104 protein-coding genes, 1 other RNA gene and 1 other annotated feature (2 of these 106 only partly in view) are annotated in these 115,343 nt (G+C 47.0%); of the genes, 92 read left to right on the top strand and 13 right to left on the bottom strand.

Features of this window, described 5'->3' with window-relative positions; translation table 11 throughout:
* From spoVAC to leuS, 17 genes are all read left to right on the top strand, one after another.
* On the top strand, nt 1–379 hold the 3' portion of the coding sequence (spoVAC, locus tag NKT06_RS22645; RefSeq protein WP_442032469.1) for a stage V sporulation protein AC. Its footprint begins 125 nt before the window's first position; the window shows 379 of its 504 coding nt (coding positions 126–504); its start codon lies beyond the left edge, outside the window; the stop codon is at nt 377–379.
* The gene (gene spoVAD / locus NKT06_RS22640) at nt 376–1,392 is read left to right on the top strand and encodes a stage V sporulation protein AD (RefSeq protein ID WP_253439476.1); all 1,017 of its coding nucleotides are present in this window, start codon (nt 376–378) and stop codon (nt 1,390–1,392) included. Before spoVAC ends, spoVAD begins: the two co-directional genes overlap by 4 nt.
* Nucleotides 1,393–1,397: 5 nt before the next feature.
* Nucleotides 1,398–1,748, top strand: coding sequence for a stage V sporulation protein AE (gene spoVAE, locus NKT06_RS22635; RefSeq protein WP_253439474.1), 351 nt, complete (start codon nt 1,398–1,400; stop codon nt 1,746–1,748).
* A 209-nt stretch (nt 1,749–1,957) separates the two neighbouring features.
* Entirely contained in the window at nt 1,958–2,914 is a 957-nt protein-coding gene (locus NKT06_RS22630) for an AAA family ATPase (protein WP_253439472.1), read from the top strand.
* Nucleotides 2,915–2,917: 3 nt separating this feature from the next.
* The gene (locus NKT06_RS22625; protein WP_253439470.1) at nt 2,918–4,165 is read left to right on the top strand and encodes a DUF58 domain-containing protein; all 1,248 of its coding nucleotides are present in this window, start codon (nt 2,918–2,920) and stop codon (nt 4,163–4,165) included.
* On the top strand, nt 4,162–6,375 hold the full coding sequence (locus NKT06_RS22620; RefSeq protein ID WP_253439468.1) for a DUF4129 domain-containing transglutaminase family protein: 2,214 nt from the start codon (nt 4,162–4,164) through the stop codon (nt 6,373–6,375). Before NKT06_RS22625 ends, NKT06_RS22620 begins: the two co-directional genes overlap by 4 nt.
* A gap of 110 nt (nt 6,376–6,485) precedes the next feature.
* Nucleotides 6,486–7,013 carry a YqeG family HAD IIIA-type phosphatase gene (locus NKT06_RS22615; protein WP_036615148.1) on the top strand — a complete coding sequence of 176 codons (528 nt, stop codon included), beginning with the start codon at nt 6,486–6,488 and terminating at the stop codon, nt 7,011–7,013.
* On the top strand, nt 7,010–8,137 hold the full coding sequence (yqeH, locus tag NKT06_RS22610; protein ID WP_017687184.1) for a ribosome biogenesis GTPase YqeH: 1,128 nt from the start codon (nt 7,010–7,012) through the stop codon (nt 8,135–8,137). Before NKT06_RS22615 ends, yqeH begins: the two co-directional genes overlap by 4 nt.
* A 42-nt stretch (nt 8,138–8,179) precedes the next feature.
* On the top strand, nt 8,180–9,049 hold the full coding sequence (gene aroE / locus NKT06_RS22605; protein ID WP_253439466.1) for a shikimate dehydrogenase: 870 nt from the start codon (nt 8,180–8,182) through the stop codon (nt 9,047–9,049).
* Between the two features lie 80 nt (nt 9,050–9,129).
* Complete coding sequence (gene yhbY / locus NKT06_RS22600; protein WP_017687186.1) at nt 9,130–9,423, top strand: ribosome assembly RNA-binding protein YhbY; 294 nt, start codon at nt 9,130–9,132, stop codon at nt 9,421–9,423.
* 15 nt (nt 9,424–9,438) lie between these two features.
* Entirely contained in the window at nt 9,439–10,029 is a 591-nt protein-coding gene (locus NKT06_RS22595) for a nicotinate-nucleotide adenylyltransferase (protein WP_074095918.1), read from the top strand.
* A complete protein-coding gene (yqeK, locus tag NKT06_RS22590; RefSeq protein WP_253439464.1) occupies nt 10,013–10,579 on the top strand; it encodes a bis(5'-nucleosyl)-tetraphosphatase (symmetrical) YqeK in 567 nt (188 codons plus the stop codon). The genes NKT06_RS22595 and yqeK overlap by 17 nt, the downstream gene beginning before the upstream one ends.
* Before the next feature lie 200 nt (nt 10,580–10,779).
* Nucleotides 10,780–11,127 (top strand): ribosome silencing factor, encoded by a 348-nt coding sequence (rsfS, locus tag NKT06_RS22585; RefSeq protein ID WP_253439462.1) that lies wholly within the window; start codon nt 10,780–10,782, stop codon nt 11,125–11,127.
* Nucleotides 11,124–12,029, top strand: a complete 906-nt coding sequence (locus NKT06_RS22580) for a CvfB family protein (protein WP_253439460.1) — start codon at nt 11,124–11,126, stop codon at nt 12,027–12,029. Before rsfS ends, NKT06_RS22580 begins: the two co-directional genes overlap by 4 nt.
* A gap of 130 nt (nt 12,030–12,159) precedes the next feature.
* Nucleotides 12,160–12,930 carry a class I SAM-dependent DNA methyltransferase gene (locus NKT06_RS22575; RefSeq protein WP_253439458.1) on the top strand — a complete coding sequence of 257 codons (771 nt, stop codon included), beginning with the start codon at nt 12,160–12,162 and terminating at the stop codon, nt 12,928–12,930.
* 220 nt (nt 12,931–13,150) lie between these two features.
* Nucleotides 13,151–14,107 carry a phosphotransferase family protein gene (locus NKT06_RS22570; protein ID WP_253439456.1) on the top strand — a complete coding sequence of 319 codons (957 nt, stop codon included), beginning with the start codon at nt 13,151–13,153 and terminating at the stop codon, nt 14,105–14,107.
* 112 nt (nt 14,108–14,219) lie between these two features.
* Nucleotides 14,220–14,490: a binding site (T-box leader), on the top strand.
* Between the two features lie 77 nt (nt 14,491–14,567).
* Nucleotides 14,568–17,012 (top strand): leucine--tRNA ligase, encoded by a 2,445-nt coding sequence (gene leuS / locus NKT06_RS22565; RefSeq protein WP_253439454.1) that lies wholly within the window; start codon nt 14,568–14,570, stop codon nt 17,010–17,012.
* Here the strand turns inward: leuS and comER are convergent.
* Nucleotides 16,993–17,838, bottom strand: a complete 846-nt coding sequence (comER, locus tag NKT06_RS22560; protein ID WP_253439452.1) for a late competence protein ComER — start codon at nt 17,836–17,838, stop codon at nt 16,993–16,995. The two genes, leuS and comER, sit on opposite strands and share 20 nt — an antisense overlap.
* A gap of 186 nt (nt 17,839–18,024) precedes the next feature.
* Here comER and NKT06_RS22555 point away from each other — a divergent pair, with 186 nt between their 5' ends.
* The 3 genes from NKT06_RS22555 to NKT06_RS22545 all read left to right on the top strand — a co-directional run bounded on the left by NKT06_RS22555 (nt 18,025) and on the right by NKT06_RS22545 (nt 22,191).
* Nucleotides 18,025–18,660 carry a ComEA family DNA-binding protein gene (locus NKT06_RS22555; protein WP_253439450.1) on the top strand — a complete coding sequence of 212 codons (636 nt, stop codon included), beginning with the start codon at nt 18,025–18,027 and terminating at the stop codon, nt 18,658–18,660.
* 38 nt (nt 18,661–18,698) lie between these two features.
* On the top strand, nt 18,699–19,220 hold the full coding sequence (locus NKT06_RS22550; RefSeq protein WP_253439448.1) for a deoxycytidylate deaminase: 522 nt from the start codon (nt 18,699–18,701) through the stop codon (nt 19,218–19,220).
* A 100-nt stretch (nt 19,221–19,320) separates the two neighbouring features.
* Nucleotides 19,321–22,191 carry a ComEC/Rec2 family competence protein gene (locus tag NKT06_RS22545; RefSeq protein ID WP_253439446.1) on the top strand — a complete coding sequence of 957 codons (2,871 nt, stop codon included), beginning with the start codon at nt 19,321–19,323 and terminating at the stop codon, nt 22,189–22,191.
* A gap of 11 nt (nt 22,192–22,202) precedes the next feature.
* Here the strand turns inward: NKT06_RS22545 and NKT06_RS22540 are convergent, their stop codons facing one another.
* Nucleotides 22,203–22,658: a hypothetical protein gene (locus tag NKT06_RS22540; RefSeq protein WP_253439444.1), complete on the bottom strand. Its 456-nt coding sequence runs from the start codon at nt 22,656–22,658 to the stop codon at nt 22,203–22,205.
* A gap of 246 nt (nt 22,659–22,904) precedes the next feature.
* Entirely contained in the window at nt 22,905–23,207 is a 303-nt protein-coding gene (locus NKT06_RS22535) for a hypothetical protein (RefSeq protein ID WP_017687204.1), read from the bottom strand.
* Nucleotides 23,208–23,557: 350 nt separating this feature from the next.
* Between NKT06_RS22535 and NKT06_RS22530 the strand changes: the two genes are divergently transcribed.
* From NKT06_RS22530 to holA, 3 genes are all read left to right on the top strand, one after another.
* The gene (locus NKT06_RS22530; protein ID WP_253439442.1) at nt 23,558–24,106 is read left to right on the top strand and encodes an RNA polymerase sigma factor; all 549 of its coding nucleotides are present in this window, start codon (nt 23,558–23,560) and stop codon (nt 24,104–24,106) included.
* A complete protein-coding gene (locus NKT06_RS22525) occupies nt 24,103–25,374 on the top strand; it encodes an anti-sigma factor family protein (RefSeq protein ID WP_253439440.1) in 1,272 nt (423 codons plus the stop codon). Before NKT06_RS22530 ends, NKT06_RS22525 begins: the two co-directional genes overlap by 4 nt.
* 258 nt (nt 25,375–25,632) lie before the next feature.
* Entirely contained in the window at nt 25,633–26,649 is a 1,017-nt protein-coding gene (gene holA, locus NKT06_RS22520; protein ID WP_253439438.1) for a DNA polymerase III subunit delta, read from the top strand.
* A 187-nt stretch (nt 26,650–26,836) separates the two neighbouring features.
* Here the strand turns inward: holA and rpsT are convergent, their stop codons facing one another.
* Nucleotides 26,837–27,109 (bottom strand): 30S ribosomal protein S20, encoded by a 273-nt coding sequence (gene rpsT / locus NKT06_RS22515; protein ID WP_024628504.1) that lies wholly within the window; start codon nt 27,107–27,109, stop codon nt 26,837–26,839.
* Nucleotides 27,110–27,284: 175 nt separating this feature from the next.
* Here rpsT and gpr point away from each other — a divergent pair, with 175 nt between their 5' ends.
* The 18 genes from gpr to NKT06_RS22425 all read left to right on the top strand — a co-directional run bounded on the left by gpr (nt 27,285) and on the right by NKT06_RS22425 (nt 45,332).
* Nucleotides 27,285–28,286 (top strand): GPR endopeptidase, encoded by a 1,002-nt coding sequence (gpr, locus tag NKT06_RS22510; RefSeq protein ID WP_253439436.1) that lies wholly within the window; start codon nt 27,285–27,287, stop codon nt 28,284–28,286.
* Between the two features lie 144 nt (nt 28,287–28,430).
* Nucleotides 28,431–29,726, top strand: a complete 1,296-nt coding sequence (locus tag NKT06_RS22505; protein ID WP_253439434.1) for a stage II sporulation protein P — start codon at nt 28,431–28,433, stop codon at nt 29,724–29,726.
* A 54-nt stretch (nt 29,727–29,780) separates the two neighbouring features.
* Complete coding sequence (locus tag NKT06_RS22500) at nt 29,781–30,140, top strand: hypothetical protein (RefSeq protein ID WP_253439432.1); 360 nt, start codon at nt 29,781–29,783, stop codon at nt 30,138–30,140.
* Nucleotides 30,141–30,285: 145 nt separating this feature from the next.
* On the top strand, nt 30,286–32,100 hold the full coding sequence (gene lepA / locus NKT06_RS22495) for a translation elongation factor 4 (RefSeq protein WP_076332291.1): 1,815 nt from the start codon (nt 30,286–30,288) through the stop codon (nt 32,098–32,100).
* Nucleotides 32,101–32,365: 265 nt separating this feature from the next.
* Complete coding sequence (hemW, locus tag NKT06_RS22490; protein WP_253439430.1) at nt 32,366–33,550, top strand: radical SAM family heme chaperone HemW; 1,185 nt, start codon at nt 32,366–32,368, stop codon at nt 33,548–33,550.
* A 118-nt stretch (nt 33,551–33,668) separates the two neighbouring features.
* Nucleotides 33,669–34,139, top strand: a complete 471-nt coding sequence (locus tag NKT06_RS22485) for an N-acetyltransferase (protein ID WP_017687214.1) — start codon at nt 33,669–33,671, stop codon at nt 34,137–34,139.
* A gap of 256 nt (nt 34,140–34,395) precedes the next feature.
* A complete protein-coding gene (hrcA, locus tag NKT06_RS22480; protein ID WP_036615092.1) occupies nt 34,396–35,427 on the top strand; it encodes a heat-inducible transcriptional repressor HrcA in 1,032 nt (343 codons plus the stop codon).
* Nucleotides 35,428–35,471: 44 nt separating this feature from the next.
* Nucleotides 35,472–36,035, top strand: coding sequence for a nucleotide exchange factor GrpE (gene grpE, locus NKT06_RS22475; protein WP_124115966.1), 564 nt, complete (start codon nt 35,472–35,474; stop codon nt 36,033–36,035).
* Nucleotides 36,036–36,196: 161 nt separating this feature from the next.
* Nucleotides 36,197–38,041 carry a molecular chaperone DnaK gene (dnaK, locus tag NKT06_RS22470; protein WP_253439428.1) on the top strand — a complete coding sequence of 615 codons (1,845 nt, stop codon included), beginning with the start codon at nt 36,197–36,199 and terminating at the stop codon, nt 38,039–38,041.
* Between the two features lie 129 nt (nt 38,042–38,170).
* The gene (gene dnaJ / locus NKT06_RS22465) at nt 38,171–39,295 is read left to right on the top strand and encodes a molecular chaperone DnaJ (protein ID WP_062835521.1); all 1,125 of its coding nucleotides are present in this window, start codon (nt 38,171–38,173) and stop codon (nt 39,293–39,295) included.
* 241 nt (nt 39,296–39,536) lie between these two features.
* A complete protein-coding gene (locus NKT06_RS22460; protein WP_017687219.1) occupies nt 39,537–39,905 on the top strand; it encodes a hypothetical protein in 369 nt (122 codons plus the stop codon).
* A gap of 222 nt (nt 39,906–40,127) precedes the next feature.
* Nucleotides 40,128–40,307 carry a YfhD family protein gene (locus NKT06_RS22455; RefSeq protein ID WP_017687220.1) on the top strand — a complete coding sequence of 60 codons (180 nt, stop codon included), beginning with the start codon at nt 40,128–40,130 and terminating at the stop codon, nt 40,305–40,307.
* Nucleotides 40,300–40,692, top strand: a complete 393-nt coding sequence (locus NKT06_RS22450) for a hypothetical protein (RefSeq protein ID WP_253439426.1) — start codon at nt 40,300–40,302, stop codon at nt 40,690–40,692. Before NKT06_RS22455 ends, NKT06_RS22450 begins: the two co-directional genes overlap by 8 nt.
* Before the next feature lie 190 nt (nt 40,693–40,882).
* Nucleotides 40,883–41,848 (top strand): 50S ribosomal protein L11 methyltransferase, encoded by a 966-nt coding sequence (prmA, locus tag NKT06_RS22445; RefSeq protein ID WP_253439424.1) that lies wholly within the window; start codon nt 40,883–40,885, stop codon nt 41,846–41,848.
* Between the two features lie 3 nt (nt 41,849–41,851).
* Nucleotides 41,852–42,532 (top strand): site-2 protease family protein, encoded by a 681-nt coding sequence (locus tag NKT06_RS22440; RefSeq protein ID WP_253439422.1) that lies wholly within the window; start codon nt 41,852–41,854, stop codon nt 42,530–42,532.
* Between the two features lie 138 nt (nt 42,533–42,670).
* Complete coding sequence (locus NKT06_RS22435) at nt 42,671–43,435, top strand: 16S rRNA (uracil(1498)-N(3))-methyltransferase (protein ID WP_124115969.1); 765 nt, start codon at nt 42,671–42,673, stop codon at nt 43,433–43,435.
* Nucleotides 43,436–43,437: 2 nt separating this feature from the next.
* A complete protein-coding gene (gene mtaB / locus NKT06_RS22430) occupies nt 43,438–44,784 on the top strand; it encodes a tRNA (N(6)-L-threonylcarbamoyladenosine(37)-C(2))-methylthiotransferase MtaB (protein WP_253439420.1) in 1,347 nt (448 codons plus the stop codon).
* Between the two features lie 113 nt (nt 44,785–44,897).
* The gene (locus tag NKT06_RS22425) at nt 44,898–45,332 is read left to right on the top strand and encodes an NUDIX hydrolase (RefSeq protein WP_062835514.1); all 435 of its coding nucleotides are present in this window, start codon (nt 44,898–44,900) and stop codon (nt 45,330–45,332) included.
* Between the two features lie 61 nt (nt 45,333–45,393).
* Here the strand turns inward: NKT06_RS22425 and NKT06_RS22420 are convergent, their stop codons facing one another.
* Nucleotides 45,394–46,395 (bottom strand): Na/Pi cotransporter family protein, encoded by a 1,002-nt coding sequence (locus NKT06_RS22420; protein WP_253439418.1) that lies wholly within the window; start codon nt 46,393–46,395, stop codon nt 45,394–45,396.
* 694 nt (nt 46,396–47,089) lie between these two features.
* Between NKT06_RS22420 and NKT06_RS22415 the strand changes: the two genes are divergently transcribed.
* The 6 genes from NKT06_RS22415 (at nt 47,090) to NKT06_RS22390 (ending at nt 62,041) form a co-directional block, all read left to right on the top strand.
* Nucleotides 47,090–48,466 carry a class I SAM-dependent rRNA methyltransferase gene (locus NKT06_RS22415; RefSeq protein WP_253439416.1) on the top strand — a complete coding sequence of 459 codons (1,377 nt, stop codon included), beginning with the start codon at nt 47,090–47,092 and terminating at the stop codon, nt 48,464–48,466.
* Nucleotides 48,467–48,691: 225 nt separating this feature from the next.
* Nucleotides 48,692–52,195 (top strand): helicase-exonuclease AddAB subunit AddB, encoded by a 3,504-nt coding sequence (addB, locus tag NKT06_RS22410; protein ID WP_253439414.1) that lies wholly within the window; start codon nt 48,692–48,694, stop codon nt 52,193–52,195.
* Nucleotides 52,192–56,607 carry a helicase-exonuclease AddAB subunit AddA gene (gene addA / locus NKT06_RS22405; RefSeq protein ID WP_253439412.1) on the top strand — a complete coding sequence of 1,472 codons (4,416 nt, stop codon included), beginning with the start codon at nt 52,192–52,194 and terminating at the stop codon, nt 56,605–56,607. Before addB ends, addA begins: the two co-directional genes overlap by 4 nt.
* Nucleotides 56,608–56,665: 58 nt before the next feature.
* Nucleotides 56,666–57,850, top strand: coding sequence for an exonuclease SbcCD subunit D (locus NKT06_RS22400; RefSeq protein ID WP_253439410.1), 1,185 nt, complete (start codon nt 56,666–56,668; stop codon nt 57,848–57,850).
* Nucleotides 57,847–61,266, top strand: coding sequence for an AAA family ATPase (locus NKT06_RS22395; protein ID WP_253439409.1), 3,420 nt, complete (start codon nt 57,847–57,849; stop codon nt 61,264–61,266). Before NKT06_RS22400 ends, NKT06_RS22395 begins: the two co-directional genes overlap by 4 nt.
* A gap of 430 nt (nt 61,267–61,696) precedes the next feature.
* Complete coding sequence (locus tag NKT06_RS22390) at nt 61,697–62,041, top strand: hypothetical protein (RefSeq protein WP_442032381.1); 345 nt, start codon at nt 61,697–61,699, stop codon at nt 62,039–62,041.
* Between the two features lie 702 nt (nt 62,042–62,743).
* On the opposite strand, the gene NKT06_RS22385 is transcribed toward NKT06_RS22390, so the two are convergent.
* Together NKT06_RS22385 and NKT06_RS22380 are read right to left on the bottom strand one after the other, a co-directional pair.
* Entirely contained in the window at nt 62,744–63,877 is a 1,134-nt protein-coding gene (locus tag NKT06_RS22385; protein ID WP_367399873.1) for a bifunctional cystathionine gamma-lyase/homocysteine desulfhydrase, read from the bottom strand.
* A 1-nt stretch (nt 63,878) separates the two neighbouring features.
* Nucleotides 63,879–64,802, bottom strand: a complete 924-nt coding sequence (locus NKT06_RS22380) for a PLP-dependent cysteine synthase family protein (protein WP_253439405.1) — start codon at nt 64,800–64,802, stop codon at nt 63,879–63,881.
* Nucleotides 64,803–65,104: 302 nt separating this feature from the next.
* Here NKT06_RS22380 and NKT06_RS22375 point away from each other — a divergent pair, with 302 nt between their 5' ends.
* The 24 genes from NKT06_RS22375 (at nt 65,105) to rnpB (ending at nt 87,819) form a co-directional block, all read left to right on the top strand.
* Complete coding sequence (locus NKT06_RS22375) at nt 65,105–65,464, top strand: histidine triad nucleotide-binding protein (protein WP_017687236.1); 360 nt, start codon at nt 65,105–65,107, stop codon at nt 65,462–65,464.
* A 188-nt stretch (nt 65,465–65,652) separates the two neighbouring features.
* The gene (gene rpsU / locus NKT06_RS22370; RefSeq protein ID WP_005547957.1) at nt 65,653–65,826 is read left to right on the top strand and encodes a 30S ribosomal protein S21; all 174 of its coding nucleotides are present in this window, start codon (nt 65,653–65,655) and stop codon (nt 65,824–65,826) included.
* 15 nt (nt 65,827–65,841) lie between these two features.
* Entirely contained in the window at nt 65,842–66,285 is a 444-nt protein-coding gene (locus NKT06_RS22365; RefSeq protein ID WP_062835503.1) for a GatB/YqeY domain-containing protein, read from the top strand.
* Nucleotides 66,286–66,568: 283 nt separating this feature from the next.
* Nucleotides 66,569–67,891 (top strand): NfeD family protein, encoded by a 1,323-nt coding sequence (locus NKT06_RS22360; RefSeq protein WP_253442714.1) that lies wholly within the window; start codon nt 66,569–66,571, stop codon nt 67,889–67,891.
* 163 nt (nt 67,892–68,054) lie between these two features.
* Nucleotides 68,055–69,065, top strand: a complete 1,011-nt coding sequence (gene floA, locus NKT06_RS22355) for a flotillin-like protein FloA (protein WP_076332307.1) — start codon at nt 68,055–68,057, stop codon at nt 69,063–69,065.
* Between the two features lie 13 nt (nt 69,066–69,078).
* Entirely contained in the window at nt 69,079–69,678 is a 600-nt protein-coding gene (locus tag NKT06_RS22350; RefSeq protein WP_253439403.1) for a hypothetical protein, read from the top strand.
* Nucleotides 69,679–69,858: 180 nt separating this feature from the next.
* Nucleotides 69,859–70,152, top strand: coding sequence for a sporulation protein YqfC (yqfC, locus tag NKT06_RS22345; RefSeq protein ID WP_253439401.1), 294 nt, complete (start codon nt 69,859–69,861; stop codon nt 70,150–70,152).
* Nucleotides 70,149–71,342 carry a sporulation protein YqfD gene (gene yqfD / locus NKT06_RS22340; protein WP_253439399.1) on the top strand — a complete coding sequence of 398 codons (1,194 nt, stop codon included), beginning with the start codon at nt 70,149–70,151 and terminating at the stop codon, nt 71,340–71,342. Before yqfC ends, yqfD begins: the two co-directional genes overlap by 4 nt.
* 6 nt (nt 71,343–71,348) lie before the next feature.
* Complete coding sequence (locus NKT06_RS22335) at nt 71,349–72,320, top strand: PhoH family protein (RefSeq protein WP_215077563.1); 972 nt, start codon at nt 71,349–71,351, stop codon at nt 72,318–72,320.
* A gap of 16 nt (nt 72,321–72,336) precedes the next feature.
* Nucleotides 72,337–74,586 (top strand): HD family phosphohydrolase, encoded by a 2,250-nt coding sequence (locus NKT06_RS22330; RefSeq protein ID WP_253439397.1) that lies wholly within the window; start codon nt 72,337–72,339, stop codon nt 74,584–74,586.
* A gap of 51 nt (nt 74,587–74,637) precedes the next feature.
* A complete protein-coding gene (gene ybeY / locus NKT06_RS22325) occupies nt 74,638–75,135 on the top strand; it encodes an rRNA maturation RNase YbeY (RefSeq protein WP_253439395.1) in 498 nt (165 codons plus the stop codon).
* A complete protein-coding gene (locus NKT06_RS22320) occupies nt 75,135–75,506 on the top strand; it encodes a diacylglycerol kinase family protein (RefSeq protein ID WP_253439393.1) in 372 nt (123 codons plus the stop codon). Before ybeY ends, NKT06_RS22320 begins: the two co-directional genes overlap by 1 nt.
* Nucleotides 75,507–75,797: 291 nt before the next feature.
* Nucleotides 75,798–76,211 carry a cytidine deaminase gene (locus tag NKT06_RS22315; protein ID WP_076211616.1) on the top strand — a complete coding sequence of 138 codons (414 nt, stop codon included), beginning with the start codon at nt 75,798–75,800 and terminating at the stop codon, nt 76,209–76,211.
* A 37-nt stretch (nt 76,212–76,248) separates the two neighbouring features.
* Nucleotides 76,249–77,148, top strand: a complete 900-nt coding sequence (gene era / locus NKT06_RS22310; protein WP_145151051.1) for a GTPase Era — start codon at nt 76,249–76,251, stop codon at nt 77,146–77,148.
* Between the two features lie 104 nt (nt 77,149–77,252).
* Nucleotides 77,253–77,393 (top strand): YqzL family protein, encoded by a 141-nt coding sequence (locus NKT06_RS22305; protein WP_091013993.1) that lies wholly within the window; start codon nt 77,253–77,255, stop codon nt 77,391–77,393.
* Between the two features lie 33 nt (nt 77,394–77,426).
* On the top strand, nt 77,427–78,179 hold the full coding sequence (recO, locus tag NKT06_RS22300; protein WP_253439391.1) for a DNA repair protein RecO: 753 nt from the start codon (nt 77,427–77,429) through the stop codon (nt 78,177–78,179).
* Between the two features lie 410 nt (nt 78,180–78,589).
* Nucleotides 78,590–79,477, top strand: a complete 888-nt coding sequence (gene glyQ, locus NKT06_RS22295) for a glycine--tRNA ligase subunit alpha (protein ID WP_145323243.1) — start codon at nt 78,590–78,592, stop codon at nt 79,475–79,477.
* Nucleotides 79,470–81,545 carry a glycine--tRNA ligase subunit beta gene (gene glyS / locus NKT06_RS22290; RefSeq protein ID WP_253439389.1) on the top strand — a complete coding sequence of 692 codons (2,076 nt, stop codon included), beginning with the start codon at nt 79,470–79,472 and terminating at the stop codon, nt 81,543–81,545. Before glyQ ends, glyS begins: the two co-directional genes overlap by 8 nt.
* A 229-nt stretch (nt 81,546–81,774) precedes the next feature.
* Entirely contained in the window at nt 81,775–82,242 is a 468-nt protein-coding gene (locus tag NKT06_RS22285) for a YaiI/YqxD family protein (RefSeq protein WP_483311586.1), read from the top strand.
* A 47-nt stretch (nt 82,243–82,289) separates the two neighbouring features.
* A complete protein-coding gene (gene dnaG, locus NKT06_RS22280; RefSeq protein WP_253439384.1) occupies nt 82,290–84,110 on the top strand; it encodes a DNA primase in 1,821 nt (606 codons plus the stop codon).
* A 43-nt stretch (nt 84,111–84,153) separates the two neighbouring features.
* Complete coding sequence (gene rpoD / locus NKT06_RS22275) at nt 84,154–85,293, top strand: RNA polymerase sigma factor RpoD (RefSeq protein WP_062835490.1); 1,140 nt, start codon at nt 84,154–84,156, stop codon at nt 85,291–85,293.
* Between the two features lie 184 nt (nt 85,294–85,477).
* Entirely contained in the window at nt 85,478–86,236 is a 759-nt protein-coding gene (locus NKT06_RS22270) for a tRNA (adenine(22)-N(1))-methyltransferase (protein WP_253439382.1), read from the top strand.
* Nucleotides 86,212–87,327 carry a Nif3-like dinuclear metal center hexameric protein gene (locus NKT06_RS22265; protein WP_253439380.1) on the top strand — a complete coding sequence of 372 codons (1,116 nt, stop codon included), beginning with the start codon at nt 86,212–86,214 and terminating at the stop codon, nt 87,325–87,327. The genes NKT06_RS22270 and NKT06_RS22265 overlap by 25 nt, the downstream gene beginning before the upstream one ends.
* A gap of 82 nt (nt 87,328–87,409) precedes the next feature.
* Nucleotides 87,410–87,819: RNase P RNA component class A (rnpB, locus tag NKT06_RS22260), an RNA gene on the top strand.
* 264 nt (nt 87,820–88,083) lie between these two features.
* Here rnpB and NKT06_RS22255 read toward each other — a convergent pair.
* Nucleotides 88,084–89,313, bottom strand: a complete 1,230-nt coding sequence (locus NKT06_RS22255) for an aminotransferase-like domain-containing protein (protein WP_253439378.1) — start codon at nt 89,311–89,313, stop codon at nt 88,084–88,086.
* 107 nt (nt 89,314–89,420) lie between these two features.
* Here NKT06_RS22255 and pdxR point away from each other — a divergent pair, with 107 nt between their 5' ends.
* Both pdxR and NKT06_RS22245 read left to right on the top strand, forming a co-directional pair.
* Nucleotides 89,421–90,941 carry a MocR-like pyridoxine biosynthesis transcription factor PdxR gene (gene pdxR, locus NKT06_RS22250; RefSeq protein WP_253439376.1) on the top strand — a complete coding sequence of 507 codons (1,521 nt, stop codon included), beginning with the start codon at nt 89,421–89,423 and terminating at the stop codon, nt 90,939–90,941.
* Between the two features lie 86 nt (nt 90,942–91,027).
* Nucleotides 91,028–91,285 carry a hypothetical protein gene (locus NKT06_RS22245; RefSeq protein WP_076211601.1) on the top strand — a complete coding sequence of 86 codons (258 nt, stop codon included), beginning with the start codon at nt 91,028–91,030 and terminating at the stop codon, nt 91,283–91,285.
* A gap of 100 nt (nt 91,286–91,385) precedes the next feature.
* Here the strand turns inward: NKT06_RS22245 and NKT06_RS22240 are convergent, their stop codons facing one another.
* The gene (locus NKT06_RS22240; protein WP_253439374.1) at nt 91,386–93,260 is read right to left on the bottom strand and encodes a S8 family peptidase; all 1,875 of its coding nucleotides are present in this window, start codon (nt 93,258–93,260) and stop codon (nt 91,386–91,388) included.
* Between the two features lie 283 nt (nt 93,261–93,543).
* Here NKT06_RS22240 and NKT06_RS22235 point away from each other — a divergent pair, with 283 nt between their 5' ends.
* From NKT06_RS22235 to thiI, 6 genes are all read left to right on the top strand, one after another.
* The gene (locus tag NKT06_RS22235; RefSeq protein ID WP_253439372.1) at nt 93,544–94,050 is read left to right on the top strand and encodes a YpuI family protein; all 507 of its coding nucleotides are present in this window, start codon (nt 93,544–93,546) and stop codon (nt 94,048–94,050) included.
* 166 nt (nt 94,051–94,216) lie between these two features.
* Nucleotides 94,217–94,435: a DUF1540 domain-containing protein gene (locus NKT06_RS22230; protein ID WP_076211597.1), complete on the top strand. Its 219-nt coding sequence runs from the start codon at nt 94,217–94,219 to the stop codon at nt 94,433–94,435.
* A 34-nt stretch (nt 94,436–94,469) separates the two neighbouring features.
* On the top strand, nt 94,470–94,883 hold the full coding sequence (locus NKT06_RS22225) for a hypothetical protein (protein WP_253439370.1): 414 nt from the start codon (nt 94,470–94,472) through the stop codon (nt 94,881–94,883).
* Between the two features lie 189 nt (nt 94,884–95,072).
* A complete protein-coding gene (locus tag NKT06_RS22220) occupies nt 95,073–95,831 on the top strand; it encodes a lytic transglycosylase domain-containing protein (RefSeq protein WP_253439368.1) in 759 nt (252 codons plus the stop codon).
* Nucleotides 95,832–96,002: 171 nt separating this feature from the next.
* Nucleotides 96,003–97,151 (top strand): cysteine desulfurase family protein, encoded by a 1,149-nt coding sequence (locus tag NKT06_RS22215; RefSeq protein ID WP_253439366.1) that lies wholly within the window; start codon nt 96,003–96,005, stop codon nt 97,149–97,151.
* Nucleotides 97,152–97,157: 6 nt separating this feature from the next.
* On the top strand, nt 97,158–98,399 hold the full coding sequence (gene thiI, locus NKT06_RS22210) for a tRNA uracil 4-sulfurtransferase ThiI (RefSeq protein WP_253442711.1): 1,242 nt from the start codon (nt 97,158–97,160) through the stop codon (nt 98,397–98,399).
* Nucleotides 98,400–98,521: 122 nt separating this feature from the next.
* Here thiI and NKT06_RS22205 read toward each other — a convergent pair whose 3' ends face one another.
* Nucleotides 98,522–99,232: a TerC family protein gene (locus NKT06_RS22205; RefSeq protein WP_047843768.1), complete on the bottom strand. Its 711-nt coding sequence runs from the start codon at nt 99,230–99,232 to the stop codon at nt 98,522–98,524.
* Nucleotides 99,233–99,319: 87 nt separating this feature from the next.
* Between NKT06_RS22205 and NKT06_RS22200 the strand changes: the two genes are divergently transcribed.
* The 6 genes from NKT06_RS22200 to NKT06_RS22175 all read left to right on the top strand — a co-directional run bounded on the left by NKT06_RS22200 (nt 99,320) and on the right by NKT06_RS22175 (nt 105,095).
* A complete protein-coding gene (locus NKT06_RS22200) occupies nt 99,320–99,979 on the top strand; it encodes a TerC family protein (protein WP_253439364.1) in 660 nt (219 codons plus the stop codon).
* A 296-nt stretch (nt 99,980–100,275) separates the two neighbouring features.
* Complete coding sequence (locus NKT06_RS22195; protein ID WP_253439362.1) at nt 100,276–100,770, top strand: hypothetical protein; 495 nt, start codon at nt 100,276–100,278, stop codon at nt 100,768–100,770.
* Nucleotides 100,771–100,946: 176 nt separating this feature from the next.
* Nucleotides 100,947–102,791 carry a translational GTPase TypA gene (gene typA / locus NKT06_RS22190; protein WP_253439360.1) on the top strand — a complete coding sequence of 615 codons (1,845 nt, stop codon included), beginning with the start codon at nt 100,947–100,949 and terminating at the stop codon, nt 102,789–102,791.
* A 304-nt stretch (nt 102,792–103,095) separates the two neighbouring features.
* Entirely contained in the window at nt 103,096–103,392 is a 297-nt protein-coding gene (locus NKT06_RS22185; RefSeq protein ID WP_036614990.1) for a YlaH-like family protein, read from the top strand.
* A gap of 90 nt (nt 103,393–103,482) precedes the next feature.
* A complete protein-coding gene (locus tag NKT06_RS22180) occupies nt 103,483–104,544 on the top strand; it encodes an LCP family protein (RefSeq protein ID WP_253439358.1) in 1,062 nt (353 codons plus the stop codon).
* 98 nt (nt 104,545–104,642) lie between these two features.
* Nucleotides 104,643–105,095, top strand: a complete 453-nt coding sequence (locus tag NKT06_RS22175; RefSeq protein WP_253439356.1) for a pyridoxamine 5'-phosphate oxidase family protein — start codon at nt 104,643–104,645, stop codon at nt 105,093–105,095.
* Nucleotides 105,096–105,102: 7 nt separating this feature from the next.
* Here the strand turns inward: NKT06_RS22175 and NKT06_RS22170 are convergent, their stop codons facing one another.
* Entirely contained in the window at nt 105,103–105,798 is a 696-nt protein-coding gene (locus NKT06_RS22170; RefSeq protein WP_253439354.1) for a YhcN/YlaJ family sporulation lipoprotein, read from the bottom strand.
* Between the two features lie 152 nt (nt 105,799–105,950).
* On the opposite strand from NKT06_RS22170, the gene NKT06_RS22165 reads away from it, so the two are divergent.
* The gene (locus tag NKT06_RS22165; protein ID WP_024628438.1) at nt 105,951–107,285 is read left to right on the top strand and encodes a PhoH family protein; all 1,335 of its coding nucleotides are present in this window, start codon (nt 105,951–105,953) and stop codon (nt 107,283–107,285) included.
* Nucleotides 107,286–107,507: 222 nt separating this feature from the next.
* A complete protein-coding gene (locus tag NKT06_RS22160; protein ID WP_253439352.1) occupies nt 107,508–108,779 on the top strand; it encodes an ABC transporter substrate-binding protein in 1,272 nt (423 codons plus the stop codon).
* A gap of 101 nt (nt 108,780–108,880) precedes the next feature.
* Here the strand turns inward: NKT06_RS22160 and NKT06_RS22155 are convergent, their stop codons facing one another.
* Both NKT06_RS22155 and NKT06_RS22150 read right to left on the bottom strand, forming a co-directional pair.
* Nucleotides 108,881–109,960, bottom strand: coding sequence for a hypothetical protein (locus NKT06_RS22155; RefSeq protein WP_253439350.1), 1,080 nt, complete (start codon nt 109,958–109,960; stop codon nt 108,881–108,883).
* A gap of 183 nt (nt 109,961–110,143) precedes the next feature.
* Nucleotides 110,144–110,380, bottom strand: coding sequence for a DUF2626 domain-containing protein (locus NKT06_RS22150; RefSeq protein ID WP_076332330.1), 237 nt, complete (start codon nt 110,378–110,380; stop codon nt 110,144–110,146).
* Between the two features lie 315 nt (nt 110,381–110,695).
* Here NKT06_RS22150 and NKT06_RS22145 point away from each other — a divergent pair, with 315 nt between their 5' ends.
* The 5 genes from NKT06_RS22145 to NKT06_RS22125 form a co-directional block, all read left to right on the top strand.
* On the top strand, nt 110,696–111,346 hold the full coding sequence (locus NKT06_RS22145; RefSeq protein ID WP_215077527.1) for an RsfA family transcriptional regulator: 651 nt from the start codon (nt 110,696–110,698) through the stop codon (nt 111,344–111,346).
* 150 nt (nt 111,347–111,496) lie between these two features.
* Entirely contained in the window at nt 111,497–112,456 is a 960-nt protein-coding gene (locus NKT06_RS22140) for a ketopantoate reductase family protein (RefSeq protein WP_253439348.1), read from the top strand.
* Nucleotides 112,456–112,830, top strand: coding sequence for a DUF3397 domain-containing protein (locus tag NKT06_RS22135; RefSeq protein ID WP_253439346.1), 375 nt, complete (start codon nt 112,456–112,458; stop codon nt 112,828–112,830). The genes NKT06_RS22140 and NKT06_RS22135 overlap by 1 nt, the downstream gene beginning before the upstream one ends.
* Before the next feature lie 153 nt (nt 112,831–112,983).
* Nucleotides 112,984–114,681 (top strand): peptide ABC transporter substrate-binding protein, encoded by a 1,698-nt coding sequence (locus NKT06_RS22130; protein ID WP_253439344.1) that lies wholly within the window; start codon nt 112,984–112,986, stop codon nt 114,679–114,681.
* 190 nt (nt 114,682–114,871) lie between these two features.
* On the top strand, nt 114,872–115,343 hold the 5' portion of the coding sequence (locus NKT06_RS22125; protein ID WP_100527052.1) for an ABC transporter permease. Its footprint extends 461 nt past the window's final position; the window shows 472 of its 933 coding nt (coding positions 1–472); its start codon is at nt 114,872–114,874; its stop codon lies beyond the right edge, outside the window.

Genomic DNA, 115,343 nt, shown 5'->3' with positions numbered 1-115,343 from the left:
GGCATTTTTGGTAGGAGGTACCGTCTGCTTGATTGGACAGGCCATTCAAGAGGCTTTCATGGCCGGTTTCGACATGACATCGAAGGAAGCTTCCAATCCTACGGTGGCGGTCTTGATTCTCATATCGGTTATTCTGACTTGTCTTGGCGTATACGATAAAATGGCTCAATGGGCAGGAGCAGGAACGGCTGTGCCGGTAACCGGATTTGCCAATTCCATGTGCTCTGCTGCACTTGAACATCGTGCTGAAGGGCTGGTACTTGGTGTTGGGGCCAACATGTTTAAACTTGCTGGTTCCGTTATCGTATTCGGTGTCGTGGCAGCCTTTATTGTAGGCATCGTGTACGCCTTTTTGGGATTTGGAGGTGGGCACCTGTGAAGCGATTGGGTCGCCAAACGTGGCAATTTGAGAATCGTCCGCGAATTATCGGCAGGGCGGCAGTTGTAGGACCTGATGAGGGCAAGGGTCCCTTGTCATCTGATTTTGATTACATCTATGACAACCTTGAGATCGGCGAGAAGACGTGGGAGAAGGCAGAACGCAAACTGCTCGAACAGGCCTCCCAGCTAGCTTTGATTAATGCAAATATTACCAAGGAAGAGCTTCACTTTTTTGTGGGTGGAGACCTGATGAATCAGATTATCAGCAGTTCCTTCTCCGCGAGAAAATTGGGTGTGCCTTACCTTGGTGTCTTTGGAGCCTGTTCAACTTCTATGGAAACGTTGGCGCTGGCGTCCATGATTGTAGACTCGGGAGCTGGCGATTATGTCCTTGCAGGTACGGTTAGTCACAACTGCACGGTTGAGAAACAATTTCGTTATCCGACGGAGTATGGCTCTCAGAAGCCGCCTTATGCGCAATATACCGTTACGGGTTCAGGGTGTGGTGTGGTGTCCCGTACAGGTGATGGTCCAGTAGTTACCAAGGCCACCATTGGACGAATCATGGATTTGGGAATCAAAGATCCCTTCAACATGGGTTCAGCGATGGCACCGGCAGCAGCCGACACCCTGATCTCTCATTTCAGGGATACGGGGCTGGAGCCTGGCTATTACGATCTCATTGTGACCGGGGATCTGGCTTCCGTCGGTTTGCCAATTACGAAAGAACTTCTGCAAAAAGAAGGCCTTCCCATGGAACAGACGGTATTCAATGATTGCGGCCTGATGATCTATGATCGGGAGAAACAGCCTTATGTGGTTGCCGGGGGAAGTGGCTGCGGGTGTTCTGCCACGGTAACCTACGGTCACATTTTAAATCGGATGCAGAAGGGTGAACTCAAACGGGTGCTCGTTGTTGCTACTGGAGCGCTCTTGTCTCCGCTCTCGTACCAGCAGGGTGAAACTATTCCCTGTATCGCACATGCCGTAGCTATAGAAAAGGAGGGATAAATGAGATGCAATTCTTGTGGGCATTTATCGTTGGTGGTTTGATCTGTGTTGTAGGACAGCTTCTAATGGATAGTGTCAAGCTTACACCGGCACATACCATGAGTACACTTGTTGTGGCAGGGGCGGTTGCGGATGCACTCGGTCTCTATGATCCATTGGTCAAGTTTGCAGGTGCAGGTGCTTCCGTGCCCATCACAAGTTTCGGTAACTCTTTGGTGCATGGAGCATTGACTGAACTTGAGAAAGAGGGATGGATTGGAGTTATAACCGGGATCTTTGATCTGACAGCGGCGGGAATATCGTCAGCGATCATCTTTTCTTTTCTCGCGGCATTGGTGGTTCGTCCAAAAGGCTAACATCATATGGCAAATTCATTTGAACATAATTTTGATTCAAAAAAGGCTTCGGATTACTTCTATCCGGGCCTTTTTTGTCGTATTCATGCGTGAACTGCGGTGAATCTGACGGGTTGGAAACAAATTGTGAGTTCCTTCGAGTGTACTCACGCCCGTGGATCATGTACAATAAAAGGAAATCTGTATGCTTTTTTAGGAGGTTAGACCACATGCCTGTGCGCAAAGAGTCGATCCAAATCATATCCGCAGTTCGTTCGAATCTGGAATCCTGCATTATGGGGAAATCCTTTGAAATTCAACTTTTACTTACAGCTTTGCTTGCAGGCGGGCACGTTCTGATTGAAGACGTACCAGGAACTGGCAAAACGCAGTTGATCAAGGCATTATCGAAATCCATGCGCGGAGAGTACCGACGCATTCAATGTAATCCTGATATTTTACCCAGTGATATTACGGGCGTATCCGTGTTCCACCCGAAGGATGAACGTTTTTATTTCCGTCCAGGTCCCGTGATGACCAACATCTTGCTGGCTGATGAGATTAACCGGGCCACAACGAAAACTCAGTCGGCATTGCTTGAAGTCATGGAGGAGCGCAGTGTAACCGTTGATGGCGATACGTATGATCTGCCACATCCGTTCATGCTCTGTGCAACTCAGAATCCGATTGATTTTGAAGGCACATACACATTGCCGGAAGCGCAATTAGACCGGTTTATGTTGAAAATAAGCCTTGGTTATCCGGATAAAGAGATTGAGAAAACCCTGCTGAAAACGCATCAGTCGGGTCAACCTGTGGATCGTCTCGAATCCGTAACCCATATGGACCAGATCTCGGCAATCCAGCAGGAGATCAAGGAAGTCTTTATCGGTGATCCGGTCATGGACTATCTGTTGGATGTTGTTCGCCAAACCCGCTCCCACCCATCTGTATTGCTGGGTGCCAGCCCACGGGCAGCCATATCCTTCATGATGGCGGTAAAAGCCTTTGCTTTCTTACAGGAACGTGATTATGTGCTCCCGGATGATGTGAAGACGATGGCCCCTTATGTGATCTCTCATCGTATTGTGCTTCGTCCCGAATCGAGACTGGACAGTATGAGTTCCGAAGCTGTTCTGAATGCCGTACTGCAGCAAGTGCGCGTGCCCGTCTCCATGGGGCAATAGTTCATGAAGCCGCTTTTGAGTACAGTCAATAAAGGGCTGCGCCACCCACGCGTATGGAGCATCGCAATGGTGTGGATGTGCTGCCTGGCTTATGTTTTGTTTCAGGGCGGGAAGACATCTCTTATGTTACTTTCGATGGTGACCCTGCTCTGTGTGTATCTTGCTATTGCTGGATTCAGCGGAGTACGACGTGCTCAGGGAGTGCGTAGGCTATCTTCTGGTCCGGACCATGAAGAACTGCTTCATGCAGGTGATCAGGTTCAAGTACAGTTGAGTCTGACCATTCCGGGATTCCTCCCGCTTCCCTATGTTGTTGTACGTGAAATGCTGCATCGGCATAATGGAGAATCGTGGTCGTTCAAGGAAAGTTTGATTCCCAATATGCGAGGTAATGGCGAGTTGTCATTTCAGACACCGCCACTTGAGCGGGGAAAGTATGTTTTTTCAGAAACGGAATGTGCGAGCGAGGACATATTTGGGCTGATTGAACATCGAGGAAAGTTTAAGGCCAAAGGTGAGTTTCGCGTACTGCCAAGAACGGTATTTATTCCCTATTGGCAGCTCTACGATCGCAAATCACGGTTATCCGGTCCTCAGACGGCGTTAACCCGTTCACGGAGAGAGACCACTCAGATCAATGGTGTGCGTGACTACGTTTACGGAGATCGACTTTCCCGCATTCACTGGAATGCAACGGCAAAGACAGGGAACTGGAAGTCCAAGGAGTTTGAACATGAGTCTGTGCCCAAAACCATTCTGGTTCTGGATGCGCTGGCATCAAGTTATGAACATGGGGATGCATTTGAAATTGCCGTGTCCACGGCTGCCTCTCTGCTCGAGTATGGTGCCAGGGAACGAATGGGAATGGGATTGTTGACATTGTCAGACGAAACCTCCTACATGGCCCCCAGTGAAAGTCAGCTGGAACGACAGAAGATGATGCATCATTTGGTAGACATTCAATACAACGGTCAGGATACTCATCTGCTGCCTGGCGTGGAAAAAATCGCACGTCAATTGCCTCAGGGAGCTTACTTTGTTGTGATTTCTCCCCAAAAGGATGAAAAAATATTGGAACTGTTGCGCTGGGCCGATACGCGGGGCATGACGCCATGCCATATTCTGATGGATACCAGTGAATCCCGCCGGAGTGCGGAGTGGAATGCCATGTTGCGTGGAAGAGGCACGAGGTCATTCACTGTTTCTCACTTGCAGGAACTTCCAACAGTGATGGGGGGAGGTTCTGTATGAGTACAAGAGGAAATGAAAGTGTTGCAGGCAAACGATCCTGGTATCATGCAGCATCATTGCTCTGGATTTTCCTAATTGGAATGCAGTGGATTTCATTTACGCAGGAATCGTGGTACACGGAGACCACTTCTCTGGTGTTATGGACACTTGCAGCGGTCAGTGTGCTTGAGGTCATTCTGCCCTTCAAAACGATGTATCGCGCGATGATCAAGGCGGTCGTCGTTGGTTACATTTTGCATAAAACGCTGATCGATTATACGGTGTACATCCCTTACGGTTCATTAACGGACCGAGCGGAGCAATTCATATTGCATATGACGCCCTATATCTGGTTCTCCCTGTGTGCATGGGTGATGCTTGAAGCTGCGCTTCGACTCGTGAACACAACACGTCGCATTCTTGTTTTTCTGGGTGTCAACATCATTTCGATGGGGATTCTCGATTCTTTCACCCAGATTCCACTCTGGATTGAAATCGCGTGGGTGATGTTTGCGGGGATGGGATGGCTCGTATGCCAACATTTCCGTAACTATCAGCTACAGTATCCACAAGGTTGGAAACGAATCATCCGATATCCTTATAAAGTCCTGGCCAATATTGCCATTATCTTTTCTTTGATTATTGTAGCCAGCGTCAATATGCCGGAGATTCCACCCACCTTGACGGACCCGTATACGGCGTGGCGTAATTATACCGGAACTTCCACAAGTCAGGCTGGTAACGGAAACCTTGATATTCCGTCCGCTACCGAATCGGGATACAGCAGGGAAGACAATCAGCTTGGTGGAGGATTCAACTTCGACTATACCCCTGTCATGTCTGTCACGACCAATGAGCGTAGTTACTGGCGTGGTGAGACACGTGCAGAGTATACAGGCACAGGCTGGGATGATCGTGGACGGGGTGCAACAGAGAATGTTGCAGCCGGACAGCCTCTGGAGAACGTTGAATCCGGAAATGTGAACACCAAACAAGTGACTCAGAACGTAACGATGCTGAATGACAATGTCTATCCGATTCTCTTTGGTGCTTATTCGATCTCGGAAGTGAGCTCGATTAATGGTGAGGACAGAACAGAACGGATGTTGTGGAATGCAGAACAGGCTGAACTACATGTGGTGACAGACCGTCAGCAACCGCAGTATCCGAAGACGTACACCATCGTCTCTGAAGCACCTGTGATTGTGGAAGATGAGCTTCGTACAAAGTCTTTTGAAGATCTGTATAACAGTAACCCCGCAGATGATATGTACTTGCAGTTACCCTCCCGTTTCCCTGACCGGGTTTCGAATCTGGCAGCCGAGATAACGGCTTCTGCTAATACTCCGTATGAAAAAGTGGCATTACTGCAAAACTATCTACAAACTAATTTTGAATACACGAACAATCCGGATTTATCTCGAAAAGTAAGCAGTGACTTTGTGGAAGGCTTCCTGTTTGATATTATGGAAGGCTACTGTGACTACTTCTCTACTGCACTGGTGATGATGGCGCGCTCGGAAGGCATTCCTGCAAGGTGGGTTAAAGGGTATGCGCCTGGACAACTGTCCCTGAATTCGGACATGCAGGCTCCGCGTCAACCTGGCGCGGAGATTGAGACGACCTACACCGTTACCAATGCAGATGCACACTCCTGGGCTGAGGTCTACTTCGGTGAATATGGCTGGATTCCTGTTGAAGCAACACCGGGCTTTGATATGCCGCTGCTTACGGAACAGCCTGATGTACAGCCAGTAGATGAGCCTGAAGAACAGCCAGAAGAGGAGCCGGTACAAGAGGAAGAGCAGACCCCTGCACCTGAGCAGACATCGTCTGCCATCCCGACTTTTGTCATCTGGGCTGCAGGAGCCATCATCGTATTGTGGGTAGCATACATGTTCTGGCGTAATCGCTTCTCCATGCGATTCTTCCTGCTTCGTCTACGGACAGGTGGACCGCTCACCCCTGAACAGAAGGTAGTGGCCGAGACCGAGCGTTGGATTCATTATGTGAAACGCAAAGGACTGACCCGGAGCGGAGACGAGACACTTCGTGAATCGGTAGCCCGCTGGAGCCAGGCCAAACCTGCTGCAGAAGCTACATTGCATGAGCTTCTCACGAAGTTTGAACAGACTCGCTATAGTCCGGCGTCCGTAAAAGCCGACGACTGGAAGGCCGTCTATCAGACTGCCTTGAAGCTGCGAAAAGAACTGAAAGCGGAACGGGCATAGTTGTTGCCCGTCCCGTTTTTCCTTTTTTCCTATGCCATCAGGCGCTGTATGCATTTTCAGGAAAGACGGATTTGTGATATAGTGTGTCGTATGAAACTGAGGTGACTTCTTTGTTTAAAATGTTAATGCCCAAGCTGCGTGTAGACACGGTTTTTGACATTAATCTGGAAGAGCTGTACGCTCAAGGCTACCGTGGAATTATAACTGATCTGGATAACACACTCGTTGGAGCCAAAGCCCCTGACGCTACGCCCGAACTGATTGAATGGTTTGCACGTGTGAAAGAGGCAGGTTTCAAGCTGATGATTGTGTCCAATAACAATTTGAATCGTGTATCCCTGTTTGCGACCCCGCTGGATATCCAGTTTGTGCATAGTGCACGCAAACCATCGAATGTACCGTTTCGTAGAGCAATGAAAATGATGGAGTTATCTCCTGAAAACACGATTGTAGTAGGCGATCAGATGCTTACGGACGTCTATGGAGGGAACCGAATGGGGTTATATACCGTTCTGGTACTGCCAATCTCCATTGGTGACGAAGGATTTATGACCCGCTTCAATCGGCGCGTGGAACGGATTGCTCTAACGAGTTTACGCAGGAAAGGCTTATGGCTTGAGGAGGAAAAGAAGAAATGACAGAACCGCATAACGGCAATCTTGCTGTAAGGTGCAGCGGATGCGGCGTGCATCTGCAAACAGAAAATTCGGAATTACCAGGGTTTATCCCCGAGAAGGCACTGGATCGTGAACCGGTTATATGCCAGCGCTGTTTCCGCATCAAAAACTACAATGAGTCATCATCCGTTACGGTGGATCAGGACGAATTCCTGGCGCTGCTTAGCAAAATCGGGGATAAGGATGCACTTGTCATCCATATCGTTGATTTGTTTGACTTTGATGGCAGTATTATCTCCGGTCTGCAACGTTTTGTAGGCAACAATCCGGTATTGCTTGCTGTGAACAAAACGGACTTGCTTCCGAAAGTAACCAACTGGAACAAGGTTCGCAACTGGGTACAGAAGCAAGCCAAAGAACAGGGTTTGCGTACCGTGGATGTCGTCTTGTGCAGTGCAAAGCAAAATCAGGGCTTCGACCGACTGCTTGAGCTTGTAGGAACGTATCGCGAAGATCGTGACGTGTACGTGGTTGGCGGTACCAATGTGGGTAAATCCACACTGATTAACCGTCTGATCCGTGATTACAGCGATCTGGAGCAGGAACTGACCACATCCCGTTATCCGGGAACAACGCTGGATATGGTGAACATTCCGTTGGATGATGGAAAATATATTATTGATACGCCTGGAATCGTGTATCCATGGCGTTTCAGCGAGATTGTCTCACGTAAGGATCTCGCCGCCATCATGCCGGAAAAACCGCTTAAACCGGCTGTGTATCAGTTGAATTCCGGTCAGACGCTGTTCTTTGGCGGCATGGCTCGATTTGACTTTGTGGAAGGTGATCGCCAGTCGTTCACTTGTTTTATCAGCACTGCGCTTGATATTCACCGGACGAAGCTGGAGCGTGCAGATGACCTGTACCGCGACCATCTGGGAGAATTGTTGTCTCCGCCAACCCGTGAGGATGCGGCAGAGATGGCTGAATGGACCAGACATGAATTCCGCATCAAACGCGGCAGTCAATCGGATGTATTCATCTCGGGTCTGGGCTGGATTAAGGTTAATGGCGATATTGGGGCGCTGGTTGCTGTTCATGCTCCAAAAGGCATTCGTGTACAGATCCGCCCATCCTTGATCTAGTAATCTCAGAACCTGTACATCAGATGGATCGGAGGCGGACCTATGTCTGGGCGGAACAAATTCAACTCTTCACTTCCCGTGTTGCTTGGCGTTATGGGTGATCCGATTGCTCACTCCAAGTCTCCGGCAATGCACAATGCGGCTCTGCAGGCTGCAGAAGTGAATGGAATGTATATGCCACTGCATGTTCATCCGGATCAACTGGAAGCAGCAGTTCGCGGAATTGTGGCACTTGGCTATCGTGGTGTCAATGTCACCATCCCGCACAAAGAGCAGGTCATGCAGTATCTGGATGTGATCGATGAAAGTGCTCGCCTGATTGGTGCGGTGAATACCATCGTCAATGAAGGTGGAACACTGACAGGGTACAATACGGATGGTATTGGCTATGTCCGATCCCTGAAGGAAGAAGCTGTAACTGAGCTTGCGGGCAAACGTATTGCTGTACTGGGAGCAGGTGGAGCAGCAAGAGGTGTCATATACGCACTTGCACTGGAGAAGCCTGAGCAGATCCACATTCTGAACCGTACCGCCGACAGGGCTATTGCACTTGCTTCGGATTTACGGGGCCATGGTCTGGGAGAAATCTCGGGCAGTGGCATGGAAGACGCTGCAAGGGTACTGGCTACGGCTGATATCGTTATTAATACAACGTCTGCCGGAATGCATCCGTATATTGATGACGTACCGGTCGACTCTTCATTGATTCGTGAAGGTGCAGCGGTAAGTGATCTGATCTACAATCCGCTGGAGACCCGTCTGCTTCGGGAGTCACGGATGCGTGGATGTACGGTGCACGGTGGTCTGGGTATGTTTGTATACCAGGGCGCAGTGGCCTTTGAACATTGGCTCGGCATTCCGGCTCCAGTGGAGACGATGAGACGTGCTGTACTAAACAGTTTTGAAGTGTGAAAATAATAATTGAATGGTCAGGTCCGGACAGTCCTTGAGCTGTCGAAGGGCCTGCTCAACATAAGGAGTATGGAGTATTCATGTTAAACGGTAAACAAAAGCGCTTTTTGCGGTCACAGGCACATCACCTGACCCCTGTATTTCAGATTGGTAAAGGTGGAACGAATGAACACCTGTTCCGTCACATCGAAGATGCGATTGAGAAGCGCGAATTGATGAAAGTGCAAGTGCTCAACAACAATGACGAGGACAGAAAAGAGATGGCCGAAGAAGTTGCCCGTGAAACGGGAAGTGAGCTTGTACAACTCATCGGTAACACAATCATCCTGTACAAAGAATCGCGTGATAACAAACAAATCGAACTACCTAGATAAGGGAGCGTGACGCGGGTGAAGATCGGCATCATGGGTGGTACGTTTGATCCGATCCACATGGGACACCTCCTGGCAGCTGAAGCGGCAAGGGATTCGCATGCACTGGATGAGATCTGGTTCATGCCTTCCCATGTTCCACCTCACAAACGCGGCGCCGGAGCTTCGGGACAGCAACGTCTCGATATGACGGAAGCGGCTGTGAAGGGTGTGCAGCAATATGAGGTGCTGGGCATCGAGATGGAACTTGGCGGAGTGTCTTATACCATTGATACGATGAAGGAACTGTGGCGTCGCCATCCTGAACATGAATTTTATTTCATTATCGGGGCGGATATGGTGAACTATCTTCCCAAATGGGAGCAGATTGAAGAACTTGCAGAACGCCTAACCTTTATCGGGGTTGGTCGGCCAGGCTTCCAGTTACATCTGGATGATCTACCAGACGAGTTACAGGACCGGGTCCTGCTGGCCGAGATGCCCTTGGTGGATATTTCATCGACAGCCGTACGCAGACGTCTTGCCAAAGGTCATTCGGTACGTTTCATGATTCCTGATGAGGTGCACCAATACATTGTAAGGAGCGGTTTATATGGGACTAAGCCGTGAGAAACTAATTCAAGCCGTATCCGGGCAAATGCCGGAGAAACGCTGGAAACATACACTTGGCGTGATGGAGTCGGCCGTGATGTTGGCTGAAAAATACGGTGCGGATCCTGTAAAAGCGGATCTGGCAGCGATATTGCATGATGTGGCGAAGTACTGGCCCGTAGCGGAGATGGAAGCGGTCATCCGCGATAACGGATTAAACCAGGAACTTCTGCAGCATGACAAACAGCTCTGGCATTCCGAAGTCGGTGCTTTTGTAGCCGAGCGCGATTACGGTGTAGAGGATTCCGAAGTTATTAATGCCATCCGGTGGCATACCTCGGGTCGGGTAGGCATGAGCCTGCTGGACAAAGTGGTATGTCTTGCCGATTACATTGAACCGGGACGAGATTTCCCGGGAGTGGATCACATTCGCGAACAGGCTGAACATAGTCTGGAGGAAGGGTTAATTGCCGGATTCGATTCGACGATCAGCTTGCTGATTTCGCAGCGACGTGTCATTTATCCTTTGACTATGCTGTCGCGGAATGACTTAATTGCACAATTATAGAGGTTGTTCAAAAAGTCCACTTTTGATTACGAAGGATGCCTAGCGGCATCATCAGCATCGAAGATGAAATTCAGCTGAAATGTCCGTTGCTCACGTAGTTTGCCTACGCTCCGCTACTCCATTTCTAGCTTTATTCCATCTTCTCGGTACTGAAAACTGATCTTTTTGAACACACAATTATAGATTATGGAGGTTGGTTCATGACAGTATCATCGAAAGAACTTATGAATATGGCGGTTGCTGCCGCTGACGACAAAAAGGCATCCAATATTGTAGCGTTGGATCTGATTAATGTTTCTCTGGTGGCAGATTATTTTGTTATTTGTCACGGGAATTCCGATACACAGGTACAGGCCATTGCCACTGAGATTCGCAAACAGGCTCATGCTGCCGGAGCGACGATCAAAGGTATCGAAGGTATGGATTCCGCACGTTGGGTACTGATGGACATGGGCGACGTTGTTGTTCATATCTTCCACCGCGACGAGCGTGAATACTACAACATTGAGCGTCTATGGTCTGATGCCAAAGTGGTGGAAATGGTATGAGTTTGATTGCTGGAACAGTCGTCTCTTTGCCGGTTTCACGTGAAGTGTCTCCGTTTGGTTTCTTTTTGACGACAGGATCGGAAGATGTACTGCTTCACTACACCGAGTTAACGCGGGATATTAAGATTGGCGAGACGCTTGAAGTATTTGTATTCTTTGATACGGAAGATCGTCTGGCCGTAACGATGAAGAAGCCTTATCTCATGCTTGGCGAAATGGCGCGACTGGTTGTGGCTGATGTTCACCCACGACTGGGCTGTTTCCTGGAAATGGGACTTGGACGGCAATTGCTGCTTCCTATTCGTGAATTGCCTGAACTGGAAGAACTGCGTCCTCAAGTGGGGGACGAAGTCTTTGTAATCATGGAACATGATAAGCAGGGACGTCTGCGTGCCAAATTGGCCGGGGAACGTGAACTTTCACCCTTGGCTTTCCATGCGCCAACTTCTTGGTTGAACGAATGGGTTGAGGCTCTGGTGTACAAGCCACTGCAGATGGGTACTTTTGTACTTGTAGAGGGCGGTGTACTTGGCTTTGGCGCGATTGGCATGATTCATTCATCTGAACGCAGTCACATGTTGCGTCTTGGCGAAAAAGTGAAATGTCGGGTGACACTGGTACGTGAAGATGGACGTGTGAATCTGGCCATGACTCAACTTAAACAAGTTGGACGTAACGAAGATGCAGACAAGCTTCTCGCCTTTATGAAAGAGCGTCCTATGGGCGGCATGCCTTACTCGGATGCAACTCCGCCGGATATCATCAAGCAGCGCTTTGGCATCAGTAAGTCTGCGTTCAAGCGTGCCTTGGGCAAATTGATGAAGGACGGATTGGTGGTCCAAAAGGAAAGCTGGACGTATCTGTCCGAATCTGCTCCTGCGGATCAAAGTGAAAACAAGTAATCTTCTTGATTAAATAGTTGTGATATGGAACTCGGATAAGGCAGGGATAGGCTGGGTAAACACCGGATGCCCTGCTTTTTCTTTTGTTAGCTCAGGATTGGAAAATGAAATTGAAAGTGCGGTGCCTGACATGTCTTACCGGAAATTTGCCTATGTGTATGATGAATTAATGGAAGATATGCCTTATCCGGACTGGATAAGGTTTGCAAGAACAGCATGGGAAAAACATGGAATGCCCAAAAGTGTCGCTGAACTTGGCTGTGGAACGGGCTCTATTACAATCCCGCTCGTGAACTCCGGTTTCGAAGTTACGGGCATTGACCTGTCAGCAGATATGCTGTCGGTTGCACGCAGCAAGATGGAGGCAACGCCTCAGGGTCATCGCTTGTATCGGGAAGGCAGCGTACGTTGGGTGCAGCAGGATATGCGAGACTGGCGAGTTCCGGAACCTGTGGATTCGGTGATATCATTCTGTGATTGCGTCAATTATCTGCTCGAACAAGAAGATGTTGTTCGAACCTTCCAGCGGACATATGAGATGCTGAAGCCTGATGGAACGTTTTTGTTTGATGTGCATCATCCCAATACGCTTATCCGTTATGATGAGGAGCAGCCTTTTGTGCTGGATGAGCGCTCCGTATCTTATATTTGGACTTGTGATTTGGACCAGGATCGCTGTGAGATTGAACATCATCTCAGTATTTTTTCGCGTGTGGATGATGGCAGCAAGGATATGTACCAGCGCTTTGAAGAAGTTCATGTCCAGCGTGCATATAACCCAGACTGGATGAAGCTGGAGTTATCCAAGGCAGGCTTTAGAGATGTGAAGGTATATGCGGATTTTGAATGGAAAGAGGCCGGAGACAGCGCACAGCGCTTGTTCTACGTTGCTGTGAAATAAGAGCGAATCACGAGAACTGTCCTTATGTTTGGTACATAAGGGCGGTTTTTTTGTTTAATTTTCCATAAAATGATGGACATGTTTCTGTAACCTGGCAAAGAAATGCTAGGAAAGACTCAATAGCGTGACAAAAAGTATTGCCAGCTGAAGTAGAGGAGGCGATAATAGTCGGATAGAAAGCGTTTTCTATGGAAACCAATAGTCGAGGTGAGGTGTAGAAGTGGAAAGTACATATAAAACAAGACTTACGTCAGAACAACTAAATGCCATAATAGAGCAGAATCTCTCTGCAAAAATACAGGGCTACAAGGAAATGGTGGATGGCTGGGCCAATCATGCATATCTCATTACACTCAGTGACGCACAGCGAGTGGTACTCAAAATTGCCCCTTCAGCTTCGACAAATCTGATGCGCTGTGAACAGGACCTGATGATTGCCGAGGTTGAGGCACTGCGTCTCATAAGCGAGCTGCAGGATGTTCCCGTACCCAAAGTTCTGGTTTATGATGATTCGTTAACCATGGCTTCAGCGCGGTATTTTATCATGGAGTACATGTCTGGAACACCCTACAATCAGGTCAAGGATCAGTATTCTGCGGAAGAGCAGGAAGCCGTTGAACAACAACTGGGGCGTTACAATCGTCGAATTAATGAAATCAAGGGTGAGAAGTTCGGATATTTCTCGGAGCAAAAACAGCGTTATTCCACTTGGAAAGAAGCATTTATGAATCTGATGGATGACATTCTTGCCGATGGGGAAGAAGCCGGGATTACATTTTCGATGGATTATCCTGAATTGAGACGCTTGATTGAGGAGAAATCGGATGTGCTGGACGATGTAAAAGAACCTGTGCTTGTAAGTTGGGATCTGTGGGATGGCAATGTTCTAGTAGACAAAGGTCGCATCACAGCGATTATTGATTTTGAACGTTCACTGTGGGCAGACCCTCTGATGGAGCACTATTTCAGTCATTTTAACTATACACCCGGTTTTGTGAAAGGGTATGGGCATGCGATTACAACTGAAAGTGAGCTAAAAAGAAGAAGTCTGTATGACTTGTACTTTGATCTGGTGCTGCGCATTGAGTGCGCTTATCGTCAATATGATCATCAGGAACATGTGAATTGGACCATTCATAACCTGGAGGAAGGCATTGAGCGTTTTCGGTTATCCTGAACAGCAACCAGCGTTATGAAGGGTACCAACCCGTGAGCTTTAAGATGGCGAGTATAACATGTAATATTGACTTTGGGCTTGCTTTTTTATATAATGGTCCCGATATTGTATACATATTTCGATGATAAGGATTAGTAGTAATTTCTGTACATCACAGAGAGCCGGCGGTTGGTGCAAGCCGGTTGACAGTAAATTGTGAACTCGCCTTGGAGAAATGCGGTGATTACACCATTTTTGTTTAACCTGCTGAGTAGAAGCTGGAATTCAGGAATGGAAATCCGCATCGGTTAACCGCCGTTACAGGTCCAAAGGGAGTGGATGACGAAGCACGTTCGTCCGCTAACTAGGGTGGTACCACGGGAATTCAACCTCTCGTCCCTAGCGCTGCAAACGCTACGGGATGCTGAGGTTTTTTTGTTGCAATTAAAGCTAAGCGAGTAACCTGAAGGAGGAACAATAGATGAGTGAGAATAACCAGCCGAAACACGGCTATCAGCCACAAGTCATGGAAAAAAGTTGGCAGCAATACTGGGATACAAATAAAACGTTTAAAACGGGTGAGGACCCTGCTAAACCGAAATTTTATGCACTGGATATGTTCCCTTATCCATCCGGTTCAGGTCTGCACGTAGGTCACCCGGAAGGATATACGGCAACGGATATCGTTTCCCGTTACAAACGTATGCGCGGTTACAATGTATTGCATCCGATGGGTTGGGATGCTTTCGGTCTGCCTGCTGAGCAGCATGCATTGGATACTGGTGAGCATCCACGGCATATTACATTCCGTAATATTGACAATTTCCGTCGCCAGATCAAGTCGCTTGGTTTCTCCTATGACTGGGATCGTGAGATCAGCACAACGGACCCTGAGTACTATAAATGGACACAATGGATCTTTATCCAGTTGTACAATAAGGGCCTCGCTTATGTGGATGAAGTCGCAGTTAACTGGTGCGAAGCACTTGGAACGGTACTGGCTAATGAAGAGGTTATTGATGGCAAGAGTGAACGTGGTGGACATCCGGTTGTACGTAAACCGATGCGTCAGTGGGTCCTGAGAATTACCGAGTATGCAGAGCGTCTGTTGGAAGACCTGGAAGAGCTGGATTGGTCTGAAAGCATCAAGGATATGCAGCGTAACTGGATCGGTAAATCGACAGGTGCAGAAGTTGTTTTTGCCATTGAAGGTCGCGAGGAAGTAATTAAGGTGTTCACTACCCGTGCGGACACATTGTTCGGAGCAAGCTTTGCAGTACTTGCTCCGGAACATGAATTGGTAGAAGCAATCACAACGGATGACCAACGTGAAGCGATTCAGGCTTATCAGGAGCAGGCTTCTCGTAAGAGTGATCTGGAACGTACGGATTTGGCCAAAGACAAAACAGGTGTATTCACTGGCGCTTATGCAATCAATCCCGTTAATGGTGCAAAATTGCCGATCTGGATCGCTGATTACGTTCTTGCAGGTTACGGTACAGGTGCGGTTATGGCTGTTCCGGGTCATGATGCACGTGACTGGGAATTTGCGAAGCAGTTCGGTCTGGATATCATCGAGGTTATTCAGGGTGGCGACGTTACACAAGAGGCGTATTCCGGTGATGGCGCGCATGTGAATTCCGATTTCCTGAACGGACTGAACAATGAAGAAGCCGTTGCCAAGATGATTGCTTGGCTGGAAGAGAACGGTAAAGGACAAGGGAAAGTGACCTATCGTCTGCGTGATTGGCTGTTCAGCCGTCAGCGTTACTGGGGTGAGCCAATTCCGATTCTGCATCTGGAAGACGGAACGATGAAGACCGTACCGGAGGATCAACTTCCACTGCTGCTGCCTGATATCGATCAGATCAAACCTTCGGGTACTGGAGAATCACCACTGGCGAATGTTACGGAGTGGGTGAATACGGTAGATCCGGAAACGGGAATGAAGGCACGTCGTGAGACTAACACCATGCCACAATGGGCGGGTAGCTGCTGGTATTACCTGCGCTTTATCGATCCGCACAATGACAAGGAACTGATCTCCAAGGAGAAACAGCAGCAGTGGCTGCCAGTTGATCTGTACATTGGCGGAGCAGAGCATGCGGTGCTTCACTTGCTGTACGCTCGTTTCTGGCACAAAGTGCTGTATGATCTGGGTGTTGTGGATACAAAAGAGCCGTTCCACAAACTGGTGAACCAAGGTATGATCCTGGGGACGAATAATGAGAAAATGAGTAAATCCCGTGGTAATGTTATTAACCCGGATGAAATCGTGAATGAATTCGGTGCAGATACATTGCGTCTGTACGAGATGTTCATGGGACCATTGGAAGCGACAAAACCGTGGAACGCTAACGGGGTTGAAGGCATGCACCGCTTCCTGTCACGTGTATGGCGTCTCTTCATTAACGAAGACACAGGGGCCATCAATGACAAGATTACGGTGGACGGTGGAACGGATGAGTTCAAGCGAACTGCTCACAAAACGATCAAAAAAGTTACGGAAGATCTGGAACACCTGCGCTTCAACACATCCATCAGCCAGCTGATGATCTTCATCAACGATGCATACAAAGCCGATACATTGCCTCGAGAAGCAATGGAGAACTTTGTGCAACTGTTGTCACCACTGGCACCGCATATGGCAGAGGAGCTGTGGAGCCGTTTGGGTCATGAAGGTGGAATCTCTTACGTGGCTTGGCCTGAATATGATGAGTCCATGACAGTGGATGCAGAAGTAGAAATCGTTGTTCAGGTAAACGGTAAAATCGTAACTCGTGCTACGATCGCGAAGGATCTGGACGCACAGGGGATGCAGGACTTTACGATGGAGCTGGCACCTGTTAAGCAGGCGCTGGAAGGCAAGACCATTCGCAAGGTCATTGCCGTTCCAGGCAAACTCGTTAATATTGTTGCCGGTTAATCTCACCGGCTCGGAATAATTCATCCAGCTTTAATAAATCTTCATCATATTTGTCATGTGTCGTGCGGATCAGGTTGTCGAAAACACCGTCGAGACTAACCTTCAGCAGTGCAAGTGCCTGAGCGGTAATACCGCCAGGTACAGCGACACGAGCTTGAAGCTCTTGCGGCGTGTATCCTCCTTCGGTGAGCAGCTTGCCTGTTCCCAGAAGCATTTCGCCAGCCAGAGCGCAGGCATCTGCCCTTTTGATGCCTGTCAGCTTCACGGCACTTTCGATCCACTGTTCCAAAAAGAACGATATGAATGCAGGTCCGCAACTGGAGAAGTCGGATGTGATTCGTGTACAGGCTTCGTCCACTTGGTACGGCCTGCCTATATGACTAAGCAGACTTTCCAACACAGCGCGGTCTTCACTGGTCATTCGTTCGCCGTGTATACACAGGGACGCGCCGCTGCCAACCTGGTGTGTGACGCTGGGAATAACCTTGGAGACTTTGCAAGGAAGTGAAGATTCCAGATGGCGCAGCTGCACGGGACTGGTGATCGAGACAATTATATGATTGGGATTCACGACAGGCAGGATGTCGTCAATGACATGTTTGAATTCAAGCGGCTTCACGCACAGGAAGATGATATTACTTCGGATCACCGTTTCCCGATTGCTCTGGGATTCATGCAGACCGGGGTAACGGAGGGATAACTGTCGTACTTTGGACGGGGTTCGATTGCTGGCCGCGATCTGACGGGGCTCGAGTGCACCCGATTGAATCAGGGCATAGATCAGCAGACTGCCCATGCTGCCGGTTCCGATAAATCCAACCTTCATTGTTTCAGGCCTCCTTTCATGCTTTACGGTACTGGCGCAGTTCATTCCCTCTATTCTATGCGTGAGGACCTGGTTCACATGACATGAAAAATGCACAACTTGTTTCATCAGGGAAGTTCAACGGTTCGGAAGCACCGCCCGTGTTCGAAATGAATGATTTTGAATTCAGGGAGAGGTGTGGAAGAAATGAGATGGAACAAAGGAATGACCATTGCTGCTGCGGTGGTTGGAAGTATACTCATATTATGGTCGGGCAAAAGTGAACAACCACCTAGTGGCTGGGAACCCTTGCAGCTCGGCACCGAGAAGCCGACAATAGAGCAGGAACTTCCTGTTATACAGTCGGCTACTTCGGTTCAGGGCAATACAGGAACATCTTCGGGAACGGATGCAAATGGGATGCAGACTGGGAATGATGCAAAGGCAGGAGAGTCTAAAGAGATCTTGAGTGGTGCAGTTGAAGGTGATCCAGTAGCCCAAACTCCAAATCAGACGAACGATATTCCATTGGTTACTGCTGCTCCGACTGAACCGGTAGTGCAAGATACGAAATCAAACCCTTCGGTTACCTCCGAGACGGCATCAAGTAGTAATTCATCTATAGTTCGTGAGGAAGCAAGCGATAATGGTAAGATTGATGTGAACACTGCATCTGTCTCCAAGCTTACAGAGCTTCCTGGAATCGGGGAGAAGAAGGCTCAGGCTATTGTAGACTATCGGAATGCACATGGTCCTTTTGCGAAAGTTAGTGATCTGACAAAGGTCAAAGGAATCGGCATGAAGATGCTGGAGAAGATGGCGCCATATGTGCAGATCCGGTAATATGAGAATAAAAATGTGTTGAGCGGGAGGAAAGCAGCATGAGTACAGTAGAGGTACGCAAGGATTGGGATACGTATTTTATGGACATCGCGTATATGGTTTCCACCCGTTCCCGCTGTTCGCGTCGTCACGTAGGTGCCGTTCTTGTTCAAGGAAAAAAACTACTCGGAACAGCGTATAATGGCGCACCCACCGGTGTTCCGGATTGTTCTGAAGCAGGTTGCATGATATCGGAAGAGTATGAGTTGGTCGTGACCGATGGGCAAGAAGACATGGTGAAGAAGCAACGCTGCATTCGCACAATCCATGCGGAGCAAAATTTACTTTTATTCACAGATCGAATCGACCGTGAAGGCTCGTCTGTGTATGTGACTGACGAACCTTGCTGGACATGTGCCAATATGCTGGCGAATAGCGGGATTACAGAAATCGTCTTTCATCGTTCTTATCCTAAAGATACCGGCAAGGTTACGAATATGATGGAACAGAAGGGCATAACATTCCGCAGGCTGGAGAATTACCAACCGCCGCGGGAAACGATGATGACTGTGAGCAATTAATCTGAATATGGTCGAATATGAGAGGGAGAACCTCCGGCAAGCCTGAATTGGCTTCCCGGGGGTTTTTCTGCGTTCCAGGGTGACAGGAAGGAGGGAGCAAATGAAAGGCAGACCGTTGTTAAGTTTTACAATTTGCTGGTTATGCGGTAGCGGTATGGCATGCGCCTTAACAGGATGGACGTTAATATGGGGGATGATTGGGGCGCTGGCGTGTCTGCCACTTCTACTTCGTTTCATAGATGTGCGTGGATGGTCCATTTTGTTTTTGCTCACTGCCTTTATTGGAGGTGCTGTACATTGGGAATGGAATGACGTACGCAATCATAGCAGACTGCCCGAGACCATCCATACTGCTGCTGATGAGATGGACGGTATGGCAGCACAGATTCAGGGTGAGCTTGTATCAGATGTGCGTATTGATGGAGATCGGGCTGACTTTAAGATACAGATTTCTTCCATATTGCCCATATCGGCTTCGTCAGCAGATACAGATCTGGCGGCATCAACTGCATTCCAAATAGATGAACAATTGATGGTACAAGTCAGACTGTTGGAGGAAGAAGAACAACAGGCAGCAGCGGGCTGGAAGAGGGGCGATGCAATCACGCTTCATGGTTCTTTTGCCCTTCCTGGCGAAGCGAGGAACTTTGGCGGGTTTGATTATCGCAGTTATTTGCGAACCCTGCATATCCACTGGTTGTTCAAAGTGAAGGGAGCCGCCTCGGTCACGGTTACGCCTCCGGAGGGGCTTGGACAATTCAACGTTCTACGGTGGACGGATTGGACAAGACATATGTTGGGTTCAGCGGTCGAACAATTATTTCCTGAGCCTCATGCAGGATATATGAAGGGACTAATTATCGGGATGGCTAACGATATCGATCCGGGCACCTATGGTCAGTTTTCACAACTGGGTCTAACACATATCCTGGCAATCTCCGGAACCCATGTGGCTGTATATGTAGCTTCTCTTCTCCTTATTTTATCCTGGTTAAGACTTACCAGAGAGACGGCACTCACGATTGTTCTGATCCTGGTGCCTGCATATGTACTATTATCCGGTGGTTCACCTTCAGTGATTCGAGCAGGCATTATGTCCATGATTGGGTTGTATATGGCACGCCGTGGCCTCGCGAGAGATGGTCTGCAGATGATCAGTGCAGCAGCATTACTGATGATGTGGTGGGACCCGTACTTTTTGCTAAGTGTGAGCTTCCAGTTATCCTTTCTCGTGACTGCAGGTCTGATGATATACATGCCATTGATTAACCGACTGTTCAGCAACTGGCCGAAATCTCTGGCCGCAACAGCATCCGTCACGGTAACCGCTCAGCTGATTTCTTTTCCAGTAACCATTCTGTACTTCAACCAGTTTTCATTACTCTCATTTGTAGCCAACTTTCTGCTGGTTTCTTTGATTAGCGCCATTGTATTACCACTGGGGACGGTCGCCATGCTATTGTCATTCATATGGGTTCCCTTGGCGAGACCTTTCGCATGGATTGCGATTCAACTGAATCAACTGACTTTTGTAAGCGTGGAGTGGATGAACAGTCTGCCGGGTTTTGTGTTGATCTGGGCAACACCTTCCCTGTTGTGGATAGCCGCATATTATGCCGTTTTATATGCCTTGCTCTATCTGCTGCATCGTGGCAATGGTGAGCAGCAAGAAACAGCGTTTATTGAGGAGGATACGGCTCCTCTTGTGAGGAGACTACCTCCAGTTTCCATGGGGAATGTGGGCATTCGCTCTTCGATGTCTAACATGGCACAGGATCAAGGTAAGAAACGTGTAGATGGAAAAGAAACTTCATTAACGACATTAGGAGCCAGTATTGCCTGGCCGGAGTATACGAGTGCATTTGCCGCACGAGGTGCAGGTTATTATGCATATGAACGAATGAGTAAAGTTCAGCGATGGGTGTGCGGTTTGCTCGCGCTCAGCTTTGTTACTGGATTGTGGTGGGCATATCAGACTCCCAAGCCTGCTGGAACCGGCATCGTGCAGTTTTTGGATATTGGACAAGGAGACAGCACATTGATTACAACCCCGGAAGGCAAACATATTTTGGTGGATGGCGGGGGAACAGTTAACTTTGGAAACACCGAGCAATCGTGGAAAACAAGACGTGATCCGTATGAGGTAGGAGCCAAGGTCGTTGTTCCTTTATTGAAAAAGAGAGGTATCCACCAACTGGACGCTGTCATTGTAACGCATGCCGACCAGGATCATGCCGGAGGGCTACAGGCTGTGCTGGAACAGATTCCGGTTAAACGGTTCATGTTTAATGGTACAACCAGTGGTAAGGCTAACTTTGATAAGTTACTGAATACAGCCATGGAACGGAAAATTCCTCTGTACGCCATTCAGCAGGGTATGACTTATAAGGCTGATAAAGAGACAAGTTTACATTTTATAGCTCCAGATCTGGCGCATATGAATGTAAATGCATCAGGCAATATGCCTGTGTCTGAACACCAGAATCATGATTCCGTTGTCTTTTTGCTAGACATGGCTGGGACTTCCATGTTGTTCACCGGGGATATGGATGCTGCGGCCGAGCAGGACCTGCTCTATATGATTCAAGATGGCTCGTTAGCTGCCCAGTTTAAACAGAAAGGTGCAGATATTGAAGTTACAGAGGGAGTTGTACAAAGGTTACTTACACGCCCGTTGCTGGTTAATTCAAATGATGCTTCAGCAGCATTTGTCTCCATTGACGTTCTAAAGGTCGCTCATCATGGGAGTAAAACGTCTTCCACCGAAGCCTGGCTCCAATACTGGAACGCCAAAACCGCTGTGATATCTGCTGGAGTTAACAATACATATGGACATCCCAATCCGGGAGTAATGGAACGTTTGGAGGCTACCGGGTCAGATATTTATCGGACGGATCATATGGGTGAGATTCAGATGAGAGTGAAAGATGGGAAGATTGCTATCCGGTACAAGTTGGTCGGGGTTGAGTGACGGCACGCAACCTATTTATCGGTGTGATGATAAATGAAAAAACGCCGATCTAATACCAATTGGAAAGCTAAAAAGACAAGAGAACATACAACAATGTGGATCGACTGTGCAGGAAAAGTATTGAAGTTGAGTGTAAACATCGAGTAGATGATCCCACCTATGAAGCCTAATAGACCATATGCGGCAATAGCAATGGGCAATCTCATATACGTATTATCTTTTTTTCTGTATAAAAGTAATCCATCCGCCAATATAGAAAGTGGCGTAATTAAGAAAAGTAAAATAGCGAGGTTAATCAATAATCCAACTGCAAATTTATAACCGAATGAATAATAGTAAGTATTCTCTATTCTTTCATCCAAAGGGACATAGTGATAAATCCCCATTGCAAGTGAAATGAAAATTGCAGTTAATACAGCTGCAAGTATTTTTCCGCGCGGCCTATGGATTCTATGGGTGTTTGTCATTTAAATATTGACCTCCATCTTAAATAACTATATTCAACAAGAGATAAACTAAGAAAGTTACTATATTTTAACATACAGAGGTTGAGGAAACAGTTAAACGATTTTATGCTGATTGAGATGATACCAATTAATCACTTTATTTGATTGTAAGTCACAGCGCAAAAAAAGCCCGTTTTCCGTTACACTCCACGAGGGAGAATATCGGAAAGCGGGCCATTTTTTCAAAATGTAGAAGAAATATAAGAACTACTCCACGCCATCCTTAAAGTGTTTGCTCCAGTGTTTGTCGCCCTTGTGCAACAGATCTTCTACCGTTTTCTCAAGAGTCATCAACAGCTGTGCTCTGACATCAAGTACGGTTTCTCTGTACAAGCGTTCTTCCGATCCAACGATTTTATCGCCGTATAATGCCTGTGCAGCTACGTACTTCCGATGTTCCTCGACCAGAGTATCAATGGACTCCAGTGCATGTTCCACAAAGTGGGAAATACTTTGGTATTCTTTGGGCATTTGTTCTTTTAAAGCTTGAATTTTTGCTAGAGCTGGCATGCTCATCACCTCGTGTTTATGAATGTAAATTTACAATACACCATTTTCATGAAAATTGCATTAAAAACAGCTTAAATTTGGACAAATTTCGACTTTTTTTTATTTTCAGAACCAAAAAGTGCTTAGCTATAATGTATGCCATTGCATTTGAATTGAGTCGTGTAAGTAATGGAATCCCTTTTGGATACGTTTGGTGACTCGTTATGCAATTTCTGTTATTCTAAGAGAAGATTTCAGCGGCCCAAATACATACGCCGTTATTTTGTTATGGCAAATTAAAAAATACTTAACTTTGCAACAATTTTATTGATGATCACGTCTGTAAGGTTGCAGGGAGAGGGGGATCCTTTGTGGTAGAGCCGGAACTCATCAGAGCCGCTCAATCGGGCGATCGCGACGCTCTAATTACCCTATTGCGGGAGATTGAACAACACGTCTATCGGACCGCATATTACATTCTAAATAATGAACAGGACGCTTTGGATGCTGCTCAGGAAGCATTGATCCGAATTTACACCAAAATCAACTCATACGAAGAAAAGGCCCAATTCAAAACTTGGGTACAACGCATCGTCACGAACATCTGTATTGATAAATTCAGAAGAACCAAACCGTCCGTCTCCATTGACGAACATGACATGGTTTTTCAGGATGCTCAGGATGTGGAGTACGAGGTCATGTCTACATATGTGGCCCAAGACATTCAGGATGCGATCAACAAGCTTCCCGAGCATCATCGTACCGTTATTGTTCTAAGATATTTGCAGGACTTATCCTACAATGAAATTGCGGATTGTCTCGATCTTCCATTGAATACGGTGAAATCTTATTTATTTAGAGCCAGACAGCAATTGCAGAATCTACTACAGGAATATCAGAAAGGTGGTGTGACAGGATGAAATGCGAAGAGGTGGTGGAATGGATGCACCGCTATCTGGATCATGATCTGGGCGAGGCGGAAACCGCGCAGATGCTACAACATGTGGCGAAGTGTCCGGAGTGTGCCGAGAATTTTAGTTTACTCAGAGCTCTTTCCAGAGAACTGGAAGAATTACCGCAAGTAAGCCCGAGATTCAGTCTGGTTGATGCGATTATGCCACAACTTGATGCCATTGACGAAGCGCGGAAGGAACAAAGTAGCACCATACAGGAAATGAATCCTGTCCCCGCTGCATTTGAGAATTTACAACGTTCAAGTGAGCGGAAAACGAAACAAAAATGGCTTAACTCGATGGCAGGACGTATGTCTATGGGGGCAGCGGCTGCGGCAGTTGTATTGGGATTCGCCATCTGGGGATATCAGCCTGACCAGATTGAGAATGCCGATTCCTTGCTGATGAGCTCAGGGGCTTCTCAAGAGAGTGGCAATGTGGATGAGAATCCTTTAAGCAAAAGTATTGAAAATTCTGATCCTGCCACTTCATCCCAACCAAGCAGCAACGATGTGTTTGTTGATCAATCGAATGTTTCACCGACTGAACCAGACAACCAAGGCGTAGAAACAATACCTGAAGAGAATGGTGGAGATGAGGTACAGAAGCCTGAAGTTCGGACAGATCCGACACCTCAACAACCAGCTACTGGATCAACACCTGCTCCGAACAAAGGAACTCAGGATCATTCGTCCAAAACACCTACGACCGATAATCAAAATAATCAGGTTCAGAACCAAGATGCTGAGCAGCGCAATCAAGAACCAGGAGATGCTACCAAATCTTCTGCAGATGGGGAAGAGAATGGAGTAACAGAAACAGACAACGGAGATTCCTTCACTTCTCAGATGATTGTACCGAATGAAGATGCTCCAGTTGAAAGCAATTCTGCTCTTGATTCCGGTGCAGGTGCAGACGCCTCTGGAGGAAACAAAGGGATCGCAGCAGGACCGGATCAGGGAATGACTACAACAGCAGCACCAAAAGAATGGAAATCACCTGACGGCTCTTACGTAGTTATGCTTCTTGGTGATCAGATCAGCATCTACTCCAAACCTGCAAACGAACCGGATGTTCTGAATTTGGTTGAACAACGCAGTATAGAGGGCACACTGAAGTCAGCGAGTTGGTCCAAGGATGGTACCCTATTTAATTACGAGACGGACAAGGACGGAACAACGGCGAAGAACTCGTTTAATGTACCTGCCGTTCCAAGTGGAGCTCCGGCGAAATAATTAAAAAATGGGGAGTGCGCTCCTCCAAACGAAAGAACATTTTCAGTATGACAAGCATATAGTGGAATTAACAAAACGTCCTATCTCAGTTCAAACAACTGACGTCGTATGACCGCGCACCGGCTTTTTCTAGAACTGCTGGTGTCTGCGTTTATATAGATGTAGGACAGGGGACCTTCATCCGTAAACTGGATGTAAGGTCCCTTTGTTGTCTTGCACTTTTTCTGGTAGGATAAGAGGGATAAGGAGGCACCGTGAATGGATGTAAAAAGTGCAACAAAGGCAATACGTAGTGGGGAAACGGCTCCGATCTATGTGCTGTATGGAACGGAAAAGTACCAGATACAGCAATTTACGGATATGTTAAAAGAACAGGTTATTGAAGAAGAACATCGTGATTTTGCGATTATTCCATATGATTTGTCTGAGACGGCTGTGGAGGTCGTTATTGAAGAAGCAGAGACCGTACCTTTTCTGGTTCCACGCAAATTAATTATTGTAAGGGACGCGAGCCTGTTCACTGCAGGTAAAGAATCGAAGATTGAACATCAGGTTGATCGTCTGCTTACATATATGGAAAATCCGGCAGACTACAGTACGATTGTTTTCCTGGCCCAAGGGGATAAGCTGGATGAGCGTAAGAAACTGGTGAAGGCTGTCAAGAAACAGGCAGTCGTTCTTGCTTTTGCTCCTCTTAGTGGAGATGAACTGTTGAATTGGATCGTGAAACTGGCGAAGCAGCGGGATGTTTCCTTGGAGACAGGAGCGGCGGAAACATTAATCAGCTACGCAGGAACAGGTCTCCAGACCCTTTCTGCTGAAGTGGACAAGTTATGTTTGTTTGCAGGTAATGGGGGAACAATCCGGCGTGCTGATATTGAATCACTGGTTGCCCGCAGCACAGAGCAAAATGTATTTTCACTGGTGGAAGAATTGGCTAATTTGCGACTGGAGAAGGCATTGGCTCTGTTCTATGAGTTGTTGAAGCAGCGGGAAGAACCAATTAAAATTGCGGCTTTGATCGCTCGGCAGTTTCGGATTATGATTCAAGTTAAAGAGTTGGGCCAACAAAGCTACTCCCAACAGCAGATTGCCAGTCAGCTTGGGCTGCATCCATATGCGGTTAAGATCGCGGGAGAACAAGCGCGTAAATTTCAGCCAGAACGTCTGAGAATGATTTTGAGTCACCTCAGTGAATTGGATTACCAGATGAAAACAGGAGCGGTGGATAAAGTCCTTGGTCTGGAGCTATTCTTATTGAGACATGGGGCTTGATGAATACGTAAACGTAATAGATTACTAGTGTAAATAACAAACAAAGCGACCTTTGCTCCATGATGGTTAGATCATCGGAATAAAGGTCGCTTTGTCTGTGTCTTATACTTATCGAATCAGATACTAAAAAATCCTGAAAGCCTATGCTGTTCAGGATTTTTCCATTGGATCGTATAAGTAACGCTTCTTACGCTTGTGCGGAAAGAGCGTTCAGTTTTTTCGCCAAGCGAGACTTTTTGCGTGCTGCAGCATTTTTATGAACCAGACCTTTAGTTACAGCCTTGTCCAGCTTTTTGGAAGCAGCTTGAATCGCAGCTTTTGCAGTATCAACTTCGTTACTTACCAGAGCAGCATCAGCAGCTTTAACAGCTGTACGGAGTGCAGACTTCTGGGAAGCGTTGAGTGCGCGGCGCTTGTCGCTCGTTTTTACGCGTTTAACAGCGGATTTGATGTTTGGCATTACATTCACCTCCTGTAAGGCATTTGCATGAATACAAACGTTTCACAACTTAAAATATTCTATCACGCTAGCATGTAAAATGCAACAGATATTCCTACGATGTTAGACATGCTGCATAAAGAAACTCTTTTTCCCACACAATATGCTCAAATGCGGTAAGGGAGGCAGGGACAGAATGACACTGGATTTGCAAAACTACACAGTTCGTACCGATTTGGCGATCGACTCCAAGGAAATGGCGCAAGGTGGACAGAAACAGACGATTCCCGGATTACGGGAAGATGTAGAGAAAAAAGAGGGCATTACGATTACACGTATTGATGTACTTAATGATGAAGCGGCCACAGCCATTGGCCGGGTGAAAGGCCACTATGTCACGTTGGAAGTACCCTCCCTACGGAATGGGGATACGGATTTACAGGAACGTGTTGCTGCCGAGTTCACACGCGAGATGGAAGATTTTATGATCAAGGCTGGAATCAACAAAACATCCAAAGTCTTAATTGTTGGCCTGGGCAATTTGAATGTTACTCCCGATTCACTCGGTCCACTTGTTGTGGAAAATCTGATGGTAACCCGTCAGTATTTCGAATTGGTGCCCGATCAGGTTGCGCCAGGATATCGGGAGGTCAGCGCAATTGCTCCTGGTGTGTTAGGAACAACGGGCATTGAATCCAGTGACATCGTACAGGGGATTGTAGACCGGACCAAGCCTGATGCCATTATTGCGATTGATGCCCTGGCCTCCCGTTCTCTGGAACGTGTAAATACAACCATTCAGGTAGCCGACATTGGTATCCATCCTGGTTCCGGTATTGGAAACAAAAGGCGTGGCCTGACTCGTGAGATATTAGGTGTACCTTGCATTGCCATCGGAGTACCAACCGTATGTTATGCGTCCACCATTGTGAACAATGTGATTGAGATGATGCGCTCACACTTCCGCCAGGAAACGGATCAGACTAAACAGATCATGGGCATGCTGGACGACATTGGTGAGCAGGATCGCTTGAGTCTGGTCAAAGAGGTACTGGAGCCACTGGGTCATGACCTCATTGTTACTCCGAAGGAAATCGATGAGTTTATTGAAGGAATTGCCAACGTTATCGCTACAGGACTTAACGCCGCACTCCATGATGCAGTGAATCCGGATAACGTAGCCGCTTATACACATTAAAACTTAATCTGCTGAGAAGGAGGTCCGAATCTATCGGACTTTCTTTTTTTGTTTCTGGAATCTTTCATTTTCCTGTTCTATCAGATTGGGCGGGCTCATAGAGTTGAAGTATAAGAGTTGTCCAGCAGGGAAGGAGACAGCAGAATGAACAAGATATTGGCCTGGAATATTGGAAAGTGGAAAAAAAGATGTCTGCACGTGCTGGCCATGGGCCGTACGTTGTTGTTGCTTATGATCATATCTGCCTTGTTTTTTGTCGTACTTGGTCTTGGGGGCATGGCAGAGAAACGCTTGAATAATTCTCCCGTTTCTTCGATGAAAGGATTTGCGAGTGCTGTATCAAGCCGCTTTTTCGTCGATATGCTCGGTATGGAGATGCCCCATCTCACCCAGAAAGAACAGACATCTGCAATATCCGGTGAGAATCTCACTTCATTTGTTTTCCAATTACTGACGAATGTAAACCCTCAAGATCCCAAGAGCCTAATTGCGAGAGAAATGCCGGGCATGGGTTCCAACCAACCTGTTCTGCTCCGTCCTGGATCTGGTAACGAAAAAGCAGAGGCTCCCGAAGATTATCAGCCCGGTCCCGGTCTTACGGATACAGCTTCCGCAGGTGGAGGGAAACCCGGTAGTGAGCTGCATGTTCCACCAGGTCAGGACAATACGGATCCGCCTGATTCGAGCGAGCCTGGAGATGGAGAAGGCAAGGAAGATCCCCCAGCGAAGAATGGAGAGAAAGACAATTCAGGCTCACCGACAACAGGTGAAAAATCAATTCTTATCTATCATTCCCATCCACGGGAAGGATACAATCCATTGCTAGGTACGAAAAGTGATAATCCATCATCAGGCAAATCAACCGGCAATGTGTTTCAAGTGGGAACCTATCTTTCAGACAGTCTGGAGAAGCTGGGAATCGGCGTAGAGCACGCCAAGGATGATTACCCGACTAAAGTAAAGGATTATAACTGGAACTATTCCTATAAATATTCTCGTCAAACGGTAAAAGCGGCACTTGCTCAAAATGACGAACTGACGTATCTCATAGACATTCACCGCGATTCACAGCGTCATGGCAAAACAACAACTACAATTAATGACTTGGGCTACGCCAAAGTGTATTTCATTATTGGACATGAAAATCCAAATTGGCGGCAGAATGAAGCCTTTGCAGCGAAAATTCATAAGAAACTGGAAGCCAAGTATCCTGGGGTATCGCGTGGTGTGTGGGGTAAGGATGGCGGAGGCGCCAACAATGGAGAGTATAACCAAACACTTTCACCCAACAGCATTCTAATTGAGATTGGCGGCATCGACAATACAGGAGCTGAGTTACAACGGACATCGAAGATTCTCGCAGACATGATTGCCCAAGTGTACTGGGAAGATCAGAAGGTGGATAAAGCCAGTGCGGAAACCTCGTCGCAAGGTGGGTAGGGACTATATATGTAAGAAGATGAAAATAGTAGAGAGTGACAGGAGGCTAAGCATATGTCCAGATTCGGTAAAAGATTGTTATCCATGGCTGTATTAATGTTGCTGGGTGTTCTGTTTGGAATGCAGCTGGCTGGCGGCAACTTTCAGATTGGCAATTCATCAGGAGGCACGTCAACCGTGGTAACAACTGAGCCAACTTCCTCGGTTACCGAATCTGTTCCAGCTGCACCTGTGCAAAAGGAAATCAAAGAACCGCCATTTGTACCTGTTCAGTCACCAAGCCAAGTGCTTGGGGCTGATCAGAGTAAGGCTCCGGTCGATGTGTTGGCAGACAAAACGGCTGGACTATTGCAAAATCTCTCACATAGTGGAATCAAGTGGGTGGTCTCTCTTTTTAGCGGCGTTGCTGAATAAAATACCATGGATTAAAGGTACAATATAACCTCTAGGAGTGTATGATCACACTTTATTGTAAAGTTGAGACATCACGGGATTGATGCACTGTGCTTCAACTGTTATAATGAAGTGATTGACACTAGGCTGTTTCTGGGGGTAAGGAATGACTGACATTCGGGCAAGACAACGTAAAATTCGTAACTTTTCTATCATTGCACATATAGATCACGGCAAATCAACACTTGCGGACCGGATCTTGGAGCACACAGGTGCGCTCACGTCACGTGAAATGCAGGAACAGGTTCTGGATAAGATGGACCTTGAACGTGAACGTGGAATAACGATCAAGCTACAAGCAGTAGCCTTGACTTACAAAGCGGATGACGGTGAAGAGTATTTATTGAATTTGATTGATACACCAGGACACGTAGACTTCACGTATGAAGTATCACGCAGTCTTGCTGCATGTGAAGGAGCTCTGCTGGTTGTGGATGCGGCTCAGGGAATTGAAGCCCAAACACTTGCCAATGTGTATCTGGCATTGGATAACAACCTTGAAATTTTACCGGTTATTAACAAAATTGACCTTCCAAGTGCTGATCCTGAACGAGTGAAGCAGGAAGTGGAAGATGTTATTGGTTTGGACACAAGTAATGCGGTTTTGGCTTCGGCCAAATCAGGAATCGGAATCAAAGAAATTTTGGAGCAAGTGGTGCAAAGTGTCCCTGCACCAACCGGTGATCCTGATCAGCCTTTGAAAGCGCTGATTTTTGACTCGCACTATGATCCGTACAAAGGTGTAATCGTCTATGTACGTGTTGTTGACGGCAAAATCAAATCCGGTTCCAAAATCAAAATGATGGCAACAGGTAAATCATTTGAAGTCATTGAAGTTGGTGCGTTCAAACCTCGCATGACCATCGTGGACGAGCTAAACGTGGGTGATGTTGGATTTATCGTTGCAGGTATCCGGCATGTTGGCGATACACAAGTCGGGGATACGGTAACGGATGCCAAAAATCCAACACCGGAACCTTTGCCGGGTTATCGTAAAATTAACCCAATGGTGTATTGTGGTCTCTATCCGATCGAAACATCCGACTATGTTGATCTGCGTGAAGCATTGGAGAAATTGCAGTTGAACGATGCGTCTCTGAGCTTTGAACCGGAAACATCCAGTGCACTCGGTTTTGGATTCCGTTGTGGATTCCTTGGACTGCTTCACATGGACGTTATCCAGGAGCGGATCGAGCGGGAGTTTAACATTCCGTTGATTACAACGGCACCAAGTGTAATCTACCACGTCACTTTAACGAATGGTGAAGTGATGAAAATCGACAACCCATCCAACTATCCTGAGGTGGGACGGATTGATTACGTCGAGGAACCATACGTTAAGGCAGATATTATTGTACCGAATGATTATGTAGGTACCATTATGGAACTGTGTCAGAATAAACGCGGTGAATATGTGAATATGGAATATCTGGACACGACCCGGGTTACCATTACCTATGAGATTCCGTTGTCCGAGATTGTATATGACTTCTTCGACCAGTTGAAATCCGGTACCAAAGGATATGCTTCTCTGGATTATGAACTGTCCGGTTACCGTCAGTCCAATCTGGCGAAAATGGATATTGTCCTCAATGGCGAGCAGGTTGATGCTCTGTCCTTCATCGTTCACCGTGACCGTGCTTATAACCGCGGACGCATTGTCTGTGAGAAACTGCGCGAGTTGATTCCACGGCAAATGTTCGAGGTGCCAATTCAGGCATCTGTAGGTACCAAGGTCGTTGCTCGTGAAACGGTAAAAGCCATGCGTAAAAACGTACTTGCCAAGTGTTATGGTGGTGACATCTCGCGGAAACGGAAACTGCTTGAGAAGCAGAAGGAAGGTAAGAAGCGGATGAAGCAAGTTGGTAACGTTGAGGTGCCGCAAGAGGCATTCATGGCAGTACTGAAAATTGATGACTAAACAATCTATTTTGAGGTACAGCACAGAATGTGTGTATTCAAATTAGATTACGACGTTTGCTTGCAAACGTCACGTGAATCCTTTTGGTACATCAATAATTTGTGTATGAAAGGATAAACGATATTTTGTTTCGGGTACATCACAGAAAGTGTGTATCGAAATTGAATTGTAGGCTTGCAACATGGTTACAACACAGAATATTAAATAACTAAGCTGAAAGGGAAGCCGGATGGCTTTCCTTTTTTCAAATAGAGGGGGACTTGCCATGACATTGGCAGCACACAGCCGGAAGACAGGTGCGCCCCAAGCGGTGTATCTTCACATTCCCTTTTGCACGAATAAGTGTTTTTATTGCGACTTTAACTCCTACGTTCTGAAAGATCAGCCCGTGATGCAATATCTCGAAGCGCTGGAACGGGAGATGGAACATACAGTTAAGGCCAATCCACCGGGTGAGATCAAGACCATATTTGTTGGTGGTGGTACGCCAACAGCTCTGAAACCGGATGAGATGGCCGTATTTCTTCGTTCTGTGAAGACGTATTTCCCCAATTGGGCCGACGATATTGAATTTTCAATGGAAGCGAACCCGGGAACAACAGATGCGGAGAAGCTCGCTGCAATGAAAGAAGGCGGCGTAAACCGTGTCAGCTTTGGCGTGCAGGCTTTTCAGAATGACCTGCTCACAGGCATTGGCCGTATTCATAATACGGATGATGTATATCGGAGTCTGGAGAACGCTCGAAAAGCGGGACTGACTAATCTGTCCATTGACCTGATGTTCGGGTTGCCGAACCAGACTGTAGAGATGTTGAATGAGAGTATCGACAAAGCGCTGGAACTGGATCTACCGCATTACTCCATCTACAGCCTGAAAGTGGAAGAGAATACCCTTTTCCATACACTGTATCAGAAGAACCAACTCCCTCTTCCGCATGAGGATGATGAGCTGGAGATGTATCTTCTATTAATGAAGCGTATGAAAGAAGCGGGCTATGGACAATACGAGATCAGTAACTTTGCCAAGCCGGGCTTCGAGAGTCGTCACAATATTACGTACTGGCGCAATGAGGACTACTACGGTCTGGGTGCAGGTGCACATGGATATGTAGGCCGCGAACGGCATATGAATATTAAAGGTATAAATCCTTATGTTGAAGCTTCACGAGCAGGGCTGCCTCGTCTGGATCATTTTGAGATTGCTCGCCCGGAGGCTATGGAAGATTATCTGATGGTTGGACTGAGAATGTTGGAGGGGGCTTCAGCCTCACGATTTAGCGAACAGTTCGGAGAGTCCATGGAAGAAGTGTTTGCGAAGCCTTTGGGCAAAATGTTGAACGCAGGGTTGCTTGAGCGGACGGCAGACGGCTTCCGACTGAGCGAGCAGGGTATCCTGTTCGGAAATGACGTTTTTGCGGAGTTTATCGGATCCATATCGCTGAATTCGTAGCTTGAAATTCTATACGCTTTGTTGTATATTTATTCATATTGATTTTACAGAGCGTGTTAATTTAACAACTACGAAGTCAGCTTTCCTCTGGAAAGCTTGGTAATAGGAGGAGAGCAGGATGTCGGTAATATGCAGAAAAGCCGTGCCGGAAGATGTTGAACCACTGTATGAAATGATTAAGGGCTATGCAGAGCGTGGGATCATGCTTCCGCGATCACGTGAAATACTGCACCGGCAGCTGGAGCACTTTGTTGTAGCCGAAGTTGATGGTGAAGTGGTGGGTTGCGGATCGCTTTGTCGTCTGGGGAATGATTTGGTAGAAGTCAGATCACTCGGTATCTCGGAAGGGCACAAAGGGCTTGGTATTGGCTCCCGATTGTTGGATCGACTGGTAGAAGAGGCGGAGAAACAACAGATTCCTAAGGTGATGGCGTTGACATATGAAGTATCCTTCTTCCTCAAAAACGGCTTTGCCGTGGTGGAAAAAGAGATTTTCCCCGAGAAAGTATGGACCGACTGTGTTCACTGCAGCAAGCAGGATTGTTGTGATGAGATCGCGGTATTGAAAGAGCTTAACGTTTCAGCCTAACAACTGAATGGACTGCATGGATCGAGCCGAGTCAGCCTCTGCCCTACATGCAGTCCTTTTTTACTTCAAAGTATGTTCAATAAAGTTTGTTAGGACTCGTCAACATTGGTCTATACTATAAATAGATGAGCCCACTCATCAAACTCACTTGACAATGTTCACGTCAGTTTGGTATTTTTGTATTACCGCTTAGCACTCATCTAACCGGAGTGCTAACGACATGGGACAGTACAGTCAGAAGGAGGGAATACTCACCATGTTAACAGAGCGTCAACGAATGATTCTGAACGCTATAGTGGATGACTATATCCGTTCAGCTGAGCCCGTAGGGTCCCGGAGCATTTCCAAAAGGGGAGATGTTGGATACAGTCCGGCGACGATCCGTAATGAAATGGCGGACCTTGAAGATATGGGCTTTCTGGAACAGCCGCATACATCGGCTGGACGCATTCCATCCCATAAAGGCTATCGATATTATGTCGATCATTTGGTTCCCTGGAATCAGGTGGAGCCTCAGGAGTTGGATGATCTGAAGTCGTTCTTCGCTGAAAAGCTTAACGTCATGGAACAAGTTATTCAGCATGCATCCAATATTTTGTCACATATGACGAATTATACTTCGATCCTGCTTGGGCCTGAAGTATTCCATACGTCCCTTCGTCACTTCCAATTGCTTCCGCTGAACGAGAGTGAAGCTGTGGCAATCATTGTGACTAATACAGGTCAGGTGGAGAACAAGACGGTGCAGATTCCACCAGAAATCTCGGTAGCCGAGATGGAAAATGTGGTTCGCTTGTTAAATACCAAGCTTGTGGGCGTACCCATCTACAAATTGAAATCCCGTCTTTATACCGAACTTGGGCAAGAGATGGAGCGGCATATTACACGTTATGAGGAAGTAATGCAGGTGCTGAACAGTGCCTTTGATAACGAACATGATAATCGTCTGTTCCTCAGTGGTGCCACCAATATGTTGACTCAACCGGAGTTTAAAGATATTGAAAAGGTAAAAGATATCCTTGACCTGCTGGAAGAGACACCAACACTCATGAAATTGATGATGCCCGTGCCGGGTGGATCTGGTATTCAAGTGCGAATTGGCACTGAGAATGATCATGAAGCCTTTGCCAACTGCAGCCTGATTACAGCCTCCTATTCATTGGACGGTGAGGCTTTGGGTTCGATTGGTATTCTAGGACCCACGCGGATGGATTATGCACGTGTCATTCATATTTTAAATACACTATCCCGTGACTTGACGGCGATGCTGACGCATCGGTTCAAATAAGATTCGGGAATGAACCATTTCATTCGTATAAGGAGGTGAACATCTTGAAAGAGGAGCAATCATTTACAGAAGAACAAGAGGTAACAACAGCTGAGCAGGAGCCTATTAATGAAGCTGGCGCTGCAGAAGCACAAGCTGAAGAGATCGCTGATCAGGAGCAGGATGAGCTTGCACGTCTGAAGGCAGAAGCTGAGGAGCAACAGCAGCGTTATGTCCGTGCACAGGCTGATTTTGACAACTTCCGTCGTCGTACGCAGAAGGAAAAAGAAGAATTGGCTAAATATGCTTCGATGAAGCTGGTCACCGAACTGGTACCGGTTATTGATAACTTCGAGCGCGCCATGGCTACTGTACCGGAAGGAGCAGAGGTCGAATCTTTCTCCAAGGGCATCCAAATGATTTTCCGTCAATTGGAAACCGTGATGAATAATGAAGGTCTGACAGCGATGGAATCGGTAGGACAACCGTTCAATCCTGAATTCCACCAAGCCATTATGCAAGTGGAGAGCGACGAGTACGAAGAAGGTATCGTTGTTGAGGAAGTCCAAAAAGGCTACATGCTGAAAGATAAAGTGCTTCGTCCAGCTATGGTTAAAGTCAGCTCATAATTTCCTTATAGGAAGGTATGAGTCGGCTCCTTGGTTGAACAATGTGGGCGAAGTTTAATATAAAGGTTTGTACACATAGAGCAAGATTAGCAACATGAACATCTAAATAAGGGTCAGATCAGACCCATTCATTTTAAATTGTTGAGGGAGGAAATTTTCGGATGAGCAAAGTAATTGGTATTGACTTAGGAACAACAAACTCATGCGTAGCAGTAATGGAAGGCGGCGAGGCTGTCGTAATTCCAAATCCGGAGGGCGCACGTACAACTCCATCCGTAGTTGGTTTCAAAAAAGATGGAGAGCGCGTTGTTGGTGAAACAGCAAAACGTCAAGCGATCACCAATCCGGATCGTACCATCATGTCGATCAAACGTCACATGGGTACCTCCCACAAGGAAACAATCGATGGCAAAGACTACTCTGCACAAGAGATCTCTGCAATCATCCTGCAAAAATTGAAAACTGATGCTGAAGCTTATCTGGGCCAAACGGTAACTCAAGCCGTTATCACAGTACCAGCTTACTTCAATGACAGTCAGCGTCAAGCGACTAAAGATGCGGGTAAAATTGCAGGTTTGGAAGTTCTGCGTATCGTCAACGAGCCTACAGCAGCAGCTTTGGCTTACGGTATGGAGAAATCCGAAGACCAAACGATTCTCGTATATGACCTGGGTGGCGGTACGTTCGACGTATCCATTCTTGAACTGGGTGACGGCTTCTTCGAAGTTAAAGCAACTAGCGGGGACAACCAACTGGGCGGGGATGACTTTGACCAAGTGATCATTGATTATCTCGTAAGTGAATTCAAAAAAGATCAAGGCATTGACTTGAGTAAAGATAAAGCAGCGGTTCAACGTTTGAAAGATGCAGCGGAAAAAGCGAAAAAAGAACTCTCCGGCGTATTGACTACTACGATCTCCTTGCCGTTCATCACGGTTGCTGATGGCGTTCCTCAGCATTTGGAGTTGAACCTGAGCCGTGCGAAATTTGAAGAAATCTCAGCAGGTCTGGTTGAGCGTACGCTTGAACCAACTCGTCGTGCATTGAGCGATGCGGGTATGACAGCTAACGATATCGACAAGATCGTATTGGTTGGTGGTTCCACACGTATTCCTGCAGTTCAAGAAGCAATCAAAAAACTGACGGGTAAAGAGCCTCACAAAGGCGTTAACCCGGATGAAGTTGTAGCTTTGGGTGCTGCTGTACAAGCGGGCGTACTGACAGGTGACGTGAAAGACGTTGTATTGCTCGACGTAACTCCATTGTCCCTGGGTATCGAAACAGCAGGCGGCGTATTCACAAAAATGATCGAGCGTAACACAACGATCCCTACAAGCAAATCTCAAGTATTCTCCACGTATGCAGACAATCAACCAAGCGTTGAGATTCATGTTCTGCAAGGTGAGCGTGAGATGGCAGCGGGTAACAAATCGCTTGGACGTTTCATGTTGGGTGATATTCCACCAGCTCCACGTGGTGTTCCACAGATCGAAGTTAGCTTCGATATTGATGCCAACGGTATCGTTAACGTATCTGCAACAGATAAAGGTACGAACAAAACTCAAAAAATCACAATCACTTCTTCCAGCGGTTTGAGCGATGCTGAAGTTGAGCAAATGATGAAAGATGCTGAGTTGCACGCTGAAGAAGATAAAAAACGCAGAGAACTCGTTGAAGCGAAAAACAGTGCAGATCAATTGATCTACTCTGTTGACAAAACGATCAAAGATCTTGGCGAAAAAGCAGATGCTGGCGAAGTTGAAAAAGCGAATGCTGCCAAAGAAAAACTGCAAGGCGTTCTGGCTTCCGACAACCTGGAAGATATCAAAGCTGCTACAGAAAAACTGACAGAGATCGTTCAACAACTGTCCGTGAAACTGTATGAGCAAGCTCAGGCACAAGAGCAAGAAGCACAAGGTGCTGAAGAGCAACAAGGTTCCGCTAAACGTGATAACGTCGTAGACGCTGATTACGAAGTTGTGGATGAAGATAAAAAACAAAACTAATTCGTAGTTCTACGCGAATTAAACATCGGTGACGTTCGAATTAGAGGGAAAGTCATAGCCGGGGCTCCCGTGCTTTGGCTTTCCTTTTGTCACGATGTGCGATAAGGTGAATGATATGGGGGTGGAAGAGTGGCTGAAAAGCGTGATTATTATGAGGTGCTTGGCGTTAGTAAAACGGCTAACGACGATGAGATTAAAAAGGCTTACCGTAAGCTTGCCCGTCAGTATCACCCTGACGTAAACAAGGCTGCTGATGCGGAAGCTAAATTTAAAGAAGTTAAAGAAGCTTACGACGTAGTGAGTGACGGTCAGAAGCGTGCACAATATGATCAATATGGTCATGTCGATCCGAATCAAGGTGGATTCGGTGGTGGCGGTGATTTTGGCGGCGGCGGATTTGGCGACATCTTCGACATGTTCTTTGGCGGCGGTGGCGGTGGACGACGTGATCCAAATGCTCCGCAACGGGGAAATGATCTGCAGTACACAATGACGATCGAGTTCAAGGAAGCCGTATTCGGTAAAGAAACCGATATTACGATTCCGCGTACCGAAGGCTGTGATACCTGTCATGGCTCAGGTGCCAAACCTGGAACGAAACCGGAAACCTGCTCGGTCTGCCAAGGTAGCGGTCAGCAGGAAGTCGTGCAAAATACACCGTTTGGTCGTATGGTTAATCGTCGTGCATGTTCGAACTGTAGTGGTTCGGGCCAAATTATCAAAGAAAAATGTACAACGTGCAGTGGTAGCGGTAAAGTCCGTAAGCAACGCAAAATCCATGTTCGCATTCCAGCGGGTGTAGATGACGGCGCGCAACTGCGTATGACAGGTGAGGGCGAGGGAGGCCTGCGTGGCGGACCAGCGGGAGATTTGTATATTGTCATTCGCGTGAAATCACATGATTTCTTCGAGCGTGAAGGGGACGATATTTACTGCGAAATCCCACTTACCTTTGCTCAGGCAGCTCTGGGAGATGAGGTTGAGATCCCAACATTGACTGAGAAAGTGAAGTTGAAAGTACCAGCCGGTACACAAACAGGAACGTATTTCCGTCTCAAAGGCAAAGGCGTACCACGCCTGCGCGGTATGGGGCAAGGGGATCAACATGTGAAAGTGGTTGTAGTTACACCTAGTAAGTTGAATGACGAGCAGAAAGATCTGCTTCGCCAAATTGCTGCGCTGGATGGAGAGCAAACACATGAGCATGAACAATCTTTCTTTGATCGAGTGAAACGCGCCTTTCGCGGCGACTGAGAATAACATATAGCAAGTCCATAAGGACACCACAGCGGTTTTTACCGCAGGGTGTCCTTTTTTGTACGTCTTTTTTTAGTGGTTCAGTGGTTTTGGCAAAATCCATGGATATATGCTACGAAGAACGAAAGCAATTTGTGGGAGCTTTTCGGTATATTCTGAGCGGTCTTGCGGAAAGATAGCATGGCGAGAATGATATGCATAGCTGATATGCGAGAAATTAGGGAAGCAGGTGAAGCGGATGACCGAGAAAAATATTTTGGCGTATTTTCACAGCCCGGAGCAGGCTCAAGGGGCAGCCAAAAAACTGGAGGCATTGCGAGTGGAGGACCTGTCCATTAATCGATTCAGCCGATATGCGGGTGTAGGACCAAGCGGGGCTTCCTACAAGCCGGGCGTTTCCGGCAGTTTTTCATCATGGGTGCCCGATTCGATGCAAACAAATGCCAGTGCTGGAATCATGGCTGCGGCGGACCCTTCTGCAAGCGGCATGAGTGATGGTGGACAAGGTGGACCTACAGGAAGGGATGTATTACTTACTGTCATCGTAGATGAATCGGTACATCACCGCGCCATGTCCATAATCGAACAAGCCGGTGGAATGATCTAGTTTCAGGAAATTTATATAAGATGGACAGATAATTACACTTTAACGGAGAGTGTAGAACCAATCTGAAGAAGCGAAGCGTTCGCCTTTATCAACGGATTTTCCCTTTGAAGAAGGGAGTTAAAAAAAATCTGGGGATAACAGCGATCGGAGGATGGGACTACAATCGGAGTGTTACAGTGTAACACGTATTGGTTCATTTTAATTTGAAGGAGGAGCATTACAATGGCAGAACATGAACGTCCAGGCAAGATTCTAACGAAAACGGAAAAGATGAAACGGATGCAATCCGCTAAAAATGAAGACGTGGAATTCAGCGCTGAAGCTGCGGATCATGAAGATATAGAAGCATTACGCCGCAGTGAAGCGGCTGATCGACGTCAGGGACGGGAGCTTCATGACTGAAGATCGCTCGGCAGTGACCCTCGAAGCTGTTTTTACAAGCTGGACTGAGGCCGAGTCTGCACGCAGAGCCTTGGAATTGTTGCACCCGAACCAATTAAGTATCGAGAGCCTTGGCAATGAAGAGTCTGCATTGGACTCACACGATGTTACGGGCTCTGATAATTCTCCTACAGCCATAGTCGGCGGATTCAGTGGTGAACTGAATGTACTTGCTCTGATTAGTGATGAAACCGAAATGCTGTCCAATGGTCAGGTGTACGATACACCCGAAGAGAAATCGGCAAACAGGTTAAAACAAGAAATTTTGCTGACCGTGTCCGTATCCAACGATTCGCTCCCGCAAGCCGCAGAGATGATCACGCAGAATGGTGGACGTTTTTGCTAAATGAGATTCGAATGTTGCAAAATGCTGAAGTAAATGAAACAGATATGGTTGATTAGACGACAGGATATTCGAGCAGTCAGACTGCGGATATCCTGTTTTGTTTTTCTTTTACTGGTGCGGCTTTGTACTCCGGCTCGCTTGTGTAGTACAATAGTTGGGATGTTTGAAAAATGAGGAGGAAAAACCGAGTATGTTATGGCATGAACTAACAATACATACCACAGAAGAAGCTGTGGAGATGATTTCGAATTTTTTACATGAAGCGGGTGCTGGAGGGGTTTCGATTGAAGAGTCCGGTACTTTAAATAAAAAACGGGACACAACATATGGTGAGTTATACGACGTTCCTTTGAATGATATTCCGGAAGGCTTTGCGGTCATCAAAGGGTACTTCTCCGAAGGTACGGATATGGTTGCACTACAGTCAGAAGTTCATCCGAGAATTGAGGAACTCTCTGAATTCGGAATTGATACAGGTGAGGTTCGTTATGAGACGCGTACAGTGGATGAAAATGACTGGGCAACAGCTTGGAAGCAATATTTCAAGCCGGTACGTGTATCGGAACGTCTGACGATTAAACCAACGTGGGAAGAGTATACGCCAGAAAGTCCGGATGAGAAAATCATTGAGCTTGATCCAGGCATGGCCTTTGGTACAGGAACACATCCAACGACCTCCCTCTGCTTGCGCACACTGGAAACGGTTATTCAGGGCGGCGAGGAAGTCATTGATGTAGGTACAGGTTCTGGTATCTTGGCTATAGGCGCGATTAAACTCGGGGCAAAACATGTGCTAGCGCTCGATCTTGATCCGGTTGCGGTAATCAGTGCCAGGGAGAATGTGGAACTGAATGGGCTGGAGCAACAAATTACGGTTAAAGAAAGTGATCTGTTGTCCGTCCTCGGAAGTCAGGACCCTGCGCTTGGTGTGCAACTGCCGGTTAAGGTTGTTGTGGCAAACATTCTGGCTGAGATCATTTTGTTGTTCGTGGACGATGTGTATAATGCGCTTGAGTCTGGTGGCACCTATATTGTGTCAGGCATTTGGAAGAACAAAGAGCAGGTTGTACATGATGCACTGGTAGCCTCCGGGTTTGAAGTGAGTGCGATCCACCGTGATGAGGATTGGCTGGCGTATGTAGCCAGAAAGGGGTAACGTATGGACTTCCTGGAACGGTTCTTTCGCCTTCCGATTGATCAATTACCATTCTTCCTGCTGACCATCCTGATCGCATTTACGGTGCATGAATTCTCACATGCGTATTTTGCCAACAAATTTGGTGATCCAACAGCTAAGCTGCTTGGAAGAGTTACGCTGAATCCGGTCGTGCACTTTGATCTGCTGGGTGTGTTACTGCTTGTTATTGCAGGCTTCGGTTGGGCGCGCCCAGTTCCTGTAAATCGTGCGAATTTTGACAAGCCGAGATTGATGGGGACTATCGTATCTGTCGTAGGTCCTCTGAGTAATCTGCTGCTCGCCATTATTGGTGCCATTGTCTATGGTTGTCTGTTTGGATCAGGTGTACTGGGCAACATTGAGAATGAGCGAGTGGTTACAGCCCTGATGACGTTTTTACCTATGTTCAGCATAACGAACTTTTTCCTGTTTATGTTTAATCTGATTCCTCTTCCGCCATTGGATGGTTATCGTATTCTTGAAGATGTATTGCCAAGGCCCCTCAGTCGCAAGCTGCAGGGTGTGGAACAATGGTCCATCTTTATTTTCCTGCTGATTCTGGTTATCCCGCCATTGCAGGCTGTAACAATTCAACCGTTATATGTATTTGCAAATAACATGTATATGGATCTGGTAGGTCTGATTATTGAATTATATCGCTAAAAGTGCATCTGGTATTGGACCGGAATACTGGTCAGAAACACGTAAAAGTTGTATGATCATCTGTGGCGATTGGATTCACGCCTGTCATTAGGCGGGGTGAATTCCAGTCATAACAGGACAGAATGGGTGGATTGACTAATGCAGCGATATTTTGTATCTGCAGAACAGTTTAATGAACACGCTGTGATTATCACAGGTGATGATGCACGCCATATCGGCAAGGTCATGCGTGGTAAACCTGGAGATAAACTGATTGTCAGTGACGGAAACTCCAGAGAAGCACTCGTGGAAATTGAGACCATTGAAGTTGGCCAAGTAACAGCGAATATTGTGGAACCTCTCGAGATGGACCGTGAAGCACGGATTCGAGTAACTGTGGCACAGAGTTTGCCCAAGGGCGACAAGATGGAAACAGTCATCCAGAGATGTACGGAGATCGGGGCGGTATCTTTTGTACCCTTCCTATCAGAACGTACAATTGTGCAATATGATGCCAAGAAAGAAGGCAAACGGTTGGAACGGTGGCGGAAAATTGCCAAGGAAGCTGCCGAACAGAGTCACCGGAATCGCATTCCATCCGTCGAGCAGCCGCTTTCCTGGAAAGGGCTGTTATCTTCTTTTGAGGGCTATAGCCTGGTATGTTATTGTTATGAGAAAGAAAACGGTAAACAGCTGAGAGATGCATTGAAACCGTTTGTTGAGCAGCTTGCACCTGATGCAAGTGCAGAAGTACTGATCGTTGTTGGACCGGAAGGTGGATTTTCTGAGAAGGAGACGGCAGAGGCTGATCAGGCAGGTGCTGTATCTGTTGGACTGGGCAAACGCATTTTGCGTGCTGAGACAGCTGGAATGGCAGCACTAACTTGCGTGCTATATGAATCCGGAGAAATGGGAGGAATGTAATTATGCCATCCGTGGCGTTTTACACCTTAGGCTGCAAAGTTAATTTCTATGATACAGAGGCGATTTGGCAATTGTTCAAAAACGAAGGTTACGATCAAGTGGACTTTGATGAACAGACAGCGGATGTATACTTGATTAATACTTGTACAGTAACCAATACCGGCGACAAAAAGAGCCGTCAAATTATTCGTCGTGCTATTCGGCGCAACCCGGATGCGATCGTGGCCGTTACAGGCTGCTACGCGCAGACTTCTCCGGCAGAGATTCTGGATATCCCAGGGGTGGATCTGGTTATCGGTACACAGGACCGTGACAAGATTTTGCCATATATTAATGAAATTCAGGAGTCCCGTGAACCGGTTAACGCGGTACGTAATATTATGAAAACCCGTGTATTTGAAGAAATGGACGTACCGGATTTTGCTGACCGTACCCGCGCATTCCTGAAGATTCAGGATGGTTGCAATAACTTCTGTACATTCTGCATTATTCCGTGGTCTCGGGGTCTCTCACGCAGCCGTGAGGCAAACAGCATTATTCAACAGGCTCATCAACTCGTACACGCAGGATACAAGGAGATTGTTCTGACGGGTATTCATACAGGTGGGTATGGCGATGACATGGAGAATTATGATCTCACCGATCTGCTGTGGGACCTGGACAAGGTAGAGGGGCTGGAGCGTATTCGAATCAGCTCGATTGAAGCCAGCCAGATCGATGACCGCATGCTCGACGTGATCAAACGTTCGGATAAACTCGTTCGTCACTTCCATATTCCGCTGCAAGCGGGGGATGATACGGTGTTGAAACGCATGCGCCGCAAATATACGACAGAAGAGTTTTATAATAAGATGCTTCGCATTCGGGAAGCAATGCCGGATGTGGCGATTACGACAGACATTATTGTTGGATTTCCGGGTGAGACCGATGAAATGTATCGTAATGGCTATGAGCTGATGCGGAAGATCGGTTTCTCCGAAATGCATGTATTCCCTTATTCCAAGCGTACGGGTACGCCAGCAGCACGAATGGAAGATCAGGTGGACGAAGAGGTCAAAAATGCACGTGTGCATGAACTGATTGACTTGTCTGAGCAGATGCAGCTGGAGTACGCTAAGCAGTTTGTCGGACAGGTACTGGATGTTATTCCCGAAGGTGAAGCCAAGGGCCGCGAGGGAAGTGGCAAGCTGCACGGTTATAGCGACAACTACATTCAACTGGTCTTTGACGGAACCATGGATATGGTCGGTAAAGTGTGCCGAGTCAAAGTGGTTGAAGCTGGTGTCAACGAGAGTCAGGCTACGCTGGTACGGGTGTTGGAAGAGAATCTTAAGTCCGCCGCGATGTGATCGAGGCGTCAGAAACAAGGATTTCATTTCCTTGGGGAGCTTACCCGGGGAGATGAGGTCCTTCTTTTGCAAAAAATAAGATAAAGATATTGAATTCGATGGGGGAGAGCACGATGAACAAAAAAGAAATTTCAGCAGGCGGAGTTGTTTATAGAACAGGGGAAGACGGACGTCTTCAAATTCAGCTTATCGTAGATCGTTATGGTAAAACAACTCTCGCCAAGGGCAAAATGGAAGATGGAGAAACAATCGAACAGACGGCATTACGCGAGATTTTGGAAGAGACAGGCATGGTGGGTCGCATTGTAGAGCCCGTTGATATCATTGCTTATACGTACCAACATGCAGAGTTTGGCCCCGTGGACAAGGAAGTTCATTATTATCTCGTTGAAGCCGAAAGTGGTGATCTGCAGCCTCAGATTGAAGAAATCAAGGGTGTGGATTGGTACGCTCCAGAAGAAGCATGGTCCAGACAGCAGCAGAGCGGATATGATAATAACGATGATATCCTGCGTGTAGCACTGAACAAGTTAGGCATTAACGTATAACGAACTTAGTTCTAGTCTTGGTCAGTTAGCCGCGCGCTCTGGGGGTCTGATAGGCAGATCATCAAGCCACGGGTGACTTCGCCGCAGGGGCGTGGACCGGTGGTTTTTTGTGCCAGATTGGCAAGTAACAGAATGGCAAAGCAAGCAGTGAACTGGTGATGTTAAAAAGGGTCTGGGCATGCGCAATCTGTGCCCCGTTGTCCGCTGACAGCCAGGCCGAAGCTGCATGCAGCTGGCCGATCAGCGGCATAAAGAGCAGCGCTCCCGCAATGTTTAATACAACATGGGAGGCTGCGACAAATTTGCCTGCGGATGCTCCGCCCGCGGCAGCGATCACAGCGGTGATGCAGGTCCCCACGTTGGACCCGATCACAATGGCGATGCCGATCTCCACAGGTAATACCCCTGTGGCTGCGAGCGTAATCGCCATGCTAATGACAGCTGCGCTGCTGTGAATGAGCGCTGTCAGACAGGCACCTGCCAGGAAGCCCCACCACAAGCTGTCGGCCGAGCGGTCGAGAAACCATTGAAATACGCCCATGCTCCTTAAGGGTAAGGCAATGGATTGCATCACCTGAATGCCTGTCATAACAAGTGCAAATCCCGCAGTTGCTAGGAAGCTGTACTGGATGTTAAACAGAGTCCGGCGCGTGTGTTCAGGAGCAGCCAAATTACGTTCACCAAGAACAACAAACATGGCCCAGCCCGTCAGCGACAGGACAAGCAATGGCAGGGAAGCACGTCCGATCTGCAGTCCCACCAGCTCCGTCGTCAGACATGTCCCGATGTTGGTACCGAGGATGATGCCGAGCGTGCGTCCATAGGTGATTAATCGGGCATTAGCCAGTCCAATGGTGAGTACGGTGACCGCCGTACTGCTCTGTAACAAGGCCGTTGCACCTGCACTGAAGGCCATGCCTTTCCATGGGGCAGAGGTGGCGCGATTGAGCCAACCTGCCAACATGGGCCCTGCCATACGCTGCAAGGCCGTTTCCATTAGCTTCATGCCACCAAAAAAGATAATAAGCCCATAGAGTAGGGGCAATATCACATCTCTAAACATAGAAACATCATTCCTTCCGTCCGGGTTCCTTAACTCATCCTATGAGTAAGAAAAGACAACCATGACAAGCCTAAAGGAATTCAGAGGGAAGCGACCTAAATTCGTCCCCTCATTTAAAAGATACGGTCATTCGTGTAAACGTAGCGAAGAAGACGAAATTGTTGCCGAAGAAGCGAAGCGCTCGCCTTTATCTCCGGATTTTCCCTTTAAAGAAAGGGAATCGAAAAATCTGGGGATAACAGCGATCAGAGGAACAATTCGTCGCCGTAGCGTCATCCAATTGCCGCACCCCAATTCGAAAGATACGGTGCTTCGTGCAAGCGTAGTGGAGGGGACGAAATCGAATCTGAAGAAGCGAAGCGTGCGCCTTTGTCACCGGGTTTTCCCTATAAGAAGGGAATCAAAAAATCTGGAGACAACAGCGATCAGAGGAACAATTCGTCGCCGTAGCGCCACCTAATTGTCGCACCCCAATTCGAAAGATACGGTGATTCGTGCAAACGTAGTGGAGGGGACGAAATCGAATCTGAAGAAGCGAAGCGTGCGCCTTTGTCACCGGATTTTCCCTATAAGAAGGGAATCAAAAAATCTGGAGACAACAGCGATCGGAAGATCGATTCGAACCCGGAACGCCACCTACGCGCCGCACCAAACCTATCTTTTGAACTATTAAATTAAAGGAAGTGGATCTACCTTGCCATCAGTTACACTCGAACGCAGTCGCAAAAAGCGGCTTGAACATGCCCATCCATGGATATTTAACAATGAAATTGCCTCTGTTGACGGAAATCCGGAGCCGGGAGATCTGGTCAATGTATTGAATCATCAAGGTCGCTATCTGGCGACAGGATATTACAATCCCGCATCTCAGATCACGGTGAGGGTCGTATCTTATCAACCCTTGGAGTTTGAACAGATGGATACGGCGTTCTTTGCAGCGCGTTTTCGCGATTGCTTGCGTCATCGGGAACGTTTTATCCAGGATGGAGAGGCGTACCGTCTCGTTTACGGCGAAGCTGATTTTCTGCCAGGATTGATCGTTGACCGATTCGGCAGCATCCTCGTTGTACAGTTGCTTACACTTGGCATGGATCGTTGCCGTGAAGCCATCGTACAGGCACTCATTGAAGTAATGCAGCCGGAAGGCATATATGAGCGCAGTGATGTTTCAATTCGTGAACTGGAAGGTTTGGAGCAGACCAAAGGTCCACTATATGGCGAATGCCCAAGACATGTCACCGTTACCGAGAATGGACTACTCATTAAAGTGGACATCGTAGAAGGACAGAAGACAGGTTACTTCTTCGACCAACGTGAGAATCGTGCAGCGATTGAACCGCTTATGAAGGGTTGGGGCTACAAGAGTGGAATCACACTCCAAACGACCGAGCAGGACGGCACAGAGCAGCTCTTGCCAGTGAATAAAAGCGGTAAGGTAGTTACATTCCCTTATTGGGATGGTGCCACCGTATTGGAGTGCTTCTCACATACGGGCAGCTTCACGTTGAATGCTTGCAAGTATGGAGCCAAGAAAGTGACTTGTCTCGATATTTCAGAGCATGCCATTGAGAGTGCACGAACAAATGTGGAGCTGAACGGTTTTACCGACCGGGTCGAATTCGTCGTTGCTGATGCATTCCAGTACTTGCGTGAACAAGTGAAAGGATTGGATGAACGTACTGCACGTGCGCGTGCTGGCGAACAAAAAGTGGATACTTCCAAAGCGCTGGCAGCTGGCGGTAAAACATTTGATATCGTCATCCTCGATCCTCCTGCATTTGCCAAAACGAAATCAGCAGTTAAAGGTGCATGCCGTGGATATAAGGATATCAACCTGCAAGGAATGAAACTGGTCAATGAGGGCGGGTACTTGGTAACCGCCAGCTGTTCGTATCACATGCGTCCAGACCTTTTCCTGGATACGATTGCCGATGCCGCCGAAGATGCAGGCAAAGTGCTTCGTCTGATCGACTGGAAGGCAGCCGGTAAGGACCACCCACAAATTCTGGGCGTGGATGAAGGACATTACCTCAAATTTGCTATTTTCGAAGTGCGCAGTAAAAAGAATTAGAAGAATCTCTTTTCACTTTTTTAATCTCTTGTGAGATAAAGTGAACGTTTATATGAATGATACTTTCGGTCAAAAGTCCACAGTGTGAACAGCTGCGGGCTTTTTGCCGTGTTAACGGAGAAAATCTCCGGTTTTACCGGATAATGGCAAACGTATGTTCCGAACCAAGTCATATATGTTATACTGGAAATTAAAATCTTGTACGTGTGGTTTGGAGGATTAGACATGTCCGTTCGTTTTGTTATTGGCCGGGCAGGCAGCGGCAAAAGCTCGCTGATTACCCGGGAAATTACATCCCTGCTTCAAAAGGAGCCGCAAGGTAAACCTTTGATTTTACTCGTTCCCGAACAGAGTTCTTTTCGAACAGAGCAGGCATTGGTGTCTTCTGGAGTAATTAAAGGTACCATGCGTGCAGAAGTGCTCGGTTTTCGCCGTTTAGCTTACCGCATAATGCAGGAAGCAGGCGGTTCTGCTCGTATTCCGATCGGAGCCGAAGGCAAAAAGATGCTGCTCTACAAGGTCATCCAGCGCCGTAAGGAAGAATTGAAGCTCTTTGGTGCATCCGGCAGCCAGCTGGGTTTTATAGGGGAATTAAATGACTTATATAGTGAATTTAAACGTTATGAAGTTGATCCATCATTGCTGGAAGAAGGGCTGTCTGGAGGGTATACCTCATCCTCTTCACCAATTCTGGAGGACAAGTTGCATGACTTGAATCTGATATATCGTGACTATGAACAGGAATTGACTGACTTATATATTGATGATGAAGATACGTTGAGCGAGCTGACAGAGCGTTTGTCGGAAAGTACGTTGCTGCAGGATGCTCAGATCTGGATTGATGGTTTTCAGGGATTCACGCCACAGGAGATGAGTGTGATCGGCCGGCTGATGTTGCAATCCTCTTCCGTGACCATTGCGCTGACATTGGATCGTCCTTATGATCACGGGACTCTGCCTGGAGAACTGGAACTGTTCTATCCCACGGCAAGTGCCTATGCGCGCCTGAAAGGGATGGCTGACGAACTAGGTATACCGAGCGATATAACCGTGCTAGATTCGGAGATTCCACCGAGATACAAGGATCGTCCGGGACTTGCTCATCTGGAGGCTGGTTTCGACCGCCGAATTCGGTGGAAAGATGATGGTCATGATTCTGGAATCCGACTGGTTGCAGCGGAGAACCGACGAGCTGAGATGGAGGGAGCACTTCGTGAGATGCGGCGCCTGGCGCAAAACGAAGGTGCGCGTTATCGGGATATGGCTGTACTTGTTCGTCAGCTGGATACCTACGCTGATATAGCTGAACCGTTATTCAGGGATTATGGCGTACCTGTCTTTCTGGACCGCAGAAGAAATGAGCTTCATCATCCATTATCCGAATTTATCCGTTCCGCACTGGATATTGTTCGGCGCAACTGGCGTTATGAGGATGTATTTCGCTGTGTCAAAACGGATCTGCTGCTTCCGCGTGATGGTTCCATCACTCGTGAAGATATGGACCAGCTTGAGAATTATGTACTGGCTTGTGGTATTCATGGGTATCGCTGGACTGACGGCAAACCGTGGAAGTATGTACCAAGCCTGTCGCTGGAAGACAACGGTCAGGATGGCCGTAGTCGAGGACGGGACCAAATGCTTTCTTTAATGGAGAGCTGCCGAACAGTCATTACAGATTCTCTGGGTGCTTTTGAGAAACGAATGAAAAAGGCAAAGACAGCCAAAGCCCAATGCGAGGCACTATACAGACTGCTGGAAGATGCCGAAATCCCATGGAAGCTGGAACATATGTCTGCTGAAGCTAAGGCTCAAGGTGACCCTGAACGGTCGAGAGAACATCGGCAGATGTGGGGAGCTGTGCTGGATTTATTGGATCAGATGGTAGATATGATGGGGAATGAACGGTTGGATATCACTCTGTTTACCGGGATGATTGAGACCGGATTGACGGAACTGAAGCTGGGTCTGGTACCACCAGCACTTGATCAGGTATTGGTTGGTTCCATGGACCGTACACGTCTTCAGGACATCAAATATGTATTTATCCTCGGTGCAGTTGATGGTGAATTACCCGCCGTACCTCAGGATGACGGCGTATTAACGGAACTGGAGAGAGCGATACTGACGGAAAGAGGCATGGCGCTTGGACCAGGTGCAACAAGGCAGATGCTGGATGAACGTTTTCTGATCTATACGGCACTTACAGCGGCAAGCAGCCAGTTGTGGCTGAGTTACCCGGTTGCTGATGATGAGGGAAAAGCACTGCTTCCTTCCGAGATTGTCCGCCATGTACGGAAAATGTTTGGTCTACAAGAACAGCCATTGCTTGCTCAACCACCGGTTTCGAACTCGGAAGAAGCGCATTGGTCTTATGTCACCCATCCGGGTCAGAGTCTGTCTGCCCTCATTGGACAATTGCGTAAATGGCGTCGCGGAGAAGACATCCCTGAAATGTGGTGGGCGGTCTACAATTGGCATGTATCTCAGGAGACAAGCAGACCTCAGCTGGAACGGTTGATGGGATCAATCTTTTATCGTAATCGGGCATTGCCACTACGTACAGCCACCAGTCGCAGACTGTATGGCACAGAGGTAAGGACGAGTGTCTCGCGAATGGAGCGGTTCGTAGCTTGTCCATTTTCCCATTTTGCCTCGCACGGGTTGCGCCTCAAAGAACGGCAATTGTACCGCCTTCAGGCTCCAGATATCGGACAACTGTTTCATGCTGCGTTAAGCCAGCTGGCTATGCGGTTGCGTGAAGAAAATCGTAGTTGGGGCAGCTTGACCCCAGACCAATGCCGCAAGGAAGCCGAGCAAACCGTGGAGCAGATTGCACCACAGCTGCAAGGAGAGATTTTGCTAAGCACCAAGCGATACGGTTATATTTTCCGCAAATTGAAGGACATTGTTAGTCGGGCATCCGTTATTCTCGGGGAACAATCGAGACGGGGAAGTTTTGAACCAATTGGGTTGGAGCTTGATTTTGGACCGGATAAAACACTGCCACCACTGCGTTTTGAACTGGAGAACGGCTGTGTGATGGAGATCGTGGGTCGTATAGACCGTGTGGATGTGGCAGAAGGCGAGAATGGTCTGCTCCTGCGTGTCATTGACTATAAATCAAGCCAGACGGACCTCAAGCTGCATGAAGTGTACTATGGTCTGTCATTGCAGATGCTCACCTATCTGGAGGTGCTGCTTAGTGCTGCCGAAGAATGGCTTGGGGAAACGGCGATGCCGGGAGGAACGTTGTATTTCCATGTGCATAACCCGCTGTTGCAATCCGCAAACGGCATGACATCGGAGCAAGCCGGACAAGAACTGCTGAAACGGTTCAAAATGAAAGGTTTGCTGCTGGCGGATCGGGACGCAATCGCTCAAATGGACAACACCCTGGATAAGGGGTATTCAGCGATTATTCCAGTTGCCCTTAAGGCGGACGGAAGCTTTTATAGCAGCGCCGCTGTAGCTACGCCAGAGCAATGGGATACGCTGCTTGCTTCGGTTCGCAGTAATATCCGCGAGATTGGTACCCGGATTACGGATGGGGATGTGGCCATTGAGCCTTATCGCATTCAGCAGGAAGTGGCGTGTACGTTCTGTCCGTATAAGCCTGTTTGTCAGTTTGATGAGAATATAGAAGGAAATGAATACAACCTGTTGTCCAAACCGGGCAAACAGCAAATCTGGGATATGTTATCTCACACCAAGGGAGGGGAAACATCATGACGAATATGCCAAAACCGGAGGGTAGCTTCTGGAGTGATGACCAGTGGAGTGCCATCTCGGAAAGCGGAGAAGACATCCTGGTTGCCGCAGCTGCGGGATCAGGCAAGACAGCCGTGCTGGTTGAACGAATTATTCGCAAGATCGCAGATCCCTCCCAAGGATTCAGTGTGGATCGCTTGCTTGTAGCTACATTTACCAAAGCGGCCGCTGCCGAGATGAAACAACGGATTCGGGAAGCGCTGGAACGTGCGCTTGAAGAGCAGCCTGGAGAAGAGCATCTGCGTAAGCAGCTGTCGCTGCTTGGACGGGCATCGATTACAACGCTGCATTCATTCTGTATGGAAGTCATTCGCCGTTATTATCAGCAAATTCCGTTGAACCCGGCTTTTCGTATCCTGAATGAAAATGAAGCGGAAATCATGCGGCAAGAACTGCTTGAAGAACTATTTGAGGAAAAGTATGGCGAAGAAGATGAAGGCAGTACATTCCGCGAATTGGTGGACTGGTTCAGTGGAGAACGAAATGATGATGCCATGCATCGACTGGTGCAACGCTTGTATGATTTCTCCCGCAGTCATTCCTGGCCGGATCATTGGCTCTCAGAGATGGCATCCGCTTTTCAGGTGGAAAGCGTGGAGGCACTTGGACATTCAGCGTGGGTTCAGAGTATTTTGCGTGATGCGGCTCTTGCTTTAAGTGGTGCAGCAGGACTGCTCCGTCAAGGCATCCATATTTCCATGCAGCCTGAAGGTCCGGCACCTTATGCAGATACGTTAAAAGAAGATCTGGTGATGGTGGAAGAGCTGTTGTCTGCGGTGGAGGTCATGCCATGGGAAAGGTTGCCCGAAGTGTTTCAACCCGCTACATTTGGCAAACTGAAACCCTGCAAAAAAGATCAGACAGACCCGGCCTTACAGGATCAGGTGAAGGAACTCCGTGAGGCTGCGAAAAAGGCAGTTTCCGATCTGAAAGGCTCATTGTTTGGAAGAAGTGCGTTTTCGTTCTGGCAGGAACTGGAGCAGGCGGCACCACTCATGCAGGAGTTGGCGAGGTTGGTTAGTACATTTGGAGAACGTTATCGACAGGCCAAACAGGAACGTGGGCAAGTTGACTTCAGTGATCTGGAGCATTACTGTCTTCACATTTTGCGACATGAGGATTCAACGCCTGAACTGTCGATGCCTTCCGATGCGGCTATGGAGTACCGTTCGCGATTCGATGAAGTGTTGCTTGATGAATATCAGGATACCAATACAGTTCAGGAAGATATCGTGAAACTGATCTCCAGAGAAAACCCGGGTAACCGATTCATGGTCGGTGATGTCAAACAGAGTATCTATCGTTTCCGGTTGGCTGAGCCGGGTCTATTTATGAACAAGTATCGCCAGTATGGAGCGAGCATGCGTGAGGATGGAAGTGTTGAAGATCGCCTGAGTCGGACAGGCCAACGTATTGATCTTGCGCGGAATTTCCGCAGTCGTGCGGAAGTCGTGCATTCAGTCAATATGATATTCCGGCAACTCATGAACGAAGGTGTGGCAGAGATTGCTTACGATGAACGAGCTCAACTGGCATATGGGGCTACGTTCCCGTCAGAAACGCTAGGTGATGAGGCGTATACACCTGAACTTATGCTGATCGATCGTCAGGGCGGTGGTCCTGATCTGACAGAGAGTACGGATGAGAATGGGGATGCATCGGTCTCCGCAGAACTGGAGAGTGCCGAACTTGAAACAGCCCAGTTGGAAGCACGGGCGATCGCAAGGCGTATTCGTGAGATGGTTGGGGATACGGACAAACCTGCCCTCCATGTATATGACAAAGCCCTGCAAACGATGCGCCCGGCACGTTACGGTGACATGGTCATCTTGTTGCGTTCGACCTTGATGTGGGCTCCGCTCATGATTGAGGAATTCAGACAGCAGGGAATTCCTGCTGGAGGAGAACAGAGCAAGGGTTACTTCCAGGCTACAGAAGTGGAAATCATGGTGTCTCTGCTTCAGCTTGTTGATAATCCAAGGCAGGATATTCCGCTCGCTTCCGTGCTTCGTTCCCCGATTGTTGGACTGGATGAAGAAGAACTGGCACAGATTCGGCTCGGTGACAAAAGACAGTCATTCTATGATGCAGTTATATCGGCTGCTGGAGAATGGGGCGATTCTTCCACTAATGCTGTAAAACAATCCCGGCAGGAAAATCATCCTGATTCCAATATCGTCCAGTTGCAGTGGCCGGAAGCCTGGTCAGAGATGGAAGAGGGACAGCGGGAGACAGCCGCTTCTGTCGAGGCAGAGATCCTGGATGATGGATATGAATTCGATGTGCATACAGAAGGAATTCAAGATGCTGGTTTTACTGGACATGCAAGCGAGGATATGGGTATAACGGAGATCTCAGGCGCGGCGTTGCAGCAAAAGTTAATTCGCTTTTTGCGTCAATTGCAGCAGTGGAGACTTGAGGCAAGACAAGGCAGTCTGAGTGAACTGATTTGGCGTATGTACCGAGAAACCGGGTATTTAGACTGGGTTGGTGGTCTTCCCGGAGGATTGCAACGTCAAAGTAATCTTAAGGCATTGTACGATCGCGCACGACAATATGAGGAATCAACTGCAAATCGCGGTTTATTCCGTTTCCTGACCTATGTCTCCAGACTGCGGGAAAACGGGGGAGACCTGGGGACTGTAGCGGGTAGTTCCGGTGAGCAGGACAACGCTGTACGTATCATGACGATTCACCGGAGTAAGGGTCTGGAGTTTCCGATTGTCTTTGTCGGAGGCATATCCAAGATGTTCAATCAGCAGGATCTGAACGCACCGTTTCTAATGCATAAGGAACTGGGATTTGGTCCGAGGTTTGTGGATCGTGAGAACCGGGTTGCCTATCCTACACTAGCCAATCTGGCGATTCGTCGTCGTGCGCAATTTGAATTGCTTGCTGAAGAGATGCGTGTGTTGTACGTTGCGTTGACCCGTCCCAAAGAGAAAATGATTCTGCTAGGTACTGTAAAAGATGCCGCGAAAAAAGCGCTGGCATGGTCTCAGGTCAAGGATAGTCCTGAACTGGCATTGCCAGATTATCTGCTTGCAGCAGGACGGAGTTACCTGGACTGGATTGGACCATCCCTGATGAGACATCCAGATGCGGCTGTGTTGCGTGAACTTGCTGGAAGTCATGATTCGTTCTCAGCCTGTCTTGCAGATGATCAATCACGATGGGCGATTTCTATTATTTCCGCCGATCATGTGTCCCGTGACCATGTGGTGGATCAGACACTCGGTGAAGAAGACGGGATGACTGTGGTGCGGAAAGAACGAATTGCTGCGCTAAAAGCGGTTCAGCCCGTGAAATTGGTTACATCCTCAACTGTAGAAGAGCTGGCGAAGAGTGCACAAGATACAGCGAACCAAAACATTGCAGATGCAGATACAGTAGCTCTTCAACAAGAGGAGACACGGCTAATTCACGAGGTGGATCAACGGCTTTCATGGACATATCCCTATGAAGCAGCAACTCAAGTGGCAGCCAGTACATCTGTCACGGAGTTGAAAACGTTACTTGCGATGCAGGATATCCAGTCCGTAGAGGTGATGGAGGAACTGGGAGAACAGTCCGAGAAATTATTGGCTCACAACAACCCAGGAATCAATAACATCAAGGATGAGGCAGGTTATGAACAACGTGGCACATCCAGTGAACTTAACGAGCAGGAGACTGGATCAGGCTCAGATTCAACCGGTACGATGAACGTTTCGGATACGGGATCTGCGGGTACATCATTCAAATTACATCTGCGTCGTCCCAAATTTATGGGAGAGAAACAACTGACAGGGGCAGAACGGGGGAACGTGTATCATACGTTGATGCAGCATCTTCCTGTGGATGGATCAACAACCGTTGACTCACAGCTTGTTGAACAGACAATTGAGCGGTTGATTAAGCTTCAGATTCTGCTGCCCCATCATGTTGAGGCGATCGAACCCGAAGAACTGACCGGATTTTTCAATACAGAACCAGGGGAAGAATTATTGCGTGCAGAGTGGGTAAAACGGGAGATCCCTTTTGTATATGGACTTCCGGCACATCAGTCTCCTGTGGAATGGTTACATGAGCGGGCATCGAACTCAGATATGCAGGCACTAAATATAGATAACAAAATGAAGGCAACGATTGAAAATGAAACCGTGCTTGTACAGGGGATTATTGACTGTTTGTATGAGGTGAACGGCGAGCTTGTCTTGCTTGATTACAAGACGGATCGGGTGTTGGAGCATCGTGGTGGTTTGGATGAACTCACCAAAAATTATCGCTTCCAGCTGGATCTGTATGGACGGGCGATTGAAGATATATTAGGTCGGAAAGTTGACCGGAAATGGCTGTACTTTTTTGATGGTGGACATGCAGTGAAACTGTAAAAGAACCTGATCGGAATCAGAACCATGGATATCACATGGGAGAGGAGTGGAACGGACGATGCGTATTTTGCACACAGGGGACTGGCATTTGGGAAAAACGCTGGAAGGACGAAGCCGACTGCGTGAACAGGAGGATTTCGTTGATGAACTCGTCAGACTGGCGGATGAGCAGCAGGCGGATGCCATATTGATGGCTGGAGATGTGTATGATTCGGTGAATCCTCCCGCAGCGGCGGAGCAGCTGTTTTACGAAGCTGCAGCGCGTCTGACAGCAGATGGAAGACCTCTCGTGGTCATTGCAGGCAATCATGATCAGCCAGAGCGTGTAGCTTCTGTTACGCCACTTGTGAACAGGCAGGGCATTACACTCGTAGGTATGCCTACTTCAGAAGCAGTGACTATCTATGCAAAGCGGACCGGGGAGACTGGACAGATTGCGGCATTACCTTATCCTTCTGAAGCAAGATTGAATGAATTGCTGACAACGGATGGGGACGAAAATGTGCTTCGTCAGGCATACAGTCAACGGGTGGGGATGTTAATGCAGCGTCTGGCAGCTTCTTTTCGCCCGGATACCGTGAACATGGCCATGAGTCATATCTATGTGCTCGGCGGACTTGAGAGTGATTCGGAACGTCCGATTCAGATCGGTGGGGCCTACACAGTGGACCCTTCATCTTTATCGACTGGTGCGCAATACACGGCGCTTGGGCATCTTCATCGGGCACAGGCTGTCAAAGGAGACGGTGTGATTCGATATAGCGGTTCTCCTCTCGCCTACAGCTTTTCGGAAGCGGGGCAGAGCAAATCTGTCACGATGGTTGATCTGGCACCGGGCGGAGCAGCACAGGTAGAAGAAGTTTTGTTAACGTCCGGGCGTCCGCTTGTTCGTTGGCAGGCACGTGGTGGTCTGGCAGAAGTATATCGCTGGCTGGATGAGGGACGTGATCCGCAGGCTTTTATCGACATGGAAGTGTGGCTGGACGAGGCGATGTCCCTGAAGGAGATTCAGCAGTTGCGAAAATCACATGAAGGTATCATCCATATTCGCCCGGTGTATCCCGAGATGGCTGCAGCAGGACTTTTGGAGCAACGATCCGAGCTGCCCGTACATGAACTGTTCCGTAAATTCTATCAGCGTCAGACCGGTGGTGCACAGCCGGAAGAAAGCCTGGTACAGCTTTTCCTGGAACTTGTGGATGAAGACGAGCCGGGTGTGCGTGAGGAGGTCGAGGAAAGATGAAGCCGATTCTATTAAAAGTTGCCGGACTGCAAAGCTATCGGGAGATGCAGGAGATTGATTTTACCGTGCTGACAGAGACGGGGCTATTCGGTATTTTCGGTCCAACGGGTAGTGGTAAATCTTCCTTGCTCGATGCCATCACACTCGCCATGTATGGCAAAGTGGAACGTGCAGTGAACGGGACGCAGGGCATTATGAATCATGCAGAGGATTCGTTGTCGGTTGCTTTTACATTTGAACTGATGTCGGCCGAAGGCACTCGAAGGTTCCGGGTAGAGCGACGTTTCAAACGAAATAATGAAGTGTCAGTGAGTAACACGATTAGCAAATTCATAGAGACGGTCAATGGCGAAGAACAGGTACTTGCCGACAAATTGGCAGATGTGAATCGCTGCGTTGAAGATGTGATCGGTTTGAAGATGGATGATTTTACACGTGCAGTGGTTCTTCCGCAAGGGAAGTTTGCCGAGTTTTTGTCACTCAAAGGCAGTGAACGTCGCCAGATGCTGCAACGATTATTCCATCTGGAGAAGTATGGCGATCAGCTAGCCATCAAATTAAGCCGGCGGGTCAAGGATAATGATATGGTTCACCAATCTCTTGCTGCGGAGCAACAGGGACTTGGCAATGCCAGTAAGGAGACGCTGGAAGAAACGAAACGTCTACTTCAAACCGCTGTTCAGCAGTCTGAATTGTCCCGCAAAGCGCTGGATGAAGCTGCGAAGGAAGCTGAACAACTGGGTAAAATCCGTGAGTTAAGTAACGAACGGCAGGCCCGGACGGATGAACAGCAGAAGCTGAAAGCACTGGAACCACAGATAGAGGCAGGCGAACAACGGCTGAAACAATCCGTTGCGGCAGATGTAATTCTGCCTGCGTTGCAGACGGTTCGAGATGCCATGGCTACACAGAAGCAGCGGCAGGATACCGCCGAGACAGCTCATCAGCAAGCGCTGGAACATGAGCGTCTGGCTGTTCAGGAAGCGGAGAAGGCCGAGGCGGCACGTAAGCAAATGACTGAGGAAGAACCGAGACTTTTGCTGCGTCTGGAGCAGCTCGAACAAGCGAAAGAGCTGCAACGGGAACGGGACGGGCTTCAAGCCGATTGCTCGCTCCTTGCGCAGTTTCTGGAACAGGGGCAGGGCGAACAGACTGCGCTGGGACAGCAACTTGAGAAAGAAAAGGAGCTGCAGCAGCGCGGGCGCAAACGGCGTGAGGAACTACAGGAGAGCCTCAAACCAAATGAGGTGAAGTCAGAGGAACGCAGGCAACTTCAGGCTGCGCTTGAACTGAAGCATCGTGTCGATACTGCTGCCGAGCAATTACAGCAAAACAAGGCTGACATGCAAGCCTATAAGCAGTCGGCAGAACAGGGAGCCGACAAGCTGAAGGTGGCGGCTGAGGAAGAAAGACGCCTGAGTGATCAGCGTCAGCATCTGGTAGAACAGGCGTCAGCAGGTCTTGAGGCCTTGCTTGCCTGTGAGCAGGACATCAGCCGCGAACAGAGCCTGCTGGCCCTTGCGGAGGAACAGCTGCGTGGCACGATGCGCGAGCAGGAGCTGCACCGGCTGTCCTCCGCCTTGCGCGCCGAGCTGCGCGATGGCGAGCCATGCCCGGTGTGCGGCTCGCCGCATCACCCGCTCCCGGCTGCGCCGCCGGGAGAAGGTCCGCACGCAGGCGATTCGGACCTGGAACTGCTGCGCAGCCTGCACGCGGAGCTGCAGGAGCTGCGCTTTGGGCTGCGCCAGCAGCTGCACGAACGTCGCAGCCTGCTGACGCAGCTTGGCGCTGCGGCCGGCGAAGCTCCGGCCGCAGCCGAGGCCGCGCCTGCGGCAGCGGAGCCCGAGCCCGCCGGGTCGCCCGAACACGGGCGCTCCCCGGCAGGCTGGGCATCGCGTGCCGCTGCGCTGCGCGAAGCCGCGCAGGCGCTGGCTGCCGCAGCAGCGCCGCTCCAGGCCGAAGCCGCCGCGTTGCAGCAGGCGGCTGTGGGCGCGCAGCAGCGCCGCATGGAAGCGGCAGCTGCGCAAGAGGCCGGCCGTGCCGGGCTCGCCCAGGCGGAGCGCAAGCTGGCCGAGAGCGAGGCTGCCGCGGCTGCCTTGCAGGGCCGCTGGGCCGCGGAACTGCCGGGCATCGCTCAGGAGGAGGCCAAGGCCCTCTATCAGGCGATGCAGGAGCGCGATGCGCGCGCCGAAGACATCAAGGAACGTCTGAACAAAAGTGTGACGTTCCTTGAGGAAAAAGATCAGATCATTCAATCTCTCCAGCAGAAGCTGGTGGAATTGGACAAACAACTGATCCAGTGGCAAACGCAGTGGCAGGGCAATAACAAACTTCTCGCCGAGAAGGAAGAACGCTTGCGCCAGTGGGTTGGGGAGCAGCGGGTAGAAGACCTGATTGCTGCGGCTCAGGCTCGTCTGGATGGACTGCGGAAAGAAGCTGAGGAGTCTGCACAACGCTTCAAAGAAGCTGATCATCTGAAACAGGAATCAGCCAAGAAAGATGTCATGGCTCAGCAGGCTGCCGCCTCGGCAACAGAGCATCTGCAACAGGCACAGGAACGGTGGAATCAATTGCTGGAACAATCCCCGTTCGAATCGGATGATGCCGTTGTGTCCGCGGCGATGCCTTCCCAGGAAGCAGAACGGCTGGCAGGGGAGATCCAGCAGCATCGTGAACGTGAGCGTGAACTGGCATCCCAATTGCGTGAACTGGAACAAAAGCTGGGTGGTGCTGTCGTATCGGAAGAACAGTGGTTAGCCTGCACTGAACGATTACAGCTGGTCCGGACTCAGGATGAGGCTGCTCTTCGTGCCAAAGCACGTGCAGAACGTGATCTGGAGGATGTGGAGCAGCGACATGTTCGCTGGACCGAACTGGAGAACAAGCGGTTGGAGGTAAGCCGTCAAGGCGAACTGCTCAGCAAACTTCAATCCGCATTCAGAGGTAATGCTTTTGTTGAGTATATTGCGGAGGAACAACTGATGCAGGTCAGTCATGCGGCATCTCAGCGTCTGCGCTTCCTGACCAAACAACGTTATTCACTGGAGGTGGATTCCGGTGGTGGTTTTGTGATCTGTGATGATGCCAACGGGGGAGTCAAACGACCGGTTTCGACGTTATCCGGTGGCGAGACGTTTTTGACTTCGTTGTCACTGGCCTTGGCACTGTCGGCCCAGATTCAGCTGCGAGGTCAGTACCCGCTTCAATTCTTCTTCCTGGATGAAGGGTTCGGTACACTTGACCCTGAGCTGTTGGATACCGTCATTACTTCTCTGGAAAAATTACATGACGACCGATTGGCTGTTGGTGTAATCAGTCACGTGCCTGAACTGCGTGCACGCTTGCCGCGCAAGCTTGTGGTGATTCCGGCAGGGGAGGCTGGAAACGGCTCACGGGTGGTCTTGGAGACCCTGTAGCGGGAAGCGTGTATGATGTATATCCGATTACAACTCGGGCTTGGGCTAGAATGCGGAAAATATAGTGCGGATGTATGTTTGTCTGTGTGTCTGGAGAAGTGACCTGTCAACAAAAGTAACTTAATATCACCGAATATGATTATTGTAAAAATATTTCTTTTCTTGCTTCTATAACATAGCGGAGTGAGTTTCATCACAGATACAGGTTCATCCCGCTGTTATACTACAGTTAAGCCGACAAACTTGTTTTAAGTACCCCGGCGGACATCTGATCAGGACGTTTCCTGAATAGATGTCCGCGCAGCAGACTTCCCAGGAAGCCGCTCACGGGGTGCTTCTTTTTTGTGTTTTCCCCTCGGTAGTGTCAATTCGCCCAGTTCTGAATACCATGAAAAGGTGATCAAGAGCAGAATCAGGGAGGCGTTGGCAAGTGGAAAAAGTGGAAGCGAAGAAATTATGCAAGGAACACATGCACCGTTATGTATGTGTACAGATGAATGACGGTATGCATTACGATGGCATTATGGAAAATGTGGATGACGAAATGATCTACCTGGCTGTTCCCGTTGGACCGGAAGCCATGGTGAATCATGCGAACTGGGCTCCAAATGCAATGCCTGGAGGGAACTATCCAATAGGTCATACTCGCGGATTTTATCCAGGTTACGGCTACCCTACGCCTTATCCGTATTATGGTTATGGCCGTAGACGTTTTAACCGTCTGGTGCTCCCGTTATTTGCGCTTACAGCATTAACCCTTTTACCGTACTATTGAAATTGGGATGTTTCATGCAAAGGTACCGTACAGTGTGAAATAGGGAAGTCTCATCACATACGAAGTCTCAGCCTGATGTATCGCGACCGTCATTGCAATACAACAGGCAACATACCGAACATCCAAAAGGTCATGCCTGTGCAGAAGCGAATTTCTGTAAGGCATGACCTTTTTTTGAACCTAATTAGTGTAAGGGCGATGATGAACGGATGGCACATCGCATGTAGTTAAACCTGCTGACAGCAGAAGCGGGCTTTAACGTGTCCGTAGCAGCAAGCGGCGTACTGCATCCTGAATATGCGAGGACGTTCCCATGTGCAAGCAAACGATCCAGACACTGCAAAGCTTTAATTCTCTATTTTTTTTGATAAGAAGCTTCGTTTCGGGTGTAATCGATGCTGTTCTCTGGCACCTTACAGGTGGAGAAGCAGAGCATGATGTGAGCGTTGACGAAGCTGAGGCATCTTATTCAAGGTTTTGAAGCGTCAGCAGCAATCTAACGAATCTGAGACACGCTATAACCGGATAAACAGCCATTTTCAGCATTGTTGTGAGGTTATTTTGGGAAATAACGTGTCTGACGTTCCTTATAATTTGAAATGAGGGCCTGATCCCCAATTAAGACGTCCTGTGTTCCTTAGAAAATCGTCAACTTCCCATTCGCAAGCGCAAGTATCAGCCAGCATGGACTTCAAAATGCCCTTAACTTAATGCAGATTTCAAATCCTCAAGTAAATCCTCCACATCCTCAATCCCAACGGAGATACGAATCAAACCCTCCGTGATCCCCAATTCTTGCCGACGTTCATAGGGAATGGAAGCATGTGTCATTCGTGCAGGTACAGAAATTAAACTTTCCACCGCGCCCAGACTTTCAGCCAACGTGAAATAACGGACTTTGCTTAACACATCATCTACTTTTTTAGCACTACCTACATCAAAGGAAACCATACCGCCATATCCTCTTGATTGTGTGGAAGCGAGTTTGTGCTGCGGATGGTCGGGCAACCCGGGATAATAGACTTTGATCACTGTCGGGTGCTGATTCAAAAATGTTACAATCTGCTCTGTATTGCGTTCTTGCGCTTCCATGCGCAATCCCAACGTTTTCAGACCGCGCATTAGTAACCAGGAATCCATAGGTCCCAGGACTGCGCCGATTGCATTTTGGATAAAATGCAGATCTTCTCCAAGTTGCTCGCTGTTAACAACCGCAAGTCCTGCCACGACATCACTATGACCACCGATATATTTCGTTGCAGAATGCAGTACAATATCTGCCCCTAGAGCCAGCGGGTTTTGCCAATAAGGCGTACTAAACGTATTGTCCACGATGAACAGCAGTTCATGTTGTTTCGACCAGTTCGCTACAGCTGCAATATCGGTGACCTTGAGTAACGGATTAGTAGGTGTTTCTACATAAATAGCCTTTGTATTGGTTTGCAAAGCTTGCTCCAGTGCTTGTAGTGATGTTGTATCTACAAAGGAAGACTCGATCCCCAGACGATTCAGCACCTTGGTGAAAATGCGATAGGTCCCGCCGTATACATCATCCGTCAGAATAATGTGATCTCCAGTTTTCAACAGAGACAGTACAGCGTGAATTGCAGCCATTCCCGAACTAAAAGCAAACCCTCGAACGCCATCCTCCAGCTCTTTAATGACTTCTTCCAACGCATGACGTGTAGGGTTGCCTGTACGTGAATACTCGTATCCTTTGTGTACGCCAACCGATTCTTGCTCATACGTGCTTACTTGATAGATAGGTACACTCACTGCTCCAGTGTGTGGATCACTAACAATACCTGCATGAATCAGCTTGGTTTTTGGTTTCACTTCATTGTCCTCCATTATAGATATTTTGGCTTAAATACCGTTCGCTGCTATCCGGGAAAATAACGACGATGTTACTTCCAGGAGCTGCGTGAACGGCTTCGTTTAACGCGGCTTGCATAGCTGCACCTGAGGAACTTCCTACCAGTAGTCCTTCCAACAGGGCTAGATCCTTGACCCGCTCAAAGGCATCTTCATCTGAGATCGTATGAATGGCATCAAAATAATTCACATCCATAAAAGGAGATAACGTTTCGACGCCTATTCCTTCTGTACGATGAGGTCCCGACGGCCCTCCTGCGAGAATCGAACCTTCGGGTTCTACGATACATGTTTTGATTAACGGGTTTTGCTCCTTCAAATAGCGAGATCCTCCCATGAAGGTTCCGCCAGACCCGGCTCCGGCGACATATATATGCACCTGTCCGTTCAGATCACGCCAAATCTCAGGACCCAGATGTTCATAATGTGCGAGTGGGTTATCCACATTGGAGAACTGACCTGGAATATACGAACCCGGTATTTCTCTCGCAAGCGATTCCGCCTTGCGAATGGCACCGGTCATTCCTTCTGAGGTGGGGGTGTTCACGACCATAGCTCCGAGGGCTTTCATCAATTGCTGCTTCTCGACGCTGAACTTCTGAGGTACCGTGAAAATGACATTTAAATTTAGTCCTACAGCCGCCAATGCAAGACCAATTCCTGTATTGCCGGCAGTAGCTTCAATCACCGTTCCACCTGGCTTAACATCTCCTCGTGCCAAGGCCTGCTCCAATAAAAACTTGCCGATCCGGTCTTTCACACTTCCTCCAGGATTCATGAATTCCAGTTTGGCGAATAGGCGGATTCCTTCCGGTAATGGATAACGGGTTAGTTCAAGTAGCGGCGTATTACCTACAAGTTCCTGTACATGTTGATAAACGGTCAAATTAACCAAACTCCTTTTTTACGTTCATTAACTATACATATTGATTTACTTGGAAAAAGTGCGTATTAAAACCATATTCCGATAAAATGGTCTGCTATACATACCTCTTTATTTGACTGATTATGATGAATTTCTTTTGTTGTCTCATCTCCTGAAAGCTATGGAAATAGATTACTGAGAGGCAGGGAAATGGAGAGTTGACCTAAATTACCTGATTGTGTGCTAGAGATTGGACGTGGGTTTTTACTTCTAGTATGATAGAAGGGAATACATACATTGGAATACAAAGGAGGGTATGAACTATGGATTGCTTATTTTGCAAAATTGTAGAGGGCACCATTCCCTCCAATAAAGTACTGGAGAATGACCATGTAATCGTGTTTCACGACATCCAGCCCGCTGCACCGACACATGTGCTTGTCATTCCGAAGAAACATATTGCTTCCATGAATGAAGTTACTGCAGAAGATCTGCCTTTGATCGGTGAGATTCATTTGGCTGCTCAAGAAGCGGCCAAGCGTCTTGGGGTGGAGGAAACAGGATATCGCTTAATCAACAATTGTGGTAAGGATGGAGAACAAACTGTTCATCATCTGCATTATCATTTGTTGGGTGGTACCAGACTTGGCGTATTGACAAGTCTGTCGGATTCTCACAAATAACGAGCTAATGGGTACTAATATTGAGGATTTAGTCATATGCATGAAGTCCATGGATATGTGACCAAACGCTCATATAAATAAGTGATCATTACATTGAGGTTGACACCTTTATTACCTTTCGCCTATAATGAAAGATGATGAACCGTGTTATTGCTCTTGGACGGTCTGGTCGGAGGGAGGGAAAACTGGTGTCTGAAACTAAAGTTCGCAAAAACGAGACTATTGATGCTGCACTTCGTCGTTTTAAACGCTCCATCGCTAAAGATGGCGTATTGGCTGAGGTGAAGAAACGTAAGCATTATGAGAAGCCAAGCGTAAAGCGCAAGAAAAAGTCCGAGGCTGCTCGTAAGAGAAAGTTTTAGGAGGATTTTAACTACATGAATCTTAGCGAACGATTGAACGAAGATATGAAGCAAGCGATGAAGAGTAAGGACAAGTTCAGACTCTCCAACATTCGGTTGATTCGTTCGACGATCAAGAATCTTGAAATAGATTTGAAAAGAGATTTGGATGACAACGAAGTGCTTGATATTCTGAGTCGTGAAATCAAACAGCGCAAAGATGCCCTCCAAGAATTTGACAAAGCGGGCCGTGAAGACCTCGCGGCAAATGCAAAAGCGGAAATTGAAGTACTCATCCAGTACCTTCCCGCACAACTTTCCGAAGAAGAAATTAAAGTTATTGTACAGCAGACCATCCAGGAAACCGGTGCTTCTTCGAAAGCCGAGATGGGGAAAGTTATGGCGGCCCTTATGCCGAAAGTTAAAGGCAAAGCGGACGGCAAACTGGTGAATCAAGCAGTTCAACAATTTCTGCAATAAAGCAAATCAATAAACACCTTCTGACCTGTCAGAAGGTGTTTTTTCCATTTACCAGAAAGCATGATGTCCTTTTTGATAGAAAAATTTCTTTTTAATGGTTAATGTATATTATTATGGTTTTATATTCTTGCAATTGATCAAGTTTTCAAATATAATTTTAAGATTTTGAAACGAAATGTTGCATTGCACGTAATAAATACCATAAGCTGGACAGTATAACATTAATGGAAAAGGGGGGACTATTGTGAAGGGAAAGCGCCGGAAGAAGCTTACGGGGCCATTGATGCTCTTAATGCTGCTGACGCTGTTGCTTCCTGTCTGGATTGGATCACCGTCAGCGCATGCAGCTGAGAAGAGTGGCGCCGTATATATTATTCCGGTTGATAAACCAATCGAGCAGGGACTTGGCAAGTTCATGGAACGCGGGTTCAAGGAAGCGGAAAAGATGAACGCTGGCCTGATCGTTCTTGATATCAATACGCCGGGAGGCCGTGTCGACACTGCGGAAGCGTTGGGTACCCTGATCAAGGACAGTCCGATTGAGACTGTTGCATTTGTCCGTGGAGATGCTGCTTCAGCCGGAAGTTTTCTGGCCCTGAATGCAGATAAGATCGTAATGTCACCAGGCAGTATGATCGGTGCGGCAGCTATGGTGGACAGTACGGGTAAACATGTTGATGATCCAAAGCTTGTTGCATTCTGGAAAAGCAAAATGCAGGGAGCAGCTGAAATCAGTGGTCGTGATGGCAAGATTGCAGCTGGAATGACGGATGTTAACATCGTTGTTGAAATGCCAGAGATCAATAAAACCAAGCAAAAAGGTGAAATTATTGCTCTCTCGGCTGAAGAAGCACTGAAAGTTGGTTATGCCGACCACATCAGCAACACTCCGGAAGAGGCGGCAGCGTGGCTCGGTTACAGTCAGAATGATGTATTTAAGGTAGAACGAACGACAGCGGAGAATATCTCATCGTTTCTTACCAATCCCATTGTCATGACTGTACTATTATTCCTCGGAATCGCAGGTGTGGTCATTGAATTGATTGTTCCTGGTTTTGGAGTCCCTGGTATTGTAGGTATCGTGTGTTTCGTGTTGTATTTCTCGGGTAATTACATTGCGGGATTTGCCGGAGCAGAGACATGGGTGCTATTTACCGTCGGACTCATCATGATGATTCTGGAGATGTTTATTCCGAGCTTTGGTATTCTCGGGATTTTGGGATCGATTGCGCTTGTGGCCGGTGTTGTAAGGGCTGCTTATGATACCAGCGATGCTTTTGTATCTTTGGGTATCGCTTTCGGAGCTGCGCTGGTAGTCATTGCGATTATCTCAATTATCTTCAAGGATCGAGGTATATGGAATCGGTTCATACTGAGTGACAGCATGTCTGCGGATCGAGGATATTCATCCGCTACAGAACGCAAAGAGCTGGTTGGTCTACAAGGAATCAGTCTGACACCGCTTCGTCCTTCTGGTACAGCGATGTTTGAAGGGGAACGAATTGACGTTGTGACCGACGGAGATTTTATTCCCATCGATACACCAATTATTGTGATTAAAGCGGAAGGTACCCGGATTGTCGTTCAACAAGCTTTACCGGTGTAACTCGCTTTGTTGTCGAAGCGGATTAACGCTTCGGCAATGTACATAACCACTTAAGCTGAAGCTGCCAGCGAGGTGGTGCAATATTTATTTTAGCAGCGTCCTCATGAATATCTTTTCTGACTGTATTTATCAAATTCAAATTGCAAATGGAGGAAATTAAACAATGGACACATCTATGATTACGATTTTGCTCATTGCGGTAGTAGGTATTATCGTATTGAGCGTATTCTTCAGCTTTTTTCCGGTTATGCTCTGGGTTTCAGCGATTGCATCCGGCGTACGTGTAAGTATTATTACACTGGTAGCGATGAGACTGAGACGTGTAACGCCTAGCCGTATCGTTAATCCAATGATCAAAGCAACCAAAGCGGGTCTAAAACTTTCAATGAACCAACTGGAAAGTCACTTCCTGGCCGGTGGTAACGTTGACCGTGTTGTAAACGCTCTGATTGCAGCACAGCGTGCGAACATTCCACTTGAATTTGAACGTGCTGCTGCCATTGACCTCGCAGGTCGTGACGTATTACAAGCCGTACAAATGAGCGTTAACCCACGTGTTATTGAAACACCAATTGTCTCTGCAGTAGCCAAAGATGGTATTGAAGTTAAAGTTAGAGCGCGGGTTACGGTTCGTGCCAATATTGACCGTCTCGTCGGTGGTGCCGGTGAAGAAACGATCATCGCCCGTGTCGGCGAAGGTATCGTAAGTACGAACGGTTCCTCCAATTCTCACAAAGATGTCCTGGAAAATCCGGATCTGATCTCCCGTACTGTATTGTCCAAAGGTTTGGATGCAGGTACTGCTTTTGAAATCCTGTCTATTGATATTGCGGACGTTGATGTAGGTAAGAACATTGGTGCATTTTTGCAGACAGAGCAGGCAGAGGCTGACAAACGAATCGCTCAAGCAAAAGCCGAAGAACGTCGTGCAATGGCTGTAGCCCAAGAGCAAGAGATGAAAGCACGCGTAGTGGAAATGAGAGCACGCGTTGTTGAATCCGAATCCCAAGTGCCTTTGGCAATGTCCGAAGCACTGCGTAGTGGTAAGATCGGTGTGATGGATTACATGAACCTGAAAAATATTGAAGCGGATACTCAAATGCGTAATACATTAGGAAAACCTGGTGAAGGTTCGAATTCCAACGATCAGGGTGATTCCAAAAACGGAAGATAGGCGGTGAGTGCATATGGGCCTATTTGAATGGATTTTTAATAATCTGTATATTGTGGCCGTCATCGGTTTTGCACTCTTCTCCTTCTTGGGCAAGGCTGCCAAATCGGCTGATCCAAACAAAAAGCGTCCTGCTAACGGCATGCCTACGTTTGGAGGCAGCGGTGATACAGACCGGGGAGATCGCTCAAGAGACAACTCGTCTCCGCAGCAGTCTTCTGGACCTACAGATCCTCGTTATGATGAACAATATGACGATCGATATGATGACGTGCAATATGAGAATCAATATGACCAACCGTATTCGGAGCCGGCTACATCTTCTCCTTCCGCAGGTGAATATAGAAGCGAGGGCACGATGAGTGCCATGGAAAATTCACTCGAAGAACAGATGAGAGGTATGGAGCAACAGCAGCGTTTGATCGAAGAACGCCTGAATCGCATCTCTTCTGCAAATAGGCCAGTTGTGTCTGATTCCGGTTGGGATGATTCCAGCACAGATGAATCGGGAGCATCTCCGCTTCGTCCGGCGGACATTCGCACAGGTGTATTATGGGCAGAAGTACTGGGTTCCCCACGTTCCAAGCAACCGTTTGGTACGAGAGGGAAGCTGTAAACAAGTTAAGCTGTTTGACGGAAATAGAGCCGTCTCTGGTGAGCATGAAGCCGCCGGAGCCGGCTTTTTCTGTGTTCTATCCATTTTTCTCAACATTCGTATCTAACACGGCCCGGAATTTTCATAAATTCATGAATCTGCGCATAAGTTGAACTGTAGAGGAAGGGGGAAGACCTTCGAATGACCCGGATCAGCCGCAAGCTGCGCAGATGGACGAGTGAAGTGTTGGATCTGCCGCAGGATGTGCTTTATGATATGCCACGGTTAACCCTGATCGGCAGTAAGCAACTGTATATAGAGAATCATCGCGGTGTCATCCATTTCACCCCGGATCGCATCGTGTTGGCTCTTTCCCAAGGCCAATTGGAGATCAAAGGAAATGCCTTGGTGATACGTAACATTTTGCCGGATGAAGTAGCTGTTGAAGGAACGATTCTGGATATTCATATGAATGGAGTGGAGGGGAACGGATGAAGCAGCCCAGTCTGTATAAACTGCGGGGAGCAGTCCGAATCAGGGTCACTGGGGGAGACATTGAAACATTGATCAACACGGTGGCAGAGCAGGGACTGGAAGTGTGGAACCTGCGTGCTCACGATGGACGCGTGGCAGAGATGAACATCCTGCTGCCGCATTTTTTCAGGTTGCGTCCTGTGTTGAAACGGACAGGCTGCAGGGTGAAAGTGACCCATCGCAGCGGTTTCCCTTTTTTTGCAGCTCGACTATTACGCAGGAAGTTCTTTCTTGGGGGAATGCTGTTTTTTGTGGCAGCTTTGTTTGCGTTGTCGTCCATGGTATGGGATGTGGAGGTCAAGGGTAATGTCACCATTCCTACGGACGAGGTGCTCGCAGCAGCGAAGAAAGAGGGGATATATCCTTTCCAATGGGGGTTCCGCTTGCCAAGCCAAGACAAGCTCTCCAGACAGCTTGCACTCGCTCTTCCGGATGTAACCTGGATTGGTGTGAGCAAAGAGGGGACAACCATTACCATTCAGGTCGTGGAATCGGCGCAACCTAAGCGCGAGCCGTTACTGAATCCCAGACATCTGATCAGCAAGTCAGATGCTGTCGTCACTCAAATCTATGCAGAGCAGGGACGCCCTGTTGTTCAGAAGGACATGCGTGTCAAAAAGGGCCAGGTATTAATATCGGGGATTCTCGGGGATGAGGAGAACACCAAAACCATCGTTGCCAAAGGCGAAGTGCGTGGTCTGGTATGGCGTGAGTATCAGGTAGAGGTCCCGCTGGTGCAAAAACATAACACCATGACAGGTGAGAGCAAAGAACGTTTTTACATGGTACTGGGAAAATGGGCGATCCAACTGTGGGGGTACGGAAGTACACCGTTCAGTTCATTTGATACCGAGAGTAATCACAGACCATTGACGTGGCGATCCTTCACACTCCCGATGGGTTGGCTGACAGAGAAAGATCTGGAGACCCGAGAGCATGAGGAACAGCAGACGATAGAATGGGCCAGAACAAAAGGATTGGAAGGAGCAAGGAACGACATTATCGCCAAAAACGGTAAAGGAACGAAAATTATAAGTGAAAAAATTTTGCATGAGAAGAAAGAGAATGGTAAAGTTTATATGAAAGTCTTATTTGAAGTAGAAGAAAGCATTGCGGAGGAACTTCCGCTAGTCCATAGTCAAGGAGAATGAGGATATTTGTCAGAGCAAACACGCAGCATACAAATCTCGCTCCAGAGTGCGGGAGAGGGTCAATCTCTTTTTGGACCCCAAGATACTTTTCTTAAACTGATTGAATCCGAGATTCCTGCCCAGATTGCATCCCGTGAAGCGGAGATTGTGATTTTCGGCAACGCACAGCAGGTGGAATCGCTTGAACAATTATTTGATGTGTTACTGCAATTGATACGCAACGGATATGTGTTAACTGAAAGAGATGTGAAGTATGCGATTGAACTTGCCAAGGATATGCGGGCAGACCAGCTATTGGATCTGTTCAAGGGCGAGATTACGACGACATACCGAGGTAAACCAATCCGTGTTAAAACCATTGGACAGAAGCACTATGTAACTACAATTAAAAAACGTGATATTGTATTTGGCATCGGTCCTGCCGGTACGGGTAAAACCTACCTTGCTGTTGTACTGGCTGTTGCCGCAATTAAAGAGGGCAGCGTCAAACGCATTGTACTCACACGGCCTGCTGTTGAAGCAGGAGAGAGTCTTGGGTTTTTGCCAGGTGATCTTCAGGAAAAGGTAGACCCGTATCTGCGACCGCTGTACGATGCCCTGTATGACGTTATGGGACAAGAACAGACCGCGAAGGCACTGGAGCGTGGGTTAATCGAAATTGCACCACTCGCCTACATGCGGGGGCGTACCTTGGATGACTCGTTCATCATTCTCGATGAAGCACAGAACACAACGCCGGAACAGATGAAGATGTTTCTGACCCGTCTTGGTTTTGGCTCCAAAATGGTCATCACCGGAGACGTGACACAGATTGATTTACCGCGTGGTAAGAAATCCGGGCTTGTGGAAGCGAATACGATCTTGAACGAAGTTGAAGAGATCGGATTTGTGCATTTTGCCGAGCAAGATGTTGTGCGGCATTCTCTCGTCCAGAAAATTATCGTGGCTTACAACCACGCCGCAGAAAATCAAGCATAGAAAGGGATTGTCTAAAGTGACCTCGAAGGAACCGTCAAAAGGCAAATCTTTTCAGAATAAGGCTACAGGATGGAAGTATAGCGTGTGGGCACGCTATCTTCTGTTTTTGTTTCTGGTGATTCTTTTCTACGTGAGTCTGGCTTCCAAACTGCTCCCTGAGCGGTATGATATTCAGGAAGGAACACGGAGTGAAGTGGATATTGCTGCGCCCATGCAGATTCCGAACAACAAGGCAACACTCAAAGCACAGGAAGAAGCTGCTGAACGGGTACAGCCGATATTTCAGATTGTGCAGATGCGAAATGAAAATCTGATGACGACCCTGCTTGATCGTGTAGATCGATTGAATCAGGATGATCAGATTTCAAGTCAGGACAAGATTGATATTTATCGGGATGAAATTCCGCAGCGTCAGAAGGACTTTGTGACCAACTATATCAATAATAATCGGAAAGCCGGTACATACTCCGAGACTCTGTTAGAAGAGATCAGAAACGTGGTACAGGAGCAAAGCTACCGTATTCCCGAAGAAACTTACATCAAAATCTCGCGTCTAACATCGGATGATATCCAGGAGATGAAACCAGTTGCGAGGGATATTGTTGCCCGTTTAATGACGGATCAGATCAGCGATGCAACCACTGCCCGTGCCAAAGTAGCTGAGATGGTGAGTGTCAGCTCTCTTAGTAAACGTACGCAACGTGAGGTCGTACAAGAACTTGCCCGCCTCGTAGTGACCGCTAACCGCTTCTACGATGAAGAGGGAACCAAGGAAGCGAAAGTGCAGGCGCGTGAGAACACGCAAACCGTCTTTATCAAGCAAGGGGACACCTTAGTAGCCAAAGGTGAGATGATCACCCCGGAGATGTATACTTTGCTGGATGAGAATGATTTGCTGAAAAATGAAGTGAACTACTGGCCACAGCTTGGTCTTCTTATGTTTTCCTGCCTGTTGTCGGCAGCAATTCTGATGTATATTCAGCAATGCAGCGGAACGCATTTCAAATATAATAATGCGCAGCTATTGATGCTTGTTCTCATTTTTATTATTACGATAGTGGTTATGCATGTGACGGCGATTATTCAAACCAATGAGAGGTCGTATGTGGGCTTCCTTGCACCTGTTGCGGTAGGGGCGATGTTAATTGCGCTGTTGCTGGATACGTCGCTTGCCTTTGTATGTTCGATATTGATCGGTATGTTGTCCAGTATCATATTGAACACGCATCAGGGTCAGCTTTTTGACTTCGAACTAGGGTTCTTCGCCGTAGTCGTTTCGTTTGTTGCGATCTTCGCTACCCATAAGGCTAGTCAGCGATCAACGATCCTGAAAGGGGCCATTATGGTCTGTCTGTTCGGGTCGATAGCCGTCTTCACTCTGGCATTGATTGACTCGGGCGATTGGAACCGAACCACGACATTGTATGGCGTTGGATTTGCATTTGCCGGTGGTGTCTTGACGGCCATACTGGTCATTGGGCTGATGCCGTTTTTCGAAACTTCATTTGGCATTTTGTCAGCGCTCAAACTGGTGGAACTGTCTAATCCGAACCATCCGCTTTTGCGCAAGTTGCTTACGGAGACCCCGGGTACCTATCATCACAGCGTTATGGTAGGCAATCTGTCCGAAGCTGCAGCAGAAGCCATTGGAGCTAACGGATTGCTGTGCCGAGTGGGTTCGTATTATCATGATATTGGCAAGACGAAGCGTCCCATCTATTTTATTGAGAATCAGAACAATATGGAGAATCCGCATGATTCAATTGATCCGAAACTGAGCAAATCCATTATCGTTGCCCATGCGCGCGATGGTGTGGAAATGCAGAAGGATTACAAGCTGCCTAGACCTATTCGGGATATTGCGGAACAGCATCACGGAACGACTTTTCTCCACTATTTCTATCACAAAGCACTGCGTCAGGCGGAAGAAGCCGGCGTTGAACCTGATTTCACGGAAGAAGATTTCCGTTACCCTGGGCCGAAGGCTCAGTCCAAGGAATCTGCTATTGTTGGCATTGCCGATAGTGTGGAAGCTGCTGTGAGATCTTTGCGCAAACCGACCGTGGAGCAAGTGGAGTCCATGATTGAGAAGATTATTAAAGGACGATTGGACGATCATCAATTCAATGATTGTGACCTTACGATGCGTGAACTGGATATCGTCGCCAGAACATTGAAGGAAACGGTGATGGGTATCTTCCACTCCAGGATAGAATATCCCGAGGAGATTAAGAAACCAAAGCCGACTTCACCCGAAGCGGGTTGATTTCACTTTTTGAACAACCTCTAATATTGAGCAGACAGGAGTTATGAAAGAATGAGTCTTAATCTGGCATGGAATAATGAACAACAGAATAAAGAAATTACAGAACCGATGATTGCAATGCTGGAACAGTTGCTGAATCTGGCCGGAGAAGCGGAAGGTGTTGCAGACGGGGAAGTGGCTCTGACTTTTGTGAACGATGAGCAGATCCATGAGTTGAACCGTGATTATCGTGGCATTGACCGTCCTACAGATGTATTGTCTTTTGCGATGAACGAAACGGTGGATGAAGAGCTTGATATTATCTATGAGCTTGACGAAGATGAAGAAATGGAAGAAATGCCGGATGTTCTTGGAGACATCATCATTTCCGTACCACGGACCATCCTGCAAAGCGAGGAGTATGGACACTCATTTGAACGTGAACTCGGTTTTCTGTTTGTCCATGGTTTCTTACACCTGCTCGGATATGACCATCAGGATGAAGCAAGTGAGGCTGAAATGATGGGTAAACAAGAAGCGGTATTGGCCCAGGCCGGGTTGACACGATAATGAAAAGGCGCTCCTGGGGTCTGGTATTCCGCAATGCTGCGGAAGGAATCGCATATGGGTTGCGGACTCAGCGTAATGTGAGAGTTCACACGGGAGTGGCTATTTTGATGTGTGCAGCCGGCTTTTTTTTCAGAATCTCAAGAACGGATTGGATGTTTGTGCTGACCGCTGTCTTTTTGGTCCTGGTGACTGAATTGATGAACACGGCTGTAGAGGCAGCGGTTGATTTGGCACATCCCCATATCCATCCGCTGGCAAAAGCGGCGAAGGATACCGCGGCCGGGGCAGTTCTGCTGGCTGCGGTATTCGCCGTCATCATCGGTTGTATCGTTTTTATTAAGCCGGTGATGAGCTGGCTGGGTTTGTACTGATTTTGATTCGTTTTGTGATTTTAATACTACACAACTTTGTAAAGTTAGACCTTGTTTAAGTTGAACTTGTAGACGTTACACGATAACGAAGAGGACAGAAATAAACCTGTAGAAGCGAAGCGTTCGCCTTTATCCCCGGATTTTCACTTTGAAAAAGTGAATCAAAAAATCTGGGGATAACAGCGATCGAAGGGTTATTCTGGACTCGGAGTGGGTAGTGTAAATTTGGCTTTGGTTGAACTTAATTCGTAGGTAGTAACTTTATATTGCACCCTAAGGGAGAGAATAATGATGGATAACGGTTTGTTAATGCAAGAAGCAATTAAGGCACGTACGAAGGCGTACACGCCTTACTCCCATTTTGGTGTAGGTGCAGCTTTGCTTGACAGTGAAGGACATGTGCATCATGGTTGTAATATTGAGAATGCTGCGTATACCCCAGGCAACTGTGCTGAGCGTACAGCGATGTTCAGTGCCATTGCAGGTGGGCAGAAGCCTCGCAGCTTCAAAGCAATTGCCATTGTGGGAGATACAGATGGTCCGATTGCTCCATGTGGTGTATGTCGTCAGGTTATGTACGAACTGTGTGAACCCGATATGAAAGTTATCTTGGGAAACATGAAAGGTGATCTGCAAGAGACCACCGTTGCTGAACTGTTACCTTGGGCTTTTGGGCCTTCTGATCTGAACTCTGCCAAAAAATAAACCAATATTTCAGGCCTAGGCGCCTGAGGAGGAACATATGAAAAAACAAGCATTTAAATCCGGTTTTGTAGCTATTATTGGACGTCCTAACGTAGGTAAATCCACACTGATGAACCAGGTTATCGGACAGAAAATTGCAATCATGTCGGACAAGCCGCAAACGACTCGTAATAAAATTCATGGTGTGTATACATCCGAACATCAGCAAATCGTATTCCTCGACACACCGGGGATTCACAAACGTCAATCCAAGCTTGGCGATTACATGAACCAAACTGCTTTGAACACGCTCGGAGAAGTGGAAGCAGCACTGTTCCTGATTGACGCTTCGGAAGGTATGGGTGGCGGTGACCGTTACATTGCGGAACAGTTGAAAAATATCCGTACACCTGTCATTCTTGTCATGAATAAAATTGACAAAATCGAGCCGGAAGCGCTGCTTCCTCTTATCGAGGAGTATCGCAAGTTACATGATTTCGCTGAAATCGTGCCTGTTTCTGCCATGCTTGGCAGTAATGTAAGCACCTTATTGGAACAGCTCGGCAAGTATTTGCCAGAAGGTCCACAGTACTATCCTGATGACCAGGTTACTGACCATCCGGAGCAGTTTGTATGTGCGGAATTGATCCGTGAGAAGATCCTGCAGATGACTCGTGAAGAAGTACCACACTCCATTGCGGTAACGATTGAGGATATGAAAGTACAAGATAACGGTGTCGTTTATATCTCAGCCGTCATTTTTGTGGAACGGGATTCGCAAAAAGGAATCATCATCGGGAAACAGGGTGCCCTTTTGAAAGAAGTGGGTAAACGAGCTCGTCATGATATTCAAAACCTGCTTGGCTCCAAAATTTTCATGGACCTGTGGGTTAAAGTGAAAAAAGACTGGAGAAATCAGGATCGAGTTCTGCGTGATCTTGGCTTTGGCCGCGAATAATCACCGGAATTGTATCCAGTAATTGCAACACATAGTTTACCTTGCAAGACTCCATCCTATTTGGTAGATGCAGACGTCATTTCCGAAGAGAGGATGAAATTCCGATGCGAGATTTTTCGTGGAAGGTTTTTGCGATGACGGGGGATGTGGAGTCCTATTTGTTATATACCGAGGCGTGTAACTCGTTAGGGCAGGAGTCGGATCATGCAAGGGAAGTGATTGAAGATGAAGAAGCCGAAGGATAATTGGCTGATTCGGGAATGGTTAGGTGACGAGGCATGCTATACAGGGTGGAAGGGATTGTCATCCGCAGCATGGACTACGGCGAAGGGAACAAAATCATTACGCTTTGCACCGAAAGCGGCGGGAAAGTAGGGGTACTCGTCCGCGGTGCCAAAAAGCCCAAGAGCCGACATGCTGCACTGGTGCAGCCGTTTACGTATGGTCAATATGTATATTTTCGCAATACAGGTCTAGGCACACTGAATGCTGGAGAAATTGTTGAATCCTATCATGAGTTGCGTGAAGATCTGGTCAAGGCCTCTTATGCCTCTTATGCGTGTGAACTATTGGATCGCGTGCTTCAGGATGAAGAGACAGGTACATTTTGGTTCAAACAATTAAAGGCATGTCTGCAGGCATTGAAGGAAGTGAAAGATCCGGTTGTTATTACAAGTCTGTACGAAATGAAAATATTACAGGCATCCGGATATGGTCCGCAGTTCGATGAGTGCATCTCCTGCAATCAGGAGCGGCCAGATGAGCAGTTGTTTATAAGTCCCAGACTTGGTGGCGTCTTGTGTCGTGCATGCAAACATTTTGATCCTCCAGCGATGTCAGTAAGTCCAAAGGCTCTGAAATTGTTACGTTTGTTCGCACAGTTGGATCTGCAGCGCTTGGGAAATATATCAGTGAGTGAGTCTACCCGTGATGAGATCAAAAAGCTGATGCGTGCTTTTATGGATCATCAGCTTGGTCTGAATCTTAAATCCCGTTCTTTCCTCGATCAGATGGAGAAGTACGGGATTTGAGGCGTTTTTGTGGGAGTGAAACTATATCTTGACTTCATACTAGATTTTATATATTATGAAATATAATTTCTCTTTATGAGACATGCATTGAACGAGAGAGTAAAAGACTGGATTTATTGCATTTATGGAGACAAGTCGTTGTATAACACTTGCGAATCATGAATGAGCGAGCCGGGGATGGTGGAAGCCTGGCTAAATCGGTCTTTGAAACGGCACTCGGGAGCATGAATGGACACGGAAAAGTGGGCTGGAACGAACAGGATCATCCTGTTTGATCCAAGCCAAGTAGGGTGGAACCGCGGGAATAGCTCTCGTCCCTACGTCTGTACAACAGGCGTAGGACGGGGGCTATTTATTGTTGTCTGCACCGTTCTAAGCTTGCTATCAAACCATTGAAAAGGAGCATGATTATGAATTTTCAGCAGATGATTCTAACGCTGCAACAATTCTGGGCCGAGCATAACTGTATTATTGTCCAGCCATACGATACGGAAAAAGGGGCAGGGACGATGAATCCAATGACCTTTTTGCGTTCGCTTGGACCCGAACCTTGGAAAGTGGCCTATGTGGAGCCTTCCCGTCGTCCTTCGGACGGACGTTATGGTGAGAACCCTAACCGGCTGTACCAGCATCATCAGTTCCAGGTAATCATCAAGCCCTCGCCGGACAACATTCAGGAAATTTACCTGGAAAGTCTGAAGCGTCTGGGTATTGATCCGCTCAAACATGATATTCGATTTGTCGAAGATAACTGGGAAAATCCTTCCCTTGGTTGTGCAGGTCTTGGTTGGGAAGTATGGTTGGACGGAATGGAAATTACGCAATTTACGTATTTCCAACAGGTTGGTGGAATCGAGACGAATCCGGTAGCTGTTGAAATTACGTATGGAATGGAGCGTTTGGCTTCTTACATTCAGGAAAAAGAGAATGTGTTTGACTTGGAATGGGTGGAAGGTATCACTTATGGTGATGTATTCCGTCAGCCAGAATTCGAACACTCTAAATATACGTTTGAAGTATCTGATGTCAAAATGCTGTTTACACTCTTCAACATGCATGAAGAAGAAGCAAACAAGGCCATGGCGCAGCATCTGGTATTCCCGGCATATGACTATGTGTTGAAATGTTCCCACACATTCAACCTGTTGGATGCACGTGGAGCCATCAGTGTAACGGAACGTACGGGTTACATCACACGTGTCCGTAATCTGGCTCGCCAAGTCGCTGCAACATATATGGAAGAGCGTGAGAAGCTAGGCTTCCCGCTGATCAAGAAAGGGGGAGCCGAGCATGTCTAAGGATCTGTTGTTTGAAATCGGACTGGAAGAAGTACCTGCACGTTTCATGCGCGCAGCGATCGCACAGCTGCAAGAACGTGTCGTGAAATGGCTTGATGCATCCCGCATTGCTTATGGTGAAGTGAATGCGTATGCCACACCGCGCCGACTGGCTGTTTTGATCCAGAATGTGGCTGAAAAGCAGGAAGATATAGAGGAAGAAGTGAAAGGTCCTTCACGCAAAATTGCCCTGGACGACAGTGGCAATTGGAGCAAGGCTGCACTCGGATTCGCGCGCAGTCAAGGTGTTGAACCGGACCAGTTCACATTCAAGGAATTGAACGGTGTCGAATATATCTATGCAATGAAGTCCAGCAAAGGTGTGGAGACGGCTTCTGTGATTGGCGAAGGATTGCTCTCTGTATTGCATGCCATGACGTTCCCGAAGTTCATGCGTTGGGCTTCTTATGATTTCAAATTTGTTCGTCCAATCCGCTGGATTGTGGCTATGCTGGGCAGTGATGTCATCGATCTAGAAGTGACAGGTGTTAAGTCGGGTAATGTAACTCGCGGACATCGTTTCCTTGGTAAGGAGGCCGTGATCTCTACTCCGTCTTCTTACGTGGAAGTGCTGCGTTCAGAACATGTCATTGTTGATATCCAGGAACGTGAACAGATGATTGTATCCCAAATTCAGGCATTGGCTGCTGAGAAAAAATGGGATATTGCGATTAAGGAAGACTTGCTGGAGGAAGTCCTGTTCCTGGTGGAAACACCTACCGTATTGTTCGGGACATTCGACTCTTCATTCTTGAATATTCCACAAGAAGTATTGATTACTTCCATGCGTGAACATCAGCGTTATTTCCCTGTATTGGACAATGAAGGACAATTGTTGCCATTCTTCGTGACAGTACGTAACGGTGGAAGTGATTCACTGGATATAATTGCAAAAGGGAATGAGAAAGTACTGCGTGCACGTCTGTCTGATGCCAAGTTCTTCTATGAGGAAGACCAGAAGTTACAGATTAAGGATGCATTGTCGAAGCTGGAAAGTATCGTCTTCCAGGAAGAGCTGGGAACGGTTGGAGATAAAGTACGCCGTATTCGCAAAATTGCCGATGGAATTGCTGCTAAACTGCAAGTATCCGGTGATGTTGCCGAATCCGTTAGCCGCTCAGCAGATATCTGCAAATTCGATCTGGTGACACTGATGGTTGGTGAATTCCCGGAACTGCAAGGTGTGATGGGTGAGGATTACGCTCGTAAAGCTGGTGAAAAAGAAGAAGTGGCCAAAGCGGTATTTGAACACTATCAGCCACGTTTTGCTGGAGATCAATCCCCTGCTTCTCTTGTTGGTGCCATTGTAAGTGCTGCGGACAAAATGGATACAATCGTAGGTTGTTTCTCCATTAACATCATTCCAACGGGATCTCAAGATCCGTATGCGCTACGCCGTCAGGCTGCAGGTATTGTACAGATTTTGCTGGATCACAAGCTTCCGCTGACATTGTCAGATGTGTTCGGAGTAGCACTTCAAGTGCATGCCCAGATGAACCTGTTGAAACGTGCAGATGAAGAGGTTCGTAAAGATCTGCAAGACTTCTTTGGTCTTCGTGTGAAAAAATTGCTGTCCGAAACCGTTCGCTACGACGTAGTGGATGCCGTAATCTCTTCCGGATTCGATGATATCAGTGCTGTGGTTCCAAAAGGTGAAGCGTTGATGGCGGCTGTTCTGACAGGAGACGCATTCAAAACAACGGTTGAATCATTCAACCGTGTGGGTAATCTGGCTGCCAAAGCATCCAATGCTTCTGTACATCCAGAACTGTTCACAGAAGATGGAGAGCGTCAGCTGCACGAGTCATGGAGCAGAACGAATGCAGAATATCGTCAGGCGTTAACTCAGCATAAGGCTGCTGAAGCGCTGGCTATTGCTTCTGCTTGGAAAGATGGTATTACCTCATTCTTCGATTCGGTCATGGTTATGGCTGAAGATGAGGCTGTCCGTGCGAATCGACTTGCCTTGCTTGCAGCTATTGATCGTGACTTGAAAGGATTTGCTGATTTTTCCAAGTTGGTATGGTAATTAGGCGTATTTCATGAGTCCTTTTCCACAGACTTGGAGCAAAGCTAAAATTCAGTATTAAAGAAGGATATATGAGGGTATAAATATACGGAACGGGTTGTGAAATGTATTTTTGACAACCGCTCCGTATTTTAGCCTTTGATTTCCCTTGTTGTGGCAGAAGGATTTTGCCCGGCCGGGGTCGTATATTACAATATGCAGCTATTTTATGAAACCGGGTGGTCTGGGTTTGAGTGAGTTAAATATACGTCATATTGTTGTGGATGGTGATGCTTGCCCGGTCAAAACCGAGATTGCGCAAACCGCTCGCCTTTTCAACATCCCTGTACTGTTAGTCTCTTCGTTTGATCATTTGCTTCAAGGAGGAGAAGGGGTGCGTACTGTGCAAGTGGATCGTAGCGATCAGAGCGCAGACCTCTATATTGCTAATCATATTAAGCCAAACGATGTGGTTATCACTCAGGACTATGGACTTGCGGCACTTGCGCTCGGCAAACGTTGTTATGTTTTATCCTTTCGTGGTCGTGAGTTTAACGATCGTGACATTGATTTCATGTTGGATTCTCGTCATACTGCGGCCAAAGCACGAAAAAGAGGCCATTACGGGAAAGGCCCAAAGCCTTTCACAGAGCAGGATCGTGAAATTTTTCAACATAAACTGACAAAACTTTTAAAAGATTTGCAGGAGAATGTGTAAGTTTATCGAATTATATTTACGTGTTGAAGAGATGAAGGTGGCCAGAGATGAGTACCGGACAAGGCGGTATACCCGAAAGTATTATTGAATCGGTGTTACAGCAGAATGATATTGTCGATACGGTGAGCCGATTTGTGCATCTGACCAAGCAGGGGAAGTATATGAAAGGCCTCTGTCCTTTTCATTCCGAGAAGACGCCTTCGTTCACCGTTACACCTGAGAAACAAATTTTCTACTGCTACGGTTGCGGCACGGGTGGAAATGCCATCAAATTCAGGATGGAAATCGAAGGGTTATCCTTTCCCGAGGCTGTCAAAACGATGGCGGAAGAAAGTCACATCTCTATGGGGGACTGGCAAGGGCGTGAATCTGCTCATGTGAATCCGGAGACTGAACGTCTGTTGGAGGCTTATGAGCTTACCGCGAAGCTTTATCATTTTTTGTTGAAAAATACAGAGCACGGCAAGTCAGCCATGGAATATTTACGCTCCAGAGGTATTGGAGACAAGTTGATTGACCAGTTCCAGATTGGGTTCGCACCAAATCGTTGGGACACACTGGTACAATTTCTTGAAAAACGTAACTATCCGCTCGAAGAAATGGAAAAGGGTGGACTTCTATCACCGCGAAATGAAGGTCAGGGATATGTGGACCGATTCCGAGACCGGATTATGTTCCCGATTAATGGCAGGAGCGGTAAGCCAATTGCATTTGCAGGACGCATATTGGGAGATGGGCAACCGAAATATCTAAATTCACCGGAAACCCGGTTATTTAACAAAAGCCGTGTTCTCTACAATCTGCATCAGGCCAAAAATGCAATTCGCAAACAAAGACAAGCCATTTTGTTCGAGGGATATGGTGATGTCATCTCTGCATGGGATCAGGACATCCAGAATGGTGTAGCGGCAATGGGTACTGCACTAACCGAGAATCAGGCACTGATGCTCAAAGGCATGTGCGACGAAGTCATCATATGTTATGACGGCGACAAAGCAGGACAGGCTGCTGCACTCAAAAACTTCCCCATTCTTGAGGAAGCCGGATTGCAGGTCAAAGTGGCTCTCATTCCCGAGGGACTTGACCCGGATGACTTTATCCGGAAGCATGGTGGTGAACGGTTCCGAAACCAGATTGTGGACGGTGCCGTGACAACTACAAAATTTAAACTTATAAACTTAAAAAAAAGCCATATACTGCTAGAGGGTGGCGGACAAATCGCCTATTCGAAAGAAGCAGTAAAATTGATTGCCCCCTTACCTTCTCCAACAGAAAGGGAAGTGTATCTTCGTGAACTGGCTGCAGAAGTGGACGTATCCTTCGAAACATTGAAGCAGGAGTGTAATGAAGAACGGGAGGCGATGAAAAATAACCTTCAGTATGGGGATAATAACCCGAAAAGGTGGAATAATGGTAGGCAACAAAATAGGCAGGTGCCTACACCTAATCTGTTGCCGGCTTATCACGCTGCTGAACGCAAACTGATTGCCTGGATGTTGCAGGATGATGAGGCTGCCCAGTACGTGAATGAGCATCTTGGTGAAGCTTTTAACTTGGATGATCATGCAGCTATTGCTGCTTATCTATATGCCTACTATGCGCAAGGCAAACCGTCGGATACAAGCCGTTTTATGTCTTCACTGCATGACGATCGCTTGGAAAAAACGGTCAGTTCAATCTCGATGATGGATGGTCCAGGTGAATGGAGTATTCAAATGCTCGATGATTGCATCAGGGAAGTGCTGAAGTATCCACGTAAGAAAGAGTACGATTTGAAAAAAGAAGAAATGATTGCTGCAGAGCGGGCAGGTGATTCTGTACGCGCGGCACAGATTGCAATTGAAATGATTGCCCTAGAGAGACAGTGAACGTCTGATGATTAGATGTTTCTAGGGAGGAGGGAGTCGAGTTATGGCGAATGATCAGCATACTGAACTAGAAACAGAATTGACACTGGATCAGGTTAAAGATCAATTGATTGAATCAGGTAAGAAAAGAGCTTCGCTGAATTACAAGGAAATTATAGAGAAACTCTCTCCTTTTGAGCAGGATGCAGAGCAAATGGATGAGTTCTATGAGCAACTGAGCGATCTGGGTATCGATGTAGTGAATGAAAATGATGAAGAGGTTACACTGCGTCCTAGTGAAGATTCCGAGAACAACACCAGAGAGGGAGAGGACGAATTCCACTTTGATGATGATCTGAGCTTGCCGCCAGGAATCAAAATCAATGACCCTGTCCGTATGTATCTCAAGGAAATTGGTCGTGTGCCATTGTTGTCGGCAGATGATGAAGTACAACTGGCTAAACGGATTGAGAACGGGGATGAAGAAGCCAAGCGTCGTCTGGCTGAAGCGAACCTTCGACTCGTAGTCAGTATCGCGAAGCGTTACGTTGGACGTGGAATGTTATTCCTTGATTTGATCCAGGAAGGTAATATGGGCCTGATCAAAGCGGTTGAGAAGTTCGACCACAAAAAAGGATATAAGTTCAGTACGTATGCCACATGGTGGATCCGTCAAGCGATCACTCGTGCTATTGCTGACCAGGCGCGTACCATTCGTATCCCTGTGCACATGGTGGAGACGATTAATAAGCTGATCCGGGTATCCCGTCAGCTGTTGCAGGAACTTGGGCGTGAACCGACACCAGAAGAAATCGCTGCTGAGATGGATCTGAGTGTGGAGAAAGTTCGTGAAATTACGAAGATTGCACAGGAACCGGTTTCTCTGGAAACACCGATCGGTGAGGAAGATGATTCCCATCTGGGTGACTTCATTGAGGATCAGGAAGCACTTGCTCCGGCGGATGCTGCTGCGTATGAGTTGCTGAAAGAACAGCTCGAAGATGTATTGGATACACTGACTGAACGTGAAGAGAACGTGCTTCGTCTACGTTTCGGTCTGGACGATGGACGGACGAGAACGCTGGAGGAAGTCGGCAAGGTGTTTGGTGTTACGCGTGAGCGTATTCGTCAGATTGAAGCCAAGGCTCTTCGTAAATTGCGTCACCCGAGTCGTAGTAAACGACTCAAAGATTTCCTCGAATAATTGAACTACGGGAGACTTTCCGCAAGACGCATTAGCGGCGGCGGGGTCTCCTTTATTTTTAATTTGAACGTCTTGATTTCTTGGTTTTGGAAATTCATCCTTGAAATGTTTTATTGGATTTTATTTTATCGCTTTTCCTTGTTCAATGCAAATCAATAAATTAAATGAATGGTGTAGGTGCTTCATGAAACTTTCGAATCGATTACAGCGAATACATGATCAAATTCCCGATGGCAGCCGCATGGCTGATATCGGTTCAGACCACGCGTTGCTGCCAGTAGCCGCGATCCGCAGTGGGAAAGCCGCAAATGCAGTAGCCGGGGAAGTCAATCCTGGCCCTTATGATGCTGCATGCAAACAAGTCAGTGATGCTGGCCTGAAAGAAAAAATAACTGTACGCCGTGGAGACGGATTGGATGTAATCTCTGCGGGAGAAGTGGATGTCATCACCATTGCAGGTATGGGTGGTGCTCTGATTGCCTCCATTTTGGACCGAGGTTTATCCAAACTGGATGGAGTCCAGTTACTTATTTTGCAACCCAATGTGGGAGAAGATATTCTCAGACGCTGGTTGCTGGAGCATCACTGGGTGGTTGTGGCAGAACAGTTGCTCGAAGAAGATGGCAAGATCTATGAGATTATAACGGCGATGCCACAATCCGTAAGCCCGATTGCAAATGAAGAGGTGTATCGTGCACGTCCGCTTCAAGGCGGGGCAGAATTGACGGAAGATTTGCTGCTGCGGATGGGGCCATATTTGGTGGATCGTCCAACGGATGTATTTTTTGCTAAATGGGAAAGTGAGATCATCAAACTGCAAGGGGTTGTAAACTCCATCTCCAAATCCGATCAGGATACTTCCCGAGACAAGGCGGCTGAGGTAGAGCGTCTTATCGCAAACTTGAAGGAGGTTTTGGCATGTTTGCCAAAGGTCAAACTGTAATTCAACTGATGGAGCAACTCGCTCCCAAACATCTGGCTGTACCGGATGACCGAATTGGTCTCCAGCTCGGCAGTTTGCAAAAAGAAATCAGTCACGTGTTAGTTGCTTTGGATGTGACGGATGAAGTGGTGGACGAAGCGATTCGTATTGGTGCCAACCTGATTATCGCTCATCACGCTATCATTTTCCGTCCGGTTAAGTCACTGAATACAGATACACCTATGGGTAAATTGTATGAAAAGCTGATTAAGCATGATATTGCTGTCTATATCAGTCATACGAATCTGGACGTGGCCGAGGGTGGTATGAATGACTGGATGGCCGAGGCACTTGGCATCGACAGTAAGGAATCGCTGGAAGATGTACACACAGATCATCTGTACAAGCTGGCTGTATTTGTACCACGTACGCATCATGAACAGGTGCTTCAAGCGGTACTCGAAGCCGGAGCGGGGAGTATCGGTCAATACAACAAGTGCAGCTTTAACACGGAAGGTACAGGAACGTTTGTACCCGGTGAGGGCACTCAACCTTTTATCGGTACCCAGGGGCAGATGGAACGTGTGGAAGAAATGCGGATTGAGACCATCGTACCGCAAAGTCTGAGAAGTAAGGTCGTTCAGGCGATGCTTAAGGCCCATCCGTATGAGGAAGTGGCCTACGATCTCTATGCCATGGATTTAAAGGGCCGTACGCTCGGTTTGGGACGCTTGGGACCCCTTAGGGAGCCTAAGACATTAGGTGAGCTGGTGGAGGTCGTGAAGACCCAATTCAATGTGCCTTATGTGCGTGTTGTAGGAGATCTGAACAAGCAGATCAAAAAAGCAGCGGTTCTTGGCGGCTCTGGCAGCCGTTACGCGCTCACTGCCCGCTTCAAAGGTGCGGATGTGATTGTGACTGGAGATATTGATTATCACACGGCTCATGATGCGTTAATGGCAGGTATGTGTATCATCGACCCTGGACATAATTCCGAGAAGATTATGAAACCAAAAACAGCGGATTGGCTTCGTTCCCGTTTGGAAGATAAACGATATGATACGCAAGTTACGGCTTCTGAGGTAAATACGGAAGTATTCAAGTTTATCTAAAAAGGCCGTTGATGTGTAATTCCCAGTAATATTAAGCTTGTCTGGGAACCCAAATGCCTGTATACTATGTAATGTTGTTCGGAAAGCTTGACAGACAATCGCTGGTGGCCTTTGTTGCCACGAGAGGAAAGTCCGGGCTCCACAGGGCAGGATGCTGGATAACGTCCAGTCAGCGCGAGTTGAAGGATAGTGCCACAGAAATGGACCGCCGATGGCCGGATCTTCCGGCACAGGCAAGGATGGAACCGAGGTGTAAGAGACCCCGAGGAACGCTGGTGACTTCGTTCCTGGTAAACCCCATCTGGAGCAAGACCTAATGGGACACAGTCGCCTCTTCGGAGGAGGCAGCCTTAGCCCGAGGTGTGTCTAGGTTGGTCGCTTGAGCTGTGCAGCAATGTATGGCCTAGATAGATGATTGTCGCTTCTGGTGGGAGGGTAGTTCCCGTATGAACCACGAAGAGCACAGAACCCGGCTTACGGTAAGCTTTCCTAACTGCAACAACACATCACTATTGCAACACAATGTAGTCCACCTATCAGTCGAGGACAACTCGTATGAATCATTCGATGGCCTGACTGATCAGAAGGACCCATGAACATCTGAAAAATCATAACTCCTGTTGATAACAGGTTCTATAAAATAAGGCGGCAGTTCCGAGATTCTCGGGCCTGCCGCCTTATTTTTGTTTTTGTTTCTCATATCAAGTTATTTAACCTACATACGCTAACGGATAGCGAAACGATTATGACAGTTCATTACAGTGTAACAACACTGTCCGATGTTAGGGATGCATGCCAGCGTTGGATGGCGCGATCCATTCTTTCCACGGCTTCTGGAAGAAGCTCAGGGTCCGTATGAGTAAAGTTGATTCGCATGCGGTTTAACTCTGGTGTACCTGCATAGAAGGAATCACCCGGAACAATGCACACTTTCTCCTGGATACCATAAGTGAACAGATTGCTTGCCAGCATGCCTTCAGGTAGTTGCAGCCACAAGAACATGCCACCTTGTGGTGAATTCCATGAGATGCCTTCCCATGATTTGGCTGCCATGAGTGTGGTCAGGGTGTTCATCCGTTGTTCGTAATCCTCTGAAATATGGCGAATATGTGCATCCAGATCGAAAGATTCAAGCAGCGCATGAAGCGCTCTTTGGTCAATGCTGCTGGAATGCAAGTCGGCACCTTGTTTCGCTCGTGCGGCCATTTTTACAATATCGGGAGCAGCCAGTATCCAGCCAGTACGCAGGCCGGGTGCTACCGTTTTGGAGAATGTACTGGTGTAGATAACATTGGAAGGGCCGTCATAGGATACTGCATCCAGTTCTGCGAGAGCAGGGACATCCAATTGCTCCGGATTGAACCGGATTTCACCATAGGGATCATCTTCCAGAATAAGTACACCGTACTTGCGGCACAGATCTACAGCCTGCTGTCTTCTTTCTCGTGACCATACTTTTCCCGTAGGATTGGAGAACGTTGGGTTAATATAGACGAGTTTTGGACGATGCAACTGGAGCTGTTCTTCCAGAGATTCAGGCAACATTCCGTGATCATCACAGGTTACGCCGTGAGATTCAGCTTGATAGGAATGAATGACTTGCAGAGCAGCGAGGTAGGTTGGTGATTCAACCAATACGCGGTCACCCGGGTCGAGAAGAATGCGGCAAACCAAGTCAATGGATTGCTGTGAACCGGTAGTGAGAAGCATGTGATCGGGTGAAGCGGGAATGCCCTTGGATTCAAGACGTTCGGCGATTTTGGCGCGAAGAGGACGGTAACCCTCAGTCTCCGCATATTGAAGAGCGGCTGCTCCGCTCATAAATACTTTTTCATACGCAACGCGAATGGCTTCCAGCGGGAAAGAAGTCTGGGCTGGTAATCCACCGGCTAGTGAGATCATTCCAGGTGCCTGAGCGGCCTGGAGCATGTCGCGAACGACAGAGGACGGGGTGTTTTGTGCCATTTTGGACCAAGGGATACTCATGTTATTCTCATCTCCTGTTATTCACTGTTATACTGATATTATAAACTATAATAGACGGACTGCACTATAACAGTAAAATGAAGATCATAACAGTTGGGGGAGCAACCATGCATATCGAATTAAAAAGGGGAAGCAGTACAAAATTGTACGTCCAGATTGCGCTAACGATTGCCGATCGCATCAGATCAGGACTCATTGAACCAGGAACCCGACTTCCTTCTGTTCGTAAAATGACCGCGGATTTGGGTGTTAGCCTGGTCACTGTATCCAAAGCGTATGCTGAACTTGAAGCGATTCAATTGATCACCTGCTCCCAGGGGAAAGGTTGTTATGTAAGAGGTACATTAAACGAAGATCCGATGGAGGATCTTGACCGAGCCAAGCGTAACCATGCCAACAGTGAATCCAGTACATCATGGAATTGGCAGATGGCACTCGTGGATTATTTACCGCGAGCGCAGCTCTGGAGACATTTTGATACGTCCCCTCAAGTGCGGTATGAACTTCATATGTCAGCGATTCAGCCTGAACTGCTACCTACACGCGAGATTATCGACAGTGCCTACCGGCTTTCCTCTGATCATGCTGAGCGTATGGCGGCGTATGGATCTTTTCAGGGAGATCGGGAGTTAAGACAGGTTTTCGCCGAACATTTTGCCGAGCGTGGACTACAGGTGGTACCTGAACGCATGCTAATTACAAGTGGTGCTCAGCAGGGAATTGATCTTGTGGCACGGACTTTTGTTGGACCTGGGGATGTTGTATACATGGAGGCACCAAGCTATACCGGCGCCATTGATGTATTTACGAGTAGAGGCGCGAAGATCATTACAGTTCCGATGGATGATGAAGGCATGCGTATCGATCTGTTGACCCGGTTATGTGATACCTATCCGCCCAAGCTGATCTATACGATCCCGACCTATCACAATCCAACAGGTATTACGATGAGTGCAAGAAGGCGAGCACAACTTCTGAATCTTGCGCAAAGCTACCACTGCCTCATTTTGGAGGATGACCCGTTTGCAGATCTTTATTTTCGGGACCCTCCGCCAGCTTCCATTAAATCGATGGATGGGACAGGTCATGTCGTATATATCAAAAGCTTCAGCAAGGTGCTCTCTCCAGGTTGCCGTATAGCCTGTGCCATCGCAGACGGAAGTGTATTGACCCGACTTGTGGCTGCGAAATCTACGGCAGACTTGGGCAGTCCACTGCTTACACAAAAGGCATTGCAATCTTTTATTCAGAATCAGTACGGTGCTTATGTATCCCGATTGAGGGATGAATTGTATTCTCGTTTGTGCGCAGCATCTGAAGTGCTGGAAGAGCATGCTCCTATGGGAATGCAATGGCGCTTGCCGGAGGGAGGACTCAATCTGTGGCTCCAACTCCCGAGTAACTTGGATATGCGTGAGCTGCATCATCAATCACTTTCTGCAGGGGTCTCTTTCCTCCCTGGTTCCGCCTGTTATGTAGGGGAGATGGATACACCAAGTCTGCGTATCTGCTTCACTGTAACAAACGTTGAGCTTTTGTGTGAAGGCCTTCGTGTGCTTTGCGGAGTCATTGACAGCGTATCACCTGGGCAGGGTGGGACAGTGGCGGACAGGCTACCGCTCATATAATTTTTCGGAGTATGGACATACATCCAATCCACTTTCGACCTGCTGCAATAGGTTATAGTATCACCAGAAAGGGAGTTGGTTTTGAAATGAACCATTACTGTCCACCGCTTTGCCCGATTGTCTGTGACCCGATCCAGGTTGTTGAGGATTACTACATCCCACAGATCGTACCTGTCATCCACCCGATTGAAGTGATCAAAAAACATCACTGTGTTCCGATTCACCACCACATGTACCCTGTAGTTGTCAAAGAAGAGGACCCTTGTTATGTTTCCAGTCACAATCCGAAGAAAAAGTCCGTGAAAAAATCAAGTAAAGCCCGCACGTCTTCTCGCAAGCGCTAATCGCAGCGGGTGCCCCGGGGAAATTGGATATAAACCAAAGAGCAGCGTACGCCCCGGGGCGCAGCTGCTTTTGTATTTTTACGGAGTAGAGTCGTTACGGTTACTGGGTATACTTTTTCATTGTATTATCCATTTGTTGTCTGACATGTTGCGGCCAGAACTGCAAAGGAGCGCTGTTGCCTGATGCGGCTTGCAATGCCTTATAGACATCGATTTGGCCATAGCCGAAATACTTATCGTGACCCGGATCACCGAGGTCAATAACACTTTGTCGCATCAAATCCATCACTTCCGTGTTGGTCAAATCCGGGTTTAACGAACGAATCAAACCTGCAAGTGCGGCTACATGGGGGCTAGCCATGGACGTTCCAGACAAGGCCGCATACTGATTGTTTGGATAGGTACTGGCGATACTGGACCCCGGGGCCATCACATCCACATAATCCCCATAGTTGGAATAGGAAGCTTTGCTCATATCCGGGTCCGTAGCAGATACGGCAAATACTTCCGGATAAGCAGCAGGGTATCCTGGACGCTCTGTATTATCGTTCCCTGTTGCTGCAATCAGGACGATATCCCGGTCAAAAGCATATTTAATGGCATCATGAAGAAATTGTGCATCAGCATAATTGCCCAGACTCATGTTGATCACTTTGGCTCCATGATCGGCTGCCCAGATGATGCCTTCGGCAACGGCATACGTGGTACCAGAACCCGAGTTGTCGAGTACTTTAACCGGTAGTACCTTGTTATACCAGCTCATGCCTGCCACGCCTTCATTATTGTTGACAATAGCGCCGATAATGCCTGCGACGTGTGTGCCATGTCCCACATCATCCATCGGTTTGCTACCCGGTTCAACCACATTATAACCATCAAGGAGCTTGCCCTTCAGGTCAGGGTGATTCATATCAACCCCCGTGTCGACCACTGCAACGATGACATCTTTGTTTCCTCTGGTAATATTCCAACCTCTGTTTGTCTCAATTGCAGGCAGGTTCCACTGATAATCGGAGAACAAAATGTCATTGGGTATCGTTACATCGGTTTGTTCAGTTACGGTATCATTGGTTAAATACATGTAGTGGGGCTCCATATAGAGTGGATTCCATTTGCTTTCGAAATAGCTATGCAATTGCTTGTAACTCATGTTTTCTGACCGAAAAACATACGTGTATCCCAGCTTGCGTATTGAGTTAGACCTTAGATCAGATTTAATGATACGCATATCACGTTCACCGGGATCCTGGCGAAAACGGATGACAATTTCATTTTCGTAAAAATGACTGGCATTGGCGTTATCATGTCCGGTTTTCACTGTGATTTCGTTAAGTGTATCCGGGTGAACAGACTCAATTTTGAATTTACCCTCACGCGGATAAGGGATCATGCGCAGATTTTTGCGCTGATGTTCTTCAACAGCATTTAATACGTTCTGGCTGAACAAGGCAATTACCGCTCTTTTGCCATCTTTGGAGGGTTGCCCCATAACAAAATATTTTTCTTTTCCCAAAGGAAAAGAAGAGGATTCAAAACTTTGACGTTTGTTTACCGCTTTTTTGGCAAGGTTCAGCGCATGTTGAAGCTTCTGTTGTTCCAACTTGCTTCCTTGTGTGGAAGCCTGATCAAACGGTTTATTGAATGAGCCATTGATGTTCATGAGATGAATGGATTTGATATGTTCATGTGAACCTCGGAGATCATTCACATATCGACTCACCTGCGCAGCATTCATTGTGGCGGTTTTTTCCAGCATGATACTGAGATGCTGCTTGGCATCCATGCGGGTCAGAAGATCGGTCGCTTTGACATCCTGCACTTTCAGACGCTGTTTACTCGTGTGCTCTTCATGAGCAGAATCAGACAGGGCACTAGGCTTGGGTTCGGGACGATTTGATGTTGGAAGCAGAAGTGTCAGAGCGAGTGCTCCCGCACCAGCTGCTAGGGCCCAGTTAATCCATTTCGGTCTGGACATGGTGGATGGAACCTCCTTCGTTCATTATGGACAATCATTAACAGTGCTTCATCGTTGTCACTGGTTATATCTATCGTTAGAAAAAGCGGAACGTTTTATGCAAGCGAGTTCGAGTCTGACTGCTTATAATAGGCATGTTTAATGGCAGAAACGGAAAGCATGATTAAGGGATACCGCTCGTCATCTTTTTATGGTAGGATTATAGCTGAGAATTCAAAGGTCAGGGGAAAACCACCGTTGGCCGACCTATATGTAAGGACTTATTTAAGGGGGAGCTACCTTTATGTCAGCAGCCAATGTACAGAAAACATGTGAGTCAACTAGGGAAAAGTTAAAACCGGCTATCGATCGGATTGAAAAATTTTTGAATGAGAATGCTTTGCCTGAACTGGATCAGAATCAGACGGAAGAATCAACAACCTTCTACAAAGGATTTCTTTCAGATCTCCGTCATTTGCTCGTTTTTTCTGAGGTTTCTTACGAAAAACTTGGCGTTGTGCTGCGTCGTGCCAACTTTGATGTCGATTTTGCCGAAAAGGCTCTTTATAATACGTATCACCAATGCGTAAACAGCTTTTTCTATCCCAAAAATGAATGTTATTCCGAAGACGGAAGATACGCTTACACAGGACAAGATGCTATTCGTTTTCGTGACAAGCCAATTCGTGCAGTGCGGGATGTCATTCTTGAGATTTCCAAAACGTACGAAGAATTGCGCGATGATCTGGCATATTATGAAAGTGATTACCTGACTCAGCGCCGTATGCAAAATCAACGGAATCACGCTTAATTTACGTTTTAAACCTTAATATGATATTGGACGAAACCGCCCTTGTGGCGGTTTTTTTGTGTTTTTAGTGAGAATCAGACGAGGTGAGATCATGTCATCATCTGGCATTTTAGCGGAGAATATCGGGTTTGTGGCGGGGAGACAATAGTAGTCGAGGTGATAAAAAATGAGCCAAGACAAACCAATTGTCAAATGCAGCGTCTCCAACTGCAACTTTTGGGGAGAGAACAACTTCTGCCAAGCTGATGCCATCATGATTGACATTGACCAACATGCCACCCGTCGTCTGCATGAGGAATTTGCCGGTGAGACATTCGACTCGGATCATCATGATCATGCGCGTACATCCTCTGCAACCTGCTGTCACACGTTCAAACCCAAGTGAGCAGTCATCCTATTCATAACGGAGGTGCTTCCAAATGAAAAATGACGATAACAACATTCGTTCTATTGATCGCCCTGAAAACAAGGGTGAAGTTGAAAAACAGCGTATGCGTGTGGATTATCCAAGGAAAGTACATCGGGAAGAGTACGGGGCTGAGGTGGCTCCTCCAACTGTTGTAAGAACTGGAGGCACCGAACGTTCAGAACCTGTAGTTGAGAAACATGAGGCAGACCGTGTCATGGAGTCAACAGGCAAGGTCGCAGGTTATATGGGGCTGGCTTTCGGTATTGCGTCCTTGTTTATGTGGTCAATCGTACTTGGACCAGCGGCAGCTGTTCTGGGTTACTATGCTTATGTAAATGGCCGGAAAACAGCGGGAGCTTGGTCCATTGGACTGGGTATTGTAGCCACGCTGAGTTATTTTTTCATGATCCCATTTGCGCGCTAAGTGTAAAATATGCTTCACCAAGCCTTCTGTTTTCACCCATGTGTGGTGACTTACAGGAGGTTTTTTTTCGTATATACGCAGGTTAGACCGTGGGATTCAACTATTTTTTTGAAAACAATGGAACCTTGCTGTAAAACGATGTAGAATAAGGTCATAATACGCTTAATTATACGGGAGTGGGTATAACTCATGCAGATTGATCCAAGCGGATCGCGGCAGTTGTTGGAACTGCAATTGTCCAATGTGAATAACCAAACCAGTGGATCACAATCAGATGCTGGTTCAGCAGTGGATTTCGCCAATGTGATGGACGGGCTGTTAGGTACGGGTGCGGGTGCCAATTCGACGAGCAATACGGATTCCACCGCTACGCTCTCCAAAAGATCCAGTGATGGTTTGTTGTGGTTACAACTCGGAAGCACGTACAATCCGGATATAAATACCGCAGGATCGTCCTCTGTCTCCAATAACATCGTTGAGTCTTTATTATCTTCATCCAATACAGGAATTGTGGATTCCGGGGCATCTGTACCTACGGATTATGAATCTTTGATTGCCGAGGCAAGTGCCAAATACGGTGTTCCTGAATCATTGATCAAGGCCGTCATTGACACAGAGTCCAATTTTAACCCAAATGTTGTGTCTTCCGCCGGTGCCAAGGGGCTCATGCAATTAATGGATGGGACGGCTGCAGGGCTGGGTGTAAATAATTCATTTGATCCTGCCCAGAACATAGATGCTGGTACGAAATATCTTTCTCTTCAGCTCCAGCGTTTCGGTGGAGAAGTGAAGATGGCGCTTGCTGCATATAATGCAGGACCGGGGCGTGTTTCACGTCTGGGCGTGTCGAGTGATAGCGAACTGATGAGTGTACTTAACCGTCTGCCTTCAGAAACACAGAATTATATCTCCAAGGTGGAGAAGGCACGGTCTAAATATGTGATCTAAACTCACAGAAAACATTTGCGATAACACATGATAGGCAGGATGAGATCCAATGTGGGAGCAGTAGCGCTTGAAACGCCTGTTCCCGGTTGGTCTTTTTGTGTTGTACGGGTATCGTGTTACAATGCTCACTGTAGATTCATGAACGAAGAGATAAGGGAGGTCTAACCTCATTTGAAATATTTTGATTATGCTGCAACCACACCTCCCCATCCCGATGTGATTCGTACGATGGCCGAAATTATGGAGACACAATTCGGTAATCCGTCCTCCATCCATGGGTATGGAGAGCGTGCCGATCAGTTGCTGCGTCGTGCTCGATCCGGATGTGCTGCGTCAATCGGCGTCAAGCCTGAAGAGATTCTATTTACTTCCGGTGCTACGGAGAGCAATAATCTTGCGATAAAAGGTGCGGCATTACGTTATCAGTCACGAGGCAGACATATCGTCACAACGGCTACCGAGCATGCCTCGGTGTATGAAAGTTTTATGCAATTGCAACAGTGGGGATGGGATGTGACGCTAATTCCTGTCAATTCCGCTGGTGTGGTGAATGCTCAGCAGGTTGTAGATGCGATCAGACCGGATACGGTGTTAGTAAGTCTGATGCATGTAAACAATGAAACAGGAGCCATCCATCCGATTGCAGAGATTGGCAAACAGCTCAAAAAGAAAGCACCACGCGTGCTTTTCCATGTAGATGGTGTTCAGGGTTTTGGGAAAATGGAGGCTACACCTGCCGATTGGGGTGCAGATCTGTACAGTTTGTCTGCTCACAAGATTCGTGGACCGAAGGGAGCGGGTCTCCTATATGTGCGAAGTGGAGTGGAGCTTACGCCACTATTGTCAGGGGGATCACAGGAGCATGGCCTGCGGGCAGGCACGGAGAACGTTGCCTTGCTGGTAGGCATGGCAAAGGCCATGCGGATGGCAGCAGAAGATCAGGTTGATTTTGCCCGACGTACAACGGTGCTCCGTGATCGATTGATGGAAACGATACGTGTTATTCCTGAATTTGAATTGAACAGTCGCACAGAGGGTGCACCGCATATTGTGCACTTCTCCTATCCCGGGATGAAGGCAGAAGTGGCGCTGCACACCTTGGAGCAACTTGGCGTAACCATATCCACCCAATCTGCCTGCTCTTCGCGTTCGGCTGAACCGAGTCGGGCTCTGCTTGCGATGGGCAGAGATGCAGCTTGTGCTGGTGGCGGATTGCGTATTAGTCTTGGAGATGAACATACAGAAGAAGATGTAGCCTTGCTTGAACGGGCTTTACATCAGATGGTGGCGCAGTTGCGACCCCTCGAAAGGCGGATGTGAATGGATATGAAATATGATATGCTGCTTCTCCGTTTCGGAGAGTTTATGTTAAAAGGGAAAAATCGTGCCCGATTCGAAAAAACGATCATTACACAGGTGAAAGCTTTGCTTAAACCTTATCCAGGAGCGAGCCTTCGCAAAGAATATGGCCGTGTCTATGTGGATCTTGGAGGTGAATCACATACTGAACTGATTAAGGTGCTAAAGCGTGTATTCGGCGTGATGTCGATTAGTCCGGTTAAAGTTACTCCATCCGAGCTTGATGAGATTGTGAAAACGGCAGTTGCTTTTATGGACGAAAGGGAAGATGAATTCAAGGAAGGCACCACATTCAAGGTAAATGTAAGGCGGGTATGGAAGGAGTTCCCGAACTCTTCCCATGAAATGAATCATTTGGTTGGTTCCCCGATCCTTCGGAAGTTCCAGCAATTGAGTGTTGATGTTCGTCAGCCTGATATTGAACTGCGAGTGGAAATTCGGGATCAGGGCACGTATATTTTCAATGAAACCATTCCGGCAGTAGGTGGGTTTCCGTTGGGCACGAATGGCAAAGCAATGGTGTTACTATCAGGTGGAATAGACAGCCCGGTTGCAGCCTGGTCTTCCATGCGCCGTGGACTTGAAGTGGAATGTGTACATTTTTACAGTTACCCGTTCACAAGCCAGCGTGCCAAAGAGAAAGTCATTGATTTGGCGCGTGCCCTTGCTGATCATGCAGGAACAATCAAGCTGCATCTGGTTCCATTTACAGAGATCCAAACGGCATTTACCCAACTGGGTCAGGACAATCTGATTATTACGCTGATGCGACGTTCAATGCTGCGAATTGCATCCAAACTTGCCGAGCGTGAGCGGGCACTCGCACTGATTACGGGGGATAGCTTGGGCCAAGTAGCGAGTCAGACTCTTCCGAGTATGAATGTCATTGGTCGTGCGACGGATCTGCCACTTTTGCGACCACTGGTGATGATGGATAAACAGGAGATCATTACCCTGTCAAAACAGATCGGAACGTATGACATATCTATTTTGCCATATGAGGATTGCTGTACTCTCTTTGTGCCAAAGTCACCTTCAACCAATCCAAATCTTCGAATTGTGGATAAAATAGAATCAACAATGAGCCATCTGTCAGAATGGGTGGATCAAGCGGTGGAATTAACAGAAACAATCACTCTGCACGCCGGGGAAACTTCTGTGGTAACGAATCAGACAGACGATAATGGCATGAAGGATGACTGGTTCTAAACTCAATAAAAATGAGCATGGCTGACATAATAAGGGCTATGTTAACTGCAAAAAAGGACTGTCCGATGAAATATCGTTCAGTCCTTTGCTGTATTCAGATGAAATTTTTAGTTTAAATTAGCCTACGAATAGGAGCGTTGCTGTTCCCCGCCAGATCCCTTATGGCTGGAACTGCTGGAGCGTTTGCGATAACCTGCAAAGACTACGCCTGCAATAACCACAACGATGAAGAGAATGCGCAATGCCGGATGCTCAGTAAAGTAAGGCAAAAGTCGCTGTTCCTCAGTGATCATATTGGAAGCCGTATACCCGAGAACGATGGCTCCGACATAGATGATCCAGGGAAAGTGATTAATTAGCTTGATAAACAGGGTACTGCCCCAGACGATAATAGGTACACTAATGAGGAGTCCAAGGATGACAAGCACGAGATGCTGTTGCGCTGCTCCAGCAACTGCAATCACGTTATCGAGTCCCATGGCTGCATCCGCAATCACGATGGTACGAATAGCGGTCCACAAGGAAGTTCCCGCCTGGACATCATTGTGTTCATCTCCCTGATCCGCCAATAATTTATAGGCAATCCAGATCAGAAGTATGCCTCCCACAAGCAAGAGCCACGGAACTTTAAGCAACCATAATACAACAACTGTTGCTAAAATTCGAATCAAAAGTGCGCCGCCAGTTCCATATAGAATCGCCTTTTTCTGCACGGAAGGGTGCAAATTTCGAGCTGCTAGACCAATGACGATGGCATTATCCCCAGCCAGAATGAGATCAATAAAGACAACGTTCAGCAAAGCCAGCCAGAATGTGGGACTAAATAGCTCCATGAGATATGTCACTCCTTATATACGGTTCAATCATTAAGAATAGCATGGACAACTCTGACATACAAGTTAATGTGGGGGGATGAGGACATGGATACACTATGGCTGTTAACTGAAATTTTAATGATCAATCTGGTATTGAGTGGAGATAATGCGGTGGTTATTGCGCTTGCCAGCAAGGATCTGCCACCAATACAACGTAAAAAGGCGGTATGGTGGGGGGCTTTTGGTGCGGTAGTGTTACGCTGCGTATTAACCTTTGTAGCGGTATTATTGCTCGGGATTCCCTTTATCCAAGCGGCAGGTGGGCTGTTGCTACTCTGGATTGCAGTGAAGCTGCTGCTTCAAAATGAGGATGAAGTACATATTCGAGAAGCCTCAACGACCTGGAAAGCCATTCAAACCATTCTGATTGCCGATTTTATAATGAGCCTGGATAACGTTTTGGCCATAGCGGCTTTGGCAGATGGAGATTTGGCTTTGATCGTCATCGGGATTGCAATAAGTATACCCATTGTCGTATGGGGGAGTGGGTTAATTGTTGGTTTGTTGAAGCGATTCCCGATTCTGGTATTCGCCGGATCAGGCATTCTGGCTTTCACAGCTGGTGAGATGGTGATGAAAGACCCAAAGTTAGGAGAATGGCTGGGAGGTATGGCATCAGAGGTACACACGCTGCTCCCCGCAGCAATGGCTTGTCTTGTCATTGCGGTTGGAGGAGCTCATAAATTTGTGCGGAAGAACGCATAGTTTAACTATGGAATTAGGCTTGAACATATGCCGTCTGAACCGTCCGGTTTAGGCGGCTTTGTGTTGAGAGAATACTCTCGCCATTACAACCTTCATTGGGCTAGTCATAAGTTGCACATTTTAGGGTAATACAGATAAAGGGCACATGCATAGTGCGACATAAAGTATAGTTTTTTGCCGAAACTTCGGATACACTAGAAGCAGGATTACAGGTATTAAAATCAACAGTCGAGCTGGAATGCGTATCCTTTATTAAGAAATAAAGTACATAGCCATGGTATATGAGGTGATTGCAGATGAGGATGAGAAATGAAAAAGCGATTGGACTATTTATTGTAGTTGCAGGAATTATCATTCTGCTTGGCAAGTTTGGTGTGTTTGGCTTCATTGGTCGTAATTTCTGGCCTTTGCTGATCCTGTTACCAGGTATCGCCCTTCATGCGTTATATTATGCGCGTATTTCACCATCCTGGTCACTTGTTCCTGCCGGGATCCTAACGGTGTATGGTGTTTTATTCAGTATAACGAATACATGGGGCGCTGGACTGATGAGCAGGCTGTGGCCAGCATTCTTGCTTGGGATTGCCATAGGGTTACTCGAATATGGAATGGCTGAACGGCGAAGACCTGAATATGTGTTACCTGCAGCTTTGATCCTTGGTGCGGTGTCTATCATATTATTCGGATTTACCTTGCTGCAAACGGGAATAATCTATGTACTTGCTGTCCTTTTGATCCTGGGCGGAGTCTGGTTATTGCTGGGACGAGGGCGTCAAGGGAGAGGCTGGTAACATTCCCAGTGGTCTTTTCGTGCGAAATATCTTGATTTTTACCTATAATAAACTATAATATAAGGGATATAGACATGCGTCGGGATATCACCGACGCTTATTTTGTGAGTAACCTGCGAAATTGCGGGAAGTTTAGTAGATAAGAATTGAAATTGGAAAGGATATGGATACAAACCATGCATTCAAGAGAACACATTCGCAATATTGCGATTATTGCCCACGTCGACCACGGGAAAACTACGCTCGTCGACAAGTTGCTCCAGCAATCCGGTACTTTCCGTGATCACGAAACGGTACAGGAGCGCGCAATGGACTCCAACGATTTGGAGCGTGAACGCGGTATTACGATTTTGGCCAAAAACACGGCTATAACTTATAAAGATTACCTGATCAACATTGTGGATACACCAGGACACGCCGATTTCGGTGGCGAAGTGGAACGTATCATGAAAATGGTTGACGGCGTATTGCTCGTTGTTGATGCTTATGAGGGCTGTATGCCACAAACGAAGTTTGTACTTCGTAAAGCACTGGAGCACAACCTGACACCTATCGTTGTTGTAAACAAAATTGACCGTCCAGCGGCTCGTCCGGCTGAGGTAATTGATGAAGTATTGGACCTGTTCATTGAACTGGGTGCCAACGATCAACAACTTGAATTCCCTGTTGTATATGCTTCCGCATTGAACGGAACATCCAGCATGGAAAGTGATCCTGCTAAACAGGATGACAACATGATGGCGATCTACAATACGATCGTTAGTCATATCCCACACCCTACCGAAAATGTTGAAGAACCACTTCAATTCCTCGTTACTTTGATGGACTACAATGAATACCTTGGCCGTATTGCCATTGGTCGTGTTAACCGCGGTGTGATCCGTCAAGGACAATCGGTAACGGTTATTATGCGTGATGGTAAGAGCAAAACTGCACGTATCGAGAAACTGTTCGGTTTCCAGGGTCTCAAACGTATTGAGACAGAAGAAGCAGGAGCAGGTGACATCGTTGCCATTGCAGGGATCAAGGACATCAATATTGGTGAAACCATTGCCGACCCTAACAATCCAGAAGCACTTCCAGTTTTGAAAATCGATGAGCCTACACTGCAAATGACGTTCCTCGTGAACAACAGTCCATTCGCAGGTCGTGAAGGTAAATGGGTAACTTCCCGTAAACTTCGTGAGCGTTTGTTAAAAGAATTGGAAACAGACGTTTCCCTTCGTGTTGACGAAACGGAAAGCCCGGATGCATTTGTCGTTTCCGGACGTGGTGAGCTTCACTTGGGTATCCTGATTGAGAATATGCGTCGTGAAGGATATGAATTGCAAGTATCTAAACCGGAAGTTATCATCAAAGAAGTTGACGGTAAGAAAATGGAGCCGGTTGAGCGCTTGTTGATTGATATCCCTGAAGAGAGCATGGGTTCCGTAATGGAGAGCCTGGGCGCACGTAAAGCAGAGATGGTTAACATGGTCAACACAGGTAGTGGTCAAGTTCGTCTGGAGTTCTTGATTCCAGCACGTGGTTTGATCGGATATAGCACAAACTTCCTGACATTGACTCGTGGTTATGGTGTAATGAACCATGCATTTGACAGCTACGCTCCAGTAGTATCCGGTCAAGTGGGTGGACGTCACCAAGGTGTACTGATCTCAACTGAAACGGGTACATCTACGTTCTACGGAATGATGGGTGTTGAGGATCGCGGTACGCTCTTCTTGGAGCCGGGTACTGAGATCTACGAAGGTATGATCGTTGGTGAACATACACGTGACAATGATATCGTTGTTAACATCTGCAAAGAAAAACAACTGACTAACGTTCGTTCTTCTGGTAAAGATGATACGGTTAAAATCAAAACTCCGATTATCTTCTCATTGGAACAGGCGCTTGAATATCTGAATGAAGATGAATATTGTGAGATCACACCGAAATCTATTCGTCTTCGTAAGAAGATCCTGAATAAATCCGAGCGTGAACGTGCAGAAAAACAACGCAAAATGGCTTCCAAAGCCTAATAACAACAAAATAATTTATATAAGTTAGCATTTGATGAAACACACATGCACCATCGACGTTGATTACAACCCACTAAAGTAGTGGAGGATACGGAATCGATTCTGTAGGAGCGAAGCGTTCGCCTTTATCCCCGGATTTTACCATTGAAAAATGGATCAAAAAAATCTGGGGATAACAGCGACCAAAAGAACGATCCGAATCCGAAACGGTCACATAGAGAGCTTTGTAATTAATGTTGTTGGTGGTGCTCCATCAACCAGTTAACTTATATCCTAGCATGAACACGAAAGGAGCTGGCTGTGCATGCAAGCATGGTTCGCATCACACCCGATCGTAGCCTACATCGTCATCTTTGTATTGATTACTTACGTATATAACAAGGTGTTTCGGGTACGTCAGAAATTGCCACTTGGTAAGGAAATCGTTCTCTATATTTTGATGGCGATGGGCACATTCATGCTTCTTATTTTTCAGATCGACAAGCTTCCCATCATTCAATGTTTGTTGGTCGCGGTTGGTTTGATGTTGTTAGTGAGAGTGCGTTATTTTATCGAAGGCCGTCAAAAGAAAAAAGCGGAAGCTGCCGCTCGAAACTCATAAATCCTGTCTTGTACAGACCATCCGTTTTCCTTAGGGAAAGCGGTTGTCTTTTATTTAGACAAAAACAGATGTGATAAAGGTGTTGAAGATATGAACTCAAATTCGAACGGACTGCCTCCACGGAGACAGGCACCAACGCAATCCGGTGCTTCTGGATCGAAGAATGGCAAGGGCAAGCAGCCTAAGAAGAAAAAGAGAATGAATGCTTTTGGCAGAATCCTTTTAAGTCTATTGGTTATTGCCATTGTGGTAGGCGGTGGATATACGTACTGGGTATACAATCAAGTCGTGGATACAGGCATCGATAAACCGGTACCTCCCGGGATGTCAGCCACAACCAAACCGATCACGATGCTGTTATTAGGCACAGATAACCGTCCTGAAACGGGCACATATCTCTCGGATGTCGTTATGGTGGCTTCGTTGAATCCGGAGACCAAGACGGCAACCATTGTATCTTTGCCGCGAGACACGCGTATTCAATTGGATGGGTACAAATCCAACAAGCTGAATTCCTATTATCCGAAATTCAAAGCACAGGAAAAAACCACTGGCAAAAATGCAGAGGATCAGATGAAAGAAATGATGGGCAAGTATTTGGATGTAGATATTAATTATACAACCGTCCTGAATTTCCAGGCATTCCGTGATGCTGTCAATGCTGTCGGTGGCGTGGATGTGACTGTGGATAAAAATATGTGTTATAGAGATACAGCCGATGGGACAGACATCAATTTGGTCGCAGGCCCACAACATCTCGATGGTAAAGCGGCACTGGATTTTGTTCGTTACCGCAAATCCAATTGTAATCCGAAGACCGCTGAATCCAATGACTTTGATCGTAACAAACGTCAAAACCAAGTGCTGAACTCCATGTTGGACCAAATGAAATCTCTTGGGGGTATTACGAAGATTAGCAAAGTGATTGGTGCAGTTGACAAGAATATGACGACAGATGTGGAATCGGAACAAATGAAAAACTTTATCTCGACGTATTGGAACATTTCCACTTCGGATGTGCATTATACTCCGGTTACCGGAGAGTGGAGAAGTCCATATGTGTATATTAATGAGACGGAACTCGCCAATGCCAAGCAGGCTTTACAAGATACACTTTCAGGTAAAGTAACGGCTTCACCTTCAGGCGAATAACCTTCATTCTTTTGGGATTGGAAGCACGTTAATCGGTATGCTATAATAACATAAACCAAGTACAAGAATTGCATAAAGAAGGTTAGGGGGCTGGTTGAATGTCCGAAGCCGTCACACAATTAACTGAATCTCTTTTACAGCAATTCAAGAATGAGACCTTTGTGCTTCTGAGCACAGTGGATGTAGAATCCGGAGGTCCGACTTCAACAGCCATCTCCTGGATTTATGCGGAGAATGCTTCTACTTTTCGTGTAGCAATTGATCATCGTTCACGTTTAGTGAATAACATGATGACTAATCCGCTCATTACGGTTACTGTCTTTGGAGAAGAGACAGTGTACGCAGTGAACGGACGTGCTGCGGTACGACAAGATCCGCTGCAGGATGTTCCATTTAATATGTGCTGTTTCGATATTACAATTGAAGCGGTGAGGAATGCTCTGTTTTACGGCGCTCAACTGTCCTCTGTGCCTCAATATGTCAAAATATATGATCAGCGTGCTGCTGAAAAATTAGATGGGCAGGTTTTTGCTGCCATGAAAAAAGCCTAGTGAGAGATCACTGGGCTTTTTGTTGTCTTTTGTCAGATGAATGCAGCTGCTGCATTTGTTGTTTTTGATTCACGTGTTCATCCGGATTTTGACGGACTTTGACGTCTTTCGGGAGTTGGGGGATAATTCGTCCCACCATGTCAGCGAGTTCTGAAGCAAAACCGGATATGGGATGACCTTGACGAATATGTTCACCAATCTCTTTAATTCGTTCAGTGACATCGGCATCAGCAGTAACAATGGAATCTACACCTTCGGGGTCTTTACGAAGCGCTTCGGCAACAGAGTATTTAATGGTACCTACCCGAGCACGTTCCAGTTCACCATCAACATCAATACCAACTACGGCTGTATTGCCGAGTATAACGCAGTTCGCATCTTTAACACCCTCCACTTGCTTGGCAAGTGCTTTAAGGTGATTGATTCGTTTTTCATTTGGCATCCGGCCACTCTTTGCATCATCCGCAATGTTGGTATCGTGGACTTCACCTGTATTCTCATTAAGACGGTCCAAACGTGAAGGATTCATCCGATCTTCCTGTGCATTGAGCATGTGAGATCCTTTCCTTTGATCTTGCTGAGTTGTTACATTTCCTCCGTAACCTTTCGCATGTGTACCCTGATTAGGCGAAGCGTTGCGTGTGGAACTGTTGCAACCTGTAAGTATAAAGATCAGAAGCAGCGTGCAAACCCATATTTTCATAAATGTTCATCCTTTCTTGGAGTTTTTCAGAATGGTTGACAATTATTTTGCCCTAGTCGAATACATTTATGTATGGGATCATGATTGTCCATGCCGCTGCTGAAAGATCACACTATCCATGCCTTTAACGACGCCGCTTTGGAGGGGATTGAATGAAAAAGATTTTTGTATTGGATACCAACGTGCTTCTGCATGACCCCAATGCCATATTTGCCTTTGAGGAACATGAGGTAATCATTCCCGCGGTTGTATTGGAGGAGATCGACTCCAAAAAAAGAAATGCCGATGAAATTGGGCGTAATGCCCGTAATGTATCCAGACTGTTGGATGGATTACGTGAGCTGGGTCACCTGCACAGTGGGGTGCCTTTGGCTAATGGAGGTAACCTGAAAGTAGAGCTGAATCATCGGAGTTTCGTTAAAGTTCAGGAAATGTTTGGTGAAGTATCCAACGATAATCGCATTTTGGCTGTCGCACTGAATTATCAGATTGAGGAAAATGAAAAGGAAGTAGTTGAGCGTCAGGTCGTGCTTGTCAGTAAAGATGTACTTGTGCGTATCAAAGCGGATGTACTTGGTCTGTTCACACAGGATTACTTATCAGATCGGACGGCAGGACTCAGTGAGTTATATCCAGGTTATACGGCCCTAAAAGTTCATCCGTCAGTGATTGATGAGTTTTACACATATCGTTTTTTACCAATCAAACCGTTACAGTTGTCTTATTCGTTGTATCCGAATGAATTCGTCATTCTCAAGGATGAGATGGGAACCAATAAATCGGCTTTACTTAAAGTGAATACAGAGGGAACAAAGCTGGAGCCGCTTTTCCTCAGTAATGATAATGTCTGGGGCATTAGCGCACGTAACGCACAACAACGCATGGCACTGGAACTGCTTTTGAATGACGACATCCCGCTTGTTACCATTACCGGTAAAGCTGGAACAGGGAAAACATTGCTGGCACTTGCAGCAGGTCTGCTTAAGGTAGAGGATGATCATAAATATAAAAAACTGTTGATTGCTCGTCCTGTCGTTCCGATGGGGAAAGATATCGGTTACTTGCCTGGTGAGAAGGAAGAAAAACTTCGTCCATGGATGCAGCCGATTTATGATAATCTGGAGTTTTTGTTCGACACCAAAAAAGCCGGGGATATCGATAAAATTCTAATGGGGCTTGGCAGTATTCAGGTGGAGGCATTAACGTATATTCGTGGAAGATCGATACCTGGACAGTTTATCATTATTGATGAGGCTCAGAATCTGTCCCGCCATGAAGTGAAGACCATTGTATCCAGGGTCGGTGAAGGCAGTAAAATTATTTTGATGGGAGACCCGGAACAGATCGACCATCCTTATCTTGATTCCGCCAGTAACGGTCTGACGTATATCGTGGAACGGTTCAAGCAAGAGGGAATCAGCGGACACATCATGCTCGAAAAAGGAGAGCGGTCCAAGCTGGCACAGCTTGCGGCTGATTTATTGTAAAATTCAGGGGATTTATTTCCCGGAAAATGTTGTTATTGAAGCCGGCTCTTAGAGCCGGCTTTTTTGCTGAAAAAATAAGAAAGCGTTTTTGCACAGAACTCGATATGCTCGTATTATGCAAAAATCCGAAAAAGTGTTTTTCGGCAGGGTAGGACAAGAGTACTACTTATTTGTTACAATAATTGCTGCAGGAAAAAACTAGGTGAACAAGGAGGGAAGTTAATGAAGCGTAAACATCAGGTTGTTTTGTTCGCGGTATTGCTGCTTTCGTTAACGATCTTGTCACCGAGTTTTGACTTTAGAGGTTCGCAGCTCAATCAGGAACAGGACCAGGAGAAGGATGCCTTTCCGGGTACTTCGTCACGTAATGAAGATGCACAATCTCCGCTGGAGATTGTGGTTGCCATGTCGGATGAAGAGTTCCAAGCCTTTCAAAAGATAGCCAAAGAAGTTGCTGCTTCCCAGCTGGTAGAGATTAATCTTCGGAATGAGAAGCCGGATACATATAAGCGTGTTTTAGATCTTGAATTTTCACTAGGAGAGAACGGGGATGTTGTTCTGCTTGATAGTGAGGAAGTGCAATACTATGCCCAAAAAGGGTACCTGTATCCGTTAAACGGAACAACATTATCGAAGTCGCTTGGAGATACGGTAGTTGGATTACGGGGAATGACAGAGTGGAATGGTTATCAATGGGGAATGCCTTTTGATTTTGATCCGTATATTCTGGCTGCACAATCTTCATTTCTGAAGAGAGCTGGAATGGAGTCATTACCTCACAATAAAGATCAGTGGGCCAAACTTACTCAACAAGCCATTGCCGAAGGCATCCCTTTAATTACGATGAACATCAATGATATGTACGGGACAAATGCGTGGTTAAATCATTTGGAACCGAGGATGGCACCTGATGAAGTTAATCAAACGCAATTAGATTCGCAACCAGGGAATCTCCAGCAGGGGATTCAATTGATGAATCACATTCAACCTCATATAATGGCCCAGTCTACCTATCCGATGTTCTCATCAACTGCTGAAGAGAATAACATACCCATGGTTGTATCATTGTTATCTCAATTATTAAGTGCAGATCAAGCGAGTACAGTTAATAAAGATTCTTTGGAGCGGATTACTTTTGAATCCTTGGAAACTGTAAGCTCCAGAAGCCTTGTCATTACTGCGGGTTCGGTTGAGGCAGAGGAGGCCAGTAGATGGATTGAAGGGATGACGTCTGCTTCGTCACAGCTAAAATGGTACCAGCAGGTCAACCGTTTGCCTGCAAAGCAACAGGAACTGGATTTGGAGACTGAGAAACTTGTTGGACGTTATGAAATGACAAAGAGACATTCCTGGTTCTCAACAACCCAAGATGCCCCCGCTGCAACGACCGAAAGTCTTGCTCTAATAACTCGTTTTCATAAAAAGGTACAACAATTCTTAAAGGGAGAGATTACAGCGAATCAATACGTAAATAGTATTAGAACGACGAACTAACCCTTAAGTTCCTGTTCAAAAAAAGTCTGGATTTTAACTTTAATGCAAGGGATGCCAGTAGGCATCCTTTTTAATTTAAGCAGACTTTTGGAACAATCTCTTTAAAATGATATAGCTAGTTTAACTTCCAGTATGCCTTCACTTGTTGAAACATCTGTTGCTTTGACGAAAGACAGGATTTTCTGTGGATAGAATCCAAGGTCGAATTCTCTTTCCAGCATTCGGCGGGTGGTGTCGGGCAATTCAAGCTGATTAAATACTAGTTTGTCTACATGAAAACGAATGGAGTTCTGAGGTTCATTTTCTACCGTATAATGTCCTTCAATGCTTAATTGCAACTGATCCCGCTGACCGGAAGCTATAATCTTATCCTGATTAAACTGAAAGGCAAAGTCTTCAAAGATGGGATTTTGGGAACGTAGAAATGCGTTAAGCTCATCCTGGCCAATTCGGATCGTATACGTTGTTCCAGTTGTGGATATGCCTCCGTTTTGTTTTTGGATAAAATCAGGCAGGTTCTGCATGGCAGATGCTAATGCTTTGAAATATCGTTTCACCTCATAGATGCCGATATTCTCCCAATAGAGGGTTAATTCATCCATCAGTTTCTGAATCGCTGCCGCATCTCCGCTGGTGGCTATTTGGGCATCTACTTCTTTTTGCAAGGCGACTACACGTTCCCGCTGGTTTTGAAGATTACTCTTCATTTCGGTTAATTCTGCTGTAGTCTGACGAATCTGAGTGGAAGTCTGTTGCATGTTGCGATACCGGTCCTGATACTTGTCCAGCACAGCCTGATCCCGTCCAATAATAATCTGGTAATAATCATACAGTACGAACAGATCTTTGAATGACCGAGCTCCCAGGACCGTCATGAGAAGACTATCGCGTTCACCAGTATAGTAGGACCTCACTACAGCTCCAGCCCGATCTTGCTGAATATGTATCTGCTCTTCCTGTTCTTGAAGTTGGACGGATAATGTCTCGTATTGTTGTGCCAGCTGCTTCTGTCTGCCTGCGATACGTTCAATTTCATGATCGATTTCGACGATGGATAGACTTTTTTGCAATATCTCACGTGTATCCTCAGATGAAGGCTCTCCATAGGCATAGGTTGAGGGTAGTTGCAGGAATACGATGATGCATAATATAAAGGCGGCAATGCCGTTATGACGTCTCACCGATCATTCTCCTTTCCACTTCTTTAATGACAATCGTACAGGCTAGTTGTCTTCCAGACAATATATGAAACAAATACGTGAATTATCCTTAGTGGTTACGTAACACCATGAACAACCATTTAATCTGAACACAACAAAAAAGCAACCCGACAGATATCGGATTACTTTGATGCTGCAGGTGGATTATAGCGGCAAACCCATTTGGAATACGGTCCAGTAGCTGAACCCCGTGAATGTGACGATCATATAACCCCAGAAGAGCAATATGTACGTTCTTTCAGTAAATTTCAAGTATCCCAAAATGACAAAAAACGCAGTCTGCAGGAAAAAAAGCAAAGCCATTTCGACCAGATCTCCCGCAAAAGCCATCAGGCCAATCGCAAGCGTGAAGAACCCGAGTACCCGAAACATGCGTGCCACGGTAAATCCTCCTCTCTAAGTACGATCATAGATTGTCTACACAACATTATACCGGGAAAGGAAAAACGTGTAAACAAATTTGGATATGAAAGCGAATTCTTTTTTTTCGCTCAAAGTAAGTGTAGCGGGATATGTTTTACATGTGTCACGTATGAGCAAGCCTGAATGTGGAAATACATTTTAGTATGAAATCAATTCTATGAACTCTATGAGAGGCATAAGAATGAATGAAGCAGCTTTTATACCTAATTCACATACCGGGCTTCCGGTAATGCGGACGGTTATTTTAGGATGTTGTTAGGAGGGTATTATAGCATGACTGCAGTGAGACAGGATGCTTGGAGTACAGAGGACGATTTGATATTGGCTGAGGTTACTTTGCGTCATATTCGGGAAGGCAGTACACAATTGGCCGCTTTTGAAGAGGTAGGCGAAAAAATAGGCAGAACATCTGCCGCATGCGGTTTTCGCTGGAACAGTTGTGTACGTAAAAAGTATGAGTCTGCCATCAGTAACGCCAAGGCACAACGGCAAAAACGAAGTTATCTCAGAAAGCAGCCAGCTATGCTTGGACCACAGGTTGCAGCATTGTCTACACTGGACACAGAAGAGCATCTGTACAAATCAGATGGGATTTCAGACGATTCATTATCGATGGATGCAGTAATCCGCTTCCTGCGACAATGGAAGGGAACCGTGCAGGAGAGCAATCGTCAACTCAAGATGCTGGAGAAGGAGCTTCGGGAGAAAGAAGATGAGTTGCTTGAACTGCGTCTTGAGAATGACCGTCTCTCCAAGGAAGTGAATGAAGTTCAGACGGATTACCGCGTGGTGAATGACGACTACAAAGCTTTGATTCAGATTATGGATCGAGCTCGTAGACTCGCATTTTTGTCCGAAGAAGAAGAAGAACTCAAAACACGTTTCAAGATGGATGCCAACGGGAATCTGGAACGAATTGAATAGCAAGTACAGACGTCTGATTTGTGAGAGTCAGGTATGAACCCGTCACACCTCCGTTACACAACGGCAGGTATGACGGGTTTTTAGTTTAGTGTTTTTGTTCTATTATAGATAAGGGAAGCGTAACTACTGAAGCGGATAGGAGTGCATGATATGATCATTGACATCGTTGGAGCGGGGGCGCTGGGTCTTTTATATGGTGGGAAACTGTTGTTGACAGGTAACCAGGTCAGATTCTGGACTAGAACAACGGCTCAGGCAGACCTTCTCAGCCATGATGGAGTAACCCTTGTGGAACGAGACAAGGAGATACATATTCTACCGGATCAAATACAGGCGAAACCCATATGTGAGCTTCCTGACACATGGAAGAACACGCCCGGAGAATGGTTACTGCTCATGGTTAAGCAGACAGGCATTGATGATTTCATTCATGAGATTAGTCCATTACAAGATCATATGCTGAATATCGCTTGTTTTCAAAATGGGATGGGCCATCTGGAAAAACTTCATGCGGCTATGCCAAATTCGCTTCTCTGTAGTGCGGTTACAACAGAGGGTGCGAAGCGTTCACAGCGTCAGGTGACTCGTGCAGGGGCGGGTGAAACCAGGTTGGGAAGTCGTAATATACATATAGAAGCTTCTATCTCTATAGAGGAAGAAAGAATATTTACTCTTTCAAGGCTCCTGGAGCAGGCAGGATTTGACTGCACAGTGTCGAATGAAATCGATAAGCTGATATACAGGAAACTATTAATTAACGCAGTCATTAACCCGCTTACAGCGTTATGGCGAATCCCTAATGGAGAATTAATCATCACCGAAGAACGCAAGAGGCTAATGCGCCAATTATATGATGAAGTATTGTTAGTCTACTCTGAACGTGGAATATGTTTGGATCAGGATATGTGGGATCAACTGATATTAGTCTGCCGTTCGACTGCCACGAACACTTCTTCGATGCTTGCAGATGTTCTCGCTGGACGTGGTACAGAAGTTGGATCAATTAACGGACATATTGTAAGGATGGCACAAAAGTCGGGACTTGCTGCACCTACACATGAACTACTGCTTCATCTGATTGAAGGAATGCAAACGGAAGGAGTGAATTAATGGGACTTTTTATTGTGTTGAGTATATTACCTTTTTTTCCGTTCTTTCTCGTCTATTGGGGAATGTACATTTGGAAAAAAGACAAGCGCACAGCATTGCGGACAGCAATGGATGTAACCACTTTTTTTCTTGTATTTTCAGTTTCAGCGTTATTCAACTTAACATTTGATTCGAATTTTGGTTTTTATCTGACATTATTACTCATACTACTAGCACTTGGATTCATCGGAGGTGCGCAAAATCGACTAAAAGGTAAGGTCGATGGGGGTAGAATGTTCCGGGCCGTATGGCGCATGGCTTTTGTAATTATGAGTTTCGGGTATGTTTTGTTTACTTTATTTGGATTAATTAGATACTTCATGCAACAGATGTAAGGATACATAACGCAAAAGGGCTAAAAAATGTGTCGATTTTGTCGAAAACTGAAAAAAACATTACTTTCTGAAAAAGTAATGTAGATTTTTTTGACCGGTGGTTGTATAATCTATAAACATATAAACCATATCAATTTAGGGGGAACGTGTTAGATGAAAAGGAAAAGTCTATTAGTCCTTTTGACGCTGATTTTGGCGTTCGGTACCGTACTTGCAGCGTGCGGATCGAAAAACGAAGGCACAGGTAACACCGATACTGGTTCTGCAAGCGAAGGAAATGGTCTTGCTAAAGATCAAATTCTGAAAATCAACCTGTCAGCTGAACCTCCTACGTTGGACCCGGCTCAAGCAAAAGACAGCCAAACCAACACAGTTCTGAAATTCTTGTATGAAGGTCTTGTACGCATCGATGCTGATGGTAAAGAAGCTCCAGGTGTTGCTAAAGACTGGACAATCTCCGAAGATGGTTTGAAATATGTTTTCAACCTGAACCCGGATGCCAAATGGAGCAACGGTGATGCAATCACTGCCGAAGACTTTGTTCGTTCTTGGGAACGCGCTTTGAAACCGGAAACAGCTTCTCCATATGCATACCAATTGTACTACATCAAAGGTGCTGAAGGTTACAACCTGAGCAAAGACGAAACATATAAAGGTACTAAAATCACAGACTTCTCTCAAGTAGGTGTTAAAGCCACTGATGAGCACACGCTTGAAGTAACGTTGGAAAACCCAACACCTTACTTCTTGGGTCTGACAGCATTCTACACGTACTATCCAGTACATGCATCTGCTGATACAAATGACAAATTCTTCACAGACTACAAAAACATGATCGTTAACGGACCATTTGTAATGGATCAATACGCTAAAGGTCAAAAAATTGTTGTGAAGAAAAACGATGGTTATCATGCAGCTGCTGACATCAAACTGGCTCAAATCGATATGTCTCTGACAAACAGCAGTGCTTCCGAACTGCAAGCTTACAAATCAGGACAATTGGACTACACTGGTGCACCTAACGGTGAAATTCCATCCGACCAAATTCCTTCTGTAAAAGCGGAATTGCCGGACGAGTTCAAAGCTACTGGTATTGCAAGTACGTACTACTACCAGTTCAACGTAAACGAAGCACCATTTAACAACGTTAAAATCCGTAAAGCATTTGCAATGGCAATTCAACGTCAACTGATTGTTGACAAAGTAACACAAGGTGGTCAAATTCCAGCATTCGGCTTTGTACCTCCAGGTATCCGTGGTGAAAACGGCGAATTCCGTGATGAGCACAAAGACGATTACTTCACAGAAAATGTGGATGAAGCTAAAAAATTGCTTGCTGAAGGTATGAAAGAAGAAGGTTACACAACATTGCCAGCTGTAACTTTGATCTACAACACAAGTGATGGTCACGCGAAAATCGCTTTGGCAATTGCTGATATGTGGAAACAAAATCTTGGTGTTGATGTGAAAACAGAAAACCAAGAGTGGGGCGTATTCCTTGAGAACCGTCAAAACCAAAACTTCCAAGTAGCTCGTGCAGGTTGGTCTGCTGACTACAACGATCCATACAACTTCTTGGAAATGTGGACTACTGGAAACACAAACAATGATTCCAAATTCAGCAACGAACAGTATGACAAAGATGTTAAAGAAACTGTAAAATCCGCTGATCCAGCTGCACGTATGGCTGCATTTGCTGACGCTGAGAAAATCCTGATTCAAGATGAAATGGGCGTTATGCCAATCTATTACTACACTAACGTATCTTTGACTAAGCCTTACCTGAAAGGCGTACAACTTGATTTCAGTGGAGCTATTGACTTCACTCGTGCATATCTGGAAGAGAAATAAGTTGTTCTGAAGTCTAATATGATTACTTCGGGATATATATGTGGAATTCCATATATATCCCGATTTTTTTGTATGTGCACCGATTTTCCTTATAATTCTTGAAATTTCCGATAAATGGATTGGACTTTATTTCTGTCTAATTCTACAATCGATTTGTATACAAAATATTGTTTGTGGAGGTGTGCAAGGGTTGGTTAAGTATGTGTTGAAAAAACTACTATTTATGCTGCTATCGCTTTTCATACTCGCATCGCTGACTTTCTTCCTGATGAAGGCCATTCCTGGTGATCCGTTTACAGCAGAAAAGAAACTGTCGCCAGAAATTCGTGCACTCTTAGAAGTTAAGTACGGTTTGGATAAACCGATGTATGAACAATACCTGAAGTATATGGGTGGAATCCTTAAAGGGGATTTCGGCGTTTCGATGAGGTATCTGAATCAAGACGTAACGGATATGATTACTCAAACATTCACGGCTTCACTGAAGCTTGGGATCTTTGCAATCCTCATCTCCATTATTGTTGGTGTACTGTTGGGGCTTCTCGCAGCAGTTTATCACCGCAAATTGATTGATGATGTTACCATGGTTGTCGCTGTCATAGGTATTGCTGTTCCGAGCTTCTTGCTTGCCTCATTATTGCAATATGTCTTTGCTTTCAAAT

The organism is Paenibacillus sp. 1781tsa1 (assembly GCF_024159265.1).
Lineage (GTDB): Bacteria > Bacillota > Bacilli > Paenibacillales > Paenibacillaceae > Paenibacillus.
The sequence above is the reverse complement of the archived record's forward strand: the minus strand, read 5'-3'. Positions and strand labels throughout refer to the sequence as shown.

Excerpts from the sequence above, each read along its gene's own strand:
- NKT06_RS22455 (WP_017687220.1), top strand. The coding sequence starts at position 40,128 with ATGGCAGAACATGAACGTCCAGGCAAGATTCTAACGAAAACGGAAAAG.
- NKT06_RS22170 (WP_253439354.1), bottom strand. The coding sequence starts at position 105,798 with ATGAAAATATGGGTTTGCACGCTGCTTCTGATCTTTATACTTACAGGT.
- NKT06_RS22270 (WP_253439382.1), top strand. The coding sequence starts at position 85,478 with ATGAAACTTTCGAATCGATTACAGCGAATACATGATCAAATTCCCGAT.
- NKT06_RS22620 (WP_253439468.1), top strand. The coding sequence starts at position 4,162 with ATGAGTACAAGAGGAAATGAAAGTGTTGCAGGCAAACGATCCTGGTAT.
- NKT06_RS22555 (WP_253439450.1), top strand. The coding sequence starts at position 18,025 with ATGAGATGGAACAAAGGAATGACCATTGCTGCTGCGGTGGTTGGAAGT.
- NKT06_RS22235 (WP_253439372.1), top strand. The coding sequence starts at position 93,544 with ATGTCAGCAGCCAATGTACAGAAAACATGTGAGTCAACTAGGGAAAAG.
- NKT06_RS22135 (WP_253439346.1), top strand. The coding sequence starts at position 112,456 with ATGGGACTTTTTATTGTGTTGAGTATATTACCTTTTTTTCCGTTCTTT.
- NKT06_RS22395 (WP_253439409.1), top strand. The coding sequence starts at position 57,847 with ATGAAGCCGATTCTATTAAAAGTTGCCGGACTGCAAAGCTATCGGGAG.
- addB (WP_253439414.1), top strand. The coding sequence starts at position 48,692 with ATGTCCGTTCGTTTTGTTATTGGCCGGGCAGGCAGCGGCAAAAGCTCG.
- yqfC (WP_253439401.1), top strand. The coding sequence starts at position 69,859 with ATGACCCGGATCAGCCGCAAGCTGCGCAGATGGACGAGTGAAGTGTTG.
- yqeH (WP_017687184.1), top strand. The coding sequence starts at position 7,010 with ATGACAGAACCGCATAACGGCAATCTTGCTGTAAGGTGCAGCGGATGC.
- NKT06_RS22535 (WP_017687204.1), bottom strand. The coding sequence starts at position 23,207 with ATGCCAGCTCTAGCAAAAATTCAAGCTTTAAAAGAACAAATGCCCAAA.
- NKT06_RS22365 (WP_062835503.1), top strand. The coding sequence starts at position 65,842 with ATGAATCTTAGCGAACGATTGAACGAAGATATGAAGCAAGCGATGAAG.
- NKT06_RS22575 (WP_253439458.1), top strand. The coding sequence starts at position 12,160 with ATGTCTTACCGGAAATTTGCCTATGTGTATGATGAATTAATGGAAGAT.
- typA (WP_253439360.1), top strand. The coding sequence starts at position 100,947 with ATGCATTCAAGAGAACACATTCGCAATATTGCGATTATTGCCCACGTC.
- comER (WP_253439452.1), bottom strand. The coding sequence starts at position 17,838 with ATGAAGGTTGGATTTATCGGAACCGGCAGCATGGGCAGTCTGCTGATC.
- lepA (WP_076332291.1), top strand. The coding sequence starts at position 30,286 with ATGACTGACATTCGGGCAAGACAACGTAAAATTCGTAACTTTTCTATC.
- mtaB (WP_253439420.1), top strand. The coding sequence starts at position 43,438 with ATGCCATCCGTGGCGTTTTACACCTTAGGCTGCAAAGTTAATTTCTAT.
- NKT06_RS22195 (WP_253439362.1), top strand. The coding sequence starts at position 100,276 with ATGAGGATGAGAAATGAAAAAGCGATTGGACTATTTATTGTAGTTGCA.
- yqeK (WP_253439464.1), top strand. The coding sequence starts at position 10,013 with ATGGGACTAAGCCGTGAGAAACTAATTCAAGCCGTATCCGGGCAAATG.
- NKT06_RS22230 (WP_076211597.1), top strand. The coding sequence starts at position 94,217 with ATGAGCCAAGACAAACCAATTGTCAAATGCAGCGTCTCCAACTGCAAC.
- NKT06_RS22240 (WP_253439374.1), bottom strand. The coding sequence starts at position 93,260 with ATGTCCAGACCGAAATGGATTAACTGGGCCCTAGCAGCTGGTGCGGGA.
- holA (WP_253439438.1), top strand. The coding sequence starts at position 25,633 with ATGGATGTAAAAAGTGCAACAAAGGCAATACGTAGTGGGGAAACGGCT.
- NKT06_RS22315 (WP_076211616.1), top strand. The coding sequence starts at position 75,798 with ATGGATAACGGTTTGTTAATGCAAGAAGCAATTAAGGCACGTACGAAG.
- NKT06_RS22225 (WP_253439370.1), top strand. The coding sequence starts at position 94,470 with ATGAAAAATGACGATAACAACATTCGTTCTATTGATCGCCCTGAAAAC.
- NKT06_RS22460 (WP_017687219.1), top strand. The coding sequence starts at position 39,537 with ATGACCGAGAAAAATATTTTGGCGTATTTTCACAGCCCGGAGCAGGCT.
- leuS (WP_253439454.1), top strand. The coding sequence starts at position 14,568 with ATGAGTGAGAATAACCAGCCGAAACACGGCTATCAGCCACAAGTCATG.
- ybeY (WP_253439395.1), top strand. The coding sequence starts at position 74,638 with ATGAGTCTTAATCTGGCATGGAATAATGAACAACAGAATAAAGAAATT.
- yqfD (WP_253439399.1), top strand. The coding sequence starts at position 70,149 with ATGAAGCAGCCCAGTCTGTATAAACTGCGGGGAGCAGTCCGAATCAGG.
- NKT06_RS22165 (WP_024628438.1), top strand. The coding sequence starts at position 105,951 with ATGAAAAAGATTTTTGTATTGGATACCAACGTGCTTCTGCATGACCCC.
- yhbY (WP_017687186.1), top strand. The coding sequence starts at position 9,130 with ATGTTAAACGGTAAACAAAAGCGCTTTTTGCGGTCACAGGCACATCAC.
- NKT06_RS22205 (WP_047843768.1), bottom strand. The coding sequence starts at position 99,232 with ATGGAGCTATTTAGTCCCACATTCTGGCTGGCTTTGCTGAACGTTGTC.
- NKT06_RS22485 (WP_017687214.1), top strand. The coding sequence starts at position 33,669 with ATGTCGGTAATATGCAGAAAAGCCGTGCCGGAAGATGTTGAACCACTG.
- spoVAE (WP_253439474.1), top strand. The coding sequence starts at position 1,398 with ATGCAATTCTTGTGGGCATTTATCGTTGGTGGTTTGATCTGTGTTGTA.
- thiI (WP_253442711.1), top strand. The coding sequence starts at position 97,158 with ATGAAATATGATATGCTGCTTCTCCGTTTCGGAGAGTTTATGTTAAAA.
- NKT06_RS22400 (WP_253439410.1), top strand. The coding sequence starts at position 56,666 with ATGCGTATTTTGCACACAGGGGACTGGCATTTGGGAAAAACGCTGGAA.
- rpoD (WP_062835490.1), top strand. The coding sequence starts at position 84,154 with ATGGCGAATGATCAGCATACTGAACTAGAAACAGAATTGACACTGGAT.
- NKT06_RS22200 (WP_253439364.1), top strand. The coding sequence starts at position 99,320 with ATGGATACACTATGGCTGTTAACTGAAATTTTAATGATCAATCTGGTA.
- hrcA (WP_036615092.1), top strand. The coding sequence starts at position 34,396 with ATGTTAACAGAGCGTCAACGAATGATTCTGAACGCTATAGTGGATGAC.
- dnaK (WP_253439428.1), top strand. The coding sequence starts at position 36,197 with ATGAGCAAAGTAATTGGTATTGACTTAGGAACAACAAACTCATGCGTA.
- NKT06_RS22420 (WP_253439418.1), bottom strand. The coding sequence starts at position 46,395 with ATGTTTAGAGATGTGATATTGCCCCTACTCTATGGGCTTATTATCTTT.
- rpsT (WP_024628504.1), bottom strand. The coding sequence starts at position 27,109 with ATGCCAAACATCAAATCCGCTGTTAAACGCGTAAAAACGAGCGACAAG.
- NKT06_RS22350 (WP_253439403.1), top strand. The coding sequence starts at position 69,079 with ATGGGCCTATTTGAATGGATTTTTAATAATCTGTATATTGTGGCCGTC.
- dnaG (WP_253439384.1), top strand. The coding sequence starts at position 82,290 with ATGAGTACCGGACAAGGCGGTATACCCGAAAGTATTATTGAATCGGTG.
- NKT06_RS22305 (WP_091013993.1), top strand. The coding sequence starts at position 77,253 with ATGCGAGATTTTTCGTGGAAGGTTTTTGCGATGACGGGGGATGTGGAG.
- NKT06_RS22360 (WP_253442714.1), top strand. The coding sequence starts at position 66,569 with ATGCTCTTAATGCTGCTGACGCTGTTGCTTCCTGTCTGGATTGGATCA.
- NKT06_RS22525 (WP_253439440.1), top strand. The coding sequence starts at position 24,103 with ATGAAATGCGAAGAGGTGGTGGAATGGATGCACCGCTATCTGGATCAT.
- pdxR (WP_253439376.1), top strand. The coding sequence starts at position 89,421 with ATGCATATCGAATTAAAAAGGGGAAGCAGTACAAAATTGTACGTCCAG.
- NKT06_RS22220 (WP_253439368.1), top strand. The coding sequence starts at position 95,073 with ATGCAGATTGATCCAAGCGGATCGCGGCAGTTGTTGGAACTGCAATTG.
- glyS (WP_253439389.1), top strand. The coding sequence starts at position 79,470 with ATGTCTAAGGATCTGTTGTTTGAAATCGGACTGGAAGAAGTACCTGCA.
- NKT06_RS22255 (WP_253439378.1), bottom strand. The coding sequence starts at position 89,313 with ATGAGTATCCCTTGGTCCAAAATGGCACAAAACACCCCGTCCTCTGTC.
- NKT06_RS22540 (WP_253439444.1), bottom strand. The coding sequence starts at position 22,658 with ATGACAAACACCCATAGAATCCATAGGCCGCGCGGAAAAATACTTGCA.
- hemW (WP_253439430.1), top strand. The coding sequence starts at position 32,366 with ATGACATTGGCAGCACACAGCCGGAAGACAGGTGCGCCCCAAGCGGTG.
- NKT06_RS22245 (WP_076211601.1), top strand. The coding sequence starts at position 91,028 with ATGAACCATTACTGTCCACCGCTTTGCCCGATTGTCTGTGACCCGATC.
- aroE (WP_253439466.1), top strand. The coding sequence starts at position 8,180 with ATGTCTGGGCGGAACAAATTCAACTCTTCACTTCCCGTGTTGCTTGGC.
- NKT06_RS22140 (WP_253439348.1), top strand. The coding sequence starts at position 111,497 with ATGATCATTGACATCGTTGGAGCGGGGGCGCTGGGTCTTTTATATGGT.
- NKT06_RS22375 (WP_017687236.1), top strand. The coding sequence starts at position 65,105 with ATGGATTGCTTATTTTGCAAAATTGTAGAGGGCACCATTCCCTCCAAT.
- NKT06_RS22500 (WP_253439432.1), top strand. The coding sequence starts at position 29,781 with ATGTCCAGATTCGGTAAAAGATTGTTATCCATGGCTGTATTAATGTTG.
- NKT06_RS22550 (WP_253439448.1), top strand. The coding sequence starts at position 18,699 with ATGAGTACAGTAGAGGTACGCAAGGATTGGGATACGTATTTTATGGAC.
- gpr (WP_253439436.1), top strand. The coding sequence starts at position 27,285 with ATGACACTGGATTTGCAAAACTACACAGTTCGTACCGATTTGGCGATC.
- NKT06_RS22130 (WP_253439344.1), top strand. The coding sequence starts at position 112,984 with ATGAAAAGGAAAAGTCTATTAGTCCTTTTGACGCTGATTTTGGCGTTC.
- addA (WP_253439412.1), top strand. The coding sequence starts at position 52,192 with ATGACGAATATGCCAAAACCGGAGGGTAGCTTCTGGAGTGATGACCAG.
- NKT06_RS22545 (WP_253439446.1), top strand. The coding sequence starts at position 19,321 with ATGAAAGGCAGACCGTTGTTAAGTTTTACAATTTGCTGGTTATGCGGT.
- era (WP_145151051.1), top strand. The coding sequence starts at position 76,249 with ATGAAAAAACAAGCATTTAAATCCGGTTTTGTAGCTATTATTGGACGT.
- NKT06_RS22145 (WP_215077527.1), top strand. The coding sequence starts at position 110,696 with ATGACTGCAGTGAGACAGGATGCTTGGAGTACAGAGGACGATTTGATA.
- NKT06_RS22625 (WP_253439470.1), top strand. The coding sequence starts at position 2,918 with ATGAAGCCGCTTTTGAGTACAGTCAATAAAGGGCTGCGCCACCCACGC.
- NKT06_RS22505 (WP_253439434.1), top strand. The coding sequence starts at position 28,431 with ATGAACAAGATATTGGCCTGGAATATTGGAAAGTGGAAAAAAAGATGT.
- NKT06_RS22630 (WP_253439472.1), top strand. The coding sequence starts at position 1,958 with ATGCCTGTGCGCAAAGAGTCGATCCAAATCATATCCGCAGTTCGTTCG.
- rsfS (WP_253439462.1), top strand. The coding sequence starts at position 10,780 with ATGACAGTATCATCGAAAGAACTTATGAATATGGCGGTTGCTGCCGCT.
- NKT06_RS22580 (WP_253439460.1), top strand. The coding sequence starts at position 11,124 with ATGAGTTTGATTGCTGGAACAGTCGTCTCTTTGCCGGTTTCACGTGAA.
- NKT06_RS22440 (WP_253439422.1), top strand. The coding sequence starts at position 41,852 with ATGGACTTCCTGGAACGGTTCTTTCGCCTTCCGATTGATCAATTACCA.
- NKT06_RS22180 (WP_253439358.1), top strand. The coding sequence starts at position 103,483 with ATGAACTCAAATTCGAACGGACTGCCTCCACGGAGACAGGCACCAACG.
- floA (WP_076332307.1), top strand. The coding sequence starts at position 68,055 with ATGGACACATCTATGATTACGATTTTGCTCATTGCGGTAGTAGGTATT.
- recO (WP_253439391.1), top strand. The coding sequence starts at position 77,427 with ATGCTATACAGGGTGGAAGGGATTGTCATCCGCAGCATGGACTACGGC.
- glyQ (WP_145323243.1), top strand. The coding sequence starts at position 78,590 with ATGAATTTTCAGCAGATGATTCTAACGCTGCAACAATTCTGGGCCGAG.
- NKT06_RS22450 (WP_253439426.1), top strand. The coding sequence starts at position 40,300 with ATGACTGAAGATCGCTCGGCAGTGACCCTCGAAGCTGTTTTTACAAGC.
- NKT06_RS22175 (WP_253439356.1), top strand. The coding sequence starts at position 104,643 with ATGTCCGAAGCCGTCACACAATTAACTGAATCTCTTTTACAGCAATTC.
- NKT06_RS22265 (WP_253439380.1), top strand. The coding sequence starts at position 86,212 with ATGTTTGCCAAAGGTCAAACTGTAATTCAACTGATGGAGCAACTCGCT.
- NKT06_RS22185 (WP_036614990.1), top strand. The coding sequence starts at position 103,096 with ATGCAAGCATGGTTCGCATCACACCCGATCGTAGCCTACATCGTCATC.
- NKT06_RS22435 (WP_124115969.1), top strand. The coding sequence starts at position 42,671 with ATGCAGCGATATTTTGTATCTGCAGAACAGTTTAATGAACACGCTGTG.
- NKT06_RS22160 (WP_253439352.1), top strand. The coding sequence starts at position 107,508 with ATGAAGCGTAAACATCAGGTTGTTTTGTTCGCGGTATTGCTGCTTTCG.
- NKT06_RS22320 (WP_253439393.1), top strand. The coding sequence starts at position 75,135 with ATGAAAAGGCGCTCCTGGGGTCTGGTATTCCGCAATGCTGCGGAAGGA.
- prmA (WP_253439424.1), top strand. The coding sequence starts at position 40,883 with ATGTTATGGCATGAACTAACAATACATACCACAGAAGAAGCTGTGGAG.
- NKT06_RS22425 (WP_062835514.1), top strand. The coding sequence starts at position 44,898 with ATGAACAAAAAAGAAATTTCAGCAGGCGGAGTTGTTTATAGAACAGGG.